Genomic DNA, 93164 nt, shown 5'->3' with positions numbered 1-93164 from the left:
CCCAACCCGTCTGTCCGTCCTGCCTGCCGCTTAAGGCAACTGCGCCGCCCGCGCCTCACGCCGGTTGTCGCGGAAGTTGTTCACCCGCCGAGCCGTGGCGAAGAGGGGGATCACCGCGCCCGTGACCAGCTGGAGTGCGCAGCCGGTCTGGAGGAGGAGCTGGCCGCCGGGGGCGTCGAAGGCCCAGGACGTCAGCAGGCCCATGCTGAGGACGATCCAGGAGAGCATCGCCACCGCGAGGCGGCCCCGCGGCTTCGGGTACTCGACGCGGCTCACCATCAGCCAGGCCGTGCCCAGGATCGCCATGAGCGTGGCGACGAAGGGCAGCTCAAGGAGCACGATGGACACCACGGTCAGCGCGCCGAACGGTGACGGCATGCCCTGGAACGTGCCGTCCTTCACCGTCACACACGAGAATCTGGCGAGCCGCAGCACGACCGCCAGCAGGACAACGATGGCCCCCACCGCCGCCACTCGCTGCTGTGCGTCGTCCGCGACCATGCCGTAGACGAGGACGAAGTACGCGGGCGCCAGACCGAAGCTGATCAGGTCCGAGAGGTTGTCGAGCTCCGCGCCCATGGGGGAGGAGCGCAGCTTGCGGGCCACCAGTCCGTCGAAGAGGTCGAAGACCGCCGCGCACAGCATCAGGATCACGGCCGTGGCCGCGCTGTTCCGGGCCATACCCGACTCCTGGCTGCCCGTGAGGTGCGGGATCAGGATGCCGGTGGTGGTGAAGTACACCGCCATGAAGCCGCAGGTGGCGTTACCGAGGGTGAGGGTGTCCGCTATTGAGAGGCGGAGAGAGAGGGGCATCTCCTCCTCTTCGTCCACCTCGTCGGCCTCGGGCACCCAGCCGGTGCCTGCCTGAGTTTCCGGATCAATCACGGTCAATGCGAGTCACCCCAGCCACCGTCTTCTGACCGACCTCCACCGCGACCTCGACGCCCTCGGGGAGGTAGATGTCGACGCGCGAGCCGAAGCGGATCAGGCCGATCCGGTCCCCCTGCTCGACCTTGGTGCCCTGCGGAACGTACGGCACGATGCGTCGCGCGACCGCACCGGCGATCTGGATCATCTCGATGTCGCCGAGTTCGGTGTCGAAGTGCCAGACGACGCGCTCGTTGTTCTCGCTCTCCTTGTTGAACGCCGGAACGAACCCCCCGGGGATGTGCTCGACCGACGTGACTGTGCCGGAGAGCGGGGCGCGGTTCACATGGACGTTCAGCGGGCTCATGAAGATCGCGACGCGGGTGCGGCCGTCCTTCCACGGCATGATGCTCTGCACCACTCCGTCGGCGGGCGAGATGACCCGGCCCGGGGCGATCTCGCGCTCGGGGTCGCGGAAGAACCACAGCATGCCCGCCGCGAGCGCGGTGGCGGGTACGGCCACGGCCTTGGCGGCGCCGGACTTGCGCGCGCGTACCAGGCTGAGGGCTGCGGTGGCGACGGTCGGGAGGAGCCACGGCGATGCTCCGCGCGCAAGGCGTGCGCCGACCAGGCTGTCGCGAGGTGCAGAGGTTTGGCTGTGGGGCATGGATGACCTTCGTAGCGGATGGTGCCGCGCTGCAGGAGGGGGACGGCGGCTTCCTGGGATCGTACCGGTCACGGGCCGCAACTGGGCAAGCCAGGAAGCCGAGTCGACGGCCGAAGAGTGTTGACGGGGTGTGATGTTCACCTCGAGCAAAACACCCCAATCGGTGCGTCTATCCGTGGAATCGATACTCTTCGAGCAGCCGGCGCCCGATGATCATTTTCTGGATCTCGGCGGTACCTTCGCCGATCAGCAGCATCGGAGCCTCACGGTAGAGGCGCTCGATCTCGTACTCCTTCGAGAAGCCGTAGCCGCCATGGATCCGGAACGCGTCCTCCACGACTTCCTTGCAGTATTCGGAGGCGAGGTACTTCGCCATCCCTGCCTCGAGGTCGTTTCGCTCCCCTGAGTCCTTTTTGCGTGCTGCGTTCACCATCATCGCATGGGCGGCCTCGACCTTGGTAGCCATCTCCGCCAGCTTGAACTGGATGGCCTGGTGCTGGGCGATCGCCTTGCCGAAAGTGTGACGCTGCTGGGCATACGAGACACCGAGCTCGAACGCACGCTGAGCGACGCCACAGCCACGCGCCGCCACATTCACGCGGCCGACCTCGACCCCGTCCATCATTTGGTAAAAGCCGCGGCCGGTGGCTCCGCCGAGTACACGATTGGCCGGAATGCGCAGGCCATCCATGATCAACTCGGTGGTGTCGACGCCCTTGTAGCCCATCTTGTCGATCTTCCCGGGGATGGTCAGTCCGGGTCGGACCTCACCGAAGCCGGGCTTCTTCTCGACCAGGAAGGTCGTCATCGACTTGTGGGGCGCGGTGCCCTCCGGGTGTCCTTCGTCACTTTTCACGAGGACGGCCACGAGAGTCGACGTACCACCGTTCGTCAGCCACATCTTCTGACCGTTCAGGACGTACTCGTCGCCGTCCTTCACCGCCTTCGACGTGATCGCCGACACGTCCGAGCCGAGCCCCGGTTCCGACATGGAGAACGCACCGCGGATCTCGCCCGCCGCCATCCGCGGCAGGAAGTAGTCCTTCTGCTCCTCGGTGCCGTGCTGCTTGAGCATGTACGCCACGATGAAGTGCGTGTTGATGATGCCGGAGACCGACATCCAGCCGCGTGCGATCTCCTCCACGCACAGCGCGTAGGTGAGGAGCGACTCACCCAGGCCCCCGTACTCCTCGGGGATCATCAGCCCGAAGAGGCCCAACTCCTTGAGGCCGTCGACGATCTGCTGCGGGTACTCGTCGCGGTGCTCCAGCTCGGTCGCGACCGGGATGATCTCCTTGTCCACGAAGTCCCGGACGGTGGACAGGATCTCCTGCTGGATGTCGGTCAGACCGGCGGTCTGGGCGAGTCGCGCCATGGCTACTTCTCCTGCTCCTTGAGCTGGGGCCGGCCGGGCTGCTCGCCGCCGCGCTCCTTGATGTACGTCTCGGTGGGGACCATCACCTTGCGGCGGAACACGCAGACCAGCGTGCCGTCCTGCTTGTAGCCCTTTGTCTCGACGTAAACGATTCCGCGGTCGCTCTTCGACTTGGAGGGCGTCTTGTCGAGGACGGTCGTCTCGCCGTAGATCGTGTCGCCGTGGAAGGTCGGCGCGACGTGACGCAGCGACTCGATCTCCAGGTTGGCGATCGCCTTGCCGGACACGTCGGGGACCGACATGCCGAGCAGGAGCGAGTAGATGTAGTTCCCTACGACGACGTTCTTCCCGAAGTCCGTCGTGTTCTCCGCATAGTTGGCGTCCATGTGGAGCGGGTGGTGGTTCATCGTCAGGAGACAGAAGAGGTGGTCGTCGTACTCCGTGACGGTCTTTCCGGGCCAGTGCTTGTAGACCGCGCCGACCTCGAACTCCTCGTAGGTGCGTCCGAACTGCATGGTGGTCAGGCCTCCGGAGCTTCGAACTTGGACGTACGGGTCATGCCGGCCGCCCGGCCCTTGCCCGAGATGACGAGCGCCATCTTGCGGCTCGCCTCGTCGATCATCTCGTCGCCGATCATCGCGGAGCCCTTCTTGCCGCCCGCCTCGGACGTGTAGTACTCGTACGCGTCCAGGATCAGCTCGGCGTGGTCGAAGTCCTCCTGGGACGGCGAGAAGATCTCGTTGGACGCCTCGACCTGGCCCGGGTGCAGCACCCACTTGCCGTCGAAGCCGAGCGCGGCGGCTCGCTGTGCGACCTCGCGGTAGCCGTCGACGTTGCGGATCTGCAGATAGGGGCCGTCGATCGCCTGGAGGTTGTTGGCGCGGGCGGCCATCAGGATCTTCATCAGGATGTAGTGGTAGGCGTCCGCCGGGTAGCCGGGCGGCTGCTCGCCCACGACCAGCGACTTCATGTTGATCGATGCCATGAAGTCGGCCGGGCCGAAAATGATCGTCTCGACGCGGGGGGACGCCTGGGCGATCTCGTTGACGTTGTTGAGACCCTGGGCGTTCTCGATCTGCGCCTCGATACCGATCTTGCCGACCTCGAAGCCCATCGTCTTCTCGATCTGGGTGAGGAGGAGGTCCAGGGCCACCACCTGCTGGGCGTCCTGCACCTTCGGCAGCATGATGCAGTCGAGGTTCGGGCCCGCACCTTCGACCACCGTCACGACATCGCGGTACGTCCACTCCGTCGTCCAGTCGTTGACGCGCACGACCCGCGTCTTGCCCGTCCAGTCGCCCTCGTTGAGGAACTTGACGATGGTGTGCCGCGCCTCGGGCTTGGCGAGCGGCGCGCACGCGTCCTCCAGGTCCAGGAAGACCTGGTCGGCGGGGAGGCCCTGGGCCTTCTCCAGGAAGCGCGGATTGCTTCCCGGCACGGCGAGGCAGGAGCGCCGCGGACGCAGGCGGTTGACCTGGGGAGCAGGGCTGGTCATGCGGGGACCTCCAGGGGGTCGAGCTTGTTCGCTTTGCGGATCTCGTCGACGATGCGGCCGATGATCCCGGTGATGTCGAAGTCCTTCGGGGTGAAGACGGCGGCGACTCCGACGGCCCTCAGCTGTTCGGCGTCTCCGTTCGGGATGATGCCACCTGCGATCACCGGTATATCTGTGGCTCCTGCCACACGCAGCCGCTCCAGGACGTCCGGCACCAGCTGGGCGTGCGAGCCGGACAGGATGGACAGGCCGACCGCGTGCACGTCCTCCGCGATGGCCGCGTCCACGATCTCCTCGGGCGTGAGCCGGATGCCCTGGTAGACCACCTCGAACCCGGCGTCCCGGGCCCGTACGGCGATCTGCTCGGCGCCGTTGGAGTGCCCGTCCAGGCCCGGCTTGCCCACCAGGAAGCGGAGCTTGCCGACGCCGAGGGCGCGGGCGGTCAGGTCCACCTGCCGGCGTACGAGCGCGAGCGCGGTGCCTGCCTCGGCCGTCACGGCGACCGGCGCCGACGAGACCCCCGTGGGCGCCCGGAACTCGCCGAACACCTCGCGCAGGGCCCCGGACCACTCGCCGGTGGTGACCCCCGCACGGGCGCACTCCAGCGTGGCCTCCATCAGGTTGTCCGTGCCGGCCGCCGCCTCCTTGAGCCGCTCCAGCGCCGTTCTCGCACGCGGGTGGTCGCGCGTGGCACGCCACTCATCCAGGGCCCGTACGACGCGCTCCTCGACCGTCGGGTCGGCCGTATGGATCGCGGTGTCCAGGTCGGCCGTCAGCGGGTTCGGCTCGGTCGTCTCGAAGATGTTGACGCCGACGATCTTCTCTTGACCGGACTCGATACGAGCCCTGCGCTCGGCATGCGAGGCGACGAGCTGCGACTTCAGGTAGCCCGACTCGACGGCCGCCATCGCACCGCCCATCTCCTGGATGCGGTCGATCTCGGCGAGCGACTCCTCGACCAGGGCGGCCACCTTGGCCTCGATGACGTGCGAGCCGTCGAAGATGTCCTCGTACTCGAGCAGGTCGCTCTCGTACGCGAGGACCTGCTGCATGCGCAGCGACCACTGCTGGTCCCAGGGGCGGGGGAGGCCCAGCGCCTCGTTCCAGGCGGGAAGTTGCACGGCACGCGCGCGTGCGTCCTTCGAGAGGGTCACGGCCAGCATCTCGAGCACGATCCGCTGGACGTTGTTCTCCGGCTGCGCCTCGGTCAGGCCGAGGGAGTTGACCTGGACGCCGTACCGGAAACGCCGGTGCTTGGGGTTCTCGATCCCGTACCGCTCGCGCGTGATCTTGTCCCAGATGCGGCCGAACGCCCGCATCTTGCACATCTCCTCGATGAAGCGGACACCCGCGTTCACGAAGAAGGAGATGCGGGCGACGACATCGCCCATGCGCTCCTGCGGCACCTGGCCGCTGTCGCGCACCGCGTCCAGTACCGCGATCGCCGTCGACATCGCGTACGCGATCTCCTGGACCGGAGTGGCTCCGGCCTCCTGGAGGTGGTAGCTGCAGATGTTGATCGGGTTCCACTTGGGGATGTGGGAGACCGTGTACGCGATCATGTCCGTGGTCAGACGGAGCGAAGGCACCGGCGGGAACACATGCGTGCCCCGCGACAGGTACTCCTTCACGATGTCGTTCTGCGTCGTCCCCTGGAGCCTGGTGATGGCCTCCTTGTCGAGGCCCTGCTCCTCCGCGACGACCTGGTAGAGCGCCAGCAGCCACATGGCCGTGGCGTTGATCGTCATCGAGGTGTTCATCTGGTCCAGGGGGATGTCCTGGAACAGCCGGCGCATGTCACCGACGTGCGAGACCGGGACCCCGACCCGGCCGACCTCGCCGCGGGCGAGGATGTGGTCGGGGTCGTAGCCTGTCTGCGTCGGCAGGTCGAACGCGACCGACAGGCCGGTCTGGCCCTTGGCGAGGTTGCGCCGGTACAGCTCGTTGGACGCCTCGGCCGTGGAGTGACCGGCGTACGTCCGCATGAGCCAAGGCCGGGCCTTCTCCCTTTGCGCCTGCGGCGCGCCCTGTGCCGAAGGCGCGGTGTTACGCGGCTCTGTCATGTCACACGTTCCGGAAGCGGTTGATGGCGTCGATGTGCTGCGCGCGCTTCTCCTGGTCGCGCACGCCGAGCCCTTCGCGGGGCGCCAGTGCCAGCACGCCCACCTTGCCCTGGTGGAGATTGCGGTGCACGTCGTACGCGGCCTGCCCGGTCTCCTCCAGGGAGTACACCTTGGAGAGCGTCGGGTGGATCTTGCCCTTCGCGATGAGCCGGTTGGCCTCCCAGGCCTCGCGGTAGTTGGCGAAGTGCGAGCCGATGATCCGCTTCAGGGACATCCACAGGTAGCGGTTGTCGTACTCGTGGTTGTAGCCCGAGGTCGAGGCACAGGTGACGATCGTGCCGCCCTTGCGCGTGACGTAAACGCTTGCGCCGAAGGTCTCGCGGCCCGGGTGCTCGAAGACGATGTCGACGTCCTCGCCGCCCGTCAGCTCACGGATGCGCTTGCCGAAGCGCTTCCACTCGCGCGGGTCCTGGTGGTGCTCGTCCTTCCAGAACTTGTAGTCCTCGGCGGTCCGGTCGATGATCGCCTCGGCGCCCATCGAACGGCAGATCTCCGCCTTCTGGGGAGAGGACACGACACAGATGGGGTTGGCGCCGCCCGCGAGCGCGAACTGCGTGGCGTACGAGCCGAGTCCACCGCTCGCGCCCCAGATGAGGACGTTGTCGCCCTGCTTCATGTCGGCGCCGTTGCGGGACACCAGCTGCCGGTACGCGGTGGAGTTGACCAGTCCGGGAGCGGCGGCCTCCTCCCAGCTGAGGTGGTCCGGCTTCGGCATCAGCTGGTTGGACTTGACGAGGGCGATCTCTGCCAGCCCGCCGAAGTTCGTCTCGAAGCCCCAGATGCGCTGCTCGGGGTCGAGCATGGTGTCGTTGTGGCCGTCGGACGACTCCAGCTCGACCGACAGACAGTGTGCGACGACCTCGTCACCGGGCTGCCAGGCGTTCACGCCGGGGCCGGTGCGCAGGACGACGCCCGCGAGGTCGGAGCCGATGATGTGGTACGGCAGGTCGTGGCGCTTGGTGAGCTCGGAGAGCTTGCCGTACCGCTCCAGGAAGCCGAAGGTGGGCAGCGGCTCGAAGATCGAGGTCCACACCGAGTTGTAGTTGACCGAGGAGGCCATGACGGCCACCAGGGCCTCGCCGGGGCCGAGTTCGGGCACCGGCACGTTGTCCAGGTGGATCGACTTGCGGGGGTCCTTGTCTCGGGTGGTGAGCCCGGCGAACATCTCCGTCTCGTCCTTGTGCACGGTGATCGCGCGGTACGACTCAGGGAGCGGCAGAGCGGCGAAGTCGGCGGACGTGGCTGACTGCGACTGAATCGCGTCCAGGATTTCCTTCACGGTGTTGCCTCCGGCGAAGCGAGCGCTCGGGGGAGCGCTTGAGGGTTACGTCGGGGTGGTTGCTGCTGGTGTGAGGCGTGCCGTCGGTTCGGCGAAGGTGGTGCTCGGCAGCGCTTTGTGGCGCGGAAGGTTGCCTGTGACGCAGGCGTCCGGGCGCGCAGGCCATGAAGCTTGCGGGGACAGCCGGCGTACGAAAGTGCTCTGCACGCCGGCCGCCCGGACTACTCCAACGTATGGCACCGCGTGTCACGCCGCAAGGCACGCAGTGCCAACAATTTCGCTCAGATGCAATCTCGCCGTAACAGATGAGCGATGATCGATCAAAAGTGGCGCTGCGGGGGCGTACTTGTTGCGGGCGGGGCGTTCTACTGACCGCGCCCGCCCACTCGGTCAGCGGTTCTTCAGGGCCTGCTCGATCGTCTTCATCACTTCGTCGAGCGGTGCGTCTGTCCTGGCCACCGTGACCAGCACCTCGCCCTGCGAGGCGACCGAGGCCGCGGCTGAGCGAGGCGCGGTCTCACGCCCCGCCCCGATCCCCGCCCCGATCCCCGAACCGAAGGTCTTCTGGACGATGGCGAACGCGTGGTCCAGCTGCGCCTCCACGTCGCCCTGCCCGCCAGCCCGCAGCCATCGCCGCAGTACGTGGTTGTGCGCCGTGACCACGGCCGAGGCGGCGACCTCCGCGAGCAGCGGATCGTCGTTCGCGTCGTCGTCGTGCGCGTGCTCGTCGAAGTGCCCCAGCAGATAGCGCGTGAACAGCCGCTCGTACCGCGCCACGGACGCGATCTCCGCCTCCCGCAGCGTCGGCACCTCACGGGTGAGCTTGTAACGCGACACCGAGATCTCCGGCCGGGCCGCGTACATCTTCATGACTTCCTTGATGCCGCGGCACACGGTGTCGAGCGGATGCTCGTGCGCCGGCGCGGCATTGAGCACCGCCTCTGCTCGGATCAGCGTGTCGTCGTGATCGGGAAAGATCGCCTCTTCCTTGGAGCGGAAGTGCCGGAAGAAGGTGCGCCGGGCGACCCCGGCCGCGGCGGCGATCTCGTCGACGGTCGTCGCCTCGTAGCCCTTGGTCGCGAACAGTTCCATCGCCGCGGCCGCCAACTCCCGGCGCATCTTGAGCCGTTGGGCGGCGGCACGACTGCCCGCGGCACTCTCCGGAGCGTCGGGCGTGGCTGGCGTACGGGAAGACTTGACGGGCTGGGACATGCCCCGAACGTACTGCATTCGTGGAGCGGGGCGCTCAAGATCCGGTCTCCCCCCGCCCTGGGCGGGGGGAGAGGCGTCGGCCGGGGCGAGCAGTCCGCCCCAGTCCGTGCGGTCCGTGAACCGGTCGCCGGGCCGCCGCTCAGCGCCGGGCATATTCGCGGAAGCCGCGGCCGGTCTTGCGGCCGAGGCAGCCCGCGGCCACCAGGTGCTCGAGTAGCGGCGCCGGGGCCAGGCCCGGGTCGCGGAACTCGCGGTGCAGGACCTTCTCGATGGCCAGCGAGACATCGAGGCCGACCACGTCGAGGAGTTCGAAGGGGCCCATCGGGTAGCCGCCGCCGAGCTTCATCGCGGCGTCTATGTCGTCGAGCGAGGCGTAGTGCTCCTGGACCATCTTGATCGCGTTGTTCAGATACGGGAACAGCAGCGCGTTCACGATGAAGCCCGCGCGGTCACCGCAGTCCACCGGGTGCTTCCTGATCTTCGTGCACAGCTCACGGACCGTGGCATGCACATCGTCCGCCGTCAGGACGGTCCGGACGACCTCGACCAGCTTCATCGCCGGGGCCGGGTTGAAGAAGTGCATGCCGATCACGTCCTGCGGGCGCGAGGTGGCGCGGGCGCAGGCGATGACGGGCAGCGAGGAGGTCGTGGTGGCCAGGATCGCGCCCGGCTTGCAGACCTTGTCGAACACCGCGAACAGCTGCTGCTTGATCTCCAGGTCCTCGGCGACAGCCTCCAGCGCCAGATCGACCTCGGCGAAGGCGTCGTACGAACCCGCCGGAGTGATCCGCTCCAGAGTCTCGGCGGCGGCCTCGGCCGTCATCCGTCCCTTGTCGACAGAGCGCGAAAGCGACTTGCCGATACGGGCCTTGGCGGACTGCGCCTTCTCCTCGCTGCGCGCGGCGAGCACGACCTCGTACCCGGCCTTCGCGAAGACCTCGGCGATCCCGGACGCCATCGTGCCGGAGCCGGCGACGCCGACCGAGCGGACGGGGCGGCCGGGGGTTTCGGGGCCTGAGGCCAGCGGCGTCAGGGCGTCCCGCACGACGGTTCCGCTGCCCGGAGCGTCGTACGTGTAGAAGCCGCGGCCCGACTTGCGGCCGGTCAGGCCCGCCTCGCTGAGCTGCCTGAGGATGGGCGCGGGCGCGTGCAGTCGGTCGTGCGAGGCGGCGTACATGGCCTCCAGGACCGTACGCGCGGTGTCGACGCCGATGAGGTCGAGCAGCTCGAGCGGGCCCATGGGCAGTCCGCAGCCCAGCTTCATCGCGGCGTCGATGTCCTCGCGGCTCGCGTACTTCGCCTCGTACATCGCGGCCGCCTGGTTGAGGTAGCCGAACAGCAGACCGTCGGCGACGAAGCCGGGGCGGTCGCCGACGGCGACGGGCTCCTTGCCCAGTTCGAGGGCGAGATCTGTGACGGCGGCGACGGCACCCGGCGAGGTCAGCACGGACGAGACGACCTCGACCAGCTTCATCGCGGGCGCCGGATTGAAGAAGTGCAGCCCGAGAACGCGCTCGGGACGGGCCGAGTCGGCGGCGAGCCGGGTGACCGAGAGGGCGTTGGTGCCGGTCGCCAGGATCGTCTCCGGGCGTACGATGCCGTCGAGCTCACGGAAGATCTGCCGCTTGATCTCGTACGACTCCGGGGCCACCTCGATCACCAGGTCGGCGTCGGCCGCGGCGCGCAGATCGGTGGAGGTACGGAAGCGGGCGAGGACCTCCTCGCGCTCCTGCTCGGTGAGCCGCTCGCGCCGCACGGCACGGGCGGTCGAGGCCTCGAGCGCGGCGTGGGCCCGGGCGGCGGCGGACTCGCTGATGTCGATGCCGACGACCTCGCGGCCGGCCCGGGCGAGGACCTCGGCGATGCCGGTGCCCATCGTGCCGAGGCCGACCACGGCGACGGTCTTGAGCGGGGAGGGAGAGGTGTCGGACAGGGGAGTGGCCATCACGGGACTCCAGGGATGAGTGACGACTGAGGGACGCATCCGGATACGCCGACAGGCGCACACAGTGCGGGAGTTGTGCGGGTGTGGGGCCGGGCTACTGAGCGCACACGCCCGGTGCCGTCCGCGGGCGAGACACGCAAGCCCGCGAGGCGGTGAGATCGACCGGCCCTGTCCCGGAGCCATGTCGTACTGAGGTACCTGAAGTACCGAACCGACCGACACTTACGGCGGCTGCGTCACCAGGCCACCGCAAGCAGATGTGCGAGTGGGTAACTCGCTCGATTGAGCTTAACTCGCGGGTAACGAGCGCGCTAGTGTGTGGAAGAGTCGCGATTATGTGACGTACGTCGCGGATAAGCTCGCGCCATGGACGAAGAGTTGCGGTCGCTCACTGGGCGCTTACGGCACGAGGCGGGAGCCGCGGCGGCGTTCGCCTACGAACGTCTTGTCTCGACCGGTGATCTCGATGAGCTGGCCGGTGTGCTCACTGCGCCCGGGCAGCCGCTGTGGGCGCGGGAGTTGGCGGCGTTCCGGCTTGGGCTTGCCGGGGATCGGCGGGCCTTCGAGACGCTTGTGCTGCTGCTCAATCATCGCGATCCGCAGCGGTGTGCGTCCGCTGCGTATGCGCTGGCGCGGCTCGGGGATCCGCGTACCGCGCGTGCGGCTGCTGCTCTTGCCACCAATGAGCTGCGGGTGGCTTATGCGCTTCATCCGGTGAGGCTGTTGGTCGAGTTGCGTGCTCCTGAGGCCGTGCCGGCGCTGATCACCACGCTGGCTCGGCGGTTTCGGCCGCATGATCCGTATCGTCGGGTGGCGCTTGCGTGTGTGGAGGGGCTGGGGGTGTTGGGCGACGAGCGCGCTCGCGCGGTTTTGAACGAGGCGCTTGCGCATCCTTCCCTGGCGCAGGCTGCTGCGGGGGCGCTTAAGCGGCTGCCGGTTCAGCGATCTCCTCGGTAGCGCGTAGCGTTGGGTGGGGGTTTTCGCCCCCGCCGCCCCTACCCGTTCCCATACCCTGGGGCTCCGCCCCAGGCCCCGGCAGGTAGGGGTGGGTGGGCGAATTACGGGAACTGCGGGTGCGTCGTGGCTGGTCGCGCAGTTCCCCGCGCCCCTTACGGGGCGACGGACAGCGGCCCGGAGTAACGCACCTCGGGTACCGAGACGCCCGCCACCTCCCAGGACTCCTCGGTGCCGTCCGGAGTGAAGCCGGCGCGTTCGTAGAAACGGCGGGCCCGTGCGTTCTCCTTCAGTACCCACAGGAGCATTCGGTCGTGGCCTGCGGTGGCGCAGCGGGTTGTGGACTCTCGTAGCAGGGCTTGGCCCACGCCGTGGGAGACGTGGTCGGGGTGTACGTAGATCGCGTACAACTCGGCGTCCTTCGTGGGGAGTTCACCGTCGCGGTACGGGCCGTGGCACGACCAGCCGACCACCTCGCCGGACCACTCCGCGACCAGGTTCACCACGCCCTCGCCGGCCTGCTCGAAGTGGGTCCGTCGGCGCGATACCTCGTCCGCCAGGTCGAGTCTGTCGAGGTAGGGCTGCGGCATCATCCCCTTGTACGCGGTCTGCCAGCCCCGTACGCGGATCTCGGCCACTCGGGGACAGTCGGCCCACGTCATCTCGCGGACCTGGAGCTGCCTCACTCGGCCACGACCGCGTACGCCTCGATCTCCATCAGGAACTCCGGGCGCACCAAGCCGGCGACCTGCACGGCCGTGGAAGCCGGGAGGCGGTCGGAGGATATGCAGGCGTCGCGGGCCGCGCGGACGGCCGGTATGTGCGCCATGTCCGTGATGAAGTAGGTCAGTTTGACCACGTCGTCGAAGGTTGCCCCGGCGGCGGCCAGGCAGCGGCGCAGGTTCTCGAAGACCTGGCGGGCCTGGGCCGCGGCGTCGTTCTCGCCGACGAGTTCACCGTCCTCGTCCAGCGCCACCTGTCCCGAGATCGCCACGAAGCGGCCCGTGCCGATCACGACGTGGGAGTACGCAGCGGCGGGGGCGACCCCGTCGGGGGCGGGAATGTGGGTCAGTTCGGCCATGGATCAATCCTGCACCACGGCACTGACAACGCCCCCGACGGGCAACCACCGCTCACATACCGAGGCTCAGCCTCGGAATCCCAGCAGCCCGTGCAGCGTCGCGCCGCGCGAACTCGAGGCCTCCTGCGCGCTCAGCGGCTCGGGATCCGGCAGCGTCTCGCACACCGCGTCGGCCTCGCCGTCGCTGCGTGGCACCTTGCCGGTGGCCAGGTACGTCGCCAGGTGCTGGTCGAGGCAGGTGTTCCCCCCCAGCGTGATGCCGTGGTTCCCACCGCCCTGCTCGACGACCAGACTGGAGTCGCGCAGCAGGTGATGGACCGTGACACCGCCCTCGTACGGGGTGGCCGCGTCGTCGGTCGCCTGGAACAGCAGCGCCGGCGGCAACGAGTCGTTGGAGACGTCGACCGGTTCGAGCGAATCCGTTGGCCAGAACGCGCACGGCGCGTTGTACCAGGCGTTGTTCCAGGTCATGAACGGCGCCTTCTTGTGCACCTTCCAGTTGTCGTGGCGCCACTGGTTCCAGTCCCGCGGCCATGGCGCGTCACGGCACTCCACAGCGGCGTAGATGCTGTAGCCGTTGTCGCCCGCGGCGTCGACGGCGGCGAAGTTCTGGTACGCCTCGACCAGCGGGTCGTCGTTCTTGTCGTTCACATAGGCCGCGAACGCCTCGGCGAGATAAGGCCAGTAGCCGTTGTAGTAGCCGCCGGGGAGGAACGTGTCCTCCAACTCGGAAGCGCCCACCGTGTTGTCCGCGGGCTTCTTCGCCAGTGCCGCCCGCATCGCGTACCACTTGGCCTCGATCTTCGCCGGATCGGTGCCGAGCTTGTACGTCGCGTTGTACTTGGCGACCCACGCCATGAAGGCCTTGTGGCGGGTGTCGAAGGCGTAGTCCTGATCGATGTTGTCGTCGTACCAGACACCGGTGGGGTCGACGATGGAGTCGAGCACCAGGCGCCGTACGCGCTCCGGGTAGAGCTTCGCGTACACGGCGCCCAGGTAGGTGCCGTACGAGTAGCCGAAGTAGTTGATCTTCTTCGCGCCGAGCGCGTGCCGGATGGCGTCCATGTCACGGACCGCGCTCACCGTGTCGATGTACGGCAGCACGTCCGCGTACTTCTTGCCGCACTCCTCGGCGAAGGCCTTTGCCCGGGCGAGGTTGGCCTTCTCCAGGGCGGGGGTGCTCGGCACGGAGTCGGGGCGTACCGGCGCGAAGTGGCCCGGCCGGCAGTCCAGCGCGGGCTTGCTGGCGCCGACGCCGCGCGGGTCGAAGCCGATGACGTCGTACTGCGCCGCCACCTCCTTCGGCAGCGAGGAGGCCACGAACCCGGCGAGCGAGAGACCGCTGCCGCCGGGACCGCCCGGGTTCACAAGGAGCGGTCCCTGGTACGTCTTCGAGGTGTGCGGGACCCGCGACAGTGCGAGCGTGATGCGCTTGCTGTACGGGTTCGAGTGGTCGAGCGGCACTTTGAGGGACGCGCACTGGAGCGTCGGATAGTCCTCGGTGCCGCACTTCTTCCAGGTGAGCTTTGCCGCGGGGGCGGACTGGTTGGAGTGCGGTGTGGTCGCGGCGCCCGCGTTCGCGTCGGCCGGAACCGCGGTCATCAACCCGGCCAGCACGGCGGCGGCACCGCACAGAGCGGTTGCTCTTTTCTTCATCAAGGCCTCCCAGGACGGAGGAATTTGAGCCGTGTACATCACGGCCCGCCCCGCATCGTCCCGGAAATGACCCTCAGGAAGGACAGGTTCTGCAAAGAGTTGACACTATTGGGCAGCGCGATGCCGCCGGATGTCGGGCAAAGGCGCTGGTCGGAGCAGCGAAACGGTGATCAGAGCAGAGTGAGTTGAGTGGGACCCGGTACGGTCGGCTCCGGCTCCGGTTCGGGGATCCGGCGCGGCATCCCCGCGCGCGTGGGACCGATGCCGTACTCCTGGGCCAGCTCGTGCACCTGACGGGTGATCCGGCGCTGGTACCACTTCGGGGCGTACGCGCCCTCCGCGTACAGCCGCTCATAACGGCGTACCAGATGCGGGTGATGGTGCTCCAGCCAGCGCATGAACCACTCACGCGCGCCCGGCCGCAGATGCAGCACGAGCGGGGTCACCGAGGTCGCTCCGGAGGCCGCGATCGCCCGTACGGTGGCGCGCAGTTGGGAGGGGTGGTCGCTCAGGAAGGGGATCACGGGGGCCATTAGTACGCCGCAGCCGATGCCGTTCTCGTTGAGTGTGCGCACGGCGTCCAGGCGGCGTTCCGGGGCGGGCGTGCCCGGCTCGACGGTCCGCCACAGGTGGTCGTCCGTGAAGCCCACGGAGACGGATATCCCGACCTCGGTGACGGCGGCGGCCTGCTTCAGGAGGTCGAGGTCGCGCAGGATCAGGGTGCCCTTCGTCAGGATCGAGAAGGGGTTCGCGTGGTCGCGCAGGGCGGCGATGATGCCGGGCATCAACTGGTAGCGGCCCTCGGCACGTTGGTAGCAGTCCACGTTCGTGCCCATCGCTATGTGCTCGCCCTGCCAGCGCCGGGAGCCCAGCTGACGGCGCAGCAGCTCCGGTGCGTTCACCTTGACCACGATCTGGCTGTCGAAGCCGAGGCCCGTGTCCAGGTCCAGATAGCTGTGGCTTTTGCGGGCGAAACAGTAGACGCACGCGTGGGAGCAGCCGCGGTACGGGTTGACCGTCCACTCGAAGGGCATGCGTGAGGCTCCAGGCACCCGGTTCACGATCGACCGGGCCCGGATCTCGTGGAAGGTGATCCCGCGGAACTCCGGACTGTTGAAGGTGCGGGTGGTCACCGCGTCCGCGCCGAACAGCGCGGGGTTCTCCGGCGGATTGCCGCCGGACTCCACTGTGAGGTTCTCCCAGCGCATGAGGCCTCCTCGGTAGCACTGAGCAGAGAATAGAACACTTGTTCCCTTGATCGTGCGACCTCAACACGACCTGCGTGTCCGCCGCCCTTTCTGCACCCCTTGGGGGACCCCGATTTGGGCGACTCGGCCGCCTGGTGGTTGGCTGACCGCGAACCCCCGAGTTTCCAAGTGCTGGAGGAACGCAATGGCGCAGGTCGAGGCCACCACGGAGCGAGTTGTAGCGGCTCAGCCGGACGACGTTTTCGATGCCCTGGCCGACTACAGCGGCACGCGCGGGAAGATCCTGTCCGAGCACTTCAGCGAGTACGAGGTCCGCGAGGGCGGTGACGGCGAAGGCACCCTCGTCCACTGGAAGCTCCAGGCCACCAGCAAGCGCATCCGTGACTGCCTGCTCGAGGTGAGCGAGCCCACCGACGGCGAACTCGTCGAGAAGGACCGCAACTCCTCGATGGTCACCACCTGGCGGGTCACCCCGGCCGGCGAGGGCGCGGCCCGCGTCGTCGTCACCACCGTGTGGGACGGCGCCGGCGGCATCGGCGGCTTCTTCGAGAAGACCTTCGCTCCCAAGGGCCTCGGCCGGATCTACGACACGGTGCTCGCGAAGCTCGCCGCCGAGGTCGAGAAGTAGCCTGAGCAACAAACAACGGTGCAGGGCGCGTTGGCGCGTCCTGCACCGTTTTGCATGGGCGCCCTCTGAGAGCCGCTTATGTGCTTGCTGTGAAGTGCTGTGCGTCAACAATGGATTCAACGAAATTGTTGGCAATCCTGAAACGGGCGCCCTACGTTCGCAAGCAGAAGATCCGGCTTGCAGTGAACGCGAGGGAGAAATCAGTGAAGCACCGGGCAGTGAAGCGCAGGTCCGTCGTCATGGGGCTCGGCGCGAGTGCGGGTGTCGCGGCGGCCGGCGGGTTCGCCCTGAGCGCGCAGGCGGCGGCGGAGGAGGGGGTGTCGACGTCCACGGCGGCCTCGGGCGGTCTGGTCTTCGACAAGGACGGCTACACGGAGCTGACGACGACCATCTCCACGGACGACGGCGACAAGGAGGTGACGTACCACTTCTACAAGGCGATCACCTATGTCACGAAGCCGGTGGACGAGAAGTACCAGAGCCTGAACGTCAGCGTTCCCGTCACGATCGACGGCACGACCCTCGACGCCACCGACGCTCCCATCCTCCTCGCCAACTCGGTGGGCGGCTACATGCCGTCGTCCGTGGCGGACGCCGACGGGGTGGGCGGCGCCGGCATGAACCGCGGAGTCAGCAACGCCAAGCTGGCCCTCGCGGCGGGTTACGTCGTCGTGGAGCCGGGCGCGCGCGGCCGGACCCTCGTCGACTCGGACGGTACGTACTACGGCGTGGCGCCGGCCGCCATCGTGGACCTGAAGGCCGCCGTGAAGTACGTACGCGCCAACAAGGGCCGTATCCCGGGAAACACCGACCGCATCGTCTCCTCCGGAACCAGCGCCGGCGGCGCCCTGTCCGCCCTGCTCGGCGCGTCCGGCGACAGCCCGCTGTACGCCGCGTACCTCAAGGAGCTCGGCGCGGCCGACGCGAGCGACGCCATCTTCGCCAGCGGCGACTGGTGCCCCATCACCGACCTGGAGCACGCCGACATGGCGTACGAGTGGAACTGGGGCGCCAACAAGCTGAGTTCGGGCGAGCTCGCCGACCAGGCCGTCTCCAAGGAGCTGCGCTCCGCGTTCGCCGACTACCAGGCCTCGCTGAAACTGCGGGCGAAGGGCTTCGGCACCCTCATGGCGCGCAATCTCGACACGTACCTGGTGCGGACGTACCTCCAGCCGTCGGCCGCCAAGTACCTCAAGTCCCTTTCGGAATCCGACCGTTCGAGCTATCTGGCCGAGAACACGTTCATCACCTGGAAGAACAACCGGGCGACGTTCACATGGGAGGACTTCCTCACGCACGTGGGGGCGCGGAAGAAGGACGCCCCGTCGTTCGACGCCTTCGACCTCTCCACCCCGGAGAACAACCTCTTCGGCAACGGCACCACCAAAGCCCGGCACTTCACGCTCTACAGCCTGCGTCACGACACCGGCAACGACAGCGCGCGGCTCGACAGCGACCTGCCCAGGAAGCTCGCCCTGATGAACCCGATGCACTTCATCAAGCAGCACAACGCGGGCCGGTCGAAGCACTGGTGGATCCGCGTCGGCACCAAGGACAGCGACACCTCGCTCTCGGTCGTCGGCAACCTCGCGGCGAGCCTGGAGAACCTGGGCGACGACGTCAACGCCGCGATGTACTGGGACGGCGGCCACGGAGCCAATGAGGACGCGGGCGACTTCATCAAGTGGATCGGCAGGGTGACGGGTTACACCAAGTAACCCATTACCGCGCCCACTGACATAGCGCCCGGTCGCGCTCCGTCGCGTACGCCGGAGCAATTCCCGGATTGCCACACATGGCAACCGTACGCACCCGTACCGTGGTTGTCTGGGGCACAGATCTTGCGGACCGTGGGGAGAAGGGCCTTGGCCATGGACCGTGGCACCGATGGGGGCGCGACTTCAGGCGGCGGAGCCGGGAACGGTGCCGTGGCGGAGGGCGTCGCGGCCGGCCGCGTCCCGCTGGCCGTGGTCGTCGTCGACCGCGAGGGCCTGGTCTCCCACTGGAGCCGGGGCGCCCGGCGGTTGTTCGGGACCCCCAAGGAGGAGGCGGTGGGCCGCGCCGCCGTCGATCTGCTCCCCGTGTCCGGCGCCCTGCCCGAGGATGACGAGATCACGTCGTACGGGGCGTATGCCACGTACGACGGACTCGGCCCCGACCTCGAAGCGTCCCTCGACGGGCGGCTGTCCTACCCGGCGGCCGGCCGTGCGCGGCTCTCGGTGCCGGGCCGTGACCGGGTCGACGTCCTGTGGTGGGCGTATCCCCTGGTGGGCCCCGGCCAGGAGCGGCTGCTCGTGCTGGCGGCCGACGCGGACGGGTCACGCCGCGACGACGCCGACGACAGCACGGGGGAGAGTGCGCCCGTCGAGCGCATAGCGCCCGGCTTCGCGCTGCACACCGACTTCCCCGGCTCCCAGGACCTCGCCCGTCGGCTGCCCGAGATCCTGCCCAGCATGAGCGTCGGCGAGAGCGCCCGCATCGTCGGGCAGGTTCTCGAACTGGGCTATCCCGTCCTGGAGTTCAGCCAGAACGACCGGGTGCCCGTCACGCCCGACTGGGGTGTGCCGCGACGGACCGAGCGCAAGGCGCGCCGGGAGCGTGCGGCTCGGGCGGCGGCGTCCGGTGAGCCCCTGCCTCCGGACCTCGAGGACGACGGCGAGGACCTCGAGTACGCCGCCGTGCGTGAGCGCCTGGAGTTCCTGAACGAGGTCAGCGGGCGCATCGGCAGCTCGCTGGATCTGTCCCGCACCATCGTCGAGGTCAGCAAGGCCGTGGTGCCGCGCTTCACCGACGTCGCCGGGACGTACCTGCGCGAACAGGTCGTCGCCGGTGAGGGCTTCCCCGACGGCGTGCCCGACACGACCACCATGTGGCACCGCGTCGCCGTGGAGCACACTGACGAGCCGGGCCGCTGGGACGATGTCGTACCGGTCGGCGAGGCCATGCCGTTCCCGGCGCACACGCCGTTCTTCCAGTGCATGACCACCGGCGAACCCGTCCTCGTGCCGCGCATCAGCGAGCAGATGGGCCACATGATCGCCGCGCAGTTCGAGAAGCGCGACATCCGGCCCCTCATCACCGGCCGCTCCATGCTGGTCGTACCGCTGAAGGCTCGCCATGTGGTGCTCGGGTTCATGATCCTGCTGCGCCACCCCGAGCGCGTCGAGTTCAACGACATGGACCGGGTGACGGGTGCCGAACTCGCCGCCCGCGCCGGGCTCGTACTCGACAACGCCCGCATGTACACGTACCAGGAGAGCGTCGCCGAGACCCTCCAGGACAGCATGCTGCCGCATATCGCGCCCCGTATGTCGGGCTGCGACATCGCCACCCGCTATCTGCCGGGTACGTTGCTGGGACGGGTCGGCGGCGACTGGTTCGACTCGGTGAAGCTGCCCGGCTCACGGACCGCGCTCGTCGTCGGCGATGTGATGGGGCACGGGCTCAACTCGGCCGCGATGATGGGCCAGTTGCGCACCGCCGTACAGACCATGGCGGGCCTCGACCTGCCACCCGCCCAACTCCTGCGCAACCTCGACGACTTGGCGCAGCGGCTCGGTGAGCATTACCTCGCGACCTGTCTGTACGCGGTGTACGACCCCATCGCGAGCGAGCTCCAGATCGCCAACGCGGGCCATATTCCACCGGTGTTGGTCCGTGCCGAGGACGGCCGCAGCGATCTGCTCGACCTGCCGACGGGGGCGCCCATCGGGGTCGGCGGGGTGCCCTTCGAGACCGTACGGGTGCGGGTGTCGCCCGGCGACCGGCTCGTGATGTGCACGGATGGACTGGTGGAGGTGCGTGGCGAGGACATCGGGGTGGGGCTCGCCACGCTGTGTGAGTCCGCCGCGCATCCGGCGGCGTCGATGGATGACGCCTGCGACACCATCATTCGTGCCCTCGCCGAGACGTTTTCGAAAGCGGGGCGGGGCGGCCGTAAGGACGACGTGGCGCTGCTGATGGCGCGGCTCGGCGGCATCGACTCAGAGGACGTCGCCACCTGGCGGCTCGCGCCCGAGCCGATCGAGGTCAGCCGTGCGCGTGCCGTGGTCCGCGAACAGCTCCACGAGTGGGGGCTCAACTCCCTTGTCGACCAAGCTGAGTTGATGGTCAACGAGCTGGTCGCCAATGCCGTACGGCACGCCGGGAGCCGGCGGATCGAGCTGCGCCTTGTCCGCGGGGACACGCTGCTGTGCGAGGTGGACGACGACGATCACATGTTGCCGACGCTGCTCAGCACGGGGCCGTATGACGAGTACGGGCGTGGTCTGCGTGTGGTCAGTCGGCTGGCCCGGGAGTGGGGGACCAGCCGTAGTGCCTCCGGTAAGACGGTGTGGTTCGAGATGACGCTGCCTCGTCGTTAGTTCCAGGGGCGCGCAGTGGCGTACATGTGTCGAATGAGTCGTGAAAGGTATGGAAGGTGTGCGCCGCGTGCTTGTCGCCGCACTCCGGGCGCGGTAGACCGATCTGGCCCGCCCGTTTTGGTGGGCGCTGTCGCATCCTGGGGAGCGGGCATGAGCGTGACTACTCGGTACAGGGACGCGTGGGAGGGCTTCTGGCGGGAAGCTCCTGACGAACAGGGGGCCGTCTTCTGGGACGCGGAGCCCGCCCTCACCGTCGGAGTCCATCTCCCGCTGTTCGAACCGCACTTGGCCGCTCCGGGGCTGCCCTTCGTGGATCTAGGGTGCGGTAACGGGACCCAGACGCGGTTCCTTGCCGACCGGTACCCCCACGTTGTCGGGGCCGATCTCTCGGCTGCCGCACTCGATCATGCTCGGCGTGTGGATCGGGCGGGGCAGGCCGCGTATCGGCTGCTCGATGCGGCTGAGAAGAGTGAGGCGGAGACGTTGCATGCCGAGCTCGGTGACGTGAACGTGTATATGCGGGGTGTGCTTCATCAGTGCGAGCCTGATGATCGGCAGCCGCTTGTCGATGGGGTTGCTGCGCTGGTGGGCGAGCGGGGCCGCGCCTTCCTCGTCGAACTCGCCGAGGCCGCCGGGCTCGTGCTGCGCGGCCTCGCTCAGCGCCCGGAGGGCCCGCCGGCCAAGCTCGCGCCCGTTTTCCGGCACGGCATCGCGCCCGGCGAAGTGGCCGATGACGCGGTGCCGGAGTATCTGCGGTCCGTAGGTCTCACCGTCCTTGCGAGTGGTGAGCTGCCCCTCGTCACCACAGAGTACCAAGGTGACGGTACGCGGATTGAGTTGCCGTCCAAGTGGGTGGTGGCGGGGCGGGTTTGAGTGTGCGGGTGGGTGGGTGTGGGGGTTTCTTTCCCCAGCCCCGCCCCTTCCCGAAACTGGGGGCTGCGCCTCAGACCCCCAAGGGGGTGGGGTGACAGGTTGTATCTCGGCCGCGGGTCCGTTGTGGCTGGTCGCGCCCACGCGGCGGAGCCGCAAATCGATACAGCCCCGCGCCCCTGACGGGGCGCCCCCGGCCCCCATGACGAGCGTTGCACCCTTGGCTCGTCCAGCGACATGTGACATGGTACTGGGGTGAGTGCGCTGCTGACCTGCGATGTTGTCGTCGTTGGGGCCGGGATGGTGGGGGCTGCCTGTGCCCTGTACTCGGCTCGGGCGGGGCTTCGTGTTGTTCTTGTTGATCGTGGGCCCGTGGCTGGGGGGACGACTGGGGCGGGTGAGGGGAATCTGCTCGTGTCCGACAAGGAGCCTGGGCCCGAGCTTGAACTTGCCCTGTTGTCCGGGCGGTTGTGGGGTGAGCTTGCCGCCGAGTCCGGTATCGCTGAGGTTGTTGAGTACGACCTCAAGGGTGGGCTCGTCGTTGCCTCCTCGGTGGAGGGGCTCGTTGCTCTGGAGGGGTTTGCTGATGGGCAGCGGGCGGCCGGGGTCGAGGCCGTGGCGGTTGGCGCGGGTCAACTTCACGACGTAGAGCCGAAGTTGGCGAAGGGGCTTGCGGGCGGGGTGCTGTATCCGCAGGACGCCCAGGTCATGCCTACCCTCGCCGCCGCCCATGTCGTACGGCTCGCCAGGGCTGCGGGGGCCTCGTTGCGGACGGGGTGGACGGTCACGGAGGTGTTGCGTACGGCGGCGGGGGCGGTGCGGGGAGTACGTACCTCTGGAGGCGACATCCTTGCCCCGGCCGTCGTGAACGCGGCCGGTACCTGGGGCGGGGAGCTGGCCGCGCTCGCCGGTACCTCCCTGCCCGTGCTGCCCCGGCGTGGCTTCGTCCTCGTCACCGAGCCGTTGCCGCCGCGTACGGTGCGGCACAAGGTGTACGCCGCGGACTATGTGGCCGACGTGGCCAGTGACTCGGCGGCGCTGCAGACCTCGCCGGTGGTGGAGGGGACGGCCGCCGGGCCGGTGCTGATCGGGGCCAGCCGGGAACGGGTCGGCTTCGACCGGTCCTTCTCGTTGCCGGTCGCGCGGGCGCTGGCGGCGGGGGCGACGCGGTTGTTTCCGTTCCTGGAGGGGGTGCGGGCGATGCGCGGTTACCTCGGCTTCCGCCCGTACATGCCCGACCATCTGCCCGCGATCGGGCCGGACGCGCGGGTGCCCGGTCTCTTCCACGCGTGCGGGCACGAGGGGGCGGGGATCGGACTCGCCACGGGTACTGGGCACTTGATCGCCCAGGTGCTGACCGGGAAGACCTCGGATCTCGACCTCGACCTCAGTCCGTTCCGTCCCGACCGTTTTCCCGAGGAGGGTCCGTGAGATCTCCACTGGAGTTGGTGGGGGCGCGGCCGGGGCCCGCCTTCACCGTCACCTTCGACGGCCGTGAGATCGCCGTCCTGCCCGGCCAGACGATCGCCGCCGCGCTCTGGGCGGCGGGCATCACGTCGTGGCGTACGACCCGGGGGAGTGATGAGCCGCGCGGTGTCTTCTGCGGGATCGGGGTCTGCTTCGACTGCCTGGTGACCGTCAACGGGCGGGCGAACCAACGCGCTTGTCTGGTGCGGGCGGAGGCCGGGGATGCCATCCGTACGCAGGAAGGGACCGGACACCGTGGGCACCATGGCTGAGGGGTCGCACCTCGCGGTGGTCGGTGCGGGCCCCGCCGGGCTCGCGGCTGCACTTGCCGCAGCCGCGCGTGGTGTACGGGTGACGCTGGTCGACTCGGCTGCGGAGGCGGGCGGCCAGTTCTACCGTCAGCCCGCCGCGGCGCTCGGCGCCCGCCGTCCGCAGGCCCTGCACCACCAGCGGCGCACATGGGAACGGCTGCGTGATGGTCTCGCGGCGCACATCGCGGGGGGTCGCATCACGCATCTGACGGACCACCATGTGTGGTTCGTGGAAGGGCAGTCCGACGGGTTCACCGTGCACGCCCTCCGTGGCCCCGAGCAGGAACAGCCTGTCGCCGTCCATGCCGACGCCGTGCTGCTCGCCACCGGTGGGTACGAGAAGGTCCTGCCGTTCCCCGGGTGGACCCTCCCCGGAGTGGTCACCGCGGGCGGGGCGCAGGCCATGCTCAAGGGTGGGCTCGTGTTGCCGGGGCGTACCGCCGTGGTGGCGGGGACCGGGCCGTTGCTGATGCCGGTGGCGGTCGGGCTCGCGGCGGCCGGGGCGGAGGTCGCCGCGCTCGTTGAGTCCGCCGGAGCGAGGGCTTTCGCCGGGCGCGCCAGGATGCTCGCCGCCCACCCGGCCAAGCTCGCCGAAGGCGCCCGGTACGCCGCCGAGTTGGCCCGGCACCGGGTGCGGATCAAGGTCCACCACACCGTTGTCGCGGCGCACGGCAGCGACCGGGTCGAGGCCGTGACCGTCGCCGCTCTCGACGGCGACGGGCGGGTCCGGCCCGGCACCGAGCGGCGTATCGCCTGCGACACCCTCGCCGTCGGGCACGGCATGCTCCCGCACACCGACCTCGCCGAGGCGCTCGGCTGTCGGCTCGACGGGCCGGGCGTCGCCGTCGACGACGAGCAGCGCACCGATGTGCCCGGCGTCTGGGCGGCCGGGGAGACCACCGGGATCGGCGGCGCCGTGCTGTCGCTCGCCGAGGGCAGGATCGCCGGCCTCTCGATCGCGGCCCGGATCAACTCCCGTACGTCCGACGCAGGTTCGTACGAGGCTGCCGCCAAGACCCGTACCCGACTGCGGGAGTTCTTCGCCGTCCTCGACACCGTCTACGCCCCACCCGCCCATTGGACAGAGCAGGTCACCGACGACACCGTGGTGTGCCGCTGCGAGGAGGTGCCCGCCTCCGCGATCCGGGAGGCCGCGGGCGAGCTCGGCGCCGGTGACGTACGCACTGTGAAGCTGCTGACGCGGGCCGGGATGGGCTGGTGCCAGGGCCGGATGTGCGGCCCGGCGGTGGCAGGGCTCGCGGGGTGCGAGTTCCAGCCCTCGCGACGGCCGTTCGCCCGGCCCGTACCGCTCGGCGTGCTCGCCGGAACCGACTTCGACCGGCACCACACGGACTCCATGAACTCCATGAACTCCACGGACCCCACCGAGGAAGGACCCTCATGACCGACCACCGCCCCTGGCGCGGCGTCCTCGTCGCCACCGCCCTCCCGCTGCGCGACGATCTCTCCGTCGACTACGACAAGTTCGCCGAGCACTGCGCCTGGCTCGTCGAGAACGGCTGTGACGGCGTCGTACCGAACGGCTCCCTCGGCGAGTACCAGGTGCTCACCCCCGAGGAGCGCGCCAAGGTCGTCGAGACGGCCGTCGCCGCGATCGGCGGGGAGCGTGTGATGCCCGGGGTCGCCGCCTACGGGTCCGCCGAGTCCCGCCGCTGGGCCGAGCAGGCACGCGACGCCGGCTGCCGCGCGGTGATGCTGCTGCCGCCCAACGCCTACCGTGCCGACGAACGCTCGGTCCTCGCCCACTACGCCGAGGTCGCGAAGGCGGGGCTGCCCGTCGTGGCGTACAACAACCCCATCGACACCAAGGTGGACCTCGTACCCGAACTGCTCGCGAAGCTGCACGGTGAGGGGTACATCCAGGGGGTCAAGGAGTTCTCGGGCGATGTCCGGCGCGCCTACCGGCTGGCCGAACTCGCCCCCGAACTCGACCTGTTGATCGGCGCCGACGACGTGCTGCTCGAGCTGGCGATCGCGGGCGCCAAGGGGTGGGTCGCGGGCTATCCGAACGCGCTGCCCAAATCGAGCGTTGAGCTCTACCACGCCGCGGTGGAGGGTGACCTTGCTACCGCGCTGCCCCTCTACCGACAGCTGCACCCGCTGCTGCGCTGGGACTCGAAGGTCGAGTTCGTGCAGGCGATCAAGCTGTCCATGGACATCGCCGGGCGGCACGGCGGCCCGGTACGCCCGCCGCGCGTCCCGCTCCTGCCGGAGCAGGAGGCAGCCGTGCGCGCCGCCACCGAGAAGGCCGTCGCGGCAGGACTCGCATAAGGAGGAGGCACGGTCATGCGCAGCAAACTCGTCCTGCAAGCCGTCGACTCGCACACCGAGGGCATGCCGACCCGGGTGATCACCGGCGGCATCGGCACCATCCCGGGCGCGACCATGAACGAGCGGCGCCTGTACTTCCGTGAACACCGCGACGACATCAAGCAGTTGCTGATGAACGAGCCGCGCGGGCACTCCGCGATGAGCGGCGCCATCCTTCAGCCGCCCACCCGCCCCGACTGCGACTACGGAGTCGTCTACATCGAGGTCTCCGGCTATCTGCCCATGTGCGGGCACGGCACGATCGGCGTTGCCACCGTGCTCGTCGAGACGGGCATGGTGGAGGTCGTCGAGCCGGTCACCATCATCCGGCTCGACACCCCGGCCGGACTCGTCGTCGCCGAGGTCGCGGTGGAGGACGGGGCCGCCAAGGCCGTCACCCTGCAGAACGTGCCGTCGTTCTCCGTCGGCCTCGACCGCAAGGCCACGCTGGCCGACGGGCGGACGGTGACGTACGACCTGGCGTACGGCGGGAACTTCTACGCGATCCTGCCGATCGACCAGCTCGGGCTGCCCTTCGACCGTGCCCGCAAGGACGACATCCTCGCCACCGGTCTCGCCCTGATGGACGCCATCAACATGGCGGAGGAGCCCGTCCACCCCGAGAACCCCTCCATCCGCGGCTGCCACCACGTGCACTTCGTCGCACCGGGCTCCGACGCCCGGCACTCGCGGCACGCGATGGTGATCCATCCGGGCTGGTTCGACCGCTCGCCCTGCGGTACGGGGACCAGCGCGCGCATGGCGCAGTTGCACGCGCGTGGTGAACTGCCGCTGCACACCGAGTTCGTGAACGAGTCCTTCATCGGGACGCGGTTCACCGGGCGGCTCCTCGGGACCACCGAGGTCGCCGGGATCCCGGCCGTGCTGCCCAGCTTCACCGGGCGTGCCTGGGTGACCGGGACGGCTCAGTACCTGCTCGATCCGTCCGACCCGTTCCCGGCCGGGTTCGTCCTCTGAGCCCCGTCGTTACCAGGAGCCACCCTCATGCCCGCCCAGCGCACCAGCACCCGGTCCGACTCCCCCGCCCTGCCCACCCTCGGCGGCATGAAGCGCAACTACCGCGAGCGCGTCGCCGACGCCCTGCGTGCCGCGCTGATCGCCGGGGAACTGCTGCCGGGCGAGGTGTACTCCGCGCCGACCCTCGCCGCCCGCTTCGGTGTCTCGGCGACGCCGGTACGGGAGGCCATGCTCGACCTCGTCAAGGAGGGCCTGGTCGACACCGTGCCGAACAAGGGCTTCCGGGTCACCGCCGTCTCCGAGAAGCAGCTCGACGAGTACACCCACATCCGCTCGCTCATCGAGATCCCCACGACAGCCGGTCTCGCCGCCACCGCCGACCCCGTGGCCCTGGAGGCGCTGCGCCCCGCCGCCGAGGAGACCGTCACGGCCGCCGCGGCGGGCGACCTCATCGCACACGTCGAGGCGGACACCCGCTTCCACCTCGGCCTGCTCGCGCTCGTCGGCAACGAGCATCTGGTCGAGGTGGTGCGCGACCTCCGCAAGCGCTCCCGCCTCTACGGCCTGCACGCGCTGGTCGAGGCGGGCCGCCTGGAGGACTCCGCCGAGGAACACCTGGAGATCCTGGACGCGCTCGCCGCCCGCGACGAGGAGGCGGTACGCGCGGTCATGACGCGGCATCTTGGGCATGTACGGGGCTTGTGGGCCGCCGGACGACCGGCCGACTGACCGCCGGACGGATCGCACCGGGCCAAGGCGTCCGTGGGGCCTTCCCGCCGACCGCCCAGACAGCCCGTTGCCGTGCGGGGTCGGCCGGGCGCCGGGCGGCAGCAGCTCGACGAAGCCGATGCGTGCGCCCGGCCGGGCCCCGGATACGGTCATCAGCGGAGGTCCCCTTCGGTCGGGGCCGGCCAGCGCAGCCGGCGTATCTCCTTGCGCAGCAGGAACGGCACTCCGGTGGCGGTGAACAGGCCGGCCAGGGCCAGCGCGGCACTCAGCCCGCCACGCTCCCCCCAGTGGGCGCTCGCCCAGCTGGCGAGCAGCCCCCCGGCCACGGATCCCAACGGGATGGTGCACAGGTTGACGGTGCGGGCGGCGGCGTGCACCCGGCCCAGCAGGTGGGGCGGGGTGATCAGCTGGCGCAGGGTGGAGACGGTGACGTTCCACACCGGCAGCCACAGCGCGGAGACGAAGGCGACGCCGATGACCACCAGACTCGATCCGGTCACCAGGGCCAAGGGTGCCGCGGCCCAGACGATGCCCTCGGTGACCGTGGCGAGCAGCACGGGACCGGCGCCCACCCGCTCGACGAGGACACGGCTGACGGCGGCGCCGAGGACCGCGGCCAGGGCCCCGGCGGTCAGCACCGTGGCGGCCGACGCGGGGCCGAGGTCCAGCGCCCGGTAAAGGAACAGCAGCAGGACGGTGTCGACCATGGCCATGCTGAAGTTGCGCAGCGCGGCGGCGGCCGAGAGCCACCGCAGCACCGGGGTGCGCCACAGGTGCCGTGCGCCTTGCAGGATCTGCCTGCGCCACGGCTCGGCCGTGGGGTCCGGCACGACGGACTCGGGCTTGCGGACGGCGAGCAAACCGGCAGCCGAAGCCAGAAAACTGGCGGCATTGGCGGCCACCGCAAGGGCTGGCCCGAGGAACTGGATGAGCGCGCCCGCCAGGGCCGGGCCGCCGGCACGGGCCACACTGGCGGACATCTCCAGGCGAGCGTTGCCCAGCGACAGCAGGTCGCGGCCCACCAGACGGGGCAGATGTGTCTGGTATCCGACGTCGAACATGACCGTGCACACGCCGGCCAGCGCCGCCACGCCGTACAGCAGCCACAGATCGAGCAGGCCGGTCGACGCCAGGACGGCGACCGCCGCGAACAGCAGCAGTCGCACGAGATCGGCCGCGATCATGTACGGGCGGCAGCGCACCCGGTCCATGAACGCGCCGGCGAACAGGCCCAGCACGGGAAACGCGATGGTCGCCATCGCGTGGAGCACCCCGACCTGCGGGCCGCTGGCGTGCAGTACGAGGATGGCCAGACTGGGCAGGGCGAACAGGGAGATCTGGTCGCCGATCAGGCTGATGCTCTGTCCCAGCCACATCCGGCGGAAGTCCTGACGCTCCGTCGGCTCGTCCACGAGATCCGGCTCCGCGGTGGCCGGCGTCACGGGGCCTCCGGGCGGGTGCTGTCTCCGGGTGACGTGTCGGCCGCGGGGTCGTCGGGGTCTTCGTCGTGCACGTCAGGCGCACCGTGCAACGCCGACTCGCACATACCGAACGGGCCCTCCATGTTCGTCACGACCACCTTGGCCACCGGCACACCGAGGCCGGGACGGGTCAGGTCGACCCCGACCACGGTGTGCCGGGCGCCCGTGGTCACCGCCCGGACTACGGCCCAGAGTTCTTCGGCCCACGACCCGGAGGCCAGGGACGGCCGGTCGCCGTAGTCCGTGTCGGCAGGTTCGGACAGCAGCTCGTGCCAGACGGCCTCGACGAGTTCCGGCGAGCGCACGCGTTGCCCAGCGGAAGCAGTACGTGCAGTACGCGTGGCAGGTCTGGCCCCGGCGGGGAAAGAAAAGCACTGTTTCGCGGTACTTGTGCTGGATTCCCGGTGCCGGCCGCCCCTCGATCCTCGGCACGTTCCGTTCCCGCTGCCCCGCGGGATGGGGATTCAGCCTCCTGCGTATTCCGCGCACCACCTCGTTCACCCGCTCACGCGACACCGACGCCGACAGCAGTGCTGCCACCCGGAGCCGGTCGGCGCGCGGGAGCATCTCCGGCTGCGGGAACGTCAGCCGGAACAGGGGGTCGTCCGGAACGGCCGACCAGTCGATGAGCCGGTCCACCACGTATGCGTTCGTCCGGAACGGCAGGACCGCGGCGACCGCCTGCGCTTGACGCCGGTACTCCTCCGTGACCGACGACCGCCGCAGGAGCGACTCCAGCTCCTTGCTCCCGTACGGTCGAAAAACATCGCCCGACGCCCCGTGGGCACCCAAACCAGCCCCCTTGTCGCACACCAAAGTGCCCAGCCAGTCGTTCCACCGGCCTCCCTTGTAGCAAAGGCCCCAAGGAGCCGCCAGTACGCGCTGTCACGGGCACTGCTTTCCGGCCGACGTCGGCGATGCCGCCGGGCTCGCCACCACCGCCGACCCCGTCGCCCTGGAGGCGCTGGTCGAGGCGGGCCGCCTGGAGGACTCCGCGACCGTACCGGGCAAGGCTTCCGCGGAGCATTCCGGAGTCACCGTCCTGGCCTGCACTTACACTGAGCCGCAAGGGACGTTTGTGACATACCGGAACCGCCGTGCGCTATCAGCGGATGCTCGTACCGGCCCTTGCCCTGGTCCTCGTGATGGTGTCCGCGAACTCCGTGCGGGCCCTGGGTGAGGAAGTCCCGCGCGGCCCCACGTTCGGCGCGCGCGCTCTGCAGGCGCTGATCGACGGTATCCAGTTCGGGGTCATCGTCGCGATCACCTCGGTCGGACTCTCGCTGATCTTCGGCACCATTCACTTGATCAACTTCGCGCACGGCGAGTTCGTCACGATCGGGGCAACCTCCGCGTTCTTCCTCAACGTCTCCGCGGCCGGTCCGGGCTGGCATCTGATCCCCGCCGCCATCGCCGCGGTGGTCTTCGGCACCCTGCTGGGCGGAGCTGTCGAGCGTGGCATCTGGCGCCCGCTGCGGGCTCGGGGCACCGGGCTGATCAACATGTTCATCGTCACCATCGGGCTCTCCCTGCTGCTGCGGCACGTCGTGCTCGTGCTGTACGGAACCCGGCCCGCCTCCTACGCGCAGTACGACATCCAGAGCGCGATCGACCTGGGGCCGGCCGGCATCACCCCACGGGATCTCACGGTCACCCTGCTCGCCGTGCTGGTGCTGCTCGGCATTGCCGCGCTCCTGCAGAAGACGCGGATCGGTACGGCCGTCCGAGCCGTCTCCGCCAACCGGGACCTCGCGGAGGCGTCGGGCATCGATGTGCAGCGGGTGGTGCTGTTCGTGTGGATGCTCGCCGGCGGACTGGCCGCACTCGGCGGGGTCTTCTTCGGCCTGGTCGAGATCGTCACCTGGGACATGGGCTTCAAGCTTCTGCTGCTCATGTTCGCGGGGATCATCCTGGGCGGCCTCGGCTCCGCCTACGGTGCGATGGTCGGCAGCCTCGTCATCGGCATTGTCGCCCAGATGTCCACCCTGTGGTTCCCGGTCGACCTGCAGTACGCGTGGGCGCTGCTCGTCCTCATCGTCGTCCTGCTCGTCCGGCCGCAGGGCATCCTCGGCCGGGCCGAACGCGTCGGGTGAGGTGCGCCATGGATTTCTCGGCCATCGTCTCCGACGCCCTGCGCTCGGGCATCGGCCCCATCGCGGCTGTCTACGCGCTCGCCGCGATGGGGCTGAACCTGCACTTCGGTTACACGGGGCTCCTCAACTTCGGCCAGGTCGGATTCATGCTGGTCGGCGGCTATGGGCTCGCCATCACGGTGGCGACGTACGACGGCCCGATGTGGCTCGGCGTCCTGGGCGTCATCGCCTGCGCGATCGTGCTGGCCCTGCTCCTCGGCCTGCCCACCCTGCGGCTGCGCGCCGACTACCTCGCGATCACCACGATCGCGGCGGGGGAGACGCTGCGGCTGTTCTACCGGTCCAGCTGGGCCGAGCCGGTCACCGGTGGGGTGTTCGGGCTGCAGAGGTTCGCGAACGACTTCTACGCGCTCAACCCGATAGGGCCCGGCACCTACGGCCCCTGGCTGGTGAAGTTCAGCTCCCGCGACCTCTGGGTGATGATCGTCGGATGGGCACTGGTGCTCGTGGTCGGACTGTTGCTCGCCCTGCTGATCCACAGTCCGTGGGGCCGTGTCATCCGGTCGATCCGTGAGGACGAGGTCGCCGCGCGCAGCCTCGGCAAGAACGTCTACGCGTACAAGATGCAGAGCCTCGTGCTGGGCGGCGTCATCGGGGCGGTCGCGGGCATGATGCAGGCGATCCAGGTGCAGTCCGTGAACCCGGACAACTACGATCCGGGCGTCACGTTCTTCCTGTACACGCTGCTCGTCCTCGGAGGCGCCGGGCGGATCCTCGGGCCGGTCGTCGGCTCGATCCTGTTCTGGTTCGTCCTCAGCTTCCTCGACAGCGCGCTCCGCCAGGCCATCAGCGCCGAGTACATCTCGCCGGACCTCATCAGCACGTCGGAGGTCGGCGCGGTGCGCTTCGCGCTGGTCGGCATCGCCCTGATCCTGCTGGTCGCGTTCCGGCCGCAGGGCATTCTCGGCAGCCGGAAGGAGATGCTGCTCAGTGGCCGCTGACACAGTCGCATCCAACGCCGGCCGACTCTCCGCGATCGTTCCCGAGCCGGGGGTACGCAAGCCCGATCCTCTGCTGGTCCTGGACCAGGTGACCCGTACCTTCGGCGGCCTCGTCGCCGCGCGGGTCGAGCACCTGGAGGTGCAGCGCGGGACCATCACGGCGCTCATCGGGCCCAACGGCGCCGGCAAGACCACGTTGTTCAATGTGGTGAGCGGGTTCGACCGGGCCGACGGCGGCCGGTGGTCGTTCGACGGACGGCCGCTCACCGGCGCCCCGGCGCACCGGGTGGCGCGGCGAGGACTGGTCCGTACGTTCCAGCTCACCAGGACGCTCGCCCGGCTCACCGTGCTGGAGAACATGCTGCTCGCCGCGCCCGGGCAACGCGGCGAGCGGGCGCTGCCCGCGCTGCTGCGACCGCTGTGGCGTGGGCAGGAGCGGGAGCTCGAGCGCCGGGCCGACGAACTGCTGGACCGGTTCCGGCTCGGGCCCCTGCGCGACGACCATGCCGGCACGCTCTCCGGCGGTCAGCGCAAGCTGCTGGAACTGGCCCGCGCGCTGATGACCCGGCCGGTCATGCTCCTGCTCGACGAACCGATGGCCGGGGTGAACCCCGCGCTGGCCCAGTCGCTGCTCGGACACATCACCCAGCTGCGTGACGAGGGACTGACCGTGTGCTTCGTCGAGCACGACATGGACGTGGTGATGGGCATCAGCGACTGGGTGGCCGTCATGGCCGACGGCCGCCTCGTCGCCGAGGGCCCACCGCACACGATCGGCCGGAACGCCGCCGTCGTGGACGCCTACCTGGGCAAACGGCACGACGAACCGCAGGCGACCGAGTACAGACCGCCGGAGAAGGGGAACGGGGAGGAGAAGGAGGAGTAGCGGTGTCCGCCGAGGAGCAGGCACCGGTGCTGGCGGCCGACGACATCGTCGCCGGCTACGTCCCCGGTGTGGACGTGCTGCGCGGATGCAGCATCGAGGTGCGGCCGGGCGAGGTGGTCGGAGTGATCGGCCCCAACGGCGCAGGCAAGTCGACGCTCGTCAAGGCCGTCTTCGGGCTGCTGCGGGTGCGCGGCGGGACCGTGCGACTGCGCGGCGAGGACGTCACCGACCGGCCCGCGCACGAACTGGTCCGGCGGGGCGTGGGCTACGTACCGCAATTGCAGAACGTGTTCCCCACGCTGACCGTCGAGGAGAATCTGCGGATGGGCGTCTATCTGCGGCCCAGGAACTTCGCGCGGCGGACCGCGGCGGTGGAGGAGCTCTTCCCCGTGCTGGCCGACCGGCGGAAGCAGAAGGCCGGTGCGATGTCCGGCGGCGAACGCCAGATGCTCGCGATGGCGCGCGCGCTGATGATGGAGCCGCAGCTGCTGCTGCTCGACGAGCCGTCGGCCGGACTGTCACCGCTCCATCAGGACCATGTCTTCGACCGGTGCAGAATGATCAACAGTGCGGGCGTCGCCGTCCTGATGGTCGAGCAGAACGCCCGCAGGTGCCTGCAGCTGTGCGACCGCGGCTACGTCCTCGACCAGGGCCGCAACGCGTACACCGGTGCCGGTGCAGCGCTGCTGCACGACGAGAAGGTAATCGAGCTCTACCTCGGCACACTCGCCCGCGCCCGTTGACTCCCGTCCTGTCGCGCTCCTCCCTGTCACTCCTACCTGTCGGTCCTCCCGGTCACTCCTGTGCCCTGCTGGTCTCGGTACGCAGGGTCCGCAACTTTCCTTCGTCGTCGTAGCCGTACACCTCGATCGTCGCCTGGCCGGGTTCGCCCTTGTCGGTGAAGTCGAGCGGACCGCTCACACCCTGGTAGTCGATGTCCTTGCCGTCGGCGATCAGCTCCTTGCAGGCGGCGAACGAGTTGCACTTCTCGCCGCCCTTGGTGATCCCGTTCATCTCCTTCACGTATTCGCCCGGATCGTCGGACCCCGCCTTCTCGGCGGCGAGCGCGATCGTCGTCACACAGTCGAAGACCTGCGGTGCGAACTGCAGCTCCTTCAGCTCCGGTGCGAACTCCTGCAGATCCTTCACGTACTGCTCGTTCGTCTCCGATGCCGGCGCGGTCCCCTTCATCCCGGCGAGCCGCTCCGGCTGGCCCGGGGCGACCAGCGAGGGCAGCTCCTCGCTGCGCAGTCCGTCGGCGCCGTAGACACCGATCCGGTCGGGCCCGAGTCCGGACTCGATCATGCCCTGCAGGATCTGGGTGCCCTCCTCGAACGCGATCACCACGGCGGCGTCCGGCCTGGAGTTCTCTATCTGCTGGACGACCTGGTCGAAGTTGGTCGCCTTCGGGTCGTACGTCTCGGCGAGCGCCACCGTCACACCGCGGTCCTCGAGTGCCTTCCGCGTGGACTCCATCAGGCCGCGCCCGTAGTCGTCCGCCCGTGCGACCACGGCCACCCGGTCGTGACCGTCCTCGCGGACGACGTCCGCCAGGATGGGCCCCTGCAAGGCGTCGCTCGGGGCGGTACGGAAGTAGAACCCGTCGTCCTCGTAGTCGGTGAAGGTGGGTGCGGTGTTCGAGCCCGAACACTGCACGACGCCCGCTCCGGTCACCCGGTCGATGAAGGACAGCGACATGCCGGAGGCCGCGGCGCCGATGATCGCGTCCACGCCCGCCGCGAGGACCCGGTCGGCCGACTGCGCGGCAACGGCCTCCTGGCCCGCCTCGTCACTGGAGACCACAGCCGGCACGGGCTTGTCCAGCACCCCGCCGGCGTCGTTGATCGTCTGTATCGCGAACTTCAACGACTCGATCTGCGGCGGACCAAGGTAGGCCAGCTGTCCCGTCTCCGGCAGGACGTAGCCGAACTGGAGCTCACCATCGCCCGGGTCGGCCCGGGCGGTACCCGTCGTACCGCAGACGGCTATCACAAGAGCAGCCGCGCTTGCGAAGATCGCGGACCGCCGTATCGACGCTTTCATCTCCGCCTCCGCTCGTCACAGGCGGCGGTGGTCGACAGGCTGGCCATCGCCCGCCGTCTGTACATGAGCGTAGAACTCGTTACGAAGATCTGAGAAGTGTTAATTGTCAGGGTTTGTGAATGGGTGGGAAACCGGAGCTGAGCTCCTCCTCGTTCCTGGCCGGTTTCCGGTCCGGCGCGTAACGTGACGCAGCATGAAGATCCTCATCAGCGCCGACATGGAGGGCGCCACCGGCGTGACCTGGCCGGCCGACGTGCTGCCGGGGACACCCGAGTGGGAGCGCTGTCGGGCGATGTTCACCTCGGACGTGAGCGCCGCCGTGCTCGGGTTCTTCGACGGCGGCGCCGACGACGTCCTCATCAATGAGGCCCACTGGACCATGCGCAACCTGCTGCTTGAGCGCCTGGACGAGCGGGCGCAGATGCTCACCGGGCGGCACAAGTCGCTGTCCATGGTGGAAGGCGTCCAGCATGGGGATGTCGACGGCATCGCGTTCGTCGGCTATCACGCGGGGGCGGGCATGGAGGGAGTGCTCGCCCACACCTATCTCGCCAACTCGATCACCGGCGTGTGGGTCAACGACGTACGCGCCAGTGAGGGCCTGCTCAATGCGCATGTCGTCGCCGAGTACGGCGTCCCCGTTGTCCTCGTCACCGGCGACGACGTGGCCTGCGAGGACGCGCTCGGCTACGCGCCCGAGGCACTGAAGGTCGCCGTGAAGGACCATGTCTCGCGGTACGCGGCGGTGTGCCGGACGCCCGCGCGGACCGCCTCCGACATCCGGGCGGCGGCGAAGGAGGCGGTCGGGCTCGCCGTGCGGTACGAGCCCGTGGACGGCGGCCCCTTCACCGTGGCGCTGGAGTTCGACGCCGAGCACCTGGCCCTGGCGGCCACCGTCGTGCCGGGTGTGGACCGGATCGGGGAGCGGAAGGTCGCGTACACCAGCGCGACGATGTATGAGGGGATCCGGGCCTTCAAGGCGGTCACCACGATCGTCTCGGCCGCCGTGGAGGAGCAGTATGGCTGACGAGCAAGCCCTGGACGAGGTCGTGGAGTTCACCTCCGACCTCATCCGTATCGACACGACCAATCACGGGGGCGGGGACTGCCAGGAGCGGCCCGCCGCCGAGTACGCCGCCGCGCGGCTCGCCGAGGCGGGCCTGGAGCCGACGCTGCTGGAGCGCACGAAGGGGCGTACGAACGTCGTCGCGCGCCTCGAAGGCAGCGACCCGTCCGCCGACGCGCTGCTCGTCCACGGTCATCTGGACGTGGTCCCCGCGCAGGCCGAGGACTGGAGCGTGCACCCGTTCTCCGGAGAGATCCGGGACGGGGTCGTCTGGGGCCGGGGCGCGGTCGACATGAAGAACATGGACGCGATGATCCTCGCGGTCGTACGCCAGTGGGCGCGCGACGGCGTACGCCCCCGCCGTGACCTCGTCATCGCCTTCACCGCCGACGAGGAGGCGAGCGCCGAGGACGGCTCGGGCTTCCTCGCGGACCAGCATCCGGAGCTCTTCGAGGGTTGCACCGAGGGCATCAGCGAATCCGGGGCGTTCACCTTCCACGACGGCGCCGGACGGGAGCTGTATCCCCTCGCGGCGGGCGAGCGCGGCACCGGCTGGCTGAAGCTCACCGCGCGGGGCAGGGCCGGGCACGGCTCCAAGGTCAACCGGGAGAACGCGGTCACCCGTCTCGCCGCCGCCATCACGCGGATCGGCGCGTACGAGTGGCCGCCGCGGCTGACGCCGACCGTCCGCGCGGCCCTCACCGAACTCGCCGCGCTGTACGGCATCGAGCCCGACCTGGATGACGTGGACGGGCTGCTGGACAAGCTCGGCCCGGCGGCGAAGCTCGTCGAGGCCACCGTCCGCAACAGCGCCAACCCGACCATGCTGAACGCCGGTTACAAGGTCAACGTGATCCCGGGGGAGGCCGTCGCGTACGTCGACGGGCGGTATCTGCCCGGCGCCGAGGACGAGTTCCGGACGACGCTCGACCAGCTCACCGGGCCGGACGTGGAGTGGGAGTTCCACCACCACGAGGTGGCCCTCCAGGCGCCGTTGGACTCGCCGACGTACGCGAAGATGCGCGCCGCCGTCGAGGAGTTCGCGCCCGAGGGGCATGTCGTGCCGTACTGCATGTCGGGCGGCACGGACGCCAAGCAGTTCTCGCGCCTCGGCATCATCGGATACGGGTTCACGCCGCTGAAGCTCCCCGAGGGCTTCGACTACCAGGCCATGTTCCACGGCGTCGACGAGCGCGTACCGGTCGAGGCGCTCCACTTCGGCGTCCGCGTCCTCGACCGCTTTCTGCGCACGGCGTAAGCGCTCCGCTGGGAATGCGGTTCGAAGCTGCGGGTACGTCGTGGCTGGTCGCTCCCCCACTCTCGAATTCGCTCGAGCGGGGGGACCCCCATCGCGGCGGAGCCGCACATTGATACCGCCCCGCGCCCCTAAGAGGCCTGCGGCCTCCTTAGGGGCGCGGTACCGCACCGCACTTCGGCAAGTCCGCTTCGGCGGGGAAATGGGGGACATCGTGCAGACCCTGGCCTACGGTTCCTGGCCCTCGCCCATCGACGCGTCGCTCGCCGCCGCGCACGACGGGCACCCCGAGTACGTCGGCTTCGTCGGCGACGAGGCCTGGTGGACCGAGCCCCGGCCCACCGAGGGCGGCCGCCGCACCCTCGTGCGCCGTCGTGCCGACGGCACGGAGGAGTCGGTGCTGCCCGCCCCGTGGAACGTGCGCAGCCGCGTCATCGAGTACGGCGGGCAGCCCTGGGCCGGGGTGATGCGCGAGGACGGTCCGCTGATCGTCTTCGTCAACTTCGTCGACCAGCGGCTGTACGCGTACGAGGGCGGCGAGCCACGTCCCCTCACACCCTTGTCGCTCGTGGGCGGCGGACTGCGCTGGGTGGAGCCGCAGTTGCACCTGGAGCGGGGCGAAGTCTGGTGCGTACTGGAGGAGTTCACCGGTGACGGGCCCACCGACGTGCGCCGGGTCGTGGCCGCCGTGCCGCTGGACGGATCGGCGGAGCAGGACCGGGACGCCGTACGCGAACTCACCGACGACCGGCACCGGTTCGTCACGGGGCCGCGAGTCTCGCCCGACGGGCGGCGCGCGGCCTGGCTCGCCTGGGATCACCCGCGGATGCCGTGGGACGGTACGGAACTGATGCTCGCCGACGTGGCCGGTGACGGGACGCTACGGAACGCCCAGCGGGCCGCGGGCGGCCCCGACGAGTCGATCGCCCAGGTCGACTGGGCCGCCGACGGCGCCCTGCTGTACTCCAGCGACCGCACCGGCTGGTGGAACCTGTACCGCGACGGCGAGCCCCTCTGCCCGCGTGAGGAGGAGTTCGGTGGACCGCTGTGGAAGATCGGCCGACGCTGGTTCGCGCCCCTCGCGGACGGACTGATCGCCGTCGTACATGGACGCGGCGCCACCGCGCTCGGCATCCTCGACCCGGAGACCGGCGAGGTCGTCGACGCGGCCGGACCCTGGACCGAGTTCGCGTCGAATCTCGCGGTGAACGGCAGCCGTGTCCTCGGTATCGCGGCCAGCCCGCGCAGCGCGTACGAGATCGTCGAACTCGAGGCCCGCATCTGCCACGCCCGCGTCATCGGCGACGCCCACGACGACCCCGTGGACCCCGCGTACTACCCGGAACCGCAGATCCGCACCTTCGCCGGACCCGCCGGACGCGAGATCCACGCCCACATCTACCCGCCGCACCACCCCGGCTGTATCGCCCCCGGCGACGAACTCCCGCCCTACGTCGTCTGGGCCCACGGTGGCCCCACCGACCGTGCCCCGCTCGTCCTCGACCTGCAGATCGCCTACTTCACCTCGCGCGGCATCGGCGTTGCCGAGGTCAACTACGGCGGATCCACCGGCCACGGCCGCGCGTACCGCAACCGGCTGCGCGAGCAGTGGGGCGTGGTCGACGTCGAGGACTGCGCGGCCGTCGCGCTCGCGCTCGCCGACGAGGGCACCGCGGACCGCGACCGGCTCGCCATCCGGGGTGGCAGCGCGGGCGGCTGGACCGCGGCCACGTCCCTGACGAGCACCGACGTCTACGCCTGCGGAACCAGCCTCTATCCGATCCTCGACCTCGCGGGCTGGGGCGCCGACGAGACGCACGACTTCGAGTCCCAGTACCTGGAAACCCTCGTCGGACCGTTCGCCGACGTACCCGCCCGGTACGCCGAACGGTCGCCCACCGAGCACGCCGACCGGATCACCGCACCCTTCCTGCTGCTCCAGGGCCTCGACGACGTCGTCTGCCCTCCCGCCCAATGCGAACGGTTCCTGGCCCGGATGGAGGGACGACGCGTGCCGCACGCGTACATCGCCTTCGAGGGCGAGGGCCACGGCTTCAGACGCGCGGACACGATGGTGCGCGTCCTGGAGTCCGAACTCTCCCTGTACGCCCAGGTCTTCGGCCTCAACCCACCCGGCATCCCCACCCTGGAGCTCGCCAAGTGAAGCCCCTCGTACGCCCCCGCCGACTGGCCCCCGGCGCCCGTGTCGCCGTCGTCGCGCCCAGCGGTCCGGTGCCCGAGGAGCGGCTGGATGCGGGGCTCGACATCCTGCGGGGCTGGGACCTGGACCCGGTCGTGGGGCCCCATGTCCTCGACCGGCACCCGGAGTTCGCGTACCTGGCGGGCACGGACGCCGACCGCGCCGCCGACTTCCAGGCCGCCTGGTGCGACCCGACGATCGACGCGGTGCTGTGCGCCCGCGGTGGCTACGGCGCGCAACGCATGGTCGACCTGCTGGACTGGGACGCGCTGCGGGCCGCGGGCCCCAAGGTGTTCCTCGGCTACAGCGACATCACCGCACTGCACGAGGCGTTCGCGACACGCATGGCCCTCGTGACGCTGCACGGCCCGATGGTCGCGTCCGTCGACTTCCTGAAGAACGCGCGGGCACAGGAGCACTTGCGGGCAACGCTGTTCGAGCCGGAGTCGGTCCGGACCATCACATCGGGCGGGCCTGCGCTCGTGCCGGGCCGGGCACGCGGCGTCCTCCTCGGCGGCTGCCTCTCCCTGCTCGCCGCCGACCTGGGCACTCCTTGGGCCCGCCCCTCGGCACGCGGTGGCCTGCTCTGCCTGGAGGACGTGGGCGAGGAGACGTACCGCCTGGACCGCTACCTCACCCAACTCCTGCGCGCGGGCTGGTTCGACGGGGTCGCCGGGATCCTGCTCGGCTCTTGGGCCGAGTGCGCCCCGTACGAAGAGGTACGGGCTCTTGTCCTCGACCGGCTCGGCAGGCTCGGGGTGCCGATCGCGGAGGAGTTCGGCTTCGGCCACGGCGAGGGGGCGCTGACGATTCCGTTCGGGGTACGGGCGGAGCTGGACGCGGAGGAGGCAGGCCTGACATTGGACGTACCTGCGCTGCTGTAGCGGTGGAGGGTTACGGTTAAAAGGTGGGCCGAACGAACCGCTACCTCGCCGAAGGCACCCGCGTAGGCATACGCCACTACCGCTACGAAGACGCCTCCGAGTTCACCGCCCGCGTGCGCGAGAGCAAGGACCTGCACCACCCTTGGCTCTTCCCGCCGGCCAGTGCCAGCGCCTACGCCGCGTACGCGAAACGCCTCATCGAGGACCCCACGAAGGCCGGCTTCCTGGTCTGCGAGAAGAGCGGCGGCGACATCGCCGGGTTCATCAACATCAACAACATCGTCGAGGGCGGCTTCCTCAACGGAGCGCTGGGATACGGCGCCTTCGCGCACGCCGCGGGCCGCGGGCTGATGAGGGAGGGCCTCGAACTGGTCGTACGGTACGCGTTCGGCAGGCTCGGTCTGCACCGGCTGGAGATCAACGTCCAGCCGGACAACGCCGCCTCGATCGCGCTCGCTCGCCGCTGCGGCTTCCGGCTCGAGGGCTTCTCGCCGGACTTCCTCTTCATCGACGGCGCCTGGCGGGATCACGAACGCTGGGCCATCACCGCGGAGATGCTGCGAACGTGACCCCGATTCGGAATCCGGTGTGAACCCCGCGGCGCATGGGAACCCGGTGATCCCGCACGTCGGGAAGGAGGCGGATCCCATGAACACCAGGCCGCACGATCCCGGGGCCGACCCCGAGGACGAGGGCATGCCGGATCTGCAGGACGGTACGCCCGAGCAGCAGGAGTCCAGCGATCCGCAGCAGCTGCCCGTCGCCGGGGACGAGCCGACGATCGCCGAGGAGCGGGACACCACCGTGAACGAGGTGATCGAGCGTGAATCGCTCGACGAGCGGATCGCGGACGAGGAGCCAGAGGTCGACGCGGGGTCCGAGCCGGGTCCGGCCGAGGAGCAGGCCGGGCTGCTCTACGACGAGCCGGACCCCGATCTGCCGCGCAACCAGGACGTCTACGCGCAGGAGGGCGCGACCCGCGGGCTCTCGGCCGAGGAGGACGCGGTGCGGATCAGGGACGAGGAGGACTTCGGGGAGGACGAGCTGACCTGAGGGCAGCCCGCTACGCGGGTGCGCCCCGGTCCGCGTATTCGTACACCGTGCCGTCCGGGTGCAGCGCGATCAGGTTGCGGCCCGCGGGGGTGGCCACGGGGCCGGCGAGGACCTGTGCGCCCGAGTCGGTGAGGACCTGACGGGCTTCGTCGACGTCCTTCACGGCGATGGTCGCCGCGACCTTCCGGAGCACCTCCAAGTCGGCCTCCGGTCCGCTCATCAGCAGAAAGCAGCCGACCGCGGCGACCGAGACACCACCGCGCTCGAAGCGCATGGCTCTGCCGCCCGCCAGCTTCTCGTAGAAGGGGACCGTAGCGTCCAGGTCCTCGACGCAGATACGCAGCGTGGCTCCCAGAATCTCCATGCCGACGAGCCTAGTTGGGGCAGGCCGGGAACGAGATCGTTTCGGCCGGATCCCGGACGGCGTGCCGGATCCCGGGTGGCGTTACGGGTGCGGGGGCGCGGGTACCCGGCCGCCATGGACCACACCGATCACCTGGAACACCTGGACAAGAACCTGGTCGACGAACTGGCGCAGGTGGCCCGGGACGCCGTACGCGACGAACTGCGTGAGCAGACCCGCAAACAGCGCCGCGCCGCCGCCCTGTACGCCACGTCCGGCGCCGTCGCCCTCTACGCGGGCGCCGCCCTGGCCCTGACCCTCGGGCTGCTGCTCGCGCTCGGCCTGCCCGACTGGGCGGCCGCACTGATCACCGCCGCCGTGCTCGGCGCACTGGCGTACGTGCTGCGGGGCGCGGCCCGGCCCTCCGCCTCCCGGCCCACCCCGGAGCGCGCCGCCGAGGAGACCCACGGTGAGCGTGGGGTCGTCGGCGGTACGCCGCCCACCGGGCCCGGCTCGTCCGCGTACCCGCCGGTGCCGCCCGTCGCGCCCGGTGGCGTGGGCGGAGCGACGGGCGCACCCGGTGCGGGCGCACCGCCGCCCACGCCCACCAAGGGCGGGCCCGCGGATCCCGAAGCACCGCACCACCGGGCCCGGTGAGCCATGACGCGCCGCAGAGCCGTTGTGGTGACCGGGGCCAGCGGCGGCGTGGGCCGGGCCGCGGCCCGCGCCTTCGCCGCCCGTGGCGACCGGGTGGCCCTGCTCGCCCGGGGCCGTGACGGTCTTGCCGCGGCGGCGGACGAGGTGACACAGGCCGGTGGTGAGGCGCTCGTCGTCGCCGTCGACGTCGCCGACGCCAAGGCCGTCGAGGACGCCGCCCAGCGGGTCGTCGACGCCTTCGGGAAGATCGACGTCTGGGTCAACAACGCCTTCGCCGGGGTCTACGCGCCGTTCACCGAGATCACGCCCGACGAGTTCCGCCGGGTCACCGAAGTGACGTACCTGGGCTATGTGTTCGGCACCCGGGCCGCGCTGCGGCACATGCTGCCGCGCGACCGGGGCGCGATCGTGCAGGTCGGTTCGGCGCTCGCGTACCGCGGGATTCCGCTGCAGTCGGCGTACTGCGGGGCCAAGCACGCGATCCAGGGCTTCAACGAGTCGGTGCGCTGCGAGCTGCTGCACGAGGGCTCGCGGGTGCGTACGACCATGGTGCAGCTGCCCGCGGTCAACACCCCACAGTTCGACTGGGTGTTGAGCCGTATGCCGAGCCGGGTCCGTCCCGTCGCGCCCATCTACCAGCCGGAGGTCGCCGCCCGGGCCATCGTGCACGCGGCCGGGCATCCGAGGCGCCGCGAGTACTGGGTGGGCGGCTCCACGGTCACCACGCTGGTGGCCAACGCCGTGGCCCCCGGGCTCCTCGACCGCTATCTGGCCCGTACGGGGTTCGACGCCCAGCAGGAAGCCGGGCGAGAACGAGAAGAGGCGGCCCGCTACGCCCGTTACGACGGCCACGGCAACCTGTGGACTCCGGCCGACGGGCCGCACGGCCATGACTACGGGGCGCACGGGCGCTTCGACGGTGAGTCGTTGCCGGGCAGTTCGCAGGAGTGGGTGTCCCGGAACCGGGGGCGGATGGGGGCAGGGCTGGCTGTGGGAGGAGTCCTTGCGGTTGCCGCACGGCTCACGCGCAGGCCGCTTGCCGAACAGCTCAGGCGTAGACACCGAGTCCACTGAATCAGGACCCCTGCGAGTCAAGCGACCCGGAACTCCTCCACCTCCTCCGTCCGCAGCGTCAGCCCATGGCCGACGCCCCCGTCCGGGCGGACCTCGCCGCCCGTGGGATCCAGCGCGCCGTCGAAGAACATCGACTCGATGCGGACGTGGTCGTGGAACCACTCGATGTGGCGGAGGTTGGGGATGGCGGCGGCGACCGCGGCGTGCGCGTGCGGGGCACAGTGCGCGGAGATCTCCAGGCCGTGGGACTGGGCGAGCGCGGCGGCCCGGAGGAACTCCGTGAGGCCGCCGCACCGGGTGGCGTCGACCTGGAGGCAGTCGACGGCGCCGGCCGCGATCATGCGGGCGAAGTACGGCAGGTCGTAGCCGTACTCGCCCGCCGTGACGTCGCACAGCAGCGCGTCCCGGACGAGCCGCAGACCCGTCAGGTCGTCCGAGGACACCGGTTCCTCGAACCAGCCCACGCCGTACTCGGCGAGCGTGCCCCCGACACGTATCGCCTGCTTGCGCGTGTAGGCGCCGTTCGCGTCGACGTACAACTCGGTCCCCGGGCCGATGACCTGGCGCGCGGCGCGTACCCGGTGCAGATCCCGGGCGACCGCCCGCCCCCAGCTCTCACCGATCTTGATCTTGACGCGTGGGATGTGCTGACCGTGCACCCAGCCGTTCAGCTGGGCCGCCAGATGCGTGTCGTGGTACGTCGTGAAGCCCCCGCTGCCGTACACGGGCACGGCCTCGTGGGCGGCGCCGATCAGGCGGGTGAGGGGGAGTTCGAGGAGGCGGGCCTTGAGGTCCCACAGGGCGATGTCGAGCGCTGAGATCGCGCAGGCCGCGACGCCGGGCCGGCCCGCGTTGCGCACCGTGCGGCACAGCGTTTCGTGGGCGGCCGGGATGTCGAACGCGTCGAGTCCCGTGACGACCGGCGCGAGCTGTTCGCGCAGCAGGTCCCCGACGGCGGCCGGGCCGTAGGTCCAGCCGGTGCCGGTCGCGTCGCCCGCGGTCACCTCGACGATCACCATCGTCGTGGTGTCCCAGGCGAGCGTGCCGTCCGCCTCGGGCGCGTCGGTCGGCACGGTGTACGTGGACACGACGGGCGGCTGGAGCTCCACCTGGACCTTCACCGGCCACCTCGCACGGTCCGGACAGCCGACCCGGTCCGGACGGCCGGGAGAGGAGAAACCGTCCGGACCGAGAACCCATGGGTCATCAGCGCACCCCCTGCTGGAGCTGCGGCAGCACCTTCGTGCGGTAGAAGTCGAAGAAGCCGCGCTGGTCGGGGCCGATCTGGTTGACGTAGATCCGGTCGAAACCGGCCTCCGCGAACGCGTTGAGGGCGCCGACATGGTCGTCCACGTCGTCCCCGCACACCACGTTCTGGCTCACCATGTCCTCGGTGATCAGCGGCTGAAGCTGCTCGAAATGGCGGGGCGAGGGCAGGACCTGGCCCATCTCGCCGGGCAGCAGCTGGTTGGCCCGGAGCCGGTGGACCGTGCGTACGCACTCGTCGCGGTCCTGGCCGTAACAGACTTTCGTGCCGCCGCTGACCGGTTTGCCGCCACCGCCGCCCTTGCGGAACTGCTCCACCATCGACTCCTCCGGCATCATCGTGATGTAGCCGTCGCCGACGCGGGCCGCGAGTGCGGTCGCCTGCGGTCCGAAGCCCGAGATGTCGATCGGGACGGGCTCCTCGGGGACGGTGTAGAGGCGGGCGTTCTGGACCGTGTAGTGGGGTCCGGCGTGGTTGATCTCCTTGCCGGTGAAGAGCTGGCGCATCACCTGGATCGACTCCTCCAGCATCTCCAGGCGGACATGCGCGGGCGGCCAGGCGTCCCCGAAGATGTGCTCGTTCAGGGCCTCTCCGCTGCCGACGCCGAGCCGGAAGCGGCCGTTCGTCATCACCGCGCTGGTCGCCGCGGCCTGCGCCACCACCGCCGGGTGCATCCGCACCGTCGGGCAGGTGACCGCCGTGCCGATCGGGAGCGACACCGCCTCGGACAGGGCGCCGATCACGGACCACACGAAGGGGCTCTGGCCCTGCGCGTCGTTCCACGGGTGGTAGTGGTCCGAGATCCACAGCGACTGGAAACCGGCCTGCTCGGCCATCCGCGCCTGCTCGACCAGATCGGCGGGACCGAACTCCTCGGTGGACAGGAAACAGCCGTACTCGACCATGGGGGCACCTCCGCGACGGGGCGGGTCGGGGTCCTGGTCCGGGTATCCCGGGGGTCCGGCGCGAAACGCCGCTGCCCAGGGCAGGCGGACGTTTGGGTGCCCGGGCCGGGGGGACGCGGAAAGCCCGTACGAGCGACCCCTATGAGCGATCCGCCGGAGGCGAACATGAGCCGACCCCGCGTCGTGATCGTCGGTGCCGGCTTCGCCGGGTACCAGACGGCACGCACCCTGTCCCGGATCGCGCGGGGCAGGGCCGAGATCACTCTGCTGAACCCGACGGACTACTTTCTGTATCTGCCCCTGCTGCCCCAGGTCGCCGCCGGGGTGCTCGAACCGCGCCGGGTCACCGTCTCGCTCGCCGGCACCCTGCCGCGCGTACGGCTGGTGCTCGGGGAGGCGGACGGGATCGACCTCGAAGGGCACTCCGTGCACTACACGGATCCCGAGGGGGACGGCGGCAGGCTCGCGTACGACCGGCTGGTGCTGGCCGTCGGCAGCGTCAACAAGCTGCTGCCCGTGCCCGGTGTCGCCGAGCACGCGCACGGGTTCAGGGGGCTGCCGGAGGCGTTGTATCTGCGCGATCACGTGATACGGCAGGTGGAACTCGCGGCGGCCTCCGACGATCCCAAGAGCTGTGCGTCGCGGTGCACCTTCGTGGTGGTCGGCGCCGGCTATACGGGGACCGAAGTCGCCGCCCAGGGGCAGCTGTTCACCGACGCGCTGGTACGCAAGCAGCCGCTCAGGCAGGGCATACGGCCGCGCTGGCTGCTGCTGGACATCGCTCCGCGTGTGCTGCCCGAGCTCGACGAACGCCTCTCGCGTACGGCGGACCGTGTGCTGCGGGGGCGTGGCGTCGAGGTCCGCACGGGGACCTCGGTGGAGGAGGCGACGTCGACCGGAGTGCGGCTCAGCGACGGGGAGTTCATCGACACCCGCACCCTTGTGTGGTGTGTCGGGGTACGGCCCGATCCGCTCGTCGAGGGGCTCGGGCGGCCGCTGGAGCGCGGCCGGCTGCTTGTCGACCCGTATCTCCAAGTGCCGGGCCATCCCGAGGTGTTCGCGTGCGGCGACGCTGCCGCCGTGCCGGATCTGGAGAAGCCCGGCCAGTACACGCCGATGACCGCCCAGCACGCCTGGCGGCACGGCAAGGTCGCGGGCCGCAACGTCGCCGCCTCACTCGGCTTCGGCGAGCGCCGCGAATACCGCCACCGCGACATGGGCTTCACCGTCGACCTCGGCGGCGTGAAGGCCGCCGCCAATCCGCTCGGCGTTCCGCTGTCCGGTCCGCTCGCGGGGGCCGTCACCCGCGGCTACCACCTGGCCGCGATGCCCGGCAACCGGATCCGGGTCGCCGCCGACTGGTTCCTGGACGCCGTACTCCCGCGCCAGGCTGTCCAATTGGGCCTGGTCCGCTCTTGGTCGGTCCCCCTGGACACGGCTTCTCCCGAACTGGCCCGGGTGGCGGGCCCACCACAGAACCGCCCCGCTCCGGTCACGCGCGGGGCGCCCGCCGCGACGCAGGGGGCCGACACCCACGCGGTCCCGGATCCGGGCAGGCCGGGGGCGACGGGGCCGAGGAAGTCGGCGGTGCTGGACCCCGGGAGGCCGGGGGCGCCTGGTGACGACCGGGCTGGTTCCGCTGACGCGACGGAACCGGGCCCTGGCGGTCCGGGCTCTGGCGGATCCGCGACGCCCGGTGCCGACGAGCCTGCCTCCGGCAGGTCTGCGGCTTCTGGTACGGGTGAGTCCGTCGCGTACAGGCCTATGGCGTCCGGTCCCGGCGGACCCGGCTCGGGTCGGCCGGGGGCATCCGGCTCCGACAAGCCCGCCCCCGCCGAGCCGGAGGCATCCGGTTCCGACAAGCCCCGTCCCGCCCGGCCGGCAGGCCCCCGCCCCGACAACCCCCCGGAAGGAGCGTCATGAAGAGCCGTCAACTTGTTGAGCTTGGGCAGCAGTTGCGAGTGGACAGTGTGCGGGCGGCGGCTTCGGCCGGGTCCGGGCATCCGACTTCCTCGATGTCCGCCGCCGATCTGATGGCCGTGCTGCTTGCCCGGCATCTGCGGTATGACTTCGAGCGGCCCGCCCATCCAGGTAACGACCGGTTCATCCTCTCCAAGGGGCATGCCTCGCCTCTGCTGTACGCCGCTTACAAGGCGGCCGGGGCCATCAACGAGACCGAGTTGATGACCTTCCGGCGGCTCGGGAGCCGGCTCGAGGGGCATCCGACGCCGCGGCGGCTGCCGTGGGTGGAGACGGCCACCGGGGCACTTGGGCAGGGGCTGCCCGTCGGGGTCGGGATCGCGCTGTCCGGGAAGCGGCTCGACCGGGTCGGCTACCGGGTCTGGGTGCTGTGCGGCGACAGCGAGCTGGCCGAGGGCTCCATATGGGAGGCGGCCGAGCACGCCGCGTACGAGCACCTCGACAACCTCACCGCCATCGTCGACGTCAACCGGCTCGGCCAGCGCGGCCCCACCCGGCACGGCCACGACCTCGATGCGTACGCCCGCCGCTTCCAGGCCTTCGGCTGGCACACGGTCGAGGTCGACGGACACGACGTGGACGCCGTCGACCGCGCGTACGGCGAGGCCATCTCCACCGTCGGGCAGCCGACCGTGATCCTCGCCCGCACCCTCAAGGGGAAGGGCGTCGAGGCCGCCCAGGACCGTGAGGGGCTGCACGGCAAGCCGCTCAAGGACCCCGCCGAGGCGATCGCGGAACTCGGCGGTGTGCACGACGTCCGCGTCGAGGTCCAACCCCCGCCCGCCGCCCGGATGTTGCACGCCGTACGGACCGGACACCTCGACCTGCCGCGCTACGAGCTCGGCGACCAGGTGGCCACCCGCGACGCCTTCGGCCAGGCGCTCGCCGCGCTCGGCACGGCACGCGGCGACATCGTCGCTCTCGACGGCGAGGTGAGCGACTCGACGCGCTCCGAGTACTTCGCGAAGGACCACCCCGACCGGTTCTTCGAGTGCTACATCGCCGAGCAGCAGCTCGTCGCCGCCGCCGTGGGACTGGCGACCCGCGGCTGGGTGCCGTACGCCTCGACCTTCGCCGCGTTCCTCACCCGCGCCCACGACTTCATCCGCATGGCGTCGGTCAGCGGCAGCGGCATCAACCTGATCGGCTCGCACGCGGGCGTCGCCATCGGCCAGGACGGGCCCTCGCAGATGGGCCTGGAGGACCTGGCGATGTTCCGCGCGCTGCACGACTCGACCGTGCTGTACCCGTGCGACGCCAACCAGACGGCCCATCTCGTCGCCGCGATGGCGGGCTGCGAGGGCATCCGCTATCTGCGGACCTCGCGCGGCGCCTCGCCCGTCGTCTACGGACCGGGCGAGGAGTTCCCGATCGGCGGCAGCAAGGTGCTGCGCGTCTCCGCCCAGGACCGGCTGACCCTCGTCGCCGCCGGAGTGACCGTGCACGAGGCCCTGACCGCCGCGGACCGGCTCGCGGAGGACGGCATCCCCGTCCAGGTCATCGACCTGTACTCCATCAAGCCCGTCGACCGGCTCACCCTGCGCGAGGCCGCCGAGCACACCGGCTGCCTGATCACCGTCGAGGACCACCGCGAGGAGGGCGGCCTCGGTGACGCGATCCTCGACGCCTTCCTCGACGGCCGCCCGATGCCCCGCCTGGTCCGCCTCGCCGTGCGCACCATGCCCGGCTCGGCCTCGCCCGCCGAGCAGCTGCACGCCGCGGGCATCGACGCCGAGTCGATCGCGGCCGCGGCAAAGCTGCTGGTCGAGCACGCGGTCGTGCGATGAGAGCCACCGATACACGCGTACGGACCGCTATCCGCGTACGGAGGGAATGACCATGGGCGGCACACAGACCGTACGGGCCGGCCGGCGCACCGTGGAGGTGCACCGGCCCGACAAGGTGCTGTTCCCCGGTGAGGGGCGGGCCAGGGAGTACACCAAGGAGGACCTCGTCGCCTACTACCGGGAGGTCGCGCCCTTCATGCTGCCGCATCTGCGAGGGCGGCCACTGATGCTGGAGCGGCACCCGGACGGTCTCGACGGACCCCGGTTCATGCAGAAGAACCTCCAGAAACACGATCCGGACTGGATCAACCGCATCGAGGTGCCCAAGGAGGGCGGCACCGTCTGCCACCCCGTGTGCGACGACACCGCGACCCTGCTCTACCTCGCCGACCAGGCCTGTCTGACCCTGCACCGCTGGCTGGCCCGGGTCGACGGGATCGACCGGCCCGACCTGCTGGTCTTCGACCTCGACCCGGTCGGCGACGACTTCGGCTCCGTACGCCGGGCGGCTCGGCAGCTCGGCGAACTCCTCGACCGGATCGAGCTGCCGTCCGCACTGATGACCACCGGCTCACGCGGCCTGCATGTCGTCGTGCCGCTCAACGGACACCACGACTTCGACGAAGCACGCGAGTTCGCCAAGGCCGTCGCCGACACACTCGCCGACGCGCACCCCGACGACCTCACCACGGCCGCCCGCAAGAAGGACCGCGGAGACCGGCTCTACGTCGACGTACAGCGCAACGCGTACGCACAGACCGCCGTCGTCCCCTTCACCGTGCGCGCCAGGCCCGGCGCCCCGGTGGCCACACCCATCAGCTGGGACCAGCTGGACGATCCGGACCTCGGCCCCGGCCGCTGGACCATCGAGGACGCCGTCGACCAGGCCCGTACCGACCCCTGGTCCGCTCTGCCGCGCCGCGGACGGGCACTGGGGCCCGCGCGGCGCAAGCTCGACACCCTGCGATAAGGGGTTTGGCGCATGGCGTAGGGGCCACTCGAAAGGCGAGGTGGGGCCATGGCTGACACATCCAATAAATCAAGTTCACGAGGTTCCGCAGAAACCCGGAAAGACCGGCAGAACGGTCCGGCGGACGAGATGCCGAGCCCCATGGAGGTGTTGCGCCACGCGCGCGCCCAGCTCGCGGAACTCACCGGCATGGCAGCCGAGTCCGTGTCGTCCTTCGAACGCACCGAGGACGGCTGGGCGCTGGAGATCGAGGTTCTGGAACTCGCCAGGGTCCCCGACACGATGAGCCTGCTCGCGAGCTACGAGGTGACCCTCGACCCTCATGGCGAGCTCACCGGCTACCGGCGCGTTCGCCGTTACGAACGCGGGCGGGCCGAGCCACACAGGCCCGGCGGCCGGTAGGCCGCCCACCCGCGCATATACCCGCAACTTACAAGGAGGAACGGTCGGCATGACCGTCGTCCCAGCCCAGCAGACCGGCGGCGGAGGCGGCACCAGCGGTCTCTACGACGTGCTGGAGCTTGTCCTGGACCGAGGGCTCGTCATCGACGCCTTCGTCCGGGTGTCCCTTGTCGGTATCGAGATCCTGAAGATCGACGTCCGTGTCGTCGTCGCCAGCGTCGACACTTATCTGCGCTTCGCGGAGGCATGCAACCGGCTCGACCTGGAGGCAGGCCCGCACAAGAGCCCCGGCCTGCCCGACCTGGTCGGCGAGATCACCGAGTCCGGCGCGCGCGGCAAGTCCAAGGGCGCGCTGTCCGGCGCCGCCGAGACGATCTCCGACGCCTTCAAGCAGGCCCGTGAGGAGGGTCAGAGGGAGCGCCAGGGTGAACGCCAGGCCGAGTCCGGGCCGCGCGCCCGCAAGGCCACGGCCGCGCGCAAGAAGGAGGAGCAGGAGTGAGCACGTACGTCTACGGCATCACCGCCGGCTCGCATCCTTCGCTTCCCGAGGGCATGGACGGCGTCGGCGCCCCGGCGTGCCCCGTGCGCGTCATCCAGGAGAGCGGTCTCGCCGCGGTCGTCAGTGACGCCCCCGAGGGACTGCGGCCCAAGCGCCAGGACCTGCTGGCCCACCAGAACGTGCTGGCCGAGGTCGGCGCGGGTGGCCCAGTACTGCCCATGCGGTTCGGCAGCATCGCGACCGACGATGCCACCGTCGCCGGGGTGCTGGCCGAACGCGCGGACCACTACAAGGAACGCCTCGACGCGCTGGCCGGCAAGGTCGAGTACAACGTCAAGGCCAGCCACGAGGAAGAGGCCGTACTGCACCGCGTGATGTCCGAGAACCCGGAGGTCCGTGCGCTCACCGAGGCCAACCGGCAGGCGGGCGGCGGCAGTTACCAGCAGAAGCTGCGGCTCGGCGAGATGGTGGTGGCCGCGGTGAAGTCCCGTGAGGCGGAGGACGCCGCCGAACTCCAGCACGCCCTGGAGCCGGTCGCCGACGCCGTGAGCGCGGGCCCCGAGTCCACCGGATGGCTGGCCAACCTGTCGTTCCTGGTGGCCCGCGACTCGGCGGAGATGTTCCTCACCGCCGTCGAGCAGGTCCGCAAGAGCCATCCGCACCTCGATGTGCGGGTCAACGGACCGCTGCCGCCGTACAGCTTCGTCGACCCGGGCCCCTCCGAGCCGGCGGACGCCACGATCGCCGCGGACACCGGAGCGGAGCCAACCCAGGAACGGACCAAGGAGCGAATCCAGGAGTGAACTCATGGGACTGATCGGTGAGGTGCTGCTGCTGCCGTTCGCCCCGGTGCGCGGCAGCGCATGGGTTGTCAGACAGGTGCTGAACGAGGCCGAGCGGATCTACTACGACCCGGCCACCGTCCGGACCGAACTCGCCCAGCTCGAGGAGCGGCTCGAGTCGGGCGAGATCGATGAGGAGGAGTTCGACCGACTCGAGGACGAGCTTCTCGACCGGCTGGAGATCGCCATGCGCGGCAACGCGGGAACAAGCGAGTGGACGTGACCATGAACCGAGTGGGACTGGGCCTCGCGGTAGGGGCCGGATACGTCCTCGGACGTACGAAGAAGATGAAGATGGCGTTCGCCGTCGGCACCCTGGTGGCCGGCAAGCGGATGCATCTGAGCCCGCGGGCGCTCGCGGATCTGGTGAATCAGCAGCTGCAGAACAACCCGCAGGTCAAGGAGATCGGCGACCAGCTGCGCGAGGACCTGAGTGGAGTCGGCAAGGCAGCGTCCGGTGCGCTGGTCGAGCGGCGGATCGACGCACTGGCGGACCGGCTGCACGGCCGGACCGAGCAGGTCCGCGGGCAGCTCGCGGATGTGACACCGGACGTGCCGGGTCTCCGGGACGAAGAGGAGCCCGAGGACGAACGCGAGGAGTTCGAAGAAGAGGAATCCGAAGAACCGGACGAGGCTGCTGAGGCTGAGGGTGAGTCCGAAGAGCCGGAGGCGGAGGAGCGCGAGGAGGCCGAGGCCGAGGAGCCGCAGCAGGGCGCCGCCAAGAGGGCGGCGAAGAAGGCACCGGGCAAGAAGTCCGCTTCGAAGGGGCCGGCGAAGAAGGCCCCCGCCAAGGAGACGGCGGCGAAGTCCGCCAAGAAAGCGCCCGCGAAGAAGACGGCCGCACGCGGCCGAGCTGCCGAGGGGAGGCAGGGACGATGACGGACACCCTCGGGACGGCGACGGGCCGGGCCAAGAACGGCCTCGGCACGGCGACGGGCCGGGCCAAGAACGGCCTCGGCACGGCGACGGAACAGGCGAAGGAGACGAAGGGCGGCGGCCTCGGCGGTCTGGGAGGCGTCGCGCAGAGCGAAGCCGCCGACCGGCTCAAGGCGGAGCTCCAGGAATACCTCGCGGCCCAGGCCCAGCACCTGCTGATCGGCTTCGGCCGCAAACTCGGCGAGACGACCGGCAAGCTCAACGACATCGCCGAGGGCAACAGCCCCGGCTTCGCGCGCCTCGCCCTGAACGGCGCCCGCAAACTCGCCGAGGGCAAGGGGCCGCTGAGGTCCGCCCTGGAGCTCGGCGCGGGCCGGGCCAAGGACAAAGTGCTCGGCGCCTTCAAGGGCATGGCCGGCGGCAAACGCAAGGGCCGCGCCGGCAAGAAGCCCACGGTCATCATGGAGTTCATTGACGTCGGCGTGCCACTGCGCACGGCGTACGACCAGTGGACCCAGTACCAGGACTTCAGCACCTTCGCAAAGGGCGTCAAGGGTGCGAACCGCGTCGACGACACCACCTCCGACTGGCAGCTCAAGGTCTTCTGGTCCAACCGCAGTTGGAAGGCCAACACCACGGAACAGGTGGCGGACGACCGGATCTCCTGGACGTCGGAGGGCAGCAAGGGCACGACGAAGGGCGTCGTCTCCTTCCACTCCCTCGCCGAAAACCTCACTCGCATCCTGCTGGTCATCGAGTACTACCCCCAGGGGCTCTTCGAGAAGACCGGCAACATCTGGCGCGCCCAGGGCCGCAGGGCCCGCCTCGACCTCAAGAACTTCGCCCGCTTCATCGCGATCAAGGGTGAGGCAGAGGACAGCTGGCGCGGGGAGATCCGCGACGGCGAGGTGGTCCGCAGCCACGAGGACGCGCTCGCCGAGGAGAGCGAGGAAACAGAGGAGGAAGAGGGCGCCTACGAGGAGGAGGGCCCGAACGGCGAAGAGGAAGAGGAAGCGGAAGAGGAGCCTGAGGACGAATACGAGGACGAAGAGGTGCTTGAGGGCGAGGAGGAACAAGAGGAACCTGAGGGCGAGTACGAGGAGGAAGACGAGTACGAGACCGCCCAGGGCGGGAGCCGCCGATGACCACTCCCGGCCGGCTCCCCGAACCGTACGGGCGCGACACCAGCGCTAATCTCGCCGACATCCTTGAGCGCGTGCTCGACAAGGGCATCGTGATCGCGGGCGATATCCGGATCAATCTGCTCGACATCGAACTGCTTACGATCAAGCTGCGGCTCATTGTCGCCTCCGTCGACAAGGCGAAGGAGATGGGGATCGACTGGTGGGAGGACGACCCGGCGCTGTCCACGCGTGCGCGCCGCGACGAACTGGCCCGTGAGAACGCCGAGTTGCGTGCTCACGTCGCTGAACTGGAGCGCGGGGAAGTCGTCGGGCGCCGGGAAGTCGGGCGCGGGCGCACCCGTACGGAGGAGCGCGGGCGCACCCGTACGGAGGAGGAGGCCCCATGAGCGGTCTGCGTTATGTCTATGCCGTCTGCCGCCCCTTCGGCTCCACCCTTCCCTCCCAGCTGACGGGCATCGCGGGCGTGCCGCCCAAGCAGCTGACCCATCACGGACTGGTCGCCATCGTCAGTGCCGTACCGGAGGAGGACTTCTCCGAGGAGCCGCTGAAGGCCCACCTGGAGGACCTGGACTGGCTCAGCGCGACCGCGCGGGCCCACCAGAGCGTGATCGACGCGCTCACCGTGGTCACCTCGCCGCTGCCGCTGCGGCTCGCCACCGTCTTCCGGGACGACAGCGGCGTACGCACGATGATGGAGGCGCAGGAGGAGACCTTCCGCCGGACACTCGACCGGATCGAGGGGCGGGTGGAATGGGGCGTCAAGGTCTACGCGGAATTCTCGGAGTCCCCGGAGTCCTCGGATTCCCCGGGGTCCTCTGGATCCACAGAAGTTTCCGAGGATACTGGCGCGAAAAGCGTGAAAGGCGGCTCGGGGCGCGACTATCTGCGACAGCGGCGACAGCAGCGCAGAGCTCACGAAGAGAAATGGGAGCGGGTCGAGGAATTCGCGCACCGGCTGCACGACACCCTTTCTCGGTTCGCGGAGGACGCCCGCATCCACGCGCCGCAGAACCCGGCGCTGTCCCGCGCCTCAGGCCGCAATGTGCTCAACGCCGCCTATCTCGTACCGCGTGCGGAATCCGAGGAATTCGTGGAACTGGTGGACCGTACGAAAGGCGAGGAGCCGGGCCTTCGGGTGGAACTCACCGGCCCCTGGGCCGCGTACTCCTTCAGCGGCCCGGCGGGACAGGAGGACGTATGACCGTCGTCGAACGCCGGGAGATCGCCCTCGTCGACCTGCTCGACCGGCTGCTCGCGGGCGGGGTCGTCATCACGGGTGACCTGACTCTGCGGATCGCGGACGTCGATCTCGTACGCATCGACCTGAACGCACTCATCAGCTCGGTGAACGAACAGGTCCCCTCGCCCTGGCAGGAGCTGACGTGACAAACCGGAGGAACCGTCTGGACCTCGAGCCGGACACCGTGGAACGGGATCTGGTCAAGCTTGTGCTGACCGTCGTCGAGCTGCTGCGGCAGCTGATGGAGCGGCAGGCGATCCGGCGTTTCGACACCGGGGAGCTGACGGAGGACCAGGAGGAGCGGATCGGGCTGACGCTGATGCTCCTCGAGGACCGGATGGCCGAACTCCGCGATCGCTACGGACTGCGGCCCGAGGACCTCAATCTGGACCTCGGGCCGCTCGGACCACTGCTCCCGAAGGAATAGCTACCAGCGATACCAACGGGACCTGGTGCCGGTCGTGGTGGTGCTGCGCATCAGGAATCCGAGCAGCCACACGACAAGAACCGCCAGGGCAATCCACCAGAGCAGTTTCACCGCGAATCCGGCACCGAAGAGGATCAGCGCCAGCAGCAGTACCAGCAGGATGGGAACCATATCTGCAACCTCCTCCTGGTGTCCGGGTTTCCCGAACTGGAGGAATCAGACCGGCTCAGACCGGATTTTCATGCTGGCTTTTCAGACAGGCTTTCGGCAGAGAATTTCTCCGTGCAGGCAGGAGAACCACGAGTCCTCCTGCCGCCCCCATTCCCGCCACGCCGCAGACACTGCTCGCAGTTGATCCTCCGTCGCATGGCCGCCCTCCGTGGCGCGCTCCGCGTACGCCGAGGCGAGGGTGCGGTCCGCCCACAGGCCGCTCCACCAGGCGCGCTCCTCGGCGGTGGCGAAGCACCAGGTGCTGGAGGAGGCGGTGATGTCGGTGAAACCGGCTTGCAGCGCCCAGGACTTGAGGCGCCGACCGGCGTCCGGCTCACCGCCGTTGGCGCGGGCCACCCGTAGATACAGGTCCAGCCAGTCGTCCATGCCGGGCGACTGTGGATACCAGACCATCCCCGAGTAGTCCCCGTCGCGCGCGGCGACGATGCCGCCGGGCTTGGTGACCCGGTACATCTCGCGCAACGCACGCACCGGATCTCCCACGTGTTGCAGCACCTGATGTGCGTGGACGACGTCGAAGGTGTCTTCCGGGTGGTCCAGCGCGTGGACGTCCGCGACCGCGAACTCGACGTTCGGCACGCCCCGTTCGGCGGCCGTGGCCCGGGCCTGGTCCAGGATGCCCGGCTCCTGGTCGACGCCGGTGACCCGGCCCTGAGGGACCAGCTTCGCCAGGTCGGCGGTGATGGTGCCGGGGCCGCAGCCGATGTCCAGGATCGTCATGTGGGGTTTGAGTGAACCGAGGAGGTACGCCGCCGAGTTGGCGGCCGTGCGCCAGGTGTGCGAGCGCAGCACGGACTCGTGGTGCCCGTGGGTGTAGACGGCGGTCTCCTTCGACATGACGTCCCCTTCCGTGGCGGTACCCGTGAGGTCACCGTACGCCGCTATGCCGAATAATGAGACCTGCATCTTGCGATACGGACAAGAGATGGAGAGCTGACCGGGCGATCAACGGTGGCCGAGCGGCCGGTACACGGTCAGCGCCTCCGGCAGCTTCTCCAGTGTCAACTCGCCCTCAACCTCGGTCACTTCACCGTCGTACGCCAGGAGCGTGCCGGGTGCGACGCCGTCCACGCGGAGGGCGCCGACCCGTACCGCCGCATGGACAGGGGAGCGGGTCAGCGGTCCCGCGACGGCCGCGGCGAGCAGCCGGACGGCGGGTTTGCGGCCCCCGTGCACGACCCGTACGTCCAGCCGGCCGTCCGCGAGGTCGTAGCGGCGGCCGGGGACCAGGCCCATGCGGTGGTACATGCCGTTGCCGGCGAACAGCAGCCACAACGGCCTTTCCCTGCCGCCGATCTCGGTCCGCAGCGGATGCCGGTCGGCCCGCAGCACGCGCAGCGCCGCGAGCACCCCGGCGGGCCAGCCGCCGATCCGCCGCGACCAGCGGTCCCGTTCCCGCACCAGCTCGGGATAGACGCCCAGGCTGCAGGTGTTGAGGAAGCAGCCGTCGACGTCGCCGGCCTTGAAGTAGCCCACATCCACGCGTACGGCGTCGCCGTGCTGGAGGGCCTGGCACAGATCGCGTACGTCCTCCACGCCCAGGTCGTACGCGAAGTGGTTGAGCGTTCCGCCGGGCAGCACCGCGAGCGGCAGGCCATGGCGCACGGCCACCTCGGCCGCCGCGTTCACGGAGCCGTCGCCGCCGCCGACGCCCAGCACCACGGCCCGCTCCGCCGCCTTCTCCAACTCCTCCCGCAGCTCGGCCGCTTCGCACTCCACGACCTCGGCACGCGGCAGTACGTCGCGCAGCAGACGTACGCGCTCCGGGGTGCCCGCGCCTTTGTTGGCGACGAGCACCAGGCCCTGGCCCTCGGGGAGCGCGGGCGCGTCCACGCGCGGGCGGCCCGGGGGCGGCAGCTGGTCGCGGGTCGGCACGAGGCCGCGTACGGCGTAGGCGGCGCCCGCGCCGAGTGCCGCGCCCGCGAGGACGTCGCTCGGAAAGTGGACGCCCGTGTAGACCCGGGAGAGGGCCACCGCGGCGGCGGCCGGAGCGACGGCCGCGCCCAGCGGCCGGGACTCCAGGGCGACGCCCGTCGCGAAGGCCGCCGCCGACGCCGAGTGCCCCGAGGGGAACGAGGTGGTGATGGGCTGCCGCTCCAGCTGACGGATCAGCGGTACCGCGTGCAGCAGCGGGCGCGGACGGCGCACCGTGCGCTTGCCGAGCGTGTTGATGGTCGCCGAGGCCAGGGCCAGCGAGGCGACACCCCGGGCGGCGGCACGACGGGCCTTCCGCGAGCGCGTCGCGGCGAGGGCGGTCGCCGTGGCGAACCACAGCACCCCGTGGTTGGCGCTGCGGCTGAGCCTCGGCAGCACGCGGTCGGCGCCCGGCCAGTGCCGGGCCGCCACGGCGTCGAAGAGCCGACAGTCCAGGGCCAGTAGGCGGTCGCGCAGGCCATGGCCGGGTTCCGGGACGGTGAGGTCTACATCTGCGGTCATGAGCTGCGGGTACCCCGCAGGCGCCCGACCGCGCATAACCGTTTGCCGCCCGCTCCCGCCGCCCGGACAATGCCCAACCATGGGACATCTGGAAGCGGCACACCTCGAGTACTACCTGCCCGACGGGAGGGCGCTCCTCGGCGATGTGTCCTTCCGGGTGGGCGAAGGAGCCGTGGTCGCACTGGTCGGGCCCAACGGCGCTGGGAAGACAACCCTGTTGCGGCTGATCTCGGGGGAGCTGAAGCCGCACGGCGGCACCGTCACGGTCAGCGGCGGGCTCGGCGTGATGCGGCAGTTCGTGGGGTCCGTACGCGACGAGACCACCGTGCGCGACCTGCTCGTGTCTGTCGCGCCGCCCCGGATCCGCGAGGTGGCAAAGGCCGTCGACGCCGCCGAGCACGCCATCATGACCGTCGATGACGAGGCCGCCCAGCTCCAGTACGCGCAGGCGCTCGCCGACTGGGCGGAGGTCCAGGGCTACGAGGCCGAGACGCTGTGGGACATCTGCACGATGGCCGCGCTCGGCGTGCCGTACGACAAGGCGCAGTTCCGCGAGGTGCGCACGCTCTCCGGCGGTGAGCAGAAGCGGCTCGTCCTTGAGGCGCTGCTGCGCGGCAGCGACGAGGTGCTGCTGCTCGACGAGCCGGACAACTACCTCGACGTGCCCGGCAAGCGCTGGCTGGAGGAGCGGCTGAAGGAGACGCGCAAGACCGTCCTGTTCGTGTCCCACGACCGGGAACTGCTGGCCCGCGCCGCCGAGAAGATCGTGAGCGTGGAGCCCGGCCCCGCGGGCGCCGACGCCTGGGTGCACGGTGGCGGCTTCGCCACGTACCACGAGGCGCGGCGTGAACGCTTCGCGCGCTTCGAGGAGTTGCGCAGGCGCTGGGACGAGAAGCACGCCCAGCTGAAGAAGCTGGTGCTGAATCTGCGTCAGGCGGCCTCGATCAGCCATGAGCTGGCCTCGCGCTACCAGGCCGCGCAGACCAGGCTGCGCAAGTTCGAGGAGGCGGGTCCGCCGCCGGAGCCGCCGCGCGAGCAGGACATCACGATGCGCCTGCACGGCGGCCGTACCGGCGTCAGGGCCATCACCTGCGAGGGACTTGAGCTCACCGGGCTGATGCAGCCCTTCGACCTTGAGGTCTTCTACGGCGAGCGGGTCGCCGTGCTGGGCTCCAACGGCTCCGGGAAGTCGCACTTCCTGCGGCTGCTCGCGGGCGGCGAGGTGGCGCACACGGGGGCGTGGAAGCTCGGCGCGCGCGTCGTGCCCGGCCACTTCGCGCAGACCCATGCCCACCCCGAGCTGGAGGGGCGCACGTTGCTCGACATCCTGTGGACCGAGCACGCCCAGGACCGCGGCGCCGCGATGTCCCGGCTGCGGCGCTACGAGCTGACCGCCCAGGCCGAGCAGCGCTTCGACCGGCTCTCCGGCGGCCAGCAGGCCCGCTTCCAGATCCTTCTGCTGGAGCTGGAGGGGTCCACGGCCCTGCTCCTCGACGAGCCCACCGACAACCTCGACCTGGAGTCGGCCGAGGCTCTGCAGGAAGGGCTGGAGGCATACCAGGGCACGGTCCTGGCCGTCACGCACGACCGCTGGTTCGCCCGCTCCTTCGACCGGTACCTGGTGTTCGGCAGCGACGGGAAGGTGCGCGAGACGACGGAGCCGGTGTGGGACGAGCGGCGGGTGGAGCGCGCCCGGTAGCCGACAGGGCCGTACCTGCCGTTGCTACGACCTTGTCTGCGGGGGCTCGGTCCAGCGGAGCAGCGCGCCCAGGCCGCCCACCGGAGCCGTCTGGGGCCCGGCCTCGGGCACGGCGGGCGTCAGCGACAGCGCCGGGGCGCCCGACGCGATCACGGATCGCAGCAGCGCGTCGTCCGCCCGTGCCGACCAGGGGCGCGGCTCGCCCAGCGTCTTCGTGTCGGTGCGCCGCACCGCCAGCTGGTCGGGGGCCTCGCCGACCCACACCTCACGGTGCGTGTCGGGCCCCTCCGGGATGATCAGCAACTCGTCGATCCGGTGCTCCCGGGCCGCCTCGATCACCGCCGGTACGCCCTCGACGGCGCCGACGTTCCCGTCCGCGTCCGGCGCCCGGGCCGCCATGAACCGTTCCAGGTCCTCGGCCGCCCTGCGCCGCACATGCTCCGCGCGGATCCGCTCCACGTCCTCGTCAAGCAGCCTGCTGCCGGGTCCGTGCGGTGCCTCCATCGTGCGGTCCTGCAGCCGCTGCGGCAGCCGCTCGTGCACGGCCCTCCGCTCGCGGTCGTCGCCGACGAGGATCAGCAGGTCGGCGCGGGTCTCCTCCTGGCACACGGCGAGCGCGTCGGCGATCTCCGCGGCGTTGTGCTCCCAGGTGTTCTCCACCCTGAGCTGGAAGTGCCGCTCCGACCAGTCGACCGTGCTCGTACGGTGCAGGGGCCACTGCCGCCCGGTCACCGAGCCCGCCTCCCGGCTGCCCAGCGCGGAGCGCAGCTCGAAGTCGGCGCCCCGCCGGTCGACGTACGCCACCACACAGACCGGGTCCTCACCGAGCAGATCGAGCAGCGGCGCGGTGTGCGGGAGCGCCGACCAGGTGACGGACAGCCCGCCCGGCGGGGGCGCGGTCAGCGCAGGGTCTAGGACGACCTGGCCACCGGTGGCGAACAGGGCCCGGCCATGCGGTTCCGTGGAGTGCCGCAGCTCCTCGAGGGCGGATCGCACGGCCCGGCAGGTGGGCTCGTCCGCGCCCTGGTCCGCGAGCTGCCTGGATGCCGCCTGTGCCGTCAGTGACCGTTCGTGAGGGGTGCTCTCCGTGTGCTGGGAGGTGCCGACGTACACGGAGGCCCAGGGTCCCGGGAATTCGTACAGTGGACGCAGAAAGGCGAGATCCATGGCTTCCTCCCGGATGCCGCTCGGTCGGGATATTGCTTGCCGGGCGGGTACCCGGACGCTCCGAAGGAACACGACGATCGGGGTACCACCATGAGCGGAGTCGACCCGGGGCTTCTGGACGACCAGCAGCTGATGAAAGAGCTGGAGACGATCCACCGCACACGCCACGACACGCTGCTGCACGGCTCGAACGACGCGCTGCGCATCCACAACGAGCGGATGGCGCAGCTGGAGGGCGAGTATCTGCGCCGGAACCCGCGCCGCCCGGTGGCCCCGGGCCGGACACGGGAAGGCGCGCGGGAACGGGAACGGCAGCCGGGCGGGGCGTGAGCAGCGCCCCGCACTCGGCTTCCCGGTTCGGCAGGTCGTCAGGTCAGCAGCTCAGCGGCGCTTGGCGAACTCCTCCAGGAACGCCTCGCAGAACACCTTCAGGTCGTCCGGCTTGCGGCTGGTGACGAGCGTCGACGGCGCGGCCTCACAGACCTGGACCTGCTCGTCGACCCAGGTGCCGCCCGCGTTGCGGATGTCCGTACGCAGACTCGGCCACGAGGTCAGGGTGCGACCGCGGACCACGTCCGCCTCGACGAGCGTCCACGGGGCGTGGCAGATCGCGGCGACCGGACGGCCCTGCTCGAAGAAGTCCCGTACGAACGACACGGCCTGCCCGTCCATGCGCAGCGCGTCCGGGTTGGCCACGCCGCCCGGCAGCACCAGGCCGTCGAAGGAACCCGCGGACGTCTCGGACACGACCTCCTGCACGGGGAACACATCGGCCTTGTCGAGATGGTGGAACGCCTGGATCTGACCGGGCTTCGTGGACACCAGGACGGGTTCGTCACCCGAGTCGATCACGGCCTGCCAGGGGTCGGTGAGTTCGATCTGCTCGACGCCCTGCGGCGCCATCAGAAACGCGATACGCATCAGTTCTCCACGTCCTCTCTCGACACGTTCTTACGACACGTCCTCTCTCGGCGGCTCCGCCCTTCCCTTCGCGGCACGGGCCGCCGTTCCTCCCATGTGGTCACCGGATGATGCTGCCCGGCGAGTCCTCCGGCGCGGCGCGGCTGATCTCCGCCAGAGCCGAGCCGGGGTCCTGGGAGACCGCGAGGTCGCCCAGGCTGACCATGCCGACCGGGTGGCCGTCCTCGACGACCGGCAGGCGGCGTATGGCGTGCTCGCGCATCAGCTCCACCGCGGCCGAGACCGCGTCCTCCGGGCCGATCACCACAGGGTTGGGCGTGCACACGGCCTGGGCGCTCACCGTCAGCGGGTCGACGCCGTCCGCGACCGCGCGCAGCGCGATGTCACGGTCCGTCAGAACCCCGAGGACGCTGCGCTCCCCGGACACCAGGACATCGCCGATGTCGTGGGCGCGCATGAGTTGCGCCGCTTCGACGAGCGAGGCGTCCGGACGGACCGCGACGACGCCTGGCGTCATGACTTCCCTCACGAACTCAGCCATGCTGTGGCCCTTTCCTGCATTCCCGGTACCGGGGTGGGGCACTGGTACGACGACGGCGGGACGTCGCCCGCAGTACCCCTACGCGGGCGTCCCATGCCTCCGCTGTGGGTTCCTCGGGTTTCTCGGGGATGATCACCTCTCACCACGCTCGCCGCTCGCGGCCCGTACGACCGCTTCGGCCAGTTCCTGAGCGGTGTGGTAGACCGCCTTCCTCGGCAGCCGCTCCAGCGGTTCGACGAGCCCGTCGGGCGCGTGCCGGTCCCGCAGGAGGCGGATCAGTTCACGGGGGCCGGCGGGGAAGGCCGTACGGCCCAGCAGCCGCGCCAGTTCGTTACGCACCGCCTCCTCGGAGCCCCGGCCGACACCCGGCCTGACCGGTCCGCCCGCGACCCACGGGTCGTCGTCGGCGGTCGGCTCCGGGTCGTGCCACTCCTCGGTCCTGGTCGGGTGGCCCGACCGGAGCAGGCCCTGCAGTTCATGCTTCATCTCGTCGTCCTTGTGGACGTTGAGCCGGTCGCTGCCTCGCTGCATGTCTCCCTCCAGACACTCCGGGGTGGACCCTCGTGTACCCGCGCCCCCGGCATCGACACGAAGGGTTTGTCCGTGCGTGGTCTGGAGACCCGATTTGCGCCCCCCAGTCGTAATTCCCCCGGGGAAGGACAAGGCCATGGCGGTATTCGCTGTGATCATGCCGGTCCTGATGCTCGGCGTCGTCCTGGCGCTCGGCCGCTACGAGGAGTGGCTCCTCCCGCCGGCCCGGCACCCCGACGAGACCGAAACGCCCGCGCTGCGCCACTGATCGCCGAGCGGGGATCCGGGACCGGGGCGAGCGGTATTGGCCCCCGGCGCCGGGGGGAACGCCGAGGGCCTGCTCGTGGAGCCGTACGCCAGGGGTGCGGCCGTCCCGTCACAGGAGTGCGGCCGACAGTCAGTGGCGGTCGTGCCCCGGCAGGAACTCCTGGATCTTGGCCTTGAAGCCCTGGCGGACCATGGACGTGCGGTCGAAGTCGCCCTTCAGGATGGCGGCGGCGGTGGCCTCCATCTGCTCCCAGGTGGCGTGCGGCGGGACCGGCGGTACGGCGGGGTCGGTCAGGAACTCGATCACCGCGGGACCGTCCGCCTCCAGGCCCGCGCGCCAGCCCGACTCGACGTCCTCCGGCTTCTCCACGCGGATACCGGTCAGCCCGAGGGAGCGTGCGAAGGCGGCGTACTGCACGTCCGGGATCTCCTGTGAGGGCAGGAAGGACGGGGCGCCCTCCATCGCGCGCATCTCCCAGGTCACCTGGTTGAGGTCGTGGTTGTTCCAGACGCCCACGACGAGCCGCGGATCCACCCAGCGGTCGCGGTACTTCGCGGCCGTGATCAGCTCCGCGAGCCCGTTCATCTGCATCGCCCCGTCCCCGACGAGCGCGATCGCGGGCCGGTCCGGATGCGCGAACTTCGCACCGATCGCGTACGGCACCCCGCACCCCATCGTGGCGAGGGTTCCCGACAGCGAGGAGCGCATCCCGGGCCGGTGCGTCAGATGCCGCGCGTACCAGTTCGCGGGCGAGCCCGAGTCGGACGTGACGATCGCGTTGCCGGGCAGCAGCGGATCCAGCGTCCGGGCCACGTACTCCGGGTTGATCGGATCGGCGGACATCTGGGCCCGGCGCTCCATCACCTCGCGCCAGCGCGTCACGTTCGCGCACACCGTGTCGTACCACTCGCGCCCGCGGTCCGCGTCCAGCAGCGGGATCAGCCGCTCCAGGGTGGCCTTGGCGTCCCCGACGAGATTCACCTCGTACGGAAAGCGCATGCCGACCATGTGCGGATCGATGTCGATCTGCACGCCCCGCGCTTTCCCGAACTCCGGCATGTACTGCGTGTACGGGAAGGAGGAGCCGATGGTCAGCAGGGTGTCGCAGTCGCGCATCAGCTCGTAACTGGGTCGGGTGCCGAGGAGGCCGATCGCGCCCGTGACGTAGGGGAGTTCGTCGCTCAGCACATCTTTGCCGAGCAGTGCCTTGGCGACGCCCGCGCCGAGCAGCTCGGCGATCCGCTCCACCTCGGGCTGGGCCCCGGCGGCGCCCTGGCCGATCAGAATGGCCGCCTTGTCACCGGAGTTGAGGACTTCGGCCGCCCGCTCCAGTGACTCCTGTGACGGAATCGCGGTCCACGCGCTGCGGTCCAGGCTGGAGGGGACCATCTTGAACTCGTGGGTGGGGGCGGAGTAGTCGAGGTCCTGGACGTCTCCGGGGATGATCACGGTGGTGGGGGCGCGGCGCGCGTAGGCGGTGCGGATCGCCCGGTCCAGGACGTTCGGCAGCTGCTCGGGCACCGTCACCGTCTCGACGAAGTCGGAGGCGACGTCCTTGAACAGCGTGTGCAGGTCGACCTCCTGCTGATACGAGCCGCCCATCGCGGTGCGGTGCGTCTGGCCGACGATCGCGAGCACCGGCACATGGTCGAGCTTGGCGTCGTACAGGCCGTTGAGCAGATGGATCGCGCCGGGTCCCGAGGTCGCCGTGCAGACCCCGAGCCGGCCCCCGAACTTCGCGTAGCCGACCGCTTCGAACGCGGACATCTCCTCGTGCCGCGACTGGATGAACCGGGGGTGGTCCTCGGCCCGGCCCCAGGCGGCGAGGAGACCGTTGATGCCATCGCCTGGATAACCGAACACATGTTCAACACCCCATTCGCGCAGGCGCTGCAGGACGTGGTCGGCGACCTTGGTGCTCATGCGGAACCTCCCGGGGTGACGGCTGTACCGCCCGAGTCACCCGGGTACGTCCGGGAAAACCTGCGGGTGTTTGGCGCCCGTACAGAGGGGCAGGCGAATGTCAGTGCTTCGGACAGGAGGCACGTCCGTGGGAGCGGCGAGAACCCGCCACGGGTGTGCCTGTCGGCTCTGGCGCGCTCCCACGGTGACTGTCCAACCCAAGGCACCACTCAAGGGAGTTGCGACGCACCATGCAGACTCACGCGAGCGTGAAGCACCATCCGCACGACGACGCCCCCGACACCACGGAGGCGTTCCGCACCCTCGCCGAGCTCCCTCCGGGACACCAGCGCGACACACTCCGTGCGGAGATCGTCGAGGCCTGGCTCCCCATGGCCGAGCGGCTCGCGGGACGATTCCGCAGCCGTGGCGAGAGCTTCGAGGACCTGCGCCAGGTCGCGGCGCTCGGCCTCGTCAAGGCCGTCGACCGGTACGACCCCGAGCGCGGCAACGCCTTCGAGAGCTACGCCGTGCCGACCGTCACCGGTGAGATCAAGCGGCACTTCCGCGACCACATGTGGACCTTGCACGTGCCCCGTCGGGTCCAGGACCTGCGCAACCGCGTCCGCTTCGCCAGTCAGGACCTGTCCCAGACGATCTCCGGCCGACAGCCCACCGTCAAGGAGATCGCCGAGCACGCGCAGATGAGCGAGGAGGACGTACGCGTCGGACTTGAGGCGCTGGAGAGTTTCACCGCCCTCTCGCTCGACGCCGAACTTCCGGGCAGCGAGGACGGATACTCCCTGAGCGACGCGCTCGGCACCTCCGACCCGTCCCTGGACGTCGTCGTCGACCGCGAGGCGGTCAAGCCCCGGCTCCAGGCCCTGCCCGAACGCGAACGGGCCATCCTCTACATGCGGTTCTTCGGCGACATGACCCAGAGCCGTATCGCCGAACAGCTCGGCATCTCCCAGATGCACGTGTCCCGGCTGATCAGCCGCTGCTGCGGCAGGCTGCGGGACCAGGTGATGCAGGATGCGGCGTAGCTCCGCTGGAAGTGCGGTTCGAATGCTGCGGGCCGTCTGTGGCTGGTCGCTCCCCCACTCTCGGCTTCTCCCCCAGTGCCTTAAGGGCCTGGGGGGACCCCCAGAGCGGGGGGACCCCCAGAGCGGGGGGACCCCCATCGCGGCGGAGCCGCATATGTCACAGCCCCGCGCCCCTAACGGGGCGCGGTACCGCACCCGACTTTGGCAAGTCCGCCCAGCGGGTCCTAGCGTCGGTCCAAGTTCTCCAGGGCCAGGGCTATGTGACGGGACATCATGTCCAGTATCTGTGCCTCGGCCATCGAAAACGCCAGCCGGGCCCCGCAGCGGAACAACGTGAGGACGCCCTGCACGGTGCCGTTCACGGTCAGCGGGACGCACAGCAGAGATGTGACGTTCGCGCTGACCAGGACGGGGGCGCCCGAGGCGTCCCGGCCGAAGGCGTCCGGGTCCTCCGGGCGTACCTGAAGTGCCGTGGACCCGCCGCGTGCCGCCTCGACGACGAGCGGGCACGCGGCGGGATCCTGCGCCTGGAGATCTGCAACGTCTACGAGCCGCGCGCCGGGCCGGTCCGTCGGTCCGAGGACGGTCATACGGCACAGCCGCGCGGCCCCCTCGTCGACCACCACCCAGTCCGCGAACCGCCCGTGCAGCACTCGGGCCGCCTGCTCCAGCACGGCGGCCCGGGTCTTCGCGGGCTCGGCCAGTAACGCCGTGGTCATGGCGTCCACCAGGTCCAGCTGCGCCGCGTGCCGCGTCGTCTCGGCGAGGTCCGGCAGCGGACCGGGGGAGCCCTCGGCAGACGGCGCACGCGCCCCCGCGGGCTGGAGCACCATGAGTACGGAGGTGCGCGGCTCACCGCTCGTCCTGAGCGCGGTGAGCGTCGCGCGCACGGAAACGGAAGGGCGTTGCTGAAGGTGAACGGTGAGACTGCGGTCGCCCTCGCCCCGCGCCACCGCCGCGACCTGGGAACGGAACGCGGCCCGGTCCGCGTGCGCGAGGAAACCGGTCAGCGGCCGGCCCGTCGCATAGCCCGACCGTATCCCGGTGAACTGGGTAGCCGCGTGGTTGAGTCTGCGGACCACCGTCTCGCGGTCCATCAGTGCGACGGGCAGGGGAAGGCGCTGGAAGATCGCCCGCAACAGTTGCTGCTCCTGGCGGTCGGTGGAGGGACCATTGGGTGGGCCGGCCGAGGCCAGCCGCTCGTACCACGGCCACAACTGGTCGGCCACATGGTCCAGTTCGAAGAGTGCCGCGTCGAGCACTGTCTGAAGGTCGCCGCTCGGTACGGACCGCGCCGCCTTCAACTCCGCGACACGGCGCACGAAATCCTCGAGCTCTTCGCCGAACTCATCCGTCTGCGCCATGCACAAGAACGTAACCCGTCTCCGGACACTGCGGGACGGCCGGAGTGGAACCTCTCATTTTCGTTTTCCCCGAGAGTGCGTGGGCACGCCGCAAGGTAAGGAGGTGAAAGCATGCCGGACACCGAGCACATCGGCCATCTGGGCACAGAGTCCCCGGAGTCCGCGCTTCCCGCTCGTCGGCTTTCCGAACTCGCCGAGCAGGCCGTGCGCTGCACCAGCGACTGCTGCGGCGCGAGCACCACTGTTTCCAACGGTGGCACGGAGCGGCCGGCCGCGGTGACCCATCCCGATCTGGCGGGCCTCGTCTCGGTCCAGCTCCGCTCCGGCGAGGGGCCGATCCCCGTCGCCGTGGACGGCGGTGAAACCGTCGAGACGGGCGACCTGCTGCGCGTGGAGCGCTGGCCGCAGTACCGGGCCGTGGCACTCGACGCGGGCGTGCGCTCCTGCGTCACGATGCCCTTCCGACGCGCCGGACTGACAGTGACCCTCAGTCTCTACAGCTTCCGCCCGGACGCCCTCGAGGACGCCTCGCACGGTCCCGCCCGGGCCCTCGGCGACCTGGCCGCGAGCAGTCTCGTACGCGACCGCTCCTACCGCGCCGCGCTCACCGAACTCGACCAGTTGGGCGCCGCGTTGCGCACCCGGCCCGTGGTCGACCAGGCCTGCGGCATCGTCATGCATGTGCTGGCCTGCGACGCGGACGCGGCCTTCGCGGTGCTGCGCCGAGTCTCGCAGGGCACCAACCGCAAGCTGTCCGATGTCGCCGCGTCCCTCGTCGAGACCCGGGGACGCGGCCTGGAAAAGGAACTGATGTCGCTGGCGGACTGAAGGCTCTGCGCCGTCACCCGCTCGGGCGCCCGCATGGCACGAATGGTGCCCGGCCACGCGCGCCCCGGCGACGGCCGGGCTCTGATGGGCTACGGGGCACGAAGGCTGTGCCCCTCCTCCGCCGCCCCCGCGCCGCGGAAGGCCCCCGCCTTCGCCCGAAGGAGCCCATTCCATGCGCCGCACCGCCCGCGCCCTGTCCACCACCGCTACCGCCGTCGCCGCGGCCGCCGTCCTGGGCACCGCCGCGTCGGCGGCGATTCCGGTCGGAGGGCCGGGCAGGGTTCCGGCCGGGGAGAGGGGCAAGGTTCCGGTGGAGGAGCCGGTCATGGTTCCGGCTGAGGCGCGGGCCATGGCTCCGGCCCAAGAGAGGGCCCCACTTCCGGCCGGTGAGTGGGCCAGGGCCCCGGCCGAGCCGGCCAGGGGTTCGGCTCAGGCGCGGGCCAGGGTCCCGGTCGAGCCGGTCATGGTCGGGGCCGGGAAGCGGACCAGGATTCCGGCTGAGGAGCGGGCCAGGGTTCTGGTCGGGGAGCCGGTCATGACCCGGGCCAAGGAGGGGGCCAAGGTCCCGGTCGGGGAGCCGGCCAGAGGTCCGGCTCAGGAGCCAGGCATGGTTCAAGCCGAGGAACGGGCCATGGCTCCGGCCCACGAGCGGGCCACAGTTCCCGCCGATGAGTCGGCCACAGGACCGGCCCGGGTTCCGGAGGAGGAGCCGTCGGATCCGCCTCCGATTCCGGACGAAGAGCCGTCTGAGGAGTTGGCGGAGGAGCCGGCCGACAAGTGGGCCGAGGAGTCGCCCGGAGTGTCGGGCGAGGAGCCGGCCGACGAGTGGGCCGAGGAGTCAGCCGGGCCGCCGACCGGGGCGTCCGCAGCGGCCCCGGCCGCCGAGGTCAGCCCGCGCACCGTCGCCCCCGGCGACACCGTCACCGTCTCCGTGTCCTGTGGCGTGCTCGGCGGAACCGCGCCCAAGAGCATCGACGCCCACTCGCAGGCCTTCGAACACGGCACCGCCAAGCTGCACCTGGTCAAGGGCCAGGACGAGGCGGCGGGCCCCGCCTACCGCGGCACCGCCCGGATCGCGCCCGCCTCGCACTTCAAGGAAGGCGGACCCGACAAGGCCGGCCCCACCTCCGAGTGGAGCGTCGACGGCACCTGCCCGGCGCCGCCCGGCGGCGAGGAAGCAGAGTGGAGCGCGACGTTCATGGTGTCGCGAGACGGCTACCGCCACCCGCACGGGGTGCGCGCGGGCAAGGGCGGCGCGTTCACCGACTCCCCGGCCGCCCTCGCCGCCGGCGGCCTCCTCATCGCCGGTGCACTCGGCGCCGGCGTACACAAGCTGCTGCGCAGGGAGCCGTCGGTGAACCGTTGAGTTGATGACGCGTGACGGTGGGTACTCACAGCTCAGAGACACAACCGGCACCGTAGAGACCACGGATCACTGCGCGGAGGCAACCATGCGGCGGACGGATCCGGAAGGCCACGGCCCCGTCCGTTACGGCCCACCGCTGCCCGGTCAGGGGCTGCCCGTGCCGCCGGGCCTCGCCGCTGCGGCGGCCGGTGCGCACACCGAACCCACCGGCGGCGGCCCCCGGCTCCTGGACGCGGCCTGCGCCTACTGGGCCCGGCGCGGACTGCCCGCCGAGCGCCACCGCACAGCCGCGGCCCCCGGCGCCCCGGCTCTGCTCCTCGCGCTGACCGCCGCGCTCGGCGGCGACGTCCTGGTGCCGCGCCCGTGCGCCGCCTGGTGGCGCCCCACGGCCCGGCTGCTCGGCACCTCCGTGTTCCATGTGGCGACGTCCGCCGAGTGCGGTGGCGTCCCCGATCCGTACGCCCTCCTGGAGACCGTGCGCCGGGTGCGCGCCGAGGGCGGCGACCCGCGACTGCTGGTGCTCTCCGTCGCCGACGACCCCACCGCCACCGTCGCCCCGCCCGAAGTGGTCCACGAGACCATAGAGGCCGCCGCGGGCGAGGGACTGCACCTGATCAGCGACGAGACCTGGCGCGACACCCTGCACCAGCCGCACGACACGGTCCTGCTGAGCCCCGCCGAGATGCTTCCCGACCGGGTCACGGTGATGACCGACCTGGCCGGCCCGTTCCTGCCGCCCGGCTGGCCGGCCGCCATTGCCCGTTTCCCCGACAACGACACCGGCACCCGACTGCGCGACCGTGTCCTCGACGTCCTGACCGCGCTCGGCGCCCGCCTCGCGACGCCGGTCGCCGAAGCCGCCGCGTACGCGCTCGGCGAGCCCGGAGAAATCAGCCTGCGGCTCACCGAGTCCGTACGGCTGCACGCGCGCGTGGCCGCCGCCGCGCACCACGCCGTGGTGACGGGTGGCGCCCTCGCCCGGCCCCCGCAGACAGGGCGCCATCTGTACACGGACCTGGGCCCCCTGCGCCCCGCGCTCACCGAGTACGGCGTGGGCGACGCACAGGAACTGGAGGACTTCCTCACCGCCCGCCTCGGCATGCCCGCCCCCGGCGGCCACCGCTTCGGCGACGACCTCGGCGCCCTGCGCGTCCGCCTGGCCACCGGGCCGTTCCTCGGAGCAACGGACGAGGAGCGCATGGCGTCTCTCACGTCACCGGAACCTCTGGAATTGCCGCATGTGGAAAGCGCGTTGACCCTGCTGGGATCGGTCTTCGACGATCTCCGCGACGACGCCCGGCGATGGGAGTCCCCTCGATGACGCAGCAGTCCGAGTCGACCTCGACCACCACCACGTCCTCGTCCACCTCCTCATCCACTTCCTCGTCTACGGACGCCGATGAGCCGGTGTCCTCCTCCGTGCCCGCGGGCGGAACGGGAACGCCGCTCGCCGCGCCCCGCCCCCTCGGCGAGCGGCGGCTCTGGCCGAGGTCCTTCGCCGACCGGCTGACGGCCCCGCTGCCCGGCCTCAGCGGCTTCACACGCTTTGCCCGCGAGGGCGCTCTGCGGCCGGGGCCCGAAGGCCTCGCCGACATCCCCCGGCTGCCGTACGAGCCGGCCCCGCTGCCGCGTGTGGACGCGCAGACCGTCGCCGTCTCCTGGGCCGGGCACGCGAGCTGGGTGATCCGGATCGGCGGGCTCACGGTCCTCACCGATCCGGTCTGGTCCCGCAAGATTCTCGGAACTCCCGCCCGGGTCACGCCCGTTGGCGTGCCCTGGAGCGAACTGCCGCGCATCGACGCGGTCGTCATCAGCCACAACCACTACGACCACCTGGACGCCCCGACCCTGCGCAGGCTCCCGCGTGACACCCCCGTCTTCGTCCCCGCCGCGCTCGGCGGCTGGTTCCGGCGCCGCCGCTTCAGCCGTGTCACCGAGCTCGACTGGTGGGAAGCGGCTGAACTGGACGGTGTCCGCTTCGACTTCGTGCCTGCCCACCACTGGTCCAAGCGCAGCCTCCACGACACCTGCCGCACCCTGTGGGGCGGCTGGATCCTGACCGCACCCGACGGCCGACGGGTCTACTTCGCGGGCGACACGGGCTACGGCCACTGGTTCACCCGCATCGGCGACCGCTACCCCGGCATCGACCTGGCCCTCCTCCCGATCGGCGCGTACGAGCCCCGCTGGTGGCTCAGCGACGTCCACTGCGACCCGGAGGAGGCGGTCCGCGCGGCCCAGGACCTCGGCGCCCGCCGGATGGCACCGATGCACTGGGCCACGTTCGTACTGTCGGCGGAGCCGGTGCTCGAGCCGCTGACGCGGGTGCGTACGGCCTGGGAGCGGGCAGGCTTGGCCCGCGAGGACCTGTGGGACCTTCCAGTGGGGGCATCCCAGATCCTGGCCTGAGCGGTCCGTTCAGTCCGTGGCCTGAACAGACCGCTCAGGCCACGGACTTACGCATCCGGCGCCACACACTCGGCGCCCCACTGATCACCAGCGTGAGCACCACCGCGGCCACCACACCCTCCCAAGGCTCCTTGAACAGCGAGCCACCCAGGATCCCGATGAGCTGATACGTCACCGCCCACGCAAGGCAGGCCGGCACATCCCCCCGCGCGAACTGCCGCATCGGCATCCGCGCCATCAGACACGCCAGCATCACCGGAATCCGCCCCGCCGGAACCAGCCGCGACACCACCAGCACGGCCACCCCATGCGTATCGAGTCGCTCCTGCGCCTGCGCGAGCCGGTCTTCCGGGGCACGTGCACGCAGCGCCTGCAACCAGCGCGAGCCGTTCTTCGACCCCATCCCGCGCTTCCCGAGCCAGTACAGCGAAACGTCACCGAGGAAGGCCGCGACCGACGCCACCACGAACACCACCAGCAGCGAGAACGGCGCCGTCTGATGGAAGGCCACCACCGCGGCCGAACTCACCAAAGCCCCCGTGGGCACCACCGGTACCAGCGCCCCGATCAGCACCAGCAGGAACAACGAGGGATAGCCGACCGCCTGCTGGGTCGCCTCCGGCGGCGTGGCCGCCGCAGACAGGATCACCGCGCGACCTCCGGCCGTACGCTCTCGCCGTGCCCCAGCAGATGCACCGCCACCTCGGGCGCCCTCTCGCGCGCCAGGCGCATGAACTCCGGGCCCGGCGCATGGAATTCATGGGGGCGCACGGCGTCCATGCCGATCGGCCAGTACGTGCCGTAGTGCACCGGCACCGCGCTGCCCGGCAGCAGCCGGGCCAGCGCCTCGGCGGCCCGTCCGGCGTCCAGATGCCCCTCCCCGAGATACGGCCCCCAGCCGCCGACCGGCAGCAGCGCCACGTCGACGGGCCCGACCTCCTCCGCCATCTCCTCGAACAGGCCGGTGTCCCCGGCGAAGTACATCCGCCCCTCGCCCTCGACGACATAGCCGAGGGCGGGCGAACGATGCGGCCCGAGCGGCAGCCGCCGCCCGTCGTGCCGCGCCGGCACGGCCCGTACGACCAGGTCACCGACCCGTGTCTCGTCGCCCGGCGCGACCTCCGTGAGCCGTAGATGGCTGAGCCTGCGCAGCCCGGGCACGGCGCGTGTGGTGCCCCGCGGCACCAGCACCCGGGTGCCCGCGGCGAGCCGCGCCAGCGAGGGAACGTGCAGATGATCGGCGTGCAGATGCGAGACCAGAGCCGCGTCCGCGAGCGCCGCCTCGGGCGGGGGCGTAGCCCCGCGGCGCCGGCGCAGATGAGCGAGCCGACGGGCGAACAGCGGGTCGGTCAGCAGGCGCACGCCCGAGTCCTCGACCGTGCAGGTCGCGTGACCCCACCAAGTGATCTCCACCGGCACCCCCTTTGCTCCCTTCGCGCGACTCCCCCAGAGCCTACGGGCAGGAGTAGGGTCAGCGGCGAAACCGGAGGTGAGGGGGACACCATGGGAGACACGCACAGCGCCTCCGGCCTGCTTCGCGTCACGGCCATCGCCAGTCTGACGCCGCTCGAGGAACTGGACGCGGATCCCTTCCTGGTGGACTCACGCAGCCAGCACGCCATGTGCGCGCGCTGGGCCGCCGAGCGGGGGTACATCATCACCCGGGAACTCCTCGTACGCGGCCTTCGCCCCGACCACTGCGCGCTCTGGGAGGACGTCGAGGCGGGGCGCGTCGATCTGTTCGTCGCGCCCAGCCACCGGGTGCTGGAGCGGGCGCTCGCCTCGGTCGACGAGTTCACCGCCGAGTGCGCCCGGCGAGGCGTACGCATCGAGACGGTCGGGCACGCGGAACCGGCGTACGACGCGCAGATGAAGGCTCAGGTCCATCGTCGGCTGTCGATGCCGACGGCGGGGTACGACGGGCGCTGACCTCACACCCTCACGCCTCTACGCGACCACCCTTGCGCCCTCACCCGTTGTGACAGTGTGGGGGAGGCTTCAGCAGCGGGAGGTGGGCGTGGGCGACAGGCGATGGCGGCGGGTGGGCAGTGCCGTATGGCGGAGTATCGCGGTGTGGGCCGTCTCCACCGTCACCATGCTGGTGCTCGCCGGGATCCTGCCGGACTTCCGAATCCAGTCGGCCGACGGAGAGAGCGCCACCCGTATCACCGTCGCCGCCGCGGTCGGCGCAGGAGGCTTCGGTCTGCTCTCGGCCCTGGTGTGGCCCCTTCTCGTCCGCGCCCTGCTCCTTGTGCCCGCCCTCGTCCTCGGGCTGCTCGTCTTCTTCCTCAACGGCTCGCTGCTCCTCGTCGTCCTGCGCTTCAATCCCTCGGGACGGGGTGAGGTCGCCCCGGAGACCGCCGTCGTGGTGGCCGCGGTGATGTCCGCGGTCGCCTCCGCCACCGGCGCGGCCCTCGCGGTCCGGGACGACGACGCGTACCGGAGGAGGCTGTACCGCCTGGCCGACCGCCGTCGCACAGAGGAATGGGAAGAGGGCGGGCCGTCGACTCCCGGCACCGTCTTCATCCAGCTCGACGGCGTGGGACATGACGTACTGCTGGACGCGGTGGGGCGGGGCCTGATGCCCACGGTCGCCGCCTGGCTCGGCAGAAGCGAAGGCGAGAACAAGGGAGAGAGCAAGGGAGAGAGCAAGGGAGAGAGCAAGGGCAGACGTGACGGCGAGCGCGAGGGCGAGCGTGGCGCCGGGCGCCCTACCCACCGCCTCACCCTCTGGCGCACCGACTGGTCCAGCCAGACCGGCGCCAGCCAGCTCGGCATCCTGCACGGCTCCAACCACGACATCCCCGCCTTCCGCTGGTACGAGAAGGAGAGCCGGGAGGTGATGGTCTGCAACCGGCCCACCAGCGCCGCCGAACTCCAGCGCCGGGCCATCGAGCGCACCGGCGACGGCGGCCTGCTCACCCTGGACGGCGCCAGCCGCGGCAACCTCTTCAGCGGTGGCGCCGACCAGCTCGCCCTGGTGCTGTCCGTGGCGGCGCGGCGGGGGAAGGAGAACCGTTCGCGGGCGGGCTACTTCGCGTACTTCAGCGACCCCGCCAACGCCGTCCGTACCGCCATGTCGTTCGTCGCCGACGTCGGCCGCGAGATCGGCGAGTCCACCCGCGCCCGCCTCAGGAAGCAGCGCCCCCGCGTCAAACGCGGCGGCCTGTACCCCTTCATCCGCGCCTTCGCGACCGTCGTCGAACGGGACGTCGTCGTCGCCGCCGTGATCGGCGACATGCTCGCCGGACGCGCCGCGGTCTACGCGGACCTGGTGGCGTACGACGAAGTGGCCCACCACTCGGGCCCGTACAGCCGCGACGCCGAGAAGGTCCTGGGCCGCCTGGACCGCTCGCTTGCCCTGATCGCGAAGGTCGCCGAGCACGCCCCCCGCGCGTACCACATCGTCGTCCTGTCAGACCACGGCCAGAGCCCCGGCGAGACCTTCCGCGCCCGCTACGGACTGGCCCTCGGCGAACTCGTCAGGGCTGGCTGCGGCCTGCCCGTGCCCCGCAAGGCGCAGCGCACGCACAGCGGCGCCGAGGCCCGGGCCACCGTACGGGCCGCGCTGCACCGGCCCGTCGAGGAGGGCGGCGAACAGCACCGCCCGTCCCGCCGCCGCTCGGAGCCCATCGTGCTGGCGTCGGGCAACCTGGGCCTGGTGTCCTTCCCGGACGTACCGCACCGGATGAGCCGCGAGGAGATCGACGAGCGCCACCCGGCCCTGCTGTCCACGCTCGCCAACCACCCAGGCATCGGCTTCGTCCTCGTCAGGAGCGAGCGGCACGGCGGCCTCGTACTCGGTGCGCACGGCGTGGAGATCCCCGTGGACGAACTGGAGGAGAACCCGGGCCCGCTCGCCGACTTCGGCCCCGCCGCGGCAGCCGCCGTACGCCGCACGCACTCCTTCCCGCACGCCGCCGACATCATGGTCAACTCCTCCTACGAGCCCCAGGACGGCGAAGTCCTCGCCTTCGAGGAGCAGATCGGCTCCCACGGCGGACTCGGCGGCGCGCAGGGCGAGGCGTTCCTGATGTCGCCCCTCGACCTCTCGCCTCCCGTAGAGGGAGGGGCGGAACTCGTCGGCGCCGAGCAGGTGCATCGCGTCCTGCGGCGCTGGCTGCGGGAGGCCGCAGGCCCGCAGATCCCCTTGCCGGCTCGCCGCGACCAGCGGGCGGCCTGACGGGAGCCCGGGCAGATCCCGCCGGGTGCTTACCTGCCGTTCAACCGCTCTTGACCGGACCCTTCGACCGCACCGGGCACGGATGTGATCGGATGGGGCGTACGGACCGATCCAGGGACCCATCGAAAGGACACATCGTGGCAACCACGCGTACCGCACACACCGTCTGGGAGGGCGAACTGCTCAAGGGCAGCGGCACCGTCGCCTTCGACTCCTCCGGCATCGGTTCGCAACCGGTGTCGTGGCCGTCGCGGGCCGAGGCCGCGAACGGAAAGACCAGCCCGGAGGAGCTGATCGCCGCCGCCCACTCCAGCTGCTTCTCCATGGCCCTGTCGCACGGTCTGACCGGTGCCGGCACCCCGCCCACCCGCCTTGAGACCAGGGCCGACGTCACCTTCCAGCCCGGCGAGGGCATCACCGGCATCCACCTCACCGTGGTGGGCGAGGTGCCGGGCCTGGACGCGGACGGCTTCGCCGCGGCGGCCGAGGACGCCAAGAAGAACTGCCCGGTGAGCCAGGCCCTCACCGGCACCACGATCACGCTGAGGGCTGGGCTGGCCTGACCGCCTGCCCGATCCCTTTAAGCACGTCTGTAAGCACTCAGTACGCACCTCGATGCCGCGCCTCCCGCAGGGCGCGGCATCGTCGTTTACGGGTGCTGCGTAGGCGTTTCCGGGGTACCTGGTGTTGACAAGAGCGCACTCAAGTTTTGTGCTGGAGGGCGGGAAGCGCCCGGGTGGAAGGGGACGAAGATGGCACGAGCGGTCGGGATCGATCTCGGTACCACGAACTCCGTGGTGGCCGTCCTGGAGGGCGGTGAGCCCACGGTCGTCGCCAACGCCGAGGGCGCGCGGACGACGCCGTCCGTCGTGGCCTTCGCCAAGAACGGCGAGGTCCTCGTCGGCGAGGTCGCCAAACGGCAGGCCGTGACGAACGTCGAGCGCACCGCGCGCTCCGTGAAGCGGCACATGGGCGACGCGAGCTGGCGCTTCCCGGAGAAGGGCGACATCGACGGCACCCGCTATCGGGCGCAGGAGCTGTCGGCCCGTGTGCTGCAGAAACTGAAGCGGGACGCCGAGGCGTATCTCGGCGAGGACGTCACCGACGCCGTGATCACCGTGCCCGCGTACTTCGACGACGCACAGCGCCAGGCCACCAAGGAGGCCGGTGAGATCGCGGGCCTGAAGGTGCTGCGGATCATCAACGAGCCGACGGCCGCGGCCCTCGCGTACGGGCTCGACCGCGGCGAGGAGCAGACCGTCCTGGTCTTCGACCTGGGCGGCGGCACCTTCGACGTCTCGCTCCTGGAGATCGGCGAGGGCGTCATCGAGGTGAAGGCCACCAACGGCGACACCCACCTCGGCGGGGACGACTGGGACCAGCGGATCGTCGATTACCTCATCAAGCGCTTCAAGGGGTCGTACGGCATCGACCTCGGCAACGACAAGATGGCGATCCAGCGGCTGCGCGAGGGCGCCGAGAAGGCCAAGATCGAGCTGTCCTCCTCCACCGAGACGACCATCAACCTGCCCTACATCACCGCGTCCGCCGAAGGCCCGCTGCACCTCGACGAGAAGCTGACGCGCGCCCAGTTCCAGGAACTGACCAGCGACCTGCTCGACCGCTGCAAGAACCCCTTCCACCAGGCGGTCAAGGACGCGGGCGTGAAGCTCTCCGCCGTCGACCACGTCATCCTCGTGGGCGGCTCCACCCGGATGCCCGCGGTGACCGAACTGGTCAAGGAACTCACCGGCAAGGACCCGCACAAGGGCGTCAACCCCGACGAGGTCGTGGCCCTCGGCGCGGCCCTCCAGGCGGGCGTCATCCGCGGTGACGTGAAGGACGTACTCCTCCTCGACGTCACCCCGCTGTCCCTGGGCATCGAGACCAAGGGCGGCATCATGACGAAGCTCATCGAGCGCAACACGACCATTCCCACGAGGCGTTCGGAGATCTTCACCACCGCCACGGACAACCAGCCCTCGGTCGGCATCCAGGTCTTCCAGGGCGAGCGCGAGATCGCCGCCTACAACAAGAAACTCGGCGTCTTCGACCTCACAGGTCTGCCGCCCGCGCCGCGTGGAGTGCCGCAGATCGAGGTCGCCTTCGACATCGACGCCAACGGAATCATGCACGTCTCGGCGAAAGACCTCGCGACGGGTCGCGAGCAGAAGATGACCGTCACCGGCGGCTCGGCCCTCCCCAAGGACGACATCGACCGCATGATGCGCGAGGCGGAACAGTACGCCGACGAGGACCGCAAGCGCCGCGAGGCGGCCGAGACCCGCAACCAGGCCGAGCAACTCGTCTACCAGACCGAGCGTTTCCTCAGGGACAACGAGGAACGGATCCCGGCCGACACCAAGTCGGAGGTGGAGTCCGCGATCACCGAGCTGAAGACGCTGCTGGAGTCCCGCGACGGCGCTGACACGGCTGCCCTCCGCACCGGGGTCGAGAAACTGGCCTCGGTCAGCCAGAAGATGGGCCAGGCCATGTACGCCCAGACCCAGCAGACTCCTCCGGAGGACCAGCAGCCCGGCACCGAACAGCCCACGACGAACGCCTCGGACGAGGAGGGCGTGGTCGACGCGGAGATCGTGGACGACGAGAGGGAGGGCGGGGACAAGAAGGGGGGCGCGGCGTAGGTCTGGGTCCGCACCACCCAGCCCGTCGTGGGGGAGCTTCAGGAGTCAGCGAGCCACGACAGGTACAGACTCTTGTCCCGTGCGTGGGCGTCGTCGTACCGAGCGAGCGCGGTTTCGGAAACGGGGACCGCGCAGCGTAGCTCCGTCCAGCACCGGCCGGTCATGATCTGTAGCTCGATCTCGTCGACCCACGTCACCCAGTCCGGTTGCGGAGCGTCGCCGATCCGGGGCTCTCTCCCGCTGCGGGTGGCCCGCGGCGTCAGTGGTACCGGCGTGCTGCCCACGCCCCGGCGAAGAAACACATCAGGACCAATCGTGGTCCTCGCACCGGTCCTCAGCTTCAGTGAGACACACAGGGAGGCTCGCGGTCTTTGACAGGCGTTTAAGGGGTGATTCAGGGGTGGTGTCAACATCCGACACGCTTCCGACGGCCCGAAGGGTGAAGGGCCACCGGTTCATTCACTGAGCTGGCCTAATTTCCTCGTTGAGTTGCCCGTAATTGCAGCCATTTGATGGCGCATCAGGGAAGTCCAGAATGCCCACCAGATGTCCACGCATACATCTGGTTGGCCGCTGCACGTCACCCGTTAGAGGTATTCGAGGTGCCGTTGGAGATTGACCTCAGTAGGTTCATTCCCAGATCGGCAGCTCAGTCGATTTCCCTGAAAGAAGGAGAAAACTGAAATGCAGACGCGTACCGTCGCCCTGATAGCCGCCTCTGTAGCCACAGCGGCCGTGACTGTCACCGGCGTCACCTATGCCTCCGCGGCCGGTTCCTCCCCCGAGTCTGCCTCGTCCGTCCGGGAAGCTGTCCGCCCTGCCTCGGCTCCCCTCGGTGGCAGCAGCGAGATAAAGGACAACTACGGGCACAAGAAGGACGGCGGCGAGATCCAGATCAACGAGCGGACGTACTCGGCCGACCCGGGAGCGTGCGTCGCCGTGGTCAGCCCCATCGCTGTTCCCGGCGGTGTCCCCGGCAGCTACAACGTCTCCAACACCACCGCCAGGACCGTTCAGTTCTTCAACGGGCCCAACTGCAACGCCGGCGCTCCCGTTGCCGTGGTCGGGCACAACGCCACCGCCTTCGGAGTCCTCGACGGGGTGGTGGGCAGCTTCCGCGTGGTCGACTGAGGGAACCCGCGACAACGACCGGCCCCGAAGAAGTCACCGTGGGATGTGACTGTCCCACCAATGCGTCACCTGGACCCCCGGCCCGCCGTAATCGGGCCGGGGGTCCGGCGCAGGGTATTTCCTTCAGGCGGAAATACCCGGCTGGGGTCGTTTCATAATACGCGCCCATCCCGTAGTGATCGCAAAGACACGCGGTAATACGGCTGAATGGTGGCCGGCACGGTCCTTTGGTCGAGAATCGGCGCGTTGTATCGGAAAGTGCGATCGACTGACGTCAATGTGGAATCACTACTGGACGAGTGCGGGAGTGCCATGGCTGTGCTGTTGACGTTTGTCAGACGACTGAAAAGTCCTGCCGGTGCACCGCATATCGACGGCGAGATGCTGCGCCGGCTCGATGGCAGCGCCGCACGTGCTCGTTACTGGGTGAAGAGAACGCCAAGAGAAGCGATTCATCTGCTGCACAGGGCTCGCCTGTACAACATCGCCGCGGCCGCACTCAGCATCATCACAGGGCTCCTCGCCTGGCCGGTCATTGCCGACGGTTCTCGCCTCACCGCCCAGGTGGTGGTTTCCACGCTGTCATGCCTCGCCGCGGTGACCATTGCTGCGCCCTACGCAACTGGCCTGCACGACCGCGCTGAGGAATCCATCAAGGTCTGCGGAGAGTACGGAGCGATCTACGGTGAACTGCTCCGCGCACAGGGCCGGCTCGGCACGCAACCCACCACACAACCGCGTGTCACAGAACTCATCCAACAGTTCGACGACGTGACCACACGCAAGGATGCCCTCAGACTTGCCGCACCAGCCCAGGGCTCCGACCAAGCAGCCGGTGAGCATCCCTCGTCCCATGGCCAATAGGACTCTGAACCGCCTGAGTCGTCCTGTCCCGGCTACCGTCCCCGGCTGATCGCTGCACTCCGCAAGCTGGACGAGTACCGGGACCTGCGCCGCTGAGTCCGTACAGGCCCCCGTCGTGTGCCGCACCGTGGTGCATGGCGGGTGCCGGGGCGAGAAACCCCGGCGCCTCAGAAGTCGTCGCGGCGCCGCTCGATGAGCTGCATCGTGCGCTGCGTGGTGGCCGCGCGGGTCGTCATGTGGTCGAGTACCTCGAGGTGCGCGGCGACCTCCCGGCGCGAGTCGAGATACAGAGCCCCGGTCAGATACTCGCTGTAGACCATGTCCGGCAGCTCCGGCTCCGCGAAGCGGAACAGCGTGAAGGGCGCGTACGTCCCCGGATGCGGCCCGTGCGCGAACTCGGCGATCTGCAAGGTGATGTTGTCGCTCTCGGCGACCACCAGAAGCCGCTCCAGTTGCTCCCGCATCACCTCGCCCCGCATGCACACCGGCCGCAGCAGGACCGTTTCGTCCATGATCACCCACAGTCGGGGCGGATGTTCGCGGGTCAGCAGCTTCTGCCGCTCCAGCCGCAGCGTCACATGCCGTTCGACATCGGCGGGCCGGGTCTGCCCGACCGTGCCCGCCTCCAGGACGGCGCGCGCGTAGTCCTCGGTCTGCAGCAGTCCGGGCACGAAGTGCGGCTCGTACGACCGGATCAGCGAGGCCGCGCCCTCCAGGCTCACATGCAGACTGAACCAGTCCGGCAGCACGTCGTGGAAGCGCTGCCACCAGCCGGGCTGATTCGCCTCCTCGGCCAGCGACACGAACGCCGCGATCTCGTCGTCGGGCACGCCGTACGTCGACAGCAGCACCTGTACGTACGGGATCTTCAGCGCGACCTCGGCCATCTCCATCCGCCGCACGGTCGCGGCCGTGACGCGCAGGATCTGGGCCGCCTCGTCCCGCCGCAGGCCGCACGCCTCGCGCAGTTCCTGAAGTCTTCTTCCCAGCACCACCTGACCCACGGTCGGCGCCGGCCGCCGTTCACTCACGCCACGCCTCCCCACGCGCCGAGCAACGCAAGAAGTCTGCCACGTTCCCGGCCGACCCTCACGAGAACGGGCGCCCCTCATTACCTCTCGCGTAATCGACCATCGCCCACACCCCCGGCATGGTGGGCGTACCGGGTCCCGGGCCGGCGCACTCCGGTCCGGGACCCGGGTCCCACCGGTCCGCCCGGACCTCGACCCGTCCGGACCACGACCCACCCCATCCCGACCTCGACGGAGGCTGATTCCGCCATGTCCGCAACCCAGCTCGCCGCACTGGCCCGCACCACCGAGCCGCACACCATGCTGCGCCGCTTCCTGGCGCTCGACGCGGCCGGGACCGGTGCGAACGGCATCGCCTACCTCGTCGCGTCCGGCCCGATGGGCCGGCTGCTCGGCCTCGACTCGGGGCTGTTGCTCGCACTCGGCGTGTTCCTCACGGCGTATGCGGCGGGTGTCGGCCTGCTGGCCTCGCGCCCACAGCCGCCGGTCCTCCCGGTGCGGGCGGTGATCGAGATCAACCTCGCCTGGACGGCCCTGAGTTTCATCGCACTCGCCGCCTGGCTGTCACCGAGCACCGCGGGGACGGTGTACATACCGGTACAGGCGCTGGTCGTGGCGGGGTTCGCGCTGGTGCAGTACGCGGCACTGCGAGCCGTCCAGAGGAGCTGACCGGGGCTGCCTGAGCGTCAGGACATCAGCGACTGAAGGTACTTGACCGTCACAGGGTCGGCCGGGAGCAGCGTCTCGATGGCCAGCTCGGCGACGGTCACGTCCATGGGAGTGTTGAACGTCGAGATGGACGAGATGAAGGACAGGACGCGGCCGTCGTGCTCGATCTGCAGGGGCAGGGCGAAGTTGAACGGCTCCACGGGTCCTTCGCCGGTCTCCGGGGAGGCGTGTTCCTCCGGGGAGGGGTACGGATACGCCGCCACCTCCTCGTACAGCGCGCGCAACGCATCCGAGCGGCGCAGCGCGATGTCCCGTTCCATCTGGGCCAGCAGATGGCCGCGCCATTCGCGCAGGTTGCGGATCCTGGGCGCCAGGCCCTCCGGGTGCAGCGTCAGCCGTAGTGCGTTCAGCGGAGGAGCGAGCAGGTGCTCGGGGAGGCCGTCGAACAGCATCGCGATGCCCCGGTTGGCGGCGACCACGTTGTACGTGGCGTCCACGACGAACGCCGGGTAGGGCTCGTAGCCCTGGATCAACCGCTCCAGGCCCTCCCGCAGCGCGTCCATCGCCGGGTCGTCCAGCGGGGTCTCCGGATAGTGGGGTGCGTAACCGGCCGCCAGCAGAAGGGAGTTGCGCTCCCGTACGGGGACGTCGAGATGCTCGGCGAGGCGCAGCACCATCTCCTCGCTCGGGCGGGAGCGGCCCGTCTCGATGAAGCTGATGTGCCGCGCCGAGGACCCGGCCCGCAGCGCCAGCTCCAGCTGACTCACCCGGCGCTGCTCGCGCCAGCCGCGCAACAGCGGCCCGATCCCACGGTCGGCGGAGGCGTTGGCGTTCGGGGCAGTGGCCATACGACGACCGTAGTCGAGGCCCGGTCCCGGGCCGACATCGGAGTGACGCGAGAGAATGGAGGGACGAGTACGACAGGGCGCTGCCCGCCGGTGATCTCACGGCCGAATGTATACGCCGCCGACCGCCGGGCAACCGCCTGACCAGGCCCGGAATAGTCCGGCTGTGGCACGCTGAGAGAACCGGACGTTACGGGACGACGGAACGGAGCACAGCCATGCCCCTCGAACCGCTCTCGCAGAAGGACATCGAGGAACGGCTCGCCGAGCTGCCGGGCTGGTCGCTCGACGGGGACCGGATCGCCCGCTCGTACCGGCTCGGCTCGCATTTCGCGGCGGCCGCGATGGTCGTGCACATCGCGCAGGTGCAGGACGAGCTGGACCACCACTCCGACCTCACCCTCGGCTACCACTCCGTCTCGCTCACCGTGAACACGCACAGCGTGGGCGGCAAGGTCACCGAACGGGACTTCGAGCTGGCGCGCCGGGTCGAGGAGCTCGCCGCCGGGCACGGTGCGCGTTGAGCAACCTGGTGTTCGACTACAACGAGGAGGCCGAGCGGTACGACGCCTCCCGTGGCGGCGAGCCGCGTGCCGCCGAGGCCGCGAGTGCCGCACTCGGCCTGCTCCCCGAGTCCGCGCGCAGCCTCCTCGACCTCGCCTGCGGCACCGGCACCGTGACCCGGCGCCTGGCGGCGGCCGGCCTCGACGTGACGGGAGTCGACGCCGCGAACGGAATGCTGAGCCGGGCCGCCGCACAGGTACCCGGCCGCCTCGTACGCGCCGACTGCCGCCAACTCCCTTTCCCCGACGCCTCGTTCGATGCGGTCTCGGCGATCTGGCTGCTGCATCTGCTGGACGACGCGGCCCTCGTGGTAGCCGAGGTGGCCCGTGTCCTGCGGCCGGGCGGCGTCTTCGTCACCACCGTTGACAAGGCCGCCGCCCACGACGTGGGCAGCGACATCGACGCCGTCATGGCCCCCCGCCCCCGCCGCGTCGCCCTCGACGAGCCCGGCCTGGTGTCGCGCTTCGCCACCGACAGCGGCCTGATCCCGGCGGCTCGCTCGACCTTCCGAGGCCGCGGCCAGGGCCGCACCCCGGCCCAGGCCGCCGCCGACGTACGCCGCGGCTGGTACATGCTCCTCCGCCCCGGCGCCCCCCTCACCGAACAGTTCGCGTCCCGCCTGGAGGAACTGCCGGACCAGCATGTCCCGCGCCCTGAACCGGAGTTCAAGCTCCGCTCGTTCCGAAAGCCGGGGCCGCACACCGTGTGAAGTCCATGACCCAGTTGGTCACCCACGTCTTCTCGCCGTCCACCGAGAACGCCTGTTCCCAGCGGGCGGTGGTGCCGGAGAGCCCCGACCACACGAACCGCACACGCACGTCCTTGCCGTCGTGCCTGTCGTCCCCGAAGAACTCGCCCCGCCCGCCGAGGAAGTGACCGATCACCGGCGGAAACAGCCTGCCCGTGCGGCTGGCCGACCAGTTCAACGACCACTCCCTGGTCTCCTGGTCGAACAGCCGCAGTGTCAGCCCCTTCCAGCCCTGGCTCGGTATGTCCATCTCGTCGATGTTGGCGGCTCCGTCGAACAAGCTCCAGCAGCGGTTTGTCGCCGGAAACTCCTCCCAGTCGCTGTCCGGGTCGAGGAAGTCGGTTCGGCGGCGGTTGAGGACCTGCCACTCGCCGTGGAAGAAGTCGAAGTCGTGCGCGCTGCTCATGAGAGGTCTCCAGTCGTGCCCTCGGGCAGTGAGTCCGCGAGGTATCCGTCCAGGTCAGGGGTATCGGGCATGAGCACGTGGCGTACCCAGGCGTCGCGTTCGTGCAGGATCGGTGGCAGCTCCCACACACAGCCGATCCACGGCAGGTCGGGGGTGACGAAGTGCGTCGGGTCGCGGTCCGGACAGCCGAGGACCGGCTGGCCCGCCGAGGCGCCCCGGAAGTGCAGAACGTTGTCCCACACCCAGCTGTACGCGTTGAGGTACGCGCCGTCGTCGCCGCCCCGGTGCAGCACGACGAACGTCGCGGGCGGTGTGTTGTCCGGCTCAGGAAGCAGCTTCGGCAGGATCATGTACGCCGCCTCCGCGACGTCGGGCGCGATGCCCGCCGGGTCCGCGGTGACGTGGTAACGCTTGATCCGCCGCCCCACCACCTCGATCGGCGGCGGCACGGTCAGAAGCTTCTCCGCGAAGGCCACAGAAGGTGTCATGGCAGGAAGCTAGACCCGCTTCACTGACACCTTCTGTCAGTGAAGTCTGAGATCGTGACCGAGTGAAATCGGCCCGGCTCGTCTCCATCCTCCTGCTCCTCCAAACACGAGGACGGCTCACTGCCGCTCAGCTCGCCGAGGAGCTCGAGGTTTCGGTGCGCACGATCTACCGGGACGTCGAGTCGCTGAGCGCCGCCGGTGTCCCGCTGTACGGCGACGCCGGCCACGCGGGCGGATACCGACTCCTCGACGGCTACCGCACCCGCCTCACCGGACTCACCACCGAAGAGGCCGAGGCCCTGTTCCTCGCCGGCGTCCCCGGCCCCGCCGCCGAACTCGGGCTCGGCTCGGTCCTCGCCGCCGCCCAGCTGAAGGTCCGCGCGGCCCTCCCGCACGAATTGCGCGAGCACGCCGACCGCATCAGCGGCCGCTTCCACCTGGACGCGCCCGGCTGGTACGCGGAGGACGACGAGGCCCCGTACCTCCCCGCCGTCGCCGACGCCGTCTGGAACAGCCACGTCCTGCACGTCCGCTACCGCCGCTGGCGCGAGCCCACCGACGTGGAACGCCGCCTCGAACCGTACGGACTCGTCCTCAAGGCGGGTCGCTGGTACGTGGTCGCCGGCCCGGGACCGCGTACGTACCGCGTCGACCAGATCCTCGAACTGGCCGTATCCGGCGAGGAGTTCACCCGCCCCGAGGGTTTCGACCTTGCCGCGTACTGGACCGCGTACCAAAGGGACTTCCACGACCGGCTGCACCGTGGCGAAGCGGTGGTCCGGCTGGCTCCGGGAGTGCGGCTGACCGGCGCCGCGGGCCGTGCCGTCAAGACCACCGGCCGTACCGACGCGAACGGCTGGACCCGTGCCACCCTCCCCATCGAGTCGATCGACCACGCCCACGGCGAGTTCCTGCGCCTCGGCGCGGACATCGAGGTCCTCGAACCGGCCGAGCTGCGGGAACACATCGCGCGGACGGTCACCGCACTGGCCCGCACGTACCTGTAGAGAGCGCTTGCCCAAAGGCGGCAACTCCCGTACCCCCGGCGGCGACTGAGGAAGTGGAACCCCTCTGCCCCCACCCAGGAGGTACGTCACCGTGCGGTACCCGCATCGCAGACGCAAGAAGATCCGCCTGCTGCTCGCCACCGTCGTCACCGGGACCCTGGCCGCCGCCGGGATCACCGCGTTCAACGTAAGTTCGGCCGAGGCCGCGGTCGCCCGACAGGTCGAGGGACTCGACCGGGGCGTCGTCAGCGTCCACACCGGCAGCGGCAATCTGGTCAGCTGGCGCTGGCTCGGCACCGACCCGGGCAACGTGTCCTTCAACGTCTACCGGGGCGGTACGAAGGTCAACTCGACCCCGATCACCGGCTCCACGAACTACTTCCACTCCGGCGCCCCCAACTCCGCCGACTACACGGTCCGCGCGATCGTGGACGGAGTGGAGCAGGGCGACTCCGTGCACGCCATCCAGTTCCGCAGCGGATACAAGGACGTGCCGATCACGCCCCCGGCGGGCGGTGACGGCTACACCTACGAGGCGAACGACGCCTCCGTCGGCGACCTGGACGGCGACGGCGCCCTCGACTTCGTACTGAAGTGGCAGCCGACCAACGCCAAGGACAACTCGCAGTCCGGCGTCACCGGCAACACCATCGTCGACGGCATCAAGATGGACGGCACCCGCCTGTGGCGTATCGACCTGGGCCGCAACATCCGCTCGGGCGCGCACTACACGCAGTTCCAGGTGTACGACTACGACGGTGACGGCAAGGCCGAGGTCGCCATGAAGACCGCGGACGGCACGCGGGACGGCACCGGCGCGGTGATCGGCAGCGCGTCCGCCGACCATCGCAACTCCGGCGGGTACGTCCTGTCCGGGCCCGAGTTCCTGACCATGTTCAACGGCCAGACCGGCAAGGCGATGCAGTCGGTCGACTACGTCCCGGCGCGCGGCAACGTCGCCTCGTGGGGCGACTCGTACGGCAACCGCGTAGACCGCTTCCTCGCCGGCACGGCCTACCTGGACGGCGAGCGGCCCTCGCTGATCATGGCCCGCGGCTACTACACACGTAGCGTGATCGCGGCCTGGGACTGGCGCAACGGCCAGTTCACGCGCCGCTGGACCTTCGACACCAACTCCTCGACCAACACCGGCAAGGGCTACGACGGCCAGGGCAACCACAGCCTGTCCATCGCGGACGTGGACGCCGACGGCAAGGACGAGATCGTGTACGGCGCGATGACCGTGGACGACAACGGCTACGGGCTGTGGACGACGAAGCTGGGCCACGGTGACGCGGGCCATGTCGGCGATCTCAACCCGTCCCGCTCGGGGCTTGAGTACTTCAAGGTGTCCGAGGACAGCTCCAAGCCCGGTTCCTGGATGGCCGACGCGCGCACCGGACAGATCCTGTGGCAGACCGCCTCCGGCTCCGACAACGGCCGCGGCGTCTCCGCCGACATCCACGCGGGCTCGGCCGGCGCCGAGTCCTGGTCCGCGGCCGACACCACGCTCCGCTCACCCAGCGGAGCCTCGCTCGGCCGCGAGCCGTCCAGCATCAACTTCGTGAACTGGTGGGACGGCGACACCACCCGCGAACTCCTCGACGGCACCCGCATCGACAAGTACGGCACGAGCGGTGAGACCCGGCTGCTGACCGGCGCCTCCGTCGCCTCCAACAACGGCACCAAGGCGACACCGGCGCTCTCCGGCGACATCCTCGGCGACTGGCGCGAGGAGGTCGTCTGGCGCACCGCGGACAACACGGCGCTGAGGATCTACTCGACCCCACACGAGACCAGTACGAAGATCACCACCTTGCTGCACGACCCGATGTACCGCGTCGCGCTGGCCTGGCAGAACACCGCCTACAACCAGCCGCCGCACCCCAGCTTCCACATCGGCAGCGGCATGGCGACAGCTCCTCGCCCGACCGTCCACGCACCCTGACGGCCCGGCACACCTGAAGCATCGGAGGGGTCCCGCAACCGCCGCGGGACCCCTTCCGTACTGCCGGAATACTCCCCACGGCGTACGCACGAAGCCTTCCCCGACCGGACGCGGCACGGAGCGCACGTGGCAATCATCTGCTGCGGAGACCACTGCAATCGGGGAGGATCACCATGACGGGAATCCGTCGCAGAACCGTCCTGGGCACGGCGGCCGGCGCCGCCGCGCTGTCCGCCGTCCCGTTAGGGACCGCCGGTACCGCCCGGGCCGACGAGGGGCAGGGCATCCGGCCTGTCGCGCTGACCACCGAGCATCTGGCCGACCCACTCGGCATCGATGTCGCCGCGCCACGCCTGGGGTGGAGGCTTGAGGCGGCGGGCCAGGGCCGACGGCAGACGGCGTACCGGATCGTGGTCGCCGGCAGCCGGGAGTCGGCGGCCCGGGGGCGGGGAGATGTCTGGGACTCGGGCCGGGTCGAGTCCCCGGAGCAGTCGGCGCGGAAGTACGCCGGGCCGCCCCTGAAGTCCCGTACGCGCTACTTCTGGGCCGTCCAGGCATGGGACGAGTCCGGGCGGCCCGGGCCGTGGAGCGAGGTCGCCCGGTTCGAGACCGCGATGCTCGCCGAGAAGGACTGGGCAGGCGCCCGGTGGATCGGCTCAGGAGTCGAGATCCCCAAGCCGACACGGACACTGTCGCCCATGCGCTTCACAGCAGCCGAGCTCAAGACCGGGCACACGCTCGGCCAGACCTTCGCGACGGCGGGACCCCTGGCAGCGGTGGCCGTCTATCTGACCGGGGACGACGAACGCCCCGGCGGCTGCACCATGACCCTGCGCCGCGAAGGGCCGACGGGTGAAGTGATCGGCCACCGCACCGTGTCGGGCATCGGCGGCGAGACACAGGGGCGGCTCGACCTCGACGCACCGGCGGACCCCGGTACGTACTACGTCGAACTGTCGACCCCGAGCGGCACCGTGGAGTGGCAGTCAGTGGCCGACGACGTGTACCCGGACGGCACGGCGTACACCGACGGCAAGGCGGTCCCCGGCGACCGCTGGGTCTACGGGCTGCCGCCGGACCCGCCCGCCGACCCGCTGCTGCGCCGGGAGTTCGAGGTGCCGGGCCGGGTGGTCTCCGCCAGGCTGTACCTCGTGGGCCTCGGGCACGCGGTGGCGTGGGTGAACGGGAAACGCGTCGGCGACGCCGTGCTGTCCCCGGCCGCCACCGACTACGACATCCGCGCGCTCTACACCGCCCACGACATCACCGACCACGTCCGCGAAGGCCGCAACGCCCTCGGGATCGCCCTCGGCCGCGGTTTCTTCGCCACCCGCGAGGCCGACTCGGACGGCAGCAACCTCGCCCGCTGGATCGCCGAACCCCGGCTGAGGGCACGGTTGGAGGTACGTCTGGAGGGCGGACGCACGGTCACCGTCGGCAGCGACGCGGAGTGGTCGCTCACCGAGGGACCGACGACGTACGACGGCGTCTACACCGGAGAGTCGTACGACGCCCGCCGCGCCCAGCGGCTCGCGGGCTGGACCGAGCCGGGCTTCGCCGCCGAGGGCTGGCGGACCGCGAAGGTGGTGAAAGGACCCGGCGGGCGCTTGCAGGCGTACGCCGTCGAGCCGATCAGGGCGCACGAGCCGGTCAAGCCGGTCGCGGTGAGCCAACCGGCCGACGGGGTGCGGCTGTTCGACTTCGGAGAGGTCGTCGCAGGCTGGGTCAGGCTGCATGGACGACTGCCGGTCGGCACGACCGTGCGGATCTCCTACGGCGAGAAGCTCAGCCCTGAGGGCCGTATCGACCATGGCCCACCCGGAGGGATCAACAACCCGTCGGTGGTCGGCCGTTTCCAGGTGGACGGGTTCACCGCGGCTGGGAGCGGCACGGAGACCTGGGAGCCGTCCTTCACCTACAAGGGCTTCCGGTACGCCGAGGTGAGCGGGACGGACAGCCCGCTGGAGATCGTCGCGGTCCCGGTCTACAGCGACGTCCCGGACACCATGGACATCGAACTGGACCAGCCCGTGCTCCAGTGGATCGCCGACGCCTTCACGCGGACCGCACGCAACGGACTGCACGGGCATCCCGACATCACGCCGTTCAGCAAGATGGGCTGGCTGGGCGCGAACCACCTGTCGGCGCAGCCGATGCTCTACCGCTTCGGCATGGCCGGGGTGTACGCCAAGTGGCTGGACGACATCCGCCTCGGCCAGGCCGACAGCGGGGAGCTCCCGATGGTCGCGCCGCAGGGCACGGTGGCCGGCGGGGCGGTGCAGGTGCCGACGTACACCGGCGTGTACCCGTATCTGGTCCGCCGCTACTGGCTCATGTACGGGGACAGGACCGTCCCGGAGAAGCACTTCGAGGCGGTGGCCCGCTATCTCGCTTGGCAGCTGGGCCAGCTGGAGGACGGACTCGCAGACGACCAGTTCGGCGACTGGTACGCGCCGGGGCGCATCCAGGACCCCCGCGGGCCGGAAGGGTCTCAGCTGGTGGCCACCGCGGCGGTGATCCACGCCCTGCGCGAGGCGACCGAGCTCGCCGAACTGCTGGGCCGGGACCAGCAGGCGCGTGCCTGGCGGATGCGCACGCGTCAGCTCGTACGCCGGTTCAACTCGGCGTTCCTGGACACCTCGGCCGGTGTCTACCGCACCGACGTGCCCGCCGGATACCGGCAGACCAGCAACGCGGTGCCGCTCGCGATGGGGCTTGTGCCCGAGAAGAACGTCGCCGAGATCGCCGCGCACCTCGCCGCCGACGTGGAGGCGAAGGACCGGCATCTGAACACCGGCTCGATCGGCACGGCAACGCTGCCGTACGCCCTGACCGACCACGGCCATGCCGGCCTGGCACTCGCTGCGCTCGCCCAGGAGACCTACCCGGGTTACGGCTACTGGCGCAGCCTCGGCGCCACGACCTTCTGGGAGAACTGGGAGCGCACCGCACGCGCGCACAACGACTCCACACTCAGCTCACCGGTGTCCTGGCTGGTGGAACGCGTCCTCGGCGTGGAGCCCGTCGAGCCCGGCTGGGCCCGCTTCAAGGTCGCCCCCAAGGCGTTCGGTGACCTTCCCGGCGCCCGGCTGGCGCTCGACACCGTCCGCGGCCGGATCGAGGCGGCCTGGACCCGCCGCGACGACGGCATAGAACTGCGCGTACGGGTCCCGGTCAACGCGGTCGCGGAGGTCACGCTGCCCGGAGAACGGATGCGCGAGCTGGGCTCCGGCACCCATCGCCTGACATCGGCACGCTGAGCACCGATGATTTCCTCCGGCTCCAGCCGTCTAAGAGACAACTGAACTTCACCGATCACCACCGACCACCTCTTCGGAAGGAACATGATGAGGAAGATCACCGCAGGCCTGTTCATCTCGCTCGACGGCGTCGTAGAGGCCCCCGACCAGTGGCACTTCCCGTACTTCGACGACGACATGGGGGCCGCCGTCGGCTCGCTGTTCGACGGGGTCGACACCATCCTGTTCGGTCGCAAGACGTACGACAGCTTCGCCGGGGCGTGGCCCGAGCGTGAGGCAGAGGGCGGGGAAGACGCCGGCTTCGCCAAGATCCTCGGCGACACACGCAAGATCGTGGCTTCGCACCAGAAGCTCGAGTTCACCTGGCGGAACTCCGAGCAGCTCCAGGGCGACCTCATCGAGAGCGTCACCGCGCTGAAGAACGAGCAGGGCGGGGTCATCTCCCTGAGCGGCTCGATCTCCGTCGTCCGCCAACTGCTGGCCGCCGGCCTCCTGGACGAGCTGCACCTGCTGGTCCACCCGATCGCCGTACGCCACGGAATGCGGCTCTTCGACGAGGCCGAGACCACGATCCCGCTGCGCCTGCTCTCTTCGAAGACCTTCGGGTCCGGCGTACTGCACCTGGTTTACACCCGGGCCGAGTCCACCGGCGAGGGCGGCTATGAAGAGGCCAAGGCCCACCTGTCCCAGTCCGCGGAGTAGCGAGACCGCCGGCTCACCGCCCGGCCTGGCCCGCGCACACCGCGCAGG

Annotated in this window: 91 protein-coding genes; 57 read left to right on the top strand and 34 right to left on the bottom strand. The window is 70.1% G+C overall.

Features of this window, described 5'->3' with window-relative positions:
• Nucleotides 1-30 precede the first annotated feature (30 nt).
• From pssA to ACYVO6_RS47390, 9 genes are all read right to left on the bottom strand, one after another.
• Nucleotides 31-849, bottom strand: coding sequence for a CDP-diacylglycerol--serine O-phosphatidyltransferase (gene pssA / locus ACYVO6_RS47430; protein ID WP_165343646.1), 819 nt, complete (start codon nt 847-849; stop codon nt 31-33).
• Between the two features lie 28 nt (nt 850-877).
• Nucleotides 878-1534: a phosphatidylserine decarboxylase gene (locus ACYVO6_RS47425; protein WP_461072902.1), complete on the bottom strand. Its 657-nt coding sequence runs from the start codon at nt 1532-1534 to the stop codon at nt 878-880.
• A gap of 169 nt (nt 1535-1703) precedes the next feature.
• Nucleotides 1704-2909: an acyl-CoA dehydrogenase family protein gene (locus ACYVO6_RS47420; protein ID WP_461072900.1), complete on the bottom strand. Its 1206-nt coding sequence runs from the start codon at nt 2907-2909 to the stop codon at nt 1704-1706.
• A 2-nt stretch (nt 2910-2911) separates the two neighbouring features.
• A complete protein-coding gene (locus ACYVO6_RS47415) occupies nt 2912-3424 on the bottom strand; it encodes a MaoC family dehydratase (RefSeq protein ID WP_461072898.1) in 513 nt (170 codons plus the stop codon).
• A gap of 5 nt (nt 3425-3429) precedes the next feature.
• Nucleotides 3430-4404, bottom strand: a complete 975-nt coding sequence (locus ACYVO6_RS47410; protein WP_033320202.1) for an HpcH/HpaI aldolase/citrate lyase family protein — start codon at nt 4402-4404, stop codon at nt 3430-3432.
• Nucleotides 4401-6467: a protein meaA gene (locus ACYVO6_RS47405; RefSeq protein ID WP_461072896.1), complete on the bottom strand. Its 2067-nt coding sequence runs from the start codon at nt 6465-6467 to the stop codon at nt 4401-4403. The genes ACYVO6_RS47410 and ACYVO6_RS47405 overlap by 4 nt, the downstream gene beginning before the upstream one ends.
• Nucleotide 6468: 1 nt before the next feature.
• Nucleotides 6469-7806 (bottom strand): crotonyl-CoA carboxylase/reductase, encoded by a 1338-nt coding sequence (gene ccrA / locus ACYVO6_RS47400; protein WP_461072894.1) that lies wholly within the window; start codon nt 7804-7806, stop codon nt 6469-6471.
• A gap of 390 nt (nt 7807-8196) precedes the next feature.
• Entirely contained in the window at nt 8197-9018 is an 822-nt protein-coding gene (locus ACYVO6_RS47395) for a TetR family transcriptional regulator (protein ID WP_461072892.1), read from the bottom strand.
• 139 nt (nt 9019-9157) lie between these two features.
• Nucleotides 9158-10963 carry a 3-hydroxyacyl-CoA dehydrogenase family protein gene (locus ACYVO6_RS47390; protein WP_461072890.1) on the bottom strand — a complete coding sequence of 602 codons (1806 nt, stop codon included), beginning with the start codon at nt 10961-10963 and terminating at the stop codon, nt 9158-9160.
• 366 nt (nt 10964-11329) lie between these two features.
• On the opposite strand from ACYVO6_RS47390, the gene ACYVO6_RS47385 reads away from it, so the two are divergent.
• Entirely contained in the window at nt 11330-11920 is a 591-nt protein-coding gene (locus tag ACYVO6_RS47385; protein ID WP_461072888.1) for an adenylosuccinate lyase, read from the top strand.
• Nucleotides 11921-12072: 152 nt separating this feature from the next.
• On the opposite strand, the gene ACYVO6_RS47380 is transcribed toward ACYVO6_RS47385, so the two are convergent.
• The 4 genes from ACYVO6_RS47380 to ACYVO6_RS47365 all read right to left on the bottom strand — a co-directional run bounded on the left by ACYVO6_RS47380 (nt 12073) and on the right by ACYVO6_RS47365 (nt 15862).
• A complete protein-coding gene (locus tag ACYVO6_RS47380; protein WP_461072886.1) occupies nt 12073-12579 on the bottom strand; it encodes a GNAT family N-acetyltransferase in 507 nt (168 codons plus the stop codon).
• A 20-nt stretch (nt 12580-12599) separates the two neighbouring features.
• Nucleotides 12600-12998, bottom strand: coding sequence for a RidA family protein (locus ACYVO6_RS47375; protein ID WP_461072884.1), 399 nt, complete (start codon nt 12996-12998; stop codon nt 12600-12602).
• 66 nt (nt 12999-13064) lie between these two features.
• Nucleotides 13065-14654: an alpha/beta hydrolase gene (locus ACYVO6_RS47370; protein WP_461072882.1), complete on the bottom strand. Its 1590-nt coding sequence runs from the start codon at nt 14652-14654 to the stop codon at nt 13065-13067.
• Between the two features lie 170 nt (nt 14655-14824).
• Nucleotides 14825-15862 carry an Rv2578c family radical SAM protein gene (locus ACYVO6_RS47365; protein ID WP_461072880.1) on the bottom strand — a complete coding sequence of 346 codons (1038 nt, stop codon included), beginning with the start codon at nt 15860-15862 and terminating at the stop codon, nt 14825-14827.
• 184 nt (nt 15863-16046) lie between these two features.
• On the opposite strand from ACYVO6_RS47365, the gene ACYVO6_RS47360 reads away from it, so the two are divergent.
• The 10 genes from ACYVO6_RS47360 to ACYVO6_RS47315 all read left to right on the top strand — a co-directional run bounded on the left by ACYVO6_RS47360 (nt 16047) and on the right by ACYVO6_RS47315 (nt 27540).
• Nucleotides 16047-16490, top strand: a complete 444-nt coding sequence (locus ACYVO6_RS47360) for an SRPBCC family protein (protein WP_189323280.1) — start codon at nt 16047-16049, stop codon at nt 16488-16490.
• A gap of 239 nt (nt 16491-16729) precedes the next feature.
• Entirely contained in the window at nt 16730-18208 is a 1479-nt protein-coding gene (locus ACYVO6_RS47355) for a subtype B tannase (RefSeq protein ID WP_461073129.1), read from the top strand.
• Nucleotides 18209-18361: 153 nt separating this feature from the next.
• Nucleotides 18362-20854: an ATP-binding SpoIIE family protein phosphatase gene (locus ACYVO6_RS47350; RefSeq protein WP_461072878.1), complete on the top strand. Its 2493-nt coding sequence runs from the start codon at nt 18362-18364 to the stop codon at nt 20852-20854.
• Between the two features lie 150 nt (nt 20855-21004).
• A complete protein-coding gene (locus ACYVO6_RS47345; RefSeq protein WP_461072876.1) occupies nt 21005-21727 on the top strand; it encodes a class I SAM-dependent methyltransferase in 723 nt (240 codons plus the stop codon).
• A 252-nt stretch (nt 21728-21979) separates the two neighbouring features.
• Nucleotides 21980-23155 carry an NAD(P)/FAD-dependent oxidoreductase gene (locus tag ACYVO6_RS47340; RefSeq protein ID WP_461072874.1) on the top strand — a complete coding sequence of 392 codons (1176 nt, stop codon included), beginning with the start codon at nt 21980-21982 and terminating at the stop codon, nt 23153-23155.
• Nucleotides 23152-23463: a (2Fe-2S)-binding protein gene (locus tag ACYVO6_RS47335; protein ID WP_461072872.1), complete on the top strand. Its 312-nt coding sequence runs from the start codon at nt 23152-23154 to the stop codon at nt 23461-23463. Before ACYVO6_RS47340 ends, ACYVO6_RS47335 begins: the two co-directional genes overlap by 4 nt.
• The gene (locus ACYVO6_RS47330; protein ID WP_461072870.1) at nt 23456-24907 is read left to right on the top strand and encodes an FAD-dependent oxidoreductase; all 1452 of its coding nucleotides are present in this window, start codon (nt 23456-23458) and stop codon (nt 24905-24907) included. Before ACYVO6_RS47335 ends, ACYVO6_RS47330 begins: the two co-directional genes overlap by 8 nt.
• Entirely contained in the window at nt 24904-25794 is an 891-nt protein-coding gene (locus ACYVO6_RS47325) for a dihydrodipicolinate synthase family protein (protein WP_461072868.1), read from the top strand. The genes ACYVO6_RS47330 and ACYVO6_RS47325 overlap by 4 nt, the downstream gene beginning before the upstream one ends.
• A gap of 15 nt (nt 25795-25809) precedes the next feature.
• Nucleotides 25810-26811, top strand: a complete 1002-nt coding sequence (locus tag ACYVO6_RS47320; protein WP_461072866.1) for a proline racemase family protein — start codon at nt 25810-25812, stop codon at nt 26809-26811.
• A 27-nt stretch (nt 26812-26838) separates the two neighbouring features.
• Complete coding sequence (locus ACYVO6_RS47315) at nt 26839-27540, top strand: GntR family transcriptional regulator (RefSeq protein ID WP_461072864.1); 702 nt, start codon at nt 26839-26841, stop codon at nt 27538-27540.
• 152 nt (nt 27541-27692) lie between these two features.
• On the opposite strand, the gene ACYVO6_RS47310 is transcribed toward ACYVO6_RS47315, so the two are convergent.
• Complete coding sequence (locus ACYVO6_RS47310) at nt 27693-28982, bottom strand: MFS transporter (RefSeq protein WP_461072862.1); 1290 nt, start codon at nt 28980-28982, stop codon at nt 27693-27695.
• Nucleotides 28979-29326, bottom strand: coding sequence for a hypothetical protein (locus ACYVO6_RS47305; RefSeq protein ID WP_461072860.1), 348 nt, complete (start codon nt 29324-29326; stop codon nt 28979-28981). Before ACYVO6_RS47305 ends, ACYVO6_RS47310 begins: the two co-directional genes overlap by 4 nt.
• A 792-nt stretch (nt 29327-30118) precedes the next feature.
• Here ACYVO6_RS47305 and ACYVO6_RS47300 point away from each other — a divergent pair.
• Genes ACYVO6_RS47300 through ACYVO6_RS47285 form a run of 4 tightly spaced genes read left to right on the top strand, consistent with a single transcriptional unit; the run spans nt 30119 to nt 33744 of the window.
• Nucleotides 30119-31114: a branched-chain amino acid ABC transporter permease gene (locus tag ACYVO6_RS47300; protein WP_461072858.1), complete on the top strand. Its 996-nt coding sequence runs from the start codon at nt 30119-30121 to the stop codon at nt 31112-31114.
• 8 nt (nt 31115-31122) lie between these two features.
• The gene (locus tag ACYVO6_RS47295; RefSeq protein WP_461072856.1) at nt 31123-32115 is read left to right on the top strand and encodes a branched-chain amino acid ABC transporter permease; all 993 of its coding nucleotides are present in this window, start codon (nt 31123-31125) and stop codon (nt 32113-32115) included.
• Nucleotides 32105-33001 carry an ABC transporter ATP-binding protein gene (locus ACYVO6_RS47290; RefSeq protein WP_461072854.1) on the top strand — a complete coding sequence of 299 codons (897 nt, stop codon included), beginning with the start codon at nt 32105-32107 and terminating at the stop codon, nt 32999-33001. Before ACYVO6_RS47295 ends, ACYVO6_RS47290 begins: the two co-directional genes overlap by 11 nt.
• Nucleotides 33002-33003: 2 nt before the next feature.
• Nucleotides 33004-33744, top strand: coding sequence for an ABC transporter ATP-binding protein (locus ACYVO6_RS47285; protein WP_461072852.1), 741 nt, complete (start codon nt 33004-33006; stop codon nt 33742-33744).
• Nucleotides 33745-33796: 52 nt separating this feature from the next.
• Here ACYVO6_RS47285 and ACYVO6_RS47280 read toward each other — a convergent pair whose 3' ends face one another.
• On the bottom strand, nt 33797-35044 hold the full coding sequence (locus ACYVO6_RS47280; RefSeq protein ID WP_461072850.1) for an ABC transporter substrate-binding protein: 1248 nt from the start codon (nt 35042-35044) through the stop codon (nt 33797-33799).
• A 193-nt stretch (nt 35045-35237) separates the two neighbouring features.
• Here ACYVO6_RS47280 and ACYVO6_RS47275 point away from each other — a divergent pair, with 193 nt between their 5' ends.
• The 6 genes from ACYVO6_RS47275 to ACYVO6_RS47250 all read left to right on the top strand — a co-directional run bounded on the left by ACYVO6_RS47275 (nt 35238) and on the right by ACYVO6_RS47250 (nt 41502).
• Complete coding sequence (locus tag ACYVO6_RS47275) at nt 35238-36071, top strand: M55 family metallopeptidase (protein ID WP_461072848.1); 834 nt, start codon at nt 35238-35240, stop codon at nt 36069-36071.
• Entirely contained in the window at nt 36064-37368 is a 1305-nt protein-coding gene (locus ACYVO6_RS47270) for a M20/M25/M40 family metallo-hydrolase (RefSeq protein ID WP_461072846.1), read from the top strand. The genes ACYVO6_RS47275 and ACYVO6_RS47270 overlap by 8 nt, the downstream gene beginning before the upstream one ends.
• A gap of 199 nt (nt 37369-37567) precedes the next feature.
• A complete protein-coding gene (locus tag ACYVO6_RS47265; protein WP_461072844.1) occupies nt 37568-39529 on the top strand; it encodes a dipeptidyl-peptidase 5 in 1962 nt (653 codons plus the stop codon).
• Nucleotides 39526-40449, top strand: coding sequence for a S66 peptidase family protein (locus tag ACYVO6_RS47260; protein WP_461072842.1), 924 nt, complete (start codon nt 39526-39528; stop codon nt 40447-40449). The genes ACYVO6_RS47265 and ACYVO6_RS47260 overlap by 4 nt, the downstream gene beginning before the upstream one ends.
• 23 nt (nt 40450-40472) lie before the next feature.
• Complete coding sequence (locus ACYVO6_RS47255) at nt 40473-41018, top strand: GNAT family N-acetyltransferase (protein ID WP_461072840.1); 546 nt, start codon at nt 40473-40475, stop codon at nt 41016-41018.
• Nucleotides 41019-41097: 79 nt separating this feature from the next.
• Nucleotides 41098-41502 (top strand): DUF5709 domain-containing protein, encoded by a 405-nt coding sequence (locus ACYVO6_RS47250; RefSeq protein WP_461072838.1) that lies wholly within the window; start codon nt 41098-41100, stop codon nt 41500-41502.
• A 10-nt stretch (nt 41503-41512) separates the two neighbouring features.
• Here the strand turns inward: ACYVO6_RS47250 and ACYVO6_RS47245 are convergent, their stop codons facing one another.
• Nucleotides 41513-41866, bottom strand: a complete 354-nt coding sequence (locus ACYVO6_RS47245; protein ID WP_461072836.1) for a VOC family protein — start codon at nt 41864-41866, stop codon at nt 41513-41515.
• 114 nt (nt 41867-41980) lie between these two features.
• Between ACYVO6_RS47245 and ACYVO6_RS47240 the strand changes: the two genes are divergently transcribed.
• Both ACYVO6_RS47240 and ACYVO6_RS47235 read left to right on the top strand, forming a co-directional pair.
• Nucleotides 41981-42502 carry a phage holin family protein gene (locus ACYVO6_RS47240; RefSeq protein WP_461072834.1) on the top strand — a complete coding sequence of 174 codons (522 nt, stop codon included), beginning with the start codon at nt 41981-41983 and terminating at the stop codon, nt 42500-42502.
• A gap of 3 nt (nt 42503-42505) precedes the next feature.
• The gene (locus ACYVO6_RS47235; RefSeq protein ID WP_461072832.1) at nt 42506-43576 is read left to right on the top strand and encodes an SDR family oxidoreductase; all 1071 of its coding nucleotides are present in this window, start codon (nt 42506-42508) and stop codon (nt 43574-43576) included.
• A gap of 17 nt (nt 43577-43593) precedes the next feature.
• Here ACYVO6_RS47235 and ACYVO6_RS47230 read toward each other — a convergent pair whose 3' ends face one another.
• Both ACYVO6_RS47230 and ACYVO6_RS47225 read right to left on the bottom strand, forming a co-directional pair.
• A complete protein-coding gene (locus ACYVO6_RS47230; protein ID WP_461073127.1) occupies nt 43594-44685 on the bottom strand; it encodes an enolase C-terminal domain-like protein in 1092 nt (363 codons plus the stop codon).
• 97 nt (nt 44686-44782) lie between these two features.
• The gene (locus ACYVO6_RS47225) at nt 44783-45748 is read right to left on the bottom strand and encodes a TIGR03557 family F420-dependent LLM class oxidoreductase (RefSeq protein ID WP_461072830.1); all 966 of its coding nucleotides are present in this window, start codon (nt 45746-45748) and stop codon (nt 44783-44785) included.
• A 165-nt stretch (nt 45749-45913) separates the two neighbouring features.
• Here ACYVO6_RS47225 and ACYVO6_RS47220 point away from each other — a divergent pair, with 165 nt between their 5' ends.
• The 13 genes from ACYVO6_RS47220 to ACYVO6_RS47160 are packed head-to-tail and all read left to right on the top strand — an operon-like array spanning nt 45914 to nt 55916.
• Entirely contained in the window at nt 45914-47671 is a 1758-nt protein-coding gene (locus tag ACYVO6_RS47220) for an NAD(P)/FAD-dependent oxidoreductase (protein ID WP_461072828.1), read from the top strand.
• On the top strand, nt 47668-49515 hold the full coding sequence (locus tag ACYVO6_RS47215) for a transketolase (protein ID WP_461072826.1): 1848 nt from the start codon (nt 47668-47670) through the stop codon (nt 49513-49515). Before ACYVO6_RS47220 ends, ACYVO6_RS47215 begins: the two co-directional genes overlap by 4 nt.
• Before the next feature lie 46 nt (nt 49516-49561).
• Nucleotides 49562-50485, top strand: coding sequence for a non-homologous end-joining DNA ligase (gene ligD / locus ACYVO6_RS47210; protein ID WP_461072824.1), 924 nt, complete (start codon nt 49562-49564; stop codon nt 50483-50485).
• Nucleotides 50486-50533: 48 nt separating this feature from the next.
• The gene (locus ACYVO6_RS47205) at nt 50534-50887 is read left to right on the top strand and encodes a gas vesicle protein GvpO (protein WP_461072822.1); all 354 of its coding nucleotides are present in this window, start codon (nt 50534-50536) and stop codon (nt 50885-50887) included.
• Nucleotides 50888-50936: 49 nt separating this feature from the next.
• Entirely contained in the window at nt 50937-51386 is a 450-nt protein-coding gene (locus tag ACYVO6_RS47200) for a gas vesicle structural protein GvpA (RefSeq protein ID WP_461072820.1), read from the top strand.
• On the top strand, nt 51383-52189 hold the full coding sequence (locus ACYVO6_RS47195; RefSeq protein WP_461072818.1) for a GvpL/GvpF family gas vesicle protein: 807 nt from the start codon (nt 51383-51385) through the stop codon (nt 52187-52189). The genes ACYVO6_RS47200 and ACYVO6_RS47195 overlap by 4 nt, the downstream gene beginning before the upstream one ends.
• A gap of 4 nt (nt 52190-52193) precedes the next feature.
• Nucleotides 52194-52451: a gas vesicle protein GvpG gene (locus ACYVO6_RS47190; protein ID WP_461072816.1), complete on the top strand. Its 258-nt coding sequence runs from the start codon at nt 52194-52196 to the stop codon at nt 52449-52451.
• A gap of 2 nt (nt 52452-52453) precedes the next feature.
• Entirely contained in the window at nt 52454-53107 is a 654-nt protein-coding gene (locus ACYVO6_RS47185; protein WP_461072814.1) for a DNA primase, read from the top strand.
• Nucleotides 53104-54249: an SRPBCC family protein gene (locus tag ACYVO6_RS47180; protein WP_461072812.1), complete on the top strand. Its 1146-nt coding sequence runs from the start codon at nt 53104-53106 to the stop codon at nt 54247-54249. The genes ACYVO6_RS47185 and ACYVO6_RS47180 overlap by 4 nt, the downstream gene beginning before the upstream one ends.
• Complete coding sequence (locus tag ACYVO6_RS47175) at nt 54246-54635, top strand: gas vesicle protein (protein WP_461072810.1); 390 nt, start codon at nt 54246-54248, stop codon at nt 54633-54635. The genes ACYVO6_RS47180 and ACYVO6_RS47175 overlap by 4 nt, the downstream gene beginning before the upstream one ends.
• Nucleotides 54632-55450, top strand: coding sequence for a GvpL/GvpF family gas vesicle protein (locus tag ACYVO6_RS47170; protein ID WP_461072808.1), 819 nt, complete (start codon nt 54632-54634; stop codon nt 55448-55450). The genes ACYVO6_RS47175 and ACYVO6_RS47170 overlap by 4 nt, the downstream gene beginning before the upstream one ends.
• A complete protein-coding gene (locus ACYVO6_RS47165) occupies nt 55447-55635 on the top strand; it encodes a gas vesicle protein (RefSeq protein ID WP_461072806.1) in 189 nt (62 codons plus the stop codon). Before ACYVO6_RS47170 ends, ACYVO6_RS47165 begins: the two co-directional genes overlap by 4 nt.
• On the top strand, nt 55632-55916 hold the full coding sequence (locus ACYVO6_RS47160) for a gas vesicle protein K (RefSeq protein ID WP_461072804.1): 285 nt from the start codon (nt 55632-55634) through the stop codon (nt 55914-55916). The genes ACYVO6_RS47165 and ACYVO6_RS47160 overlap by 4 nt, the downstream gene beginning before the upstream one ends.
• Here ACYVO6_RS47160 and ACYVO6_RS47155 read toward each other — a convergent pair whose 3' ends face one another.
• The 3 genes from ACYVO6_RS47155 to ACYVO6_RS47145 all read right to left on the bottom strand — a co-directional run bounded on the left by ACYVO6_RS47155 (nt 55917) and on the right by ACYVO6_RS47145 (nt 58583).
• Nucleotides 55917-56087, bottom strand: coding sequence for a hydrophobic protein (locus tag ACYVO6_RS47155; protein WP_165343173.1), 171 nt, complete (start codon nt 56085-56087; stop codon nt 55917-55919). It lies immediately after the preceding gene.
• An 81-nt stretch (nt 56088-56168) separates the two neighbouring features.
• Nucleotides 56169-56984, bottom strand: a complete 816-nt coding sequence (locus ACYVO6_RS47150; protein ID WP_461072802.1) for a class I SAM-dependent methyltransferase — start codon at nt 56982-56984, stop codon at nt 56169-56171.
• Nucleotides 56985-57092: 108 nt separating this feature from the next.
• Nucleotides 57093-58583, bottom strand: a complete 1491-nt coding sequence (locus ACYVO6_RS47145; RefSeq protein ID WP_461072800.1) for a phosphatase PAP2 family protein — start codon at nt 58581-58583, stop codon at nt 57093-57095.
• Nucleotides 58584-58662: 79 nt separating this feature from the next.
• On the opposite strand from ACYVO6_RS47145, the gene ACYVO6_RS47140 reads away from it, so the two are divergent.
• The gene (locus tag ACYVO6_RS47140) at nt 58663-60282 is read left to right on the top strand and encodes an ABC-F family ATP-binding cassette domain-containing protein (RefSeq protein ID WP_461072798.1); all 1620 of its coding nucleotides are present in this window, start codon (nt 58663-58665) and stop codon (nt 60280-60282) included.
• Between the two features lie 24 nt (nt 60283-60306).
• On the opposite strand, the gene ACYVO6_RS47135 is transcribed toward ACYVO6_RS47140, so the two are convergent.
• Nucleotides 60307-61449, bottom strand: coding sequence for a baeRF2 domain-containing protein (locus ACYVO6_RS47135; RefSeq protein WP_461072796.1), 1143 nt, complete (start codon nt 61447-61449; stop codon nt 60307-60309).
• A gap of 90 nt (nt 61450-61539) precedes the next feature.
• Here ACYVO6_RS47135 and ACYVO6_RS47130 point away from each other — a divergent pair, with 90 nt between their 5' ends.
• Nucleotides 61540-61779 carry a DUF6158 family protein gene (locus ACYVO6_RS47130; RefSeq protein ID WP_461072794.1) on the top strand — a complete coding sequence of 80 codons (240 nt, stop codon included), beginning with the start codon at nt 61540-61542 and terminating at the stop codon, nt 61777-61779.
• A gap of 51 nt (nt 61780-61830) precedes the next feature.
• Here the strand turns inward: ACYVO6_RS47130 and ACYVO6_RS47125 are convergent, their stop codons facing one another.
• The 3 genes from ACYVO6_RS47125 to ACYVO6_RS47115 all read right to left on the bottom strand — a co-directional run bounded on the left by ACYVO6_RS47125 (nt 61831) and on the right by ACYVO6_RS47115 (nt 63442).
• Entirely contained in the window at nt 61831-62370 is a 540-nt protein-coding gene (locus tag ACYVO6_RS47125; protein ID WP_461072792.1) for a type 1 glutamine amidotransferase domain-containing protein, read from the bottom strand.
• A 100-nt stretch (nt 62371-62470) separates the two neighbouring features.
• Complete coding sequence (locus tag ACYVO6_RS47120; RefSeq protein WP_461072790.1) at nt 62471-62911, bottom strand: CBS domain-containing protein; 441 nt, start codon at nt 62909-62911, stop codon at nt 62471-62473.
• 132 nt (nt 62912-63043) lie between these two features.
• Complete coding sequence (locus ACYVO6_RS47115) at nt 63044-63442, bottom strand: DUF2795 domain-containing protein (RefSeq protein ID WP_189323243.1); 399 nt, start codon at nt 63440-63442, stop codon at nt 63044-63046.
• A gap of 136 nt (nt 63443-63578) precedes the next feature.
• Between ACYVO6_RS47115 and ACYVO6_RS47110 the strand changes: the two genes are divergently transcribed.
• Nucleotides 63579-63710: a hypothetical protein gene (locus ACYVO6_RS47110; protein ID WP_461072788.1), complete on the top strand. Its 132-nt coding sequence runs from the start codon at nt 63579-63581 to the stop codon at nt 63708-63710.
• 129 nt (nt 63711-63839) lie between these two features.
• Here ACYVO6_RS47110 and ACYVO6_RS47105 read toward each other — a convergent pair whose 3' ends face one another.
• The gene (locus ACYVO6_RS47105; protein ID WP_461072786.1) at nt 63840-65633 is read right to left on the bottom strand and encodes a thiamine pyrophosphate-requiring protein; all 1794 of its coding nucleotides are present in this window, start codon (nt 65631-65633) and stop codon (nt 63840-63842) included.
• 230 nt (nt 65634-65863) lie between these two features.
• Between ACYVO6_RS47105 and ACYVO6_RS47100 the strand changes: the two genes are divergently transcribed.
• On the top strand, nt 65864-66658 hold the full coding sequence (locus ACYVO6_RS47100; RefSeq protein ID WP_461072784.1) for an RNA polymerase sigma factor SigF: 795 nt from the start codon (nt 65864-65866) through the stop codon (nt 66656-66658).
• 224 nt (nt 66659-66882) lie between these two features.
• Here ACYVO6_RS47100 and ACYVO6_RS47095 read toward each other — a convergent pair whose 3' ends face one another.
• The gene (locus tag ACYVO6_RS47095) at nt 66883-68022 is read right to left on the bottom strand and encodes a GAF domain-containing protein (protein WP_461072782.1); all 1140 of its coding nucleotides are present in this window, start codon (nt 68020-68022) and stop codon (nt 66883-66885) included.
• Between the two features lie 111 nt (nt 68023-68133).
• Here ACYVO6_RS47095 and ACYVO6_RS47090 point away from each other — a divergent pair, with 111 nt between their 5' ends.
• From ACYVO6_RS47090 to ACYVO6_RS47075, 4 genes are all read left to right on the top strand, one after another.
• Complete coding sequence (locus ACYVO6_RS47090) at nt 68134-68850, top strand: ANTAR domain-containing response regulator (RefSeq protein ID WP_461072780.1); 717 nt, start codon at nt 68134-68136, stop codon at nt 68848-68850.
• 172 nt (nt 68851-69022) lie between these two features.
• Nucleotides 69023-70216, top strand: a complete 1194-nt coding sequence (locus ACYVO6_RS47085; RefSeq protein WP_461072778.1) for a hypothetical protein — start codon at nt 69023-69025, stop codon at nt 70214-70216.
• An 85-nt stretch (nt 70217-70301) separates the two neighbouring features.
• Nucleotides 70302-71537: an aminotransferase class I/II-fold pyridoxal phosphate-dependent enzyme gene (locus ACYVO6_RS47080; protein WP_461072776.1), complete on the top strand. Its 1236-nt coding sequence runs from the start codon at nt 70302-70304 to the stop codon at nt 71535-71537.
• Nucleotides 71534-72625: an MBL fold metallo-hydrolase gene (locus ACYVO6_RS47075; RefSeq protein WP_461072774.1), complete on the top strand. Its 1092-nt coding sequence runs from the start codon at nt 71534-71536 to the stop codon at nt 72623-72625. The genes ACYVO6_RS47080 and ACYVO6_RS47075 overlap by 4 nt, the downstream gene beginning before the upstream one ends.
• 34 nt (nt 72626-72659) lie before the next feature.
• Here the strand turns inward: ACYVO6_RS47075 and ACYVO6_RS47070 are convergent, their stop codons facing one another.
• Nucleotides 72660-73274, bottom strand: a complete 615-nt coding sequence (locus ACYVO6_RS47070) for a DedA family protein (protein ID WP_461072772.1) — start codon at nt 73272-73274, stop codon at nt 72660-72662.
• Nucleotides 73271-74044: an MBL fold metallo-hydrolase gene (locus ACYVO6_RS47065; protein WP_461072770.1), complete on the bottom strand. Its 774-nt coding sequence runs from the start codon at nt 74042-74044 to the stop codon at nt 73271-73273. Before ACYVO6_RS47065 ends, ACYVO6_RS47070 begins: the two co-directional genes overlap by 4 nt.
• An 84-nt stretch (nt 74045-74128) precedes the next feature.
• Here ACYVO6_RS47065 and ACYVO6_RS47060 point away from each other — a divergent pair, with 84 nt between their 5' ends.
• The 6 genes from ACYVO6_RS47060 to ACYVO6_RS47035 all read left to right on the top strand — a co-directional run bounded on the left by ACYVO6_RS47060 (nt 74129) and on the right by ACYVO6_RS47035 (nt 81448).
• Nucleotides 74129-74554, top strand: a complete 426-nt coding sequence (locus ACYVO6_RS47060) for a recombinase family protein (protein WP_461072768.1) — start codon at nt 74129-74131, stop codon at nt 74552-74554.
• A gap of 88 nt (nt 74555-74642) precedes the next feature.
• Nucleotides 74643-76808, top strand: a complete 2166-nt coding sequence (locus tag ACYVO6_RS47055; protein ID WP_461072766.1) for a phage holin family protein — start codon at nt 74643-74645, stop codon at nt 76806-76808.
• 137 nt (nt 76809-76945) lie between these two features.
• Nucleotides 76946-77371 (top strand): OsmC family protein, encoded by a 426-nt coding sequence (locus tag ACYVO6_RS47050; protein ID WP_352368263.1) that lies wholly within the window; start codon nt 76946-76948, stop codon nt 77369-77371.
• 189 nt (nt 77372-77560) lie between these two features.
• Nucleotides 77561-79453, top strand: a complete 1893-nt coding sequence (gene dnaK, locus ACYVO6_RS47045) for a molecular chaperone DnaK (protein ID WP_461072764.1) — start codon at nt 77561-77563, stop codon at nt 79451-79453.
• 684 nt (nt 79454-80137) lie between these two features.
• Nucleotides 80138-80584 carry a hypothetical protein gene (locus tag ACYVO6_RS47040; RefSeq protein WP_461072762.1) on the top strand — a complete coding sequence of 149 codons (447 nt, stop codon included), beginning with the start codon at nt 80138-80140 and terminating at the stop codon, nt 80582-80584.
• A gap of 312 nt (nt 80585-80896) precedes the next feature.
• On the top strand, nt 80897-81448 hold the full coding sequence (locus tag ACYVO6_RS47035; RefSeq protein ID WP_461072760.1) for a hypothetical protein: 552 nt from the start codon (nt 80897-80899) through the stop codon (nt 81446-81448).
• A gap of 167 nt (nt 81449-81615) precedes the next feature.
• Here the strand turns inward: ACYVO6_RS47035 and ACYVO6_RS47030 are convergent, their stop codons facing one another.
• A complete protein-coding gene (locus tag ACYVO6_RS47030; RefSeq protein WP_461072758.1) occupies nt 81616-82479 on the bottom strand; it encodes a helix-turn-helix domain-containing protein in 864 nt (287 codons plus the stop codon).
• A gap of 249 nt (nt 82480-82728) precedes the next feature.
• Between ACYVO6_RS47030 and ACYVO6_RS47025 the strand changes: the two genes are divergently transcribed.
• Nucleotides 82729-83148, top strand: a complete 420-nt coding sequence (locus ACYVO6_RS47025) for a hypothetical protein (RefSeq protein WP_461072756.1) — start codon at nt 82729-82731, stop codon at nt 83146-83148.
• Nucleotides 83149-83165: 17 nt separating this feature from the next.
• On the opposite strand, the gene ACYVO6_RS47020 is transcribed toward ACYVO6_RS47025, so the two are convergent.
• Complete coding sequence (locus ACYVO6_RS47020) at nt 83166-83996, bottom strand: helix-turn-helix domain-containing protein (protein WP_461072754.1); 831 nt, start codon at nt 83994-83996, stop codon at nt 83166-83168.
• A gap of 215 nt (nt 83997-84211) precedes the next feature.
• Between ACYVO6_RS47020 and ACYVO6_RS47015 the strand changes: the two genes are divergently transcribed.
• Both ACYVO6_RS47015 and ACYVO6_RS47010 read left to right on the top strand, forming a co-directional pair.
• The gene (locus tag ACYVO6_RS47015) at nt 84212-84517 is read left to right on the top strand and encodes a 4a-hydroxytetrahydrobiopterin dehydratase (RefSeq protein WP_461072752.1); all 306 of its coding nucleotides are present in this window, start codon (nt 84212-84214) and stop codon (nt 84515-84517) included.
• Between the two features lie 8 nt (nt 84518-84525).
• Nucleotides 84526-85266 carry a class I SAM-dependent methyltransferase gene (locus ACYVO6_RS47010; protein WP_461073125.1) on the top strand — a complete coding sequence of 247 codons (741 nt, stop codon included), beginning with the start codon at nt 84526-84528 and terminating at the stop codon, nt 85264-85266.
• On the opposite strand, the gene ACYVO6_RS47005 is transcribed toward ACYVO6_RS47010, so the two are convergent.
• Nucleotides 85223-85711, bottom strand: a complete 489-nt coding sequence (locus ACYVO6_RS47005; RefSeq protein WP_461072750.1) for a hypothetical protein — start codon at nt 85709-85711, stop codon at nt 85223-85225. The two genes, ACYVO6_RS47010 and ACYVO6_RS47005, sit on opposite strands and share 44 nt — an antisense overlap.
• Nucleotides 85708-86187: a hypothetical protein gene (locus ACYVO6_RS47000; RefSeq protein WP_461073123.1), complete on the bottom strand. Its 480-nt coding sequence runs from the start codon at nt 86185-86187 to the stop codon at nt 85708-85710. Before ACYVO6_RS47000 ends, ACYVO6_RS47005 begins: the two co-directional genes overlap by 4 nt.
• A 74-nt stretch (nt 86188-86261) precedes the next feature.
• On the opposite strand from ACYVO6_RS47000, the gene ACYVO6_RS46995 reads away from it, so the two are divergent.
• The 4 genes from ACYVO6_RS46995 to ACYVO6_RS46980 all read left to right on the top strand — a co-directional run bounded on the left by ACYVO6_RS46995 (nt 86262) and on the right by ACYVO6_RS46980 (nt 93116).
• Nucleotides 86262-87206 carry a helix-turn-helix transcriptional regulator gene (locus tag ACYVO6_RS46995; protein WP_461072748.1) on the top strand — a complete coding sequence of 315 codons (945 nt, stop codon included), beginning with the start codon at nt 86262-86264 and terminating at the stop codon, nt 87204-87206.
• Nucleotides 87207-87297: 91 nt separating this feature from the next.
• On the top strand, nt 87298-89154 hold the full coding sequence (locus ACYVO6_RS46990) for a rhamnogalacturonan lyase (protein WP_461072746.1): 1857 nt from the start codon (nt 87298-87300) through the stop codon (nt 89152-89154).
• Nucleotides 89155-89327: 173 nt separating this feature from the next.
• Complete coding sequence (locus tag ACYVO6_RS46985; RefSeq protein WP_461072744.1) at nt 89328-92414, top strand: family 78 glycoside hydrolase catalytic domain; 3087 nt, start codon at nt 89328-89330, stop codon at nt 92412-92414.
• Nucleotides 92415-92501: 87 nt separating this feature from the next.
• Nucleotides 92502-93116 carry a dihydrofolate reductase family protein gene (locus ACYVO6_RS46980; protein ID WP_461072742.1) on the top strand — a complete coding sequence of 205 codons (615 nt, stop codon included), beginning with the start codon at nt 92502-92504 and terminating at the stop codon, nt 93114-93116.
• Nucleotides 93117-93164: the final 48 nt, after the last annotated feature.

The organism is Streptomyces pseudoechinosporeus, assembly GCF_054783935.1.
Note: the sequence above shows the minus strand (reverse complement) of the source record. Positions and strands in the feature narration are given on the sequence as shown.

What these genes read in the sequence shown, in the direction of transcription:
- ACYVO6_RS47425 (WP_461072902.1), bottom strand. Translation starts at nt 1,534, where the DNA reads ATGCCCCACAGCCAAACCTCTGCACCTCGCGACAGCCTGGTCGGCGCA.
- ACYVO6_RS47420 (WP_461072900.1), bottom strand. Translation starts at nt 2,909, where the DNA reads ATGGCGCGACTCGCCCAGACCGCCGGTCTGACCGACATCCAGCAGGAG.
- ACYVO6_RS47415 (WP_461072898.1), bottom strand. Translation starts at nt 3,424, where the DNA reads ATGCAGTTCGGACGCACCTACGAGGAGTTCGAGGTCGGCGCGGTCTAC.
- ACYVO6_RS47410 (WP_033320202.1), bottom strand. Translation starts at nt 4,404, where the DNA reads ATGACCAGCCCTGCTCCCCAGGTCAACCGCCTGCGTCCGCGGCGCTCC.
- ACYVO6_RS47405 (WP_461072896.1), bottom strand. Translation starts at nt 6,467, where the DNA reads ATGACAGAGCCGCGTAACACCGCGCCTTCGGCACAGGGCGCGCCGCAG.
- ACYVO6_RS47395 (WP_461072892.1), bottom strand. Translation starts at nt 9,018, where the DNA reads ATGTCCCAGCCCGTCAAGTCTTCCCGTACGCCAGCCACGCCCGACGCT.
- ACYVO6_RS47390 (WP_461072890.1), bottom strand. Translation starts at nt 10,963, where the DNA reads ATGGCCACTCCCCTGTCCGACACCTCTCCCTCCCCGCTCAAGACCGTC.
- ACYVO6_RS47385 (WP_461072888.1), top strand. Translation starts at nt 11,330, where the DNA reads ATGGACGAAGAGTTGCGGTCGCTCACTGGGCGCTTACGGCACGAGGCG.
- ACYVO6_RS47380 (WP_461072886.1), bottom strand. Translation starts at nt 12,579, where the DNA reads ATGACGTGGGCCGACTGTCCCCGAGTGGCCGAGATCCGCGTACGGGGC.
- ACYVO6_RS47375 (WP_461072884.1), bottom strand. Translation starts at nt 12,998, where the DNA reads ATGGCCGAACTGACCCACATTCCCGCCCCCGACGGGGTCGCCCCCGCC.
- ACYVO6_RS47370 (WP_461072882.1), bottom strand. Translation starts at nt 14,654, where the DNA reads ATGAAGAAAAGAGCAACCGCTCTGTGCGGTGCCGCCGCCGTGCTGGCC.
- ACYVO6_RS47365 (WP_461072880.1), bottom strand. Translation starts at nt 15,862, where the DNA reads ATGCGCTGGGAGAACCTCACAGTGGAGTCCGGCGGCAATCCGCCGGAG.
- ACYVO6_RS47360 (WP_189323280.1), top strand. Translation starts at nt 16,047, where the DNA reads ATGGCGCAGGTCGAGGCCACCACGGAGCGAGTTGTAGCGGCTCAGCCG.
- ACYVO6_RS47355 (WP_461073129.1), top strand. Translation starts at nt 16,730, where the DNA reads ATGGGGCTCGGCGCGAGTGCGGGTGTCGCGGCGGCCGGCGGGTTCGCC.
- ACYVO6_RS47350 (WP_461072878.1), top strand. Translation starts at nt 18,362, where the DNA reads ATGGACCGTGGCACCGATGGGGGCGCGACTTCAGGCGGCGGAGCCGGG.
- ACYVO6_RS47345 (WP_461072876.1), top strand. Translation starts at nt 21,005, where the DNA reads ATGAGCGTGACTACTCGGTACAGGGACGCGTGGGAGGGCTTCTGGCGG.
- ACYVO6_RS47330 (WP_461072870.1), top strand. Translation starts at nt 23,456, where the DNA reads ATGGCTGAGGGGTCGCACCTCGCGGTGGTCGGTGCGGGCCCCGCCGGG.
- ACYVO6_RS47325 (WP_461072868.1), top strand. Translation starts at nt 24,904, where the DNA reads ATGACCGACCACCGCCCCTGGCGCGGCGTCCTCGTCGCCACCGCCCTC.
- ACYVO6_RS47320 (WP_461072866.1), top strand. Translation starts at nt 25,810, where the DNA reads ATGCGCAGCAAACTCGTCCTGCAAGCCGTCGACTCGCACACCGAGGGC.
- ACYVO6_RS47315 (WP_461072864.1), top strand. Translation starts at nt 26,839, where the DNA reads ATGCCCGCCCAGCGCACCAGCACCCGGTCCGACTCCCCCGCCCTGCCC.
- ACYVO6_RS47295 (WP_461072856.1), top strand. Translation starts at nt 31,123, where the DNA reads ATGGATTTCTCGGCCATCGTCTCCGACGCCCTGCGCTCGGGCATCGGC.
- ACYVO6_RS47280 (WP_461072850.1), bottom strand. Translation starts at nt 35,044, where the DNA reads ATGAAAGCGTCGATACGGCGGTCCGCGATCTTCGCAAGCGCGGCTGCT.
- ACYVO6_RS47275 (WP_461072848.1), top strand. Translation starts at nt 35,238, where the DNA reads ATGAAGATCCTCATCAGCGCCGACATGGAGGGCGCCACCGGCGTGACC.
- ACYVO6_RS47270 (WP_461072846.1), top strand. Translation starts at nt 36,064, where the DNA reads ATGGCTGACGAGCAAGCCCTGGACGAGGTCGTGGAGTTCACCTCCGAC.
- ACYVO6_RS47265 (WP_461072844.1), top strand. Translation starts at nt 37,568, where the DNA reads ATGGGGGACATCGTGCAGACCCTGGCCTACGGTTCCTGGCCCTCGCCC.
- ACYVO6_RS47250 (WP_461072838.1), top strand. Translation starts at nt 41,098, where the DNA reads ATGAACACCAGGCCGCACGATCCCGGGGCCGACCCCGAGGACGAGGGC.
- ACYVO6_RS47245 (WP_461072836.1), bottom strand. Translation starts at nt 41,866, where the DNA reads ATGGAGATTCTGGGAGCCACGCTGCGTATCTGCGTCGAGGACCTGGAC.
- ACYVO6_RS47240 (WP_461072834.1), top strand. Translation starts at nt 41,981, where the DNA reads ATGGACCACACCGATCACCTGGAACACCTGGACAAGAACCTGGTCGAC.
- ACYVO6_RS47235 (WP_461072832.1), top strand. Translation starts at nt 42,506, where the DNA reads ATGACGCGCCGCAGAGCCGTTGTGGTGACCGGGGCCAGCGGCGGCGTG.
- ACYVO6_RS47225 (WP_461072830.1), bottom strand. Translation starts at nt 45,748, where the DNA reads ATGGTCGAGTACGGCTGTTTCCTGTCCACCGAGGAGTTCGGTCCCGCC.
- ACYVO6_RS47220 (WP_461072828.1), top strand. Translation starts at nt 45,914, where the DNA reads ATGAGCCGACCCCGCGTCGTGATCGTCGGTGCCGGCTTCGCCGGGTAC.
- ACYVO6_RS47215 (WP_461072826.1), top strand. Translation starts at nt 47,668, where the DNA reads ATGAAGAGCCGTCAACTTGTTGAGCTTGGGCAGCAGTTGCGAGTGGAC.
- ligD (WP_461072824.1), top strand. Translation starts at nt 49,562, where the DNA reads ATGACCATGGGCGGCACACAGACCGTACGGGCCGGCCGGCGCACCGTG.
- ACYVO6_RS47205 (WP_461072822.1), top strand. Translation starts at nt 50,534, where the DNA reads ATGGCTGACACATCCAATAAATCAAGTTCACGAGGTTCCGCAGAAACC.
- ACYVO6_RS47200 (WP_461072820.1), top strand. Translation starts at nt 50,937, where the DNA reads ATGACCGTCGTCCCAGCCCAGCAGACCGGCGGCGGAGGCGGCACCAGC.
- ACYVO6_RS47190 (WP_461072816.1), top strand. Translation starts at nt 52,194, where the DNA reads ATGGGACTGATCGGTGAGGTGCTGCTGCTGCCGTTCGCCCCGGTGCGC.
- ACYVO6_RS47185 (WP_461072814.1), top strand. Translation starts at nt 52,454, where the DNA reads ATGAACCGAGTGGGACTGGGCCTCGCGGTAGGGGCCGGATACGTCCTC.
- ACYVO6_RS47180 (WP_461072812.1), top strand. Translation starts at nt 53,104, where the DNA reads ATGACGGACACCCTCGGGACGGCGACGGGCCGGGCCAAGAACGGCCTC.
- ACYVO6_RS47175 (WP_461072810.1), top strand. Translation starts at nt 54,246, where the DNA reads ATGACCACTCCCGGCCGGCTCCCCGAACCGTACGGGCGCGACACCAGC.
- ACYVO6_RS47170 (WP_461072808.1), top strand. Translation starts at nt 54,632, where the DNA reads ATGAGCGGTCTGCGTTATGTCTATGCCGTCTGCCGCCCCTTCGGCTCC.
- ACYVO6_RS47165 (WP_461072806.1), top strand. Translation starts at nt 55,447, where the DNA reads ATGACCGTCGTCGAACGCCGGGAGATCGCCCTCGTCGACCTGCTCGAC.
- ACYVO6_RS47155 (WP_165343173.1), bottom strand. Translation starts at nt 56,087, where the DNA reads ATGGTTCCCATCCTGCTGGTACTGCTGCTGGCGCTGATCCTCTTCGGT.
- ACYVO6_RS47150 (WP_461072802.1), bottom strand. Translation starts at nt 56,984, where the DNA reads ATGTCGAAGGAGACCGCCGTCTACACCCACGGGCACCACGAGTCCGTG.
- ACYVO6_RS47145 (WP_461072800.1), bottom strand. Translation starts at nt 58,583, where the DNA reads ATGACCGCAGATGTAGACCTCACCGTCCCGGAACCCGGCCATGGCCTG.
- ACYVO6_RS47140 (WP_461072798.1), top strand. Translation starts at nt 58,663, where the DNA reads ATGGGACATCTGGAAGCGGCACACCTCGAGTACTACCTGCCCGACGGG.
- ACYVO6_RS47135 (WP_461072796.1), bottom strand. Translation starts at nt 61,449, where the DNA reads ATGGATCTCGCCTTTCTGCGTCCACTGTACGAATTCCCGGGACCCTGG.
- ACYVO6_RS47130 (WP_461072794.1), top strand. Translation starts at nt 61,540, where the DNA reads ATGAGCGGAGTCGACCCGGGGCTTCTGGACGACCAGCAGCTGATGAAA.
- ACYVO6_RS47125 (WP_461072792.1), bottom strand. Translation starts at nt 62,370, where the DNA reads ATGCGTATCGCGTTTCTGATGGCGCCGCAGGGCGTCGAGCAGATCGAA.
- ACYVO6_RS47120 (WP_461072790.1), bottom strand. Translation starts at nt 62,911, where the DNA reads ATGGCTGAGTTCGTGAGGGAAGTCATGACGCCAGGCGTCGTCGCGGTC.
- ACYVO6_RS47115 (WP_189323243.1), bottom strand. Translation starts at nt 63,442, where the DNA reads ATGCAGCGAGGCAGCGACCGGCTCAACGTCCACAAGGACGACGAGATG.
- ACYVO6_RS47110 (WP_461072788.1), top strand. Translation starts at nt 63,579, where the DNA reads ATGGCGGTATTCGCTGTGATCATGCCGGTCCTGATGCTCGGCGTCGTC.
- ACYVO6_RS47105 (WP_461072786.1), bottom strand. Translation starts at nt 65,633, where the DNA reads ATGAGCACCAAGGTCGCCGACCACGTCCTGCAGCGCCTGCGCGAATGG.
- ACYVO6_RS47100 (WP_461072784.1), top strand. Translation starts at nt 65,864, where the DNA reads ATGCAGACTCACGCGAGCGTGAAGCACCATCCGCACGACGACGCCCCC.
- ACYVO6_RS47095 (WP_461072782.1), bottom strand. Translation starts at nt 68,022, where the DNA reads ATGGCGCAGACGGATGAGTTCGGCGAAGAGCTCGAGGATTTCGTGCGC.
- ACYVO6_RS47090 (WP_461072780.1), top strand. Translation starts at nt 68,134, where the DNA reads ATGCCGGACACCGAGCACATCGGCCATCTGGGCACAGAGTCCCCGGAG.
- ACYVO6_RS47085 (WP_461072778.1), top strand. Translation starts at nt 69,023, where the DNA reads ATGCGCCGCACCGCCCGCGCCCTGTCCACCACCGCTACCGCCGTCGCC.
- ACYVO6_RS47080 (WP_461072776.1), top strand. Translation starts at nt 70,302, where the DNA reads ATGCGGCGGACGGATCCGGAAGGCCACGGCCCCGTCCGTTACGGCCCA.
- ACYVO6_RS47075 (WP_461072774.1), top strand. Translation starts at nt 71,534, where the DNA reads ATGACGCAGCAGTCCGAGTCGACCTCGACCACCACCACGTCCTCGTCC.
- ACYVO6_RS47060 (WP_461072768.1), top strand. Translation starts at nt 74,129, where the DNA reads ATGGGAGACACGCACAGCGCCTCCGGCCTGCTTCGCGTCACGGCCATC.
- dnaK (WP_461072764.1), top strand. Translation starts at nt 77,561, where the DNA reads ATGGCACGAGCGGTCGGGATCGATCTCGGTACCACGAACTCCGTGGTG.
- ACYVO6_RS47040 (WP_461072762.1), top strand. Translation starts at nt 80,138, where the DNA reads ATGCAGACGCGTACCGTCGCCCTGATAGCCGCCTCTGTAGCCACAGCG.
- ACYVO6_RS47035 (WP_461072760.1), top strand. Translation starts at nt 80,897, where the DNA reads ATGGCTGTGCTGTTGACGTTTGTCAGACGACTGAAAAGTCCTGCCGGT.
- ACYVO6_RS47025 (WP_461072756.1), top strand. Translation starts at nt 82,729, where the DNA reads ATGTCCGCAACCCAGCTCGCCGCACTGGCCCGCACCACCGAGCCGCAC.
- ACYVO6_RS47020 (WP_461072754.1), bottom strand. Translation starts at nt 83,996, where the DNA reads ATGGCCACTGCCCCGAACGCCAACGCCTCCGCCGACCGTGGGATCGGG.
- ACYVO6_RS47015 (WP_461072752.1), top strand. Translation starts at nt 84,212, where the DNA reads ATGCCCCTCGAACCGCTCTCGCAGAAGGACATCGAGGAACGGCTCGCC.
- ACYVO6_RS47005 (WP_461072750.1), bottom strand. Translation starts at nt 85,711, where the DNA reads ATGAGCAGCGCGCACGACTTCGACTTCTTCCACGGCGAGTGGCAGGTC.
- ACYVO6_RS46985 (WP_461072744.1), top strand. Translation starts at nt 89,328, where the DNA reads ATGACGGGAATCCGTCGCAGAACCGTCCTGGGCACGGCGGCCGGCGCC.
- ACYVO6_RS46980 (WP_461072742.1), top strand. Translation starts at nt 92,502, where the DNA reads ATGAGGAAGATCACCGCAGGCCTGTTCATCTCGCTCGACGGCGTCGTA.